Below are 113245 nucleotides of genomic sequence, written 5' to 3' on the forward strand. Positions count from 1 at the left end.
CGTTCAGCGCTTGTGCTGGATCGGGGTGTTGCCCCCGGCGGGCAGATCTTCCGCTCTGTCAGCACATCGCCGCTTCCGGATCGCACGGCCCTCGGGCCGGACTATGCAGCCGGTGCCGAACTGGTGTCTGCCTACACCAACAGCCGTGCCAAGCACGTCGCCGGCGCCGATGTCTGGCATATCGGCGAAGATGGCCGCATCCTCTATTCACACGAAGGCACAACGAAACAGGTTGAGGCGCGCGAGATCCTCATCTGTCCCGGAGCGATCGAGCGCCCGATGCCGATCAGGGGCTGGACCTTGCCCGGCGTCATGACCGCGGGGGCCGCGCAGGTCATGCTCAAATCCGATGCGATGGTTGCCGAAAATGCGGTTTTCGCCGGATCCGGCCCGCTTCTCTATCTGATCGTTGCCCAGTACCTGCGCCTCGGCGTGAAGGTTGCGGGGCTGGTCGATACGACACCCGCTGAAAACTACCTGAAGGCCGCGCCGTTGCTGCCGGCAGCTTTGGGCGGCTTTGGTCTTCTGCGCAAGGGTCTCGCCCTGCTGTCCGAAATCCGCCGTGCGGGCGTGCCTGTGTATCGCAATGCTACCGATCTTGCGATTTTGGGCGACCAGCGCGCCGAAGGATTGGTTTTCACCTCCGATGGGCGACAGGAAATCAAGGCTGACACTGTGTTCCTGCACCATGGCGTGCTGCCCAACCCGAACATGACCCGCGCCTTGGGGCTGGCGCATCATTGGAACGAAGATCAGCTGGCCTGGCATGTCACGAAAGACGCTTTTGGCCAAAGTTCGCTGCCGCATGTTTCGGTCGCCGGCGACGGGGGCGGGATTGTTGGGGCCGACGGTGCCCGACACGAAGGGACACTTGCCGCGATGAATGTCCTGACACGCCTCGGACATTTTGCTTCGGATCAACGCGACCGCCTTGCCAAACCGCGCCTTGCGCAGTTGCGCAGGTTGGCACGCTTTCGCCGGTTCATCGACCGCCTTTACCAACCGCGCCCCGCGCTGCGCTTGCCGCAGGACAGTGAAACGGTGGTGTGTCGCTGTGAAGAACAACGCCTGTCCGACCTTCGGCAGGGCTTCGAAGAAGGCGCACGTGATCCCAATGCCCTCAAGTCCCGCACGCGATGTGGAATGGGGCCGTGCCAGGGCCGGCAATGTGGCCCTATCGTCAGTGGCCTTCTCGCCAAATGGCAGGACCTCCCGGTTCAGGACGTGGGCTACTACCGCCTGCGCAGCCCGCAGAAACTCTTGAGCCTTGAGGAATTCAGCCAGTTTCAAACCGTGGTTCCTGATGAGGGAGGCACGAAATGAACGCGGATGTCCTCATCGTTGGCGGTGGTATTCAGGGCTGCGCGACGGCCTATCAGCTCGCACGCCGGGGCGTCTCGGTCCTGGTCGTGGAAAAAGACTATATTGCCCGCCATGCATCAGGTGTGAACGCCGGAGGTGTGCGCCTTATCGGGCGTGACTTGGCCGAGGTGCCGCTTTCGCGACAGTCCATGCGGATGTGGCATACTCTCGACGAAGAGCTTGAGGCCGATACAGGGTTCCGTGCAAAGGGCCTTATCAATATCGCCGCCGATGACGCCGATATTGCGGCCCTGAATGACAGGCAGCAAAAGATGCAGGCGCTTGGCTATGACCACGAGCGTATTATTTCGCGGGATGAGCTGCGCGAGAGGCTCCCATTCGTTGATCCGACCTGCGTGGGCGGCGCGATGTCAGAACTGGATGGCTATGCCATTCCCTACAAGGCGACAAATGCCTTTCGTCTCGCGGCGGAGCGCCACGGCGCAACCTTTCTGGAAGGCACCGAACTCGCAGGGCTGCGCAGAATTGGCGAGGCATGGCTGGCGGCCACCTCACGCGGAGATATCTCGGCAGGCACCATCGTGAATTGCGCCGGGGCCTGGGCCGATCGCGTGGCCGCGATGATCGGTGACAACGTCCCCCTCAGCCACGCAGCACCCATGCTGATGATCACCGCTCGTATGCCGCACTTTGCGTCCCCCGTCGTCGGTGCCGTCAGCCGCCAACTGAGTTTCAAGCAGTTCGAAAACGGCACCGTTCTGATTGGCGGAGGGGCCAAGGGGTTTGCCGACCGCGCGGCCAATCGCACCCGGCTCGACTATGCCAAACTGGCTCAGGCGTCACGTACCGCGATCGAGTTTTTCCCGATCATGGCCAAGGCATCCATCAACAGGATGTGGGCCGGGCTGGAGGCTTATATGCCCGACAACCTTCCGGTGATCGGACCAGCCGTCAATGCAGACCGTGCTTTCCACGCCTTCGGCTTTTCCGCGCATGGCTTCCAGATGGGGCCGGTCGTGGGAAAAGTCATGGCGGACCTCGTTCTGACCGGCGCAAGCGATTTTGACCTTTCCGCGTTCCGCATCGACCGCTATGACCGCAAAGTTCTTTGACAGGAGACAACCATGACCATCACCCGTATCGAAACCGGCCAACGCATGAGCAAGATCGTCAAGCACAATGGCGTTGCCTATCTCTGTGGCCAGGTTTCCGATGCCGCCACCGTGGCAGACCAGACCCGCGAAATCCTCGAGAAAGTCGAAGACCTTCTTGCCAAGGCCGGATCCGACAAGACGCGTATCCTGCAATGCGTGATCTGGGTTGCCGACATGGCCGATTTCGCCGAGATGAACGCTGTTTGGGATGCCTGGGTGCCCGAAGGCCACGCGCCGGCTCGCGCCTGTGGCGAAGCCAAGCTGGCCCGTGACGTTCTCAAGGTGGAAATGATCGTCACCGCCGCCTGCGACGACTAAGCTGGGGGCGATGGAATCGCTTTCGCATATCTTTGTGCCACTATCTCTGGTGGCAACCGCCGTGATGGCAGCGTCTGCTGCCATCCAGGCGCGCCGTTTCAGCCTCGATCTGTTCGGCGCGACCGTACTTGGCATCGTAACTGCCGTCGGGGGTGGCACCCTGCGTGATCTTCTCTTGGGATTGACCCCGGTCTTCTGGATCACCGACCTGCGATTTCTGCTCGTTGCCGTGCCGTCCGCGATGCTGAGTTTCTACATTGCGGCCCGGATGCCCACCGGCAATGGTCGCCGCCTTGCCTTGCTGATGTACCTTGATGCAATCGGCCTTGCGCTTTTCACGCTGACAGGGGTTCAGGTGGCTCTGGGGGCCGGGGTTTCCCCGGTTCTTGCCATCGTGATCGGATGCGTCACCGGAACCGCTGGCGGCATGATCCGGGATCTCTTGTGCAACATCACCCCCAGCGTGTTGCGCGAAGACCTTTATGCCACGATTTCGCTTGCCGGCGGCGCGGCATATCTCGGCTTCAGACAGATACTGGGCGAGCCGACAGCCACCCTTGCAGCCTTTCTTCTCATCCTGCTGGTCAGGGTTGTGCTGCTTTGGCGCAATCCTCCCCGCCCGGATGACGCGGTCTGATTACCAGCGCGGTGGCTGAAGGCCCGACTGGAACCACGTGACAAGGCTGAGGATCGAATAGGTGGGCAGTCCCGTCGCCGCCGAGATATCCGCCGCATAGGGGCACATGTTCGTGCACTCCAGAACGATGGCGCCAAGATCAGGGTTCTCGGCCTGCAGGGCCAGCGCCGCCTGAACGTTGTCCTCCCGCGCAAGTGCCACGTTCAGCTCCATCTCATTGTCCAGAATGGCGCGGGTGAACTCCTTGCCGCCTTCGGTTGACCCGATGGGTGTGCCAGCGGGGACATTGGCCGCATCCAGATGCGCCTGCGTCAATGTCGAAGCAGAGATCGTCAACACCCCGGCGCGTTTGCCCTTGGGCAGCATCCGGTTCACGAAATCGACCTGCATAAGGGACGAGGTGACGACAGGCACCGGCACGGCCGCGGCAATCTCCTCCTGAAACAGGGCGAGGAACCCGCAGTTGGTGGTGATCCCGTCCACGCCATCCTGAACCAAGGCGCGGGCGGCGTCGATGAATAGGTCCAGCGTGCCTTCTCCACCCTTGCGCACCACGATGTCGGGTGAGGCATTGCGCACGATCCTGTAGTGCACCGGGAAAGGCCAGCTCTGGGCATTGCCCATGTCGCCGGGGATCCGGGGAAAACGGGCATCGAGCATAAGAATGCCAACAGACGCCCCATAGATCGATTTGCCGCCACGGGCGATACCCCCGGTCATCATGCCTCTTCCTCCAAAAGAACCTGCGTCGACAACTCATCGACCGTATTCATGTAGATGTTGGAAATGCCCTGCCGTACGACCTCTGTAACCTGGTCGAGACGCTTGGCAATGTGCCGGCCCAGCACCTCTGATGCCCTGTCCGCGTCGCGCGCCAGCAGCGCTTCCATGACGGCGACGTGTTCGCTTTTTGACTTGCGCAGCTTGCCCATCGACATGCTGACCCAGCGAACATATCGAATCCGCTCGTTGATCCGCTCCAGTTGTGCGGTCAAAACCGCGTTGCCGGAAAGACGTGCAATCGCGACGTGAAAGGCCTCGTCGCGATCACAGGCTTCGGCAACGGTTAGCCCCGTCACGTCGATCCCGGTCGAATAGAGTTCGTCTTGCAACGCTTTCAGGTCATCGTCGCTGGCCCGTTCGCAGGCCAGACGTACTGCCGTGCATTCCAGCGTTTCCCGCAATTCGTATAGATCAAAGACGGTTTTTGCGTCCAGTTCCCGACAGAAAAAGCCGGCACCCGGCTGAAAGTCGAACATCTTTTCGGCGACAAGGCGGTTCAGGGCTTCGCGCAGCGGTGTGCGGCTGACACCAAGTTCCCGCGACAGGGCCACTTCGTTCAACCGGTCGCCCGGACGCAGGCGGAATGTCACCGCCATCTGCTTGAGCCGGTCATAAATGTCTTCGACGCGCCCTTCGGCCATAGCTGTCTCCTTCGTCTTGAAACGGGTGTGCCACAGAGGGGATTTGATTTCAATATACAAACCTGTATACAGGCCTGAATGCTGTATACAGCTCTGAACACATCTGATTCCAGAGAGGGAGTGATTTCGGATGGCAAAGGACCTTGCAAACCAGTTGAATGGTGCCGAAGCGATGGTGCGTATGCTCGAAGCCCAGGGCGTGACCCATATCTTCGGCCTGTGCGGTGACACGACGCTGCCGTTTTATGATGCCATGCTGCGCCTTGATCACAACATCACCCATGTGCTGACGCGCGATGAACGCTGCGCGGCCTATATGGCCGACGGGTTTTCCCGCGTGACCGGAAGGGTGGGGGTCTGCGAAGGGCCTTCCGGCGGGGGCGCGACCTATATTCTTCCGGGCCTCATCGAAGCCAATGAAAGCTCCTACGCGGTTCTGGCCATCACAACGGACATCTCTGTATCCTCTTATGGCAAGTACCCCCTGACCGAGGTGGATCAGGACGCGTTGATGCGCCCGTTGACCAAGTTCAACACCGTCATCAAGAAGTCTGAACATATTCCGCGCATGGTCCGTCAGGCCTTCCGCGCCATGACAACAGGGCGGTCCGGCTCGGCGCATCTCGGGTTGCCCTATGACATCCAGTATGAACCCGTGGACGCTCAGGATATCTGGGCCGATCCAAAGCACAATGCCTATCCGGCCTATCCCGTCGCGCCGGAACCCGGATCGGTGGCAGCTGCGGTCGAGGCCATCCTTTCGGCGGAAAAACCGCTTATCGTCTGTGGAGGCGGTGTGGTCATCTCGGGCGCCATGGACGCGCTCGACCGGTTTGCCAGCCGTCTCGACATCGCGGTGGCAACATCCATCTCGGGCAAGGGCGCGCTTGCAGACGACAACCCGCAATCGCTGGGCGTCGTGGGGTCGAATGGCGGGACGGACGAAACATGGGAGATGATGGAGGCGGCCGATCTCGTGATCTTCATGGGCTGCCGCGCCGGATCAACAACCACATCCCGCTGGAGCGCCCCCAAACCCGGGGCTCGTATCGTGCATTTCGACAGTGATCCGATGACCATCGGGGCGAACTATCCCACCGAGGCAGGCGTGGTTGGTGACCTGCGCCTCGCGCTTGATCAGGCCAACGCGGTTCTGGACGGCCTCGACGAGGTCAAGACCTTTGGAGGCGCGGCCACCGTCGCGGACATCAAATCCCGCAAGTTTGCGAAGTTTGCCGCCCTTGCCGTATCGACAGATACGCCGATCCGACCGGAACGCATCATCGACACGCTGAACCGCCACCTGCCCGACGACGCCATTGTCGTAAGCGATCCGGGCACAAGCTGTCCCTACTACAACGCATATTCGCAACAGAAGTCTTCGGGTCGCCAATACATAACCAACCGCGCACATGGCGCATTGGGCTATTCGCTTGGGGCGGCCCTGGGGGCCTGGTTCGGGCGTCCGGACAGCAAGGTTGTCGCCATGATGGGCGACGGGTCTTTCGCCTTTTCCTGTGGCGAGTTGGAGACCGTTGTCCGCTCCAATGCCCCGATCACCTATATCGTGTTCAACAACAGCAACTTCGGCTGGATCAAGGCCAGCCAGTATGCCGACAAGGATGCGCGCTACTATAACGTCGATTTCGCGCGGACGGACAACGCCAAGGTGGCCGAAGGATTTGGTGTGAAGTCCTGGCGTGTTGATGATCCGGCGGATCTGGATGCGGTGATTGCAGAAGCCATGGGGCACGCTGGGCCAACCCTGATCGACATCGTGACCCAACCGCTTGAGGAAAGCGCGGCACCTGTCATGCGCTGGATGGGTTAGGCCGGAGTGACCCCGTCAACCGCATAAGGCTCCAATTCGCGCAGCAGCAATTCCAGAAACTCTTGCCCGACCGTAGACAGCGGTCGGGTTTTTGATGTGATCACCGCCATCTCCATCGTGATCCGGGGGCGGAAGCGCCGCGTCACCACGCCGCCGCCCCGGTCAAACTCAAGCGCGAAGGGATCGAGGATCGACACCCCCATGCCCTCGCGTACGAAACTGAGCATGTTCTTGAACAGGTGCGAGTGCACCCGCGTTTTCCACGTCGCACCTGCCGTGTGAAATGCCTCTCTGGTTCGACGATGGGTCATGTGATCCGGTCCCATGACGATGAAGGGTTCGTTTTCCAGCAGGGCAGGGGTCAGTTCCTCGTGCGTCGACAAGGGATGCCCCTCTGGCATCGCCAGGAACGTCTCGACCTGGAAGTGATGGACGTTCATCGCGTCATAGAGCAGCGGTAATTCACAAACCCCGATCTCGAAAAGACCCGACATCACCCATTCCTGGATCTTCGACGAATACTGGGACTGAAAGCTGATCGACATCTCCGGCCGATCCTTGGCAAACCGGGCAATAAGCTGGGGCATGAAGCCAAAGGACATCGAGTGTTGAGAGGCCACCTGCAACTGGCCCATCTGCTTGTTCTGGAGGTCGGTCACGGCCTGCGCCACGTGATCCAGCCCGCGCACCACCGTGTCCACCTCCTGATACAGCACCGCCGCCTCTGGGGTGGCAACCAATCGCCCCTTGTTCCGTTCGAACAGTTGGAACCGGGTTTCCCGCTCAAGCTGGGCAAGAAGGTTCGAGATGCCGGGTTGCGAAATGCCAAGCAATTCTGCGGCCGCCGTCACCGTGCCGGTTTCAACGATCGCATGGAACGCCTGAAGTTGTCGAAAGCGCAGCGCCATGGGTGCCTCATCATTTTTTGTGATGATATACATAGAAATCCGTATTTGAAATGATGAAGGCCCCGTGGGAGCCTGAAAAAAACTCGGGGACCCAATGTCAGACTTGAAACAGAAAATCACGGCGATGGACGTGTGGCACCTTGCATTGCCCGTGGTGTCGCGCCGTGATCACGGTATCGGCTCGGTCGAGGGCAGTTGCGAAATCGTCGTGCTGCGCCTGCGTGCCGAAGAGGGAGCAGAAGGCTTTGGCGAGGCGTCGCCGTGGTCGGTGTTTACCGGCACACCCGAGGCCACCTATGCCGCGCTGAACCGTTACCTGCGCCCTCTTGTCGTGGGGCGTCGGGTTGCCGACCGCGCGGCGATCATGGCGGATGCGGCCTATGCCGTGGCCCATTGTACCGAAGCCAAGGCCGCGCTCGAGACTGCACTTCTCGATCTCGCCGGGCATATCACGCAGCAACCGGTCTGGGCGCTGCTTGGTGGCAAATGCCGCGATACAATTCCGCTCAGCTGCTCGATCGCGAACCCCGATTTCTCACAGGATATCGACCTGTTGCACCGCCTGCGGGCCGACGGCGTGGGCCTGATCAAGCTCAAGACCGGATTCAAGGATCACGCCTTTGACGTGATGCGGCTCGAACGGATTGCTTCCGATTTCCCCGATTTCCGCGTGCGAGTCGATTACAATCAGGGGCTCAGCATCGACGATGCCCCGGCGCAGGTCCGCGATGTCGCGACCTTCAAGCCGGACTTTATCGAACAGCCCGTCCGCGCCCATCATTTCGCCATGATGGCCCGCCTGCGGAACATGGTGGATGTTCCCCTGCTGGCGGACGAGAGCGTGTTTGGCCCCGAGGACATGACCCGGGCCGCCCGCGAAGGCATCTGCGATGGCGTCTCGATCAAGATCATGAAGTCCGGTGGCCTGACCCGGGCGCAAAGCGTGGCCCGGATCGCCGCGGCCAATGGCTTGATGGCCTATGGCGGTGACATGTTCGAGGCCGGGCTGGCGCATCTGGCGGGTACACATATGATTGCCGCGACACCCGAAATCACGCTTGGATGCGAGTTCTACCAGGCGTCCTATTTCCTCAAGGAAGACATTCTCGAAGCGCCCTTTGCGGTCGAGAACGGCCAGGTTGTCGTGCCGGATGGCCCGGGATTGGGCTGCCGCCCCGATATTGGCAAACTGGATCACTACTCCCAGTCACGCGCGGTGGCGGCATGACCGGGCCTTCGAAAACCGTTGCCGTGATTGGTGCTGGGATTGTCGGGGTGTCCACCGCGATCTGGCTGCAACGCGACGGCCATTCGGTCACCCTGATCGACAAGGGTGCTCCGGGTGACGCGGCCAGCCATGGCAACGGTGGCGTGCTGGCCTCCTGTTCGGTGGTGCCGGTGACGGGGCCGGGCTTGATCTGGAAAGCCCCGCGCATGTTGCTTGATCCGTCCCAGCCCCTGTTCATGAAATGGGGCTACGTCCCCAAGCTGATCCCGTGGCTTTGGAAATACATGCGGCATGCAAACGCCAATGACACGCGCCGTATCTCTCGGGCAATTGCCGGCGTCACAAGCGATAGCCTGTCCGACCACCTGGCCCTTGCGGAAGGAACCGGGGCCGAGAAGTGGATACACCCGTCGGACTATCTCTACATCTACAATGATCGCAAGCACTTCGAGGGCGACGCCTTCGGCTGGGGGCTGCGCCGTGAAAGCGGCTTTACCTGGGAAGAGCTCGAAGGGCAGGCCTTTCGCGACTACGACGGGGTCTTCGGACCAGAACTGGGCTTTGCCGCGAAACTTTCGGACCACGGGCGCATTTCGGATCCCGGCCTGTATGTGAAGGACTTGGCCCGTCACTTCGAGGCACAGGGCGGCAAGGTGATCCGCGCAGAGTTCGAAGATGTCGCGCGGGAGAATGGCAAAGTCACCGGAGTGCGGGCAGGGGGAACCCTTTTGCCATGTGACAGCGTGGTGATTGCCTCCGGCGTCTGGTCGAAACCCATGGCCGAAAAACTGGGCGTCTCGGTGCCACTGGAAGCCGAGCGCGGCTACCATCTTGAACTGGTTGAGCCGTCAATCATGCCGCGTGCGCCGGTGATGATCGCCTCGGGAAAATTCGTGGCCACACCCATGGACGGACGGTTGCGTCTTGCGGGTATCGTGGAATTCGGGGGCATTGACGCACCGCCCTCGCGCGCGCCTTTTGCGCTTTTGAAAAAGAATATCCGCGCGGCCATTCCGGGGATAACCTGGAAGGACGAGGTCGAATGGATGGGGCACCGTCCCGCCCCGGCAGATTCCATTCCGGTGATCGGAGAAGTGCCGGGTGTTGCGGGGGCCTACTTGGGCTTTGGCCATCACCATATCGGTCTGACAGGCGGACCAAGAACCGGGCGCCTTCTGGCGCAAATGATTTCGGGCAGGCAACCGAATGTGGACATGAGTGTTTATGCTCCGTCCCGCTACACAACATAATAAGCCTAACAACCAACAGAGACCCTCAGGGAGAAAACAATGAAAAAGATGACGAAACTGCTTGCTGCAACTGCGCTGACCGCCGCAGCCGCCACCACGGCCTCGGCCGAAAAATGGGACATGCCGCTGGCGTATTCCGGCTCGAACTTCCACTCGGTGACAGCCGCAGAATTCGGCAAATGCGTGACCACCGGTACCGGCGGCGAGATCGAGATCGTAACCCACCCGTCGGGGTCGCTGTTCAAGGGCGCTGACATCAAGCGCGCCGTCCAGACTGGTCAGGCCCCAATTGGCGAGCGCCTGCTTTCAGGCCACCAGAACGAAAACGCGCTGTTCGGATTTGACTCGGTGCCGTTCCTTGCAACCTCTTTCGATGACAGTGACAAGCTGTGGAAGGCAGCAAAGGCCCCGCTGACCGAACTTCTTGCGGAGCAGAACCTGACGCTGCTCTATTCCGTGCCGTGGCCGCCGCAGGGCCTCTACTTCAAGAACGAGGTGACCTCGGTTGCAGACATGAAGGGCATCAAGTTCCGTTCCTACAACAATGCTACATCGCGCCTCGCTGAGCTGACCGGAATGCTGCCCGTCACCATTGAAGCTGCCGAGATCAGCCAGGCCTTCGCCACCGGTGTCGCCGACTCCATGGTGTCCTCCGGCTCCACCGGCTATGACCGCAAGGTCTGGGAAAGCCTGAACTACTTCTACGAGGTAGATGCCTGGCTGCCGCGCAACTATGTCTTCGTGAACTCCGGTGTCTGGTCGGGCGTGTCCGATCAAAACAAGAACGTGGTGCGCGCTTGTGCGGAACTGGCCGAATATGCGGGCAACTGGCGCTCCAAGGAATACACCGGCTTTACCCTTCAGGGCCTGCGCGATGGCGGCATGACGGTTGGTCCGGCGTCTGACCAGATGGTTGGGGAACTGAAAGACATCGGTGTCACCATGACCAACGAATGGCTTGAAGCCTCGGGCGATCAGGGCAAAGCTATCGTCGACGCCTTCAACGGCATGCAATAATCCTTTGGGCTCGGGCGGTGGTTATCCTCCGCCCGCAGTCTGTTCAGGAACAAGAGGAGAGGGGCTATGGCGGTTCTCAGGGGGCTGCGACGCGGTCTTGATTTTCTGTATCTTTCAGCCGGGGTTCTGGCGGCGCTCAGCCTGATCGCGATCCTTGGTTTGATCGTGGTTCAGATGCTGGCCCGTTGGACGGGCGAGGTTTTTCCGGGGGCACCCGACTATGCGGGTTATGCCATGGCGGCGGCCTCGTTCCTTGCCTTTGCCAATGCCCTCAACCGGGGCAGCCATATCCGGGTCTCGATCTTGCTTAACGCGGTCCCCGACGGCCTGCGCCGCTGGCTTGAAATCTGGTGTTTCGGGGTCGGAACCGCGGTGATGTGGTACTTCGTGTGGTACGCACAACGGTTTGTCTACTGGAGCTGGAAATTCAACGACGTGAGCCAGGGACAGGATCGAACGCCACTCTGGATTCCCCAATCCGTCATGCTTCTGGGGGCAGTTATCCTTGCCATCGCCCTGACCGACCACCTTTTGCACGTGATCTTCAAGGGCAATCACCGCATTGAACGGGACCTGGCTGATCAGAGCCACGGAGAGTGACCATGACCAGACTATTGCACACCGTCACCCTCGTTCTGGCGCTGGGTGCCGCGACAACGCCGCTTGCCGCGCAAGAAGTCACCCGAACTGAAATCCGCCGCGTGGATGCGCCCGGCTCAACCACGCACGAAGTTATCGTGTCGCGGCTCGAAGTGGCACCGGGCGCGACCATTCCCCGCCACACCCATCCCGGCGACGAGCATATGGTTGTGCTGGAAGGCGGCGAGATGAAGGCGCCCAACGGCAAGATCATCCCCTTCGCACTTGGCGACACCGCGCTGTTCCCTGCCGGGCAGGTGCATGGTGGCCTGACCAATGCCGGAACCACCCCTCTCGTGGCACTGACCACCCATATCGTCGAGAAGGGACAGCCCTTCATGACGCTCGCGGAGTAGGCCAATGGAAAACTTTTCGATCATCATTCTCTTCCTGTTCGTCCTGTTCACTCTGCTCGGATCAGGCGTCTGGGTTGGCCTTGCCCTGATGGGCGTGGCCTGGGTTGGCATGGAGCTGTTCACAACACGCCCCGTGGGCGACGTGATGCTGACTACGATCTGGTCGGCGTCCTCGTCATGGACCCTGACAGCCCTACCGATGTTCATATGGATGGGCGAAATCCTCTATCGAACGCGATTGTCCGAAGACATGTTCAAGGGCCTGTCGCCGTGGATGGCCCCGCTGCCGGGCGGGCTGGTTCATACCAATATCGTGGGCTGCACCGTTTTCGCCGCGGTTTCCGGGTCGTCGGCTGCGACACTGACCACCGTGGGCAAGATGTCGATCCCGGAACTGCGCAAAAGGAACTATCCCGAGCGTATGATCATCGGCACCCTGACGGGAGCAGCAACCCTTGGCCTGATGATCCCGCCGTCGCTGACGCTGATCGTCTACGGTGTCACCATCAATGAATCGATCACCAAGCTGTTCTTCGCCGGCATCCTGCCGGGCTTGGTGCTGGCGGCAATGTTCATGGGCTATGTCGCGATCTATTCCAAGGTCGGCAAAGACTGGAAACCCGATGTCGAAGCTAAGCTGAGCTTTGCCCAGAAGATCCGCAATTCGCGGTTCCTCGCCCCAGTGATCCTTCTGATCCTCGTGGTGATCGGTTCCATGTACCTTGGGTATGCCACGGCAACCGAAGCCGCCGCCTTTGGCGTGATCGGCTCGCTCTTGCTGGCGCTGTCGCAGGGCTCGCTCAACTGGCAGACCTTCTCGGCAAGCCTCATGGGGGCGACCCGCACCAGCGCCATGATCGCGCTGATCCTTGCTGGGGCCTCTTTCCTGTCCCTGTCGATGGGGTTCACCGGCTTGCCACGTGGCCTTGCCGATCTGATCGCGCAATGGGAACTGACGCGCTTTGAACTGCTCATGGTGCTCTTGGTGTTCTACATCATCCTTGGCTGTTTCCTGGATGGCATTTCCTCGGTCGTCCTGACGATGGCCGTGGTCGAGCCGATGATCCGTCAGGCGGGCATTGACCTGATCTGGTTTGGTATCTTCATCGTGGTGGTAGTCGAGATGGCGCAAATCACGCCTCCCATCGGCTTCAATCTCTTCGTGATGCAGGGCATGACCCATCACGAAATGGGCTACATTGCCCGCGCCGCGATCCCGATGTTCCTGATCATGGTGCTGATGGTCTTTGTCCTGATCGCCTTCCCGGAGCTGGCCACATGGCTTCCCGATAACCTGAGACAGGGACCAAGGTAGCCCTTGTGAACCCGCTTCTTCTTGCGGCCCGTCACGGCCCTCTGGTTCTTGCCGGAGGTCTCGTGGCGGGCCTCCTTTTTCCCCGAGTGGGCAGCCACCTGACACCGCATATCCCGGTGCTTGTCGTGCTCTTGCTGTTCCTGTCTGTTCTGAGGATGGATCCCAAGGCCCTGCTCGGGTCGTTCCGGGATGTGCCGCGCATGGCGGGATTGGTTCTTATGCTACAGCTGGCTCTGCCCCTGTCCGTGCTGGGCGTCGCTGCGCTTGGCGGCTGGCAAGGTACTCCCGTCGTGCTGGCGCTCACCCTGATGACCGCGGCCGCCCCAATCGTCGGCAGCTCCAACATCTGCCTCATGATGGGTGTCGCACCCGGCCATGCGCTGCGCCTGATGGTGATCGGGACGGCGCTTCTGCCGCTGACAGTTCTGCCGGTGCTTTGGCTGTCTCCGCACCTTGGGGGAGCGGCTACCGTGATCTCTGCCGCCCTGCGTCTGCTGGTCACTGTCGGGCTAACCACTTGTGTCGCCTTGCTGGTGCGCCGCTACCTGGTGCCCGCCCCTTCGCCGGAGCTTGTGCAAAATCTTGATGGGGCTTCAGCCATTGCTCTGGCTGTGTTTGTATTGGCTCTCATGCCTTCTGTCAGCCGTGTCGCCGCCGATGCGCCCGGATTGGTTGGCTTGTGGCTCATGATCGCATTGGTCGCCAACCTCGGATTGCAGTGGCTGGGCTTCCGCATTGGCAAAAGGGCAGGGCGTGACCGCGCTGTTTCTCTTGGTGTGTCCGCAGGCAACCGGAACATCGCCCTGTTCCTCGTGTCCCTGCCAGCCGAGGTCACTGCGCCACTTCTGGTTTTCATTGGCTGCTATCAGATTCCGATGTTCCTTACCCCGCTCCTGATGCGGCGGGTCTATCGGTCCGCCTAGCGTCAGGACACCGCAAAGGATGACAGGCGGATGTGGCTTTGGGTTTCGGCCACTTCCGGCAGGGCGCGGATTGCGTCGAGTATCTTGTCCAGCCGCTTGAGCGAGGATGTGCGCACCTCGACCACGATGTCGAAATTGCCGCTCAGGGTGTGCATGTCGGTGATCGCATCAATCCGGCGCAGGGCCGCAAGCGTACTGCGCCCGTCGTCTGCCTTGAGCCGGATCAGGGTAAAGGCGCTGATCTGGTGATCTTCTTCCGATGTCCCCAATTCCACGGTGAACCGGTTGATCACCTTGAGGTGGAGCAACTTGTCGATCCGGTTCTGCACCGTGCCACGCGACACGCCCAGTTTGGTCGCCAGATCAGTCACCGAAGCCCGCGCGTCCTTGGTCAGCAGGTGCAGCAACTGATGATCGAGATCGTCCATGGGAAATCCTCCAAACGTCTGTTGGCAATTTGGTAGAAATTTTGCGAATTGCAAGAATTTTTGCCATTCTGAATGCCGCTGATTTTTGGCCTGATGGCCTGTGACAGGACATCTGATCCAGACAGGGAAAACAGACATGATTCAAAGCAAGGTAGAAATCTCGCATTCCGACATCCTCAAGGCCAGCGGCTTTACCAAGGCCGAACTTGGCGCTGGGCCGCTTGACGTATTCACCCCGGTCGACGGCAGCAAGATTGCCAGCCTCGCAATGCACAGCCTGGCCGATGCAGAGGCGCAGATCGCCGATGCCAAGGCCGCCTTCAAGGCATGGCGCCTTGTGCCCGCGCCCCGTCGCGGCGAATTGGTGCGCCTGCTGGGCGAGGAACTGCGCAAGGAAAAAGAGGCGCTTGGCCGTCTGGTCACGCTGGAATGCGGCAAGATCTATCAGGAAGGCCTCGGCGAAGTGCAGGAGATGATCGACATCTGCGACTTCGCCGTTGGCCTCTCGCGTCAGCTTTATGGTCTGACCATTGCCTCGGAACGTCCCGGCCACGCGATGCGCGAAACCTGGCACCCGATGGGCACCTGTGGCGTGATCACCGCATTCAACTTCCCGGTTGCCCCCTGGTGCTGGAACGCGGCCCTTGCGCTTGTCTGTGGCGATCCGGTGATCTGGAAACCCTCCGAGAAAACCCCGCTGACCGCACTCGCCGTCCAGAAGATCTGCGACCGCGTCACGGCCCAATTCGGCGAGGAGGCCCCCAAGGGCCTGATCCAGACCCTGATCGGCGAGCGTGACCTTGGCGAGGCGCTGACCGCCTCCAAGGACGTCGCCATCATCTCGGCCACCGGATCGGTGCCGATGGGCAAGGCTGTTGCTGCTGACATGTCCAAACGCCTTGGCAAGACCATCCTTGAACTCGGTGGCAACAACGCCATGATCGTCGCCCCGTCAGCTGACCTTGAGATGGCCCTGCGCGCCATCGTCTTCTCGGCCGTCGGCACTGCCGGTCAGCGGTGCACCACCCTGCGCCGCCTGATCGTGCACGAAGATGTCTATGACACGCTGATCCCGCGCCTGATCAAGGCCTACAGCGGCCTTCCCATTGGCGATCCGCTGGCCGAAGGCACCCTTGTCGGCCCGCTGATCGATGTCGGTGCAGCAGACGCCATGGACCGCGCGCTGGAGCAGGCCAAATCGGAAGGCGGCACGGTTCACGGCGGCGGCAAGGCCCTGACCGACCAGTTCCCCGATGCCGCCTATGTGCAACCCGCCATCGTCGAGATGCCCGCGCAAAGCGCCATCATGCACCACGAAACCTTTGCCCCGATCCTGTACGTCGTGAAATACACCGACCTTGATCAGGCCATCGAGATGCAGAACGACGTGCCGCAGGGTCTCAGCTCCTGCATCTTCTCAACCGATGTGCGCGAAACCGAATACTTCCTCTCGGCCGCCGGCAGCGACTGTGGCATTGCCAACGTCAACATCGGCCCGTCCGGTGCGGAAATCGGTGGCGCCTTTGGGGGCGAAAAGGAAACCGGCGGGGGCCGCGAAAGCGGGTCCGATGCCTGGAAAGGCTACATGCGCCGCCAGACCAACACCGTGAACTATTCCCGCGACCTGCCGCTGGCGCAGGGCATCAAGTTCGACATCTGAGAACACCCCATGAAACACATCGCTGTACTTGGCCTCGGCAAGGTGGGAACCCTTGCCGCAGAGCTCCTGCATGCCTCCGGTTTCTCGGTGACGGGCATTGATCTGACCACCCCAAAGGCGGACTTGCCCTTCACGGTCAAACCGCTGGACCTCGCCGATGCCGCCGCCATGGCCCGGGAATTCGAGGTGCAGGATGCCGTCCTGTCCTGCCTGCCTTATCACCTCAACACCAAGGTGGCCGAAACCGCCCATGCCGCGGGCATCCACTATTTCGACCTCACCGAAGATGTTCCGACCACCAACAGGATCATCGAACTCAGTAAGACCTCCAAAGGGCTGATGGCACCGCAATGTGGCCTTGCGCCCGGTTTTATCGGCATTGTCGGGGCCTCGCTGATCGAACAATTCGACGACTGCCGCAGCTGCAAGATGCGGGTCGGGGCGCTGCCTCAGCATCCGACCGGCCTGATGGGCTATTCCTTCAACTGGTCGCCCGAAGGCGTGGTGAATGAATACCTCAACGATTGCGAGGTGATCGAAGAGGGCGCGCGCAAGATGGTCTCGGCGATGGAGTGGTTCGAGGACATCTATATCGACGGCATCAAGCTCGAGGCCTTCACCACCTCTGGCGGTCTTGGCACCATGTGCGAAACCTATCTGGGGCGCGTGGCGAACATGGATTACAAGACCATGCGCTATCCCGGCCACGGCAAGCTGATGAACTTTTTCTTCCACGAACTCCTGATGCGCGAACGTCGTCAGGAGGCGGGGGAAATCCTCGTCAACGCCAAGCCGCCAGTGAATGACGATATCGTCTATGTCCATGCGGCTGCCGAAGGCATGGTCGATGGCCACCTGCGCCGCGAGGAATTCGTGCGCGGCTACAAACCCATCGACCTGGCCGGAAAATCCCGCACCGCCATCGCCTGGACCACAGCAGGGTCTGTCGTCGCGGTGATCGAAATGGTCCGCGACGGCAAATTGCCCGCCCAAGGGTTCCTCAAACAGGAAGACATCCCGCTGGAGGCTTTCCTGTCAACGCCCACGGGAGCGCTCTACAACGGGTGAGGGGGCTTTGGGCTAAAGCCTGCGGTTACTCACCGTCATGAACGAACGCGAAAGGTGGGCGCTTGCTCCGCGCCCACCGCTCATCTTGGGTCTGTTCAGCGCAGGTGTTTATCGGTGAATTGCTCTTATAGTGTGAATGAGCGCAACAATTGCCAGTAGGATGGCCCCTAATAAGAACCAAGGTATGCCATAAAAAGCGACAACATACCCTCCTGCCTTCAATCCATTCACCCAATTGGTAATGTCGAGACCAAAAACCACACATTCGACAACGTCGCGCCCAAGAGGGTAATGACAATTACCTAGGTCTTTCAGCCAAAAGCCCAGTCCAATTGACGAAACTAGGCCAAGTGGAACGCTCAGCCAGACAGAGACCAAAATGACCCAGAGCCTGATCCGCTTGGAAGTGGCGAACCAAGCGACCGCTGCACCGCACAGAGATGGAAGGGCGAAGGCAAGTAATTCCATAGTTTATCAAATTCATGATCGAACACGAATTGTCAGCGTATTCGAACCGCGATCAATGGACAACGGCCGCTTTGCCCACACAGCAGAACCTGTACGACCACGAAAAAGGCTCCCGAAATATCTTCCGGGAGCCTTTGTTTTCCAATGCGAAGGCCCGAGGGCCTGAAAACCGCTTAGTCCCGCGTACCCGCGAAACGGTCCTGCCATTCTTCGCGCTCGGCGTCGGTGATCTTGCGGAAGGTCACGTCGGGCACGGTGAAGGCATGGCCCGCCTGAAGGGTTTCCAGCGCCGCGGCAACGTCTGTGGGCCAGCTGTCGTCCTCGGTCTGCATTGCCGCCATCAGCGCGTCGCGTGCGTCGGGGATGAAGGGCGCGGACAGCACCGCGTAGAGGCGGATCAGGTTCAGCGCGAGGCGGATCTGCATCGCGGCGGTTTCTGGATCTTCCTTGAAGGTCGACCACGGCGCCGCGCTTTGCAGGTATTCGTTGCCCGCAACCCAGATCGCGCGCAGTTCCTGCGCCGACTTGCGCACTTCCATCGCTTCCATGTGCCCCTCGTAGGCACGGATGCGGGTGGTCAGCTCTTCGATCAGCGCCTTTTCCTGCGCGCCATAGGCACCGCCCGCGGGAACCTCTTCGCCGAATTTCGAACGGCAGAACTTGGTCACGCGGCTCACGAAGTTGCCCAGAACGTCGGCGAGGTCCTTGTTCACCGACTGCTGGAAGTTCTCCCAGGTGAACTCGCTGTCGCTGCTTTCCGGCGCGTGGCTCAGCAGCCACCAGCGCCAGTAGTCGGCGGGCAGGATGTCCAGCGCCTGATCCATGAAGACGCCGCGCCCGCGCGATGTCGAGAACTGGCCGCCGTCATAGTTCAGGTAGTTGAAGCTCTTGAGGTGATCCACCATCTTCCACGGCTCGTCCGAGCCGAGGATCGTGGCCGGAAACGACAGGGTGTGGAACGGCACGTTGTCCTTGCCCATGAACTGGGTATAGCGCACGTCGTCGGCGCCCTTGTCGGTGCGCCACCAGCGTTCCCAGTCGCTGCCCTTGCCGGCATCGACCCATTCCTGCGCGCAGGCGATGTATTCGATCGGGGCGTCGAACCAGACGTAGAACACCTTGCCTTCCATGCCCGGCCAGTCTTCGCCGCCTTTCTTGACCGGAATCCCCCAGTCCAGATCGCGGGTGATGCCGCGGTCCTGCAAGCCGTCACCGTCGTTCAACCACTTGTTGGCGATCGAGGTGGTCAGCACCGGCCAGTCGGTCTTGCTGTCGATCCAGGCCTGAAGCTTGTCGCGCATCTGCGACTGGCACAGATACAAGTGCTTGGTCTCGCGCTCTTCCAGATCGGTCGATCCCGAGATCGTGGAATGTGGGTTGATCAGGTCGGTCGGATCAAGCTGTTTGGTGCAGTTGTCACACTGGTCGCCACGCGCGCTTTCGAAACCGCAGTTGGGGCAGGTGCCCTCGATATAGCGGTCGGGCAGGAAACGGCCATCGGCGTGCGAATACATCTGCTTTTCCGTCACTTCCCGGATCAGGCCCTGATCTGCCAGTCGGCCCGCGAAGTGTTGGGTCAGCTTGTGGTTCTGCGCGCTGGAAGAGCGCCCGAAATGGTCAAACGACAGGCGGAAGCCATCCGCGATCTTGGCCTGAACCTCGTGCATCTCGGCGCAATAGTCCGCCACCGGCTTGCCCGCCTTGGCCGCGGCCAGCTCGGCCGGGGTGCCATGTTCATCAGTGGCGCAAAGGAACAGAACCTCGTTGCCCCGGCAGCGCTGGTAACGCGCGAAAAGATCGGCCGGAAGCTGCGAGCCGACAAGGTTGCCAAGGTGCTTGATGCCATTGATATAGGGAATGGCCGAAGTGATCAGGTGGCGCGCCATCGCTTAGGTTCCTCTGGTCTTGTGTCGCGCTTCGTCTAGACCATCCCGCCGCTTGGTTCCAGCACAGTTTGCACTTCGCGCCTTACGTTAGGTCATGCGGAAATTTGTTGCCACACGCGCGTTCCTTTGAAATTTTGACCACCAATTCAAATTACGTATTCAACAAAAGGGAATTTCCAATGGCATTGAATGTCGTCAGCACTCTTGAAACCACAAGTCAATTCGTAAACGTCAACGATCCGCTGGTTGTCGCGCGTGATGGGGCCGTGATCACACAGGGGACATCCATATCCGGTGTAAACGATGACGCCCTCCATGTTTCTATTTCCGGGCAGGTGACCTCCATTTCTGGGAACGGCCTACAACTGGGCAGCCTTGTCTCCGACACATCCAGCCTGCGCGTTTCGATTGCAGAAACGGGCCTCGTCGAAACCCTGGGGAATCTATCTGGCGTCGCGATCGAGCGTGACCGCGCCGATATCATCAACCACGGAACCATTTCAGCGACCCACAGCACCGCCCTGTTTTTCACGAATGGCGTTGAAGACGGCGAGGTTTTGAATACCGGCACCATCAGTGGCGGCTCAAGCGGGTACGGGATTTTGCTATTCGGTGACAGTTCAGGCACCAATACCGGTTTGCTAGAGGTCGACAATTCCGGCACGATCACCTCTGGATTCAGGGCCGTGTACGTACGCTATGAAAGCCTCGCCATGGTGAACTCGGGTAGCATCTCCTCGACCGATGACGCGGTATATGTATCGGGTACTGACGCCAGCCTCCATCTCATGAACTCAGGATCGATCACGAGTGAAAGTGGCGGATACGCTATCGTTGGTGGTGATGGGGGCAACTTTGTCATGAACTCCGGGGACATTCTGGGACGGACATACCTCAGGAACGGCAATGATCAAATTGTCAATCAGGGAACCATGACAGGCCAGATCACTACCTACAGTGGCACAGATTTCATCCAGAATTCGGGGGTGATTTCAGGTGATATCTATATGTTTGATGACCGGGATATAGTTGAGAATTCAGGGAAAATTCACGGCTCAGTCGACTTGGGTGATGGGGATGATGAGTACGAAAGCATCGGAGGTATTGTTACCGGTGAGGTTCGCCTCGGCGATGGTTCCGACACGGCCATCGTTGACCAGGACGGGATCAGTGTTGATGGCGGCAACGGCTACGACGTTGTCCACTCTCGTGCAGACGTTTCGGTTGAGGATGTCGAGGAGCTCCATCTTCTCGGAAACAACGATATCTCGGCCACGGTAAACGGCGTTTTCACAACAGTTTTCGGCAACTCCGGAGACAACACTGTGACGTCATGGGGGGTGACGGCGTTCAATGCCAAGGAAGGCGATGACGTCGCCTATGGCTCTCTCTATGATGACTTCTTCAACGGAAACTCCGGGAATGACACGCTGCTGGGTGCCGGCGGCGATGACACGATCTGGGGCGGGCGTGGCGATGACGAGATGGAAGGCGGCAATGGTGCAGACCACCTGAGCGGTGACCGCGGCAAGGACTATCTCAATGGAGATGACGGTGACGACTCGCTCTATGGTCGTGAAGGGAGCGATACGCTTGACGGCGAGGAGGGCAATGACCTGCTGTGGGGCGGTGCCGGGGCAGACGAGATCAATGGCTCTCTTGGCAACGATACGCTGGTTGGTCACAAGGGCGATGACACGCTGAGCGGTGGTGCCGGGGTGGATGTTCTGACCGGTGGCATTGGCGCGGACGTCTTTGTCTGGAGTGATGGTGCCGAGTCCGGGCTTGGTTCTGACAGCGATACCGTCACGGATTTCACACGCGGGCAGGATCTTCTGGATCTTTCTGACATTGGTGTTGGCGCATTTTCTTTCCTTGGAAGGGGCAACCCTTTCACGGCGTCGGGCGACATGGAGGCGCGCATTGTCAGGAATGGATCCGACTTGCGCCTGTTGCTTGATGTTGATGGCGACGGCGGGACGGATGCGCGGATTATTCTTACGGATGTCTCAAATCTGACGGCGTCAGACTTCATTCTCTAAACCAACCCCTGGGCCGCACCGGTTACTTCTGTTCCGGTGCGGTGCCTTCTGCGTCGGGATCTTCGTTTTGCCGTTCACGCTGGCGGCCCATCAGCTTGCCGATGGTAAAGGATGTGCGCGGGGCATAGACATAGCGGGTGCGGTTGCCACCAGACGAACGTACGCGCATCCGCGACAGGCCAAAGATAATCAGGACGGCGTGCCCCACAGCGATCATGGTGAACAGGGCGCCGGGTCCGTACCACTCGATCAGGTTCGAGGCAAACAGCGGTGCCGCGATAGCCCCGATCGCGAAATAGAACATCAATGCAGCCGAAAGTTCGACACGTTCTTCCGACGTGGCAAAGTCGTTGGCGTGGGCCGAGGCGACTGAGAAGATCGGGAAGGACGTGAGCCCGAATATCCCGGCATTCAGCATCACGATGGCCGTGCTGCCGCCACCTGCAAGCACTGTGGCGCCACAGGACAGGATGGCCGCTCCCGAGAGCCAGATCAGCACCCAGCGCCGGTCGAACTTGTCGGCAAGCCAGCCCACCGGATACTGCGCGATCGCGCCCCCCAGGACGAAGGCCGCCAGGAACCACGCGATCTGGTCTGTCACAAGCCCCACTTCCTTACCATAGACGGGGCCAACCATCCGGAACGAGGCCGAACTCAGCGCCGCCACGATCACACCGGCGGCAGCCAGCGGTGAGCGCCGCACCGCCAGCATCGGGCGCAGGCGGGGGGTGTCGGGGGTCTCGGGCTGCTGCGATTTGGTGAGGGTCAGCGGCAGGATGGCTGCACAACAGACAATGGCCAGCAGGTTGTAGGAGATGTAGGACGCGGGCTCGAGAACGCTGATCACCAGCTGCGCCGCCAGTGACGCCCCCATGTCCACAACCCTGTAGATGCCCATGGCCCGCCCGCGGGTTTCGTTGGTCAGCTTGGCGTGCAACCACGCTTCGATCACCGTGTAACACCCGGCCACGCACATGCCGGATGCCACCCGCATGATCGCCCATGCCTTGGGGTCGATGATCAGGAAGTGCGCCATCAGGCCAATCGCGCCGGTCGCCGTGAAGGCTGCAAATGCCCTTGAGTGGCCAACGCTGCCCATCAGGCGCGGGGCCCACCAGCAGCCGATAAAGAACCCAAGAAAGTGCGCCGAGCCCAACATACCGATCTGCGCCGTCGAAAAGTCGAGCGCGATCCCCGACAGCGCGTCAAGCGGACCAACCCCTCCCGAACTCAGTTGCAGCAGGATTACGGAAAGAAACAGGGCGGAGAACGAGATCATGAGGCGCATGTCCCCAACATGACCTCGCGGCCTTCTTTATCTTGCAGTTATTCGACTCATGAGAGTCGTTTTCTGCCAATTGTTGCAAAGAGCGTTACGCGCTATGCGCCACCTCCGCGCCTGCCGGGACAAGGGCAGGGGTGCCTGGCAGCCCCTGTACCATCCACCCCGCCGGCGGGGCCGTGCGCGCCCGCAACCGTTCCAGCCGCCAGGATTTTTCCGGTGCCTGCGCCATGTGCCAGCGGGTTTCGACCCCCTGCGCCCCGCCATGCCCGGGGGTCAGCAACAGCCCCACCGACCTGCCGCCCCCCGCTTCCGCCGCGAGATGCAGCCGGCGCACGGGCGTCAGGGCGGGCAGGGTTTCGAGATCCGCCACCACCATCCCCGTGCACCCCGCGCGCAGCCCTTCCTCCATGCACCACAACACATCTTCGACCTTGTCAGGGGTGACAAAGGCAAATCGTCCCGGGTGAGCAAAAGGCGCAATGCCGGCGGCGTTCAGCTGTGTCCGCCGATGCGGTTGCACGATCCAGAGCACCGGCCCCCGCAGTTTCGAGGCCAGCCACATCGCAAAGGTATGCCGCGCCGGACCACAGGCCTCGTGCACGCGCCCGTCCGGCAGGCACAGCCCGTCGCCAAGCTCCAATCCCTTTGCCGCCTTCTGCGGCCTGCGCGCAAGCAAGTGAGTCGTCATGCCCCAAGATATAATGTTCCCTATTTGTTCTCAATATCATTTTCCCTTGCCGCGCCCGTCAAATCCGAACAAGGTGGCGGGAAATACAACAGGGAAGGAAACACTCATGGCAGATCACGGCTATGAAGGTGGAAGGCTCGACCTGCCATTCGTTGGCATCTCGACCTTTGGGAAACGCGAATACGTCAGCGACTGGGACGCCATCGAGGCCGACGTGGCCATCATGGGCGCGCCCTTCGATTTCGGCACCCAATGGCGCAGCGGTGCCCGCTTTGGCCCGCGCGGCGTGCGCGAGGCCTCGACCCTGTTCAGCTTTGGCCACGCCGGGGCCTATGATCACGAGGACGATGCCACCTATCTGCCGTCCTCGGTCAGGATCGTCGACATCGGGGATGCCGATATCGTGCACACCGACACGATGAAGAGCCACGCCAATATCGAGGCCGGCGTGCGCGCCATCCTCAAGGCCGGGGCCCTGCCCGTTGTGATCGGCGGCGATCACTCGATCAATATCCCCTGCATCAACGCCTTTGACGATCAGGAAGACATCCACATCCTGCAAATCGATGCGCACCTGGATTTCGTGGATGTGCGTCACGGTGTGCGCTATGGCCACGGCAACCCGATGCGCCGGGCCGCCGAAAAGCCCTATGTCACCGGCCTGACGCAGGTCGGTATCCGCAACGTGTCATCCACTGCGAAAGAAGGATATGAGGACGCGCGTTCCATGGGCTCCGATATCCTTTCGGTGCGTCAGGCACGCAAACTGGGGCCGCAGGGCGTGATCGACCGCATTCCCGAAGGCGCCCGCGTCTATGTCACGATCGACATTGACGGCTTCTGCCCCTCGATCGCTCCCGGCACTGGCACGCCGTCGCATGGTGGCTTCCTCTACTATGATGTTCTGGAAATGATGCAGGCGCTGGCCAAGCGTCACGATGTGGTTGGGATCGACCTTGTCGAAGTGGCCCCCGACTATGACCCAACGGGCGGAACCTCGATCCTGGCGGCTCAAATTCTGCTCAATATGCTGGGTTTCATCTTCCACGAACGCGAAAACCGCTGAAAATCCGCGGAAAGTGACCAGACAGTCTTGCGAACAGCCCCCGGCCGCATAGGTCGGGGGTACATTTGACAGGGAACACGCATATGAAAATGAATCCGCTTGGCCGGACCGGCATTCAGGTCTCGGAACTTTGCCTTGGCACCATGACCTTCGGCACGCAGACCGAAGAGACCGAGGCACATGCGCAGATCGACATGGCTCTGGCCGGGGGGATCAATTTTGTCGATGCCGCCGAAATGTACCCTGTGAACCCGATCAGCGCGGAAACCGTGGGCCTCACGGAAACCATCATCGGCAACTGGTTTGCCAAGACCGGGCGCCGCTCTGAGGTGGTTCTGGCGACCAAACACTCTGGTTCCGGGTTCAAACACGCCCGCGATGGCGCGCCGATTTCCTCCCAGACCATCCCCGAAGCGGTTGAGGGATCGTTGCGCCGCCTGCAAACTGATCACATCGACCTTTATCAGTTCCACTGGCCCAATCGTGGCTCTTACATGTTCCGTCAGAACTGGCGCTACGATCCGTCCAAGCAAAGCCATGCTGAGACCATGGCCCACATGGAGGACGCCCTCGAAGCCCTGCAAAGGCAGGTCGACAAGGGCAATATCCGTGCGTTCGGCCTCTCCAACGAAAGCGCATGGGGCACCTCGCAATGGCTGCGGATCGCCGAGGAAAGGGGCTGGCCGCGCGTTGCGTCCGTTCAGAACGAATACTCGATGCTCTGCCGCCTCTATGACACCGACATGGCCGAGATGAGCGTAAACGAGGATGTTGGCCTTCTTGCCTTTTCGCCGTTGGGCGCGGGGTTCCTGACTGGAAAATACCAGCACGGATCGGTGCCACAGGGATCGCGGATGGATCTCGTGCCGGAAATGGGGGGGCGCAAGTCGGCGCGTGTCTTTGATGCGGTTGATGCTTACCTTGCCATTGCGCAGCGGCACGGGGTTGATCCTGTCCACATGGCGCTGGCATTCACGCTTCAGCGCCCCTTCATGTGCTCATCAATCTTTGGTGCGACTCGTCTGGATCAGCTGGAACACATCCTGAAGACACCCGAAGTGACGCTGTCCGAGGAAATCCTCGCGGAAATTGATGATGCGCATCGGGCCCATCCGATGCCATACTGACGGATGTGGAAAACACCGAAGAAAGGCCTGAATCTCGCATTTGTGTAAAATTTTCGGAATCTTATCCACATTTGCCCTGTGGATTGGTTCTGAATCTGACACCTCCGCAATACCGACTTAATACCGACGCAATACCGACAGGCCTTTCTTGAAGCTCTTGGCGCTTCACGGTAGGGCAGGGAAAACGAAAGGAAGATTTGCATGTCCGAAGAAGTGCTGGCCACGGTTCGTGCCTCCGCCCCCCGTCGATGGATTGGCGTCGGGATGCTGGCGCTTTTGGGGGGGATGCTGGTCTATCTCGCCTTGGCAACGCCCCCGCAGACCATTTTTTGGCAGGTATTTCTGTTGGTTATGGGCGTTGGGTCTCTGGTGCTGGCCGATGCCACCCGACGCGCCACCGAACGCGCCATCGAACTCACCGCTCAGGGCCTGCGCGATACCAGCGGTGAGCTTCTGGCCGCAATCGACGACATCGAGCGCGTTAATCGCGGCACCTTCGCGATGAAACCTTCAAACGGGTTTGTTGTTATTTTACAATCTTCTGGAACCCGTTCCTGGCACCCCGGCCTGTGGTGGCGCCTTGGCAAGCGCGTGGGAATCGGCGGCGTGACTCCCGCCGCCCAAACCAAGTTCATGGCGCAAACACTCGAAGCCCTGATGGCCGAACGCGGTTAAACCTGCCAGACCAGCTGCGGCGCAAAGCGCGGGCGGGTGAAGATAAAGGTCTCGATATCCAGATCCCCCAGACCGACGTTCAGCGGCGGGTTGTAGACCGATTTGGTCTCAACAAGGATCAGGGTTTCGCCGTCCGCCATCTTGGGCAACCGCGCCACGACACCATTCAAATCTGCCTGGCTATAGGCGCTTAGCAGACCACGGGTTTGCGACCATTGCATGGTGTAGGTTTTGGTCGTGTCACTATAGCTTACGACGGTCACGCGAAGACCAGTGGCCGACTGTGATTTCGCAAGGATATCAAAGAGATTGTGGGCGCTTGTAAGGTAGTTAAGATCGATTGCCGTGACCTCTCGGGACAGCATGTCCGAGATGGTAAAGGCCGCTTTTTCACTCATGGAACGCGACTTGTAGGCGTCGAAGAACACGATCATCGCGACATAGGCCCAGAACAGAACCGGCAGAATGATCGCAGCCTCGACCGAGACCGATCCGCGTGCCTCTTCGGCAAACTCTTTCAGGAAGAAACGAAGTCTTTTGATCATTGCTGTTACCTCGGTTCCTGAACAAAGGCGGCCAGGGCCGTGATGGCGATTTCGCCTGCTTCGTCGCGTGTGACGTACTGGCTGATGCCGACGCTTGTGAACATGGTTTTCAGCTTGACACAGACCCGTAGCACCATGAGTTCGTTGTCCAAACCATTCTGAAAGGTGGTCACCGGCTGGATCTCTTCCGCCTTGTTCGTACAAACCACCGTATCACTGAGCGGTGTATGCCACGCCCGCGGATCAACCTGCTGCATCTCGATCTTGAGGCTGTTCAGGCAATCAGGGATCACGCCGATGTTGTCGCAGATGTCTTCACGCAGGTCATTGTGGCTGATGATGGCACCGGTCGACAGGCGGATGTCGCGCACGGTGATGTCGACCCCTCGTTCCAGCATCGCGGAACGGTAGGTGATCATGCCCACATCAATGGCCGAGACCAGAATTCCGAAGAAAATCGGGAAGATGAGAACGAATTCGATCGACGCACTTCCGCTCTCGTGGCGGAGAAAGTTCCTGAGTTTCTGGATCATTGGGTCAGCCTCAGTTGCGCGATGGAAGAGGCAATGGCTGCAAATGCATCTGAGATTTCGAGGCCATCTACATCAAAGTAGTGTGCGTCCGAACTGGCACAATCCTTTAGAACCGCCGTGCCACCGGAGGGCGCTTCGAACCCGATGGTGAACACCACGATGTTCTTGGCCTTGGCAGCCTCGCAGATTGCTCGGGTGCGCGCATCCTTGGTTGTACGGCCAACATACTTGCGTACGTCATAGTACCAATCGTCCCAGGCTTCGCTGTCGTACATCCAGGGTTCGTAGTTGTCTTCGACATTCGACTCCAGGGACGTGTATGCCCAAAGATCCGGATAGGTAACAACTTCCGCACTGCCGGGTTCGTTCACGACAACGGTCGAAGTTCTTTTGACCTTGCGATAGCGTTTGCATGAGCCGTTCCGGCGATAGGATTTACAGACCCATTCGGTGGTAGTTGTCGTCTCTTCATACTCGCCCTCGCCATAGGCATGGTCTTTCCATTGGTTGGAATGAGGCCAATAGAACATGGGTTCGGTTGTGTTGCCGTCGTTGTCGTAATCGCCTTCGTCTTCACCGACGTACACCGAGTATTTTTCTTCCTGGTCGTTCCACCAGATGTTGGACTCGCCGTTGCGATACCCATCTTCCACATAGTATTGGCTGGTGTTCTGTCCGTCAGTCATCAACACGATGACCTTCAGGGAACGAGCTTCCGAATAGCCATAGGGACGACCGTCAAAGTCTGACGACACGACGTTGGTGTCGATCAGGTGATCCACAACGGGCTGCATTGCGGGATCAAGTAGGGCGGTTCCCCATTTCATCCCGACATCGAGAGACGTGTTACCCTTGGCATAGAAGCTATCGATGAAGTTCTTCAGCTTGGTCTTGTCTTTTTGCAACGCCATCACGTGACGTGAACTGTCCTTGTAGTCGGGGCAAACAGGGCTTGAAACGAGCTTTTTGGGATCATCGTCTCGTCCGTCAAAGTCAGACCAAGGGCTGAAATGCACCGCTTGCTTTAGGCGTTCGTCCGGCGTCACGCTCGTTGTATTGAAGTCGTCGCCTTCAAAATGGATGCAGTGTGAATAGTCGTGTGCGTTCGCGCCAGTCACGGCATCGCCATCCGGATCCACGAAGGCGTCATGCGCAACTGGGGTATCGCCCAGCGAGGGCGAACCAGATGCCACATCTGTCCGGTCAACATCACCCGAGCCGTCCAGCGAGGCGTTCAGACGGTTGAAGATATTGCGGGGCAGGGCGACCTGCGTGGCATAGGGCACGATCGATACCGAAAGCTTTCCGTCTTCGGTATTTTCGTCCAGCGTATCAATGAAATCCTTGGCGGCGTTTTTCAGGTTATAGAGGCGACTGTTGCTGCCCATCGAACCGGAGACGTCCAGCACCATCGAGATTTCAACGCCGCCGATGCGTTCTTCGGCGCGGCCCGAGGCCGGTACGTTCAGCGTGTCAACGCCGTTCAGCTTCATGAAATGCGTGTTGATCGAAGTTTTGGCCGATGCTTCGACCGTCCGGTAGTTGAGACCCTGGTCCACAACCACAGAGGTGAGGTAGTCGCTCATGCCGGCCTTGGCAAAGTACTCTTCCACCACGACCTTGGGGTCGAGATCCTGCTGCATGTCGGCAGCTGCAAGGATTGCACGGTCCAGTGTATGCTGCATCTTCGTGCGCGCCATTTCCGAGCGGATCAGGTCAATGCCCACCCCGCCGATCATCAGAATGATCAGAAATAGAAAGAGCGCGAAGCCCACCAGGACACCGCTTTCATCTTTCGAAAACTGCTGCAACCAGCCTGCGGAGCGCTTCTGCACATTCGCGACTGACCGACTTTTTTTACTCGATCTGTTTCCAGGCATTTCTACCACCTAACTTTCGGCGCGATTACTCCCGTTGACATCCCCAACACCTTTTGCGCCGCATGATGTTGTGCTCCTGAAATGGGGCGAAACTGGGGCAATAGGCGTTCGAAAGTGGGGAATTGATGTCGGAAAACCCCTTGTTTTATTGAGGTTTGAGACAGTTTCGGCCCTCTGCCCCCAACTGTTTCCAAATGTGAAACCAAGCGTCCTTGAGGATGGCACAGAAGAATTTTCTGGCCCGAAGTTAGGATTTGCTCTCAATATGCGCCTATGAATAAGGCTGCGGCAACGAGTCGCGATTGTGGTTTCGGGAGGTAGAAAATGAGTATCCAGAAAGAGCCGAGTTTCCGTGAAAGTGTTGACCTTATGTTCAACAGAGCGGTGGCGATGATGGATTTACCCCCGGGACTGGAGGAGAAGATCCGCGTCTGCAACGCGACCTATACGGTGCGTTTTGGCGTGCGTCTCAGGGGGCAAATCCAGACCTTTACAGGGTATCGCTCTGTGCACTCGGAACACAAAGAACCGGTGAAGGGGGGGATACGTTACGCCATCGGCGTCAACCAGGATGAAGTCGAGGCGCTTGCTGCGCTGATGACTTACAAGTGTGCCCTGGTCGAAGCACCGTTTGGAGGTTCGAAGGGCGGGCTGCGTATCGATCCACGTCAGTACGATGAGCACGAGTTGGAACTGATCACGCGCCGGTTCGCATATGAACTCGCCAAGCGCGACCTCATCCACCCGTCTCAGAACGTGCCTGCGCCAGATATGGGCACAGGTGAGCGCGAGATGGCCTGGATAGCAGACCAATATGCGCGGATGAACACGACCGACATCAACGCGGTGGCCTGTGTTACGGGCAAGCCGCTGAATGCGGGTGGTATTTCCGGCCGGGTCGAGGCGACAGGGCGCGGTGTTCAATACGCATTGCGAGAGTTCTTTCGCGATCCCCGTGATATGGAAAAGGCCAAGCTGACCGGTTCGCTGGATGGTAAACGGATCATCGTGCAGGGGCTTGGCAACGTGGGTTACCATGCTGCGAAGTTTCTGAGTGAAGAGGATGGGGCTCTGATCACCGGGATTATTGAGTGGGACGGGGCACTCTTCAATGAAAACGGGCTGGACGTGGATGCCGTGCGCGCATGGATTTCCAAGCACGGCGGTGTGAGTGGTTTCCCTGACGCGTTGCATACCGCCGAAGGATCGGCCGTCTTGGAAGAGGATTGCGATATCCTTATTCCTGCTGCGCTGGAAGGTGTCATCAATCTTACCAACGCCGACCGGATCAAGGCTTCGCTTATCATCGAAGCAGCGAACGGGCCGGTAACAGCCGGGGCCGACGATATCCTCCGCGAGAAGGGGGTGGTGATCATTCCCGATATGTACGCCAATGCGGGCGGTGTGACGGTGTCCTACTTTGAGTGGGTAAAGAACCTATCACACATCCGGTTTGGTCGCATGCAGCGACGCCAGGAGGAAGCGCGCCACCAGTTGGTCGTTGATGAATTGCAGAAAATTTCTGATGCGATGGGCAGCACTTACACGATGTCGGACAGTTTCAAGCAAAAGTACCTTCGCGGTGCGGACGAACTTGAACTGGTTCGGTCGGGTCTCGATGACACGATGCGCATTGCCTATCAGTCGATGCGGGACGTCTGGCACGAACGCGGTGATGTCGATGACCTCAGGACAGCAGCCTATATCGTATCAATCGACAAGGTTGCGGCGAGCTATCGTGCCAAAGGGCTATAGGTGATGACCGAGGTCGCGCTGTCTTGCAAATGCGGCACCCTGAAAGGGGTGCTGCACGATGCCTCGCCTTCAACCGGGACCCGCGTCGTATGCTACTGCAAGGATTGTCAGGCTTTCGCGCGCCACTTGGGGGCGCATGCCGTGCTTGATGCACAGGGTGGTACCGACATTTATCAGACATTGCCACGAAACCTCGAGATCACGTCGGGGGCGGAAAGCCTTGCGTGTCTGTGACTGTCGCCAAAGGGGTTGCTGCGATGGTACGCCAAGTGTTGCAACACGCCGCTTTGCAATACCTTGGCCAACCACAAGTTCTACATGGTTGGCGTACTGACCAGCACCGCAGAGGCCGGAAAAGACGCACTTGGACCAATAAGGGCGCAGGTCAACGTAAACGGAGCGATTGGTGGTGGGGTGAAATCCAAGGGCCAACTCAAGGCCGTGGTGGATATTCTATCGCGTCAACTGGGCGCTATGATCTGGAAACGGACCGAGACCCCGTTGTTTAATGACGGCGGTACCCCGGTCGTCGTGCCAGTGACTCTGAGTCTCGAAGAGCGGCGACGCGCCAGCGAAACTCCCAAACTTCCGCCTGATTTGCTCTAATCCGACAATAAGTGTCGCTCAGAGGAAAACTCGGGTCGAAAACTGCGCGGATTGTATTCGCGTGGCGTTGCAATGTTGTCGTCGGACACGTTCGGACGTGCCCAGGAATTGGTGGAGAGAGACATGCGGTTTTCCGGCCTCAAAGTCCTGAAGGAAGGGCTTACGGGTAACAAAGGGTGGCAGGCGCACTGGCGCGATGCGCAGCCCAAGTCAGAATATGATGCGATCATCATCGGGGGCGGGGGCCACGGTTTGGCAACCGCATACTATCTGGCCAAGAACCACGGCATGACCAATATTGCGGTTGTGGAGAAGGGCTATCTCGGTGGCGGCAATGTCGGCCGGAACACCACGATTGTCCGCGCGAACTATGGTCTTCCCGGGAACTCGGAATTCTATTCCCACTCCCTCAAGCTCTGGGAAGGGATGGAGCAGGACCTGAACTACAACGTAATGCATTCACAGCGTGGGATCATCAACCTGTTCCACAGTGACGGCCAGCGCGATGCTTATGCCCGCCGGGGTAATTCGATGATCAACCAGGGCGACGATGCGGTGCTGCTGGACCGCGAAGGCGTTCGCAAAATGCTGCCGTATCTCGATTTCGACAATGCTCGCTTCCCGATCTACGGCGGTCTATATCACGCGCGTGGCGGTACGGCGCGGCACGATGCGGTGGCCTGGGGCTATGCGCGTGGTGCAGATCAACGGGGCGTGGACCTGATCCAGAACTGTGAAGTCACCGGGATCGATATCGAAGGCGGTGTCGTCAAAGGGGTCCAGACCACGCGCGGGCCGATCAAGGCCAAGAAGGTCGGTATCGTTGTCGCCGGTCGGTCGAGCCAGGTGGCGGCGATGGCAGGTCGACGCCTGCCGATTGAAAGCCACGTTTTGCAAGCCTTCGTGACCGAGGGCCTGAAGCCGGTGATCGACCACGTCGTGACCTTTGGCATGGGCCACTTCTATATCAGCCAGTCCGACAAAGGCGGCCTTGTGTTTGGCGGCGACCTTGATTTCTACAGCTCCTATGCGGCGCGGGGCAACCTGCCCATGGTTGAGCATGTCATGGAAGCTGGCATGACGCTGATGCCGATGATCGGCAAGGCCAAGCTTTTGCGCAGCTGGGGCGGCATCATGGACATGTCGCCGGATGGCAGCCCGATCATCGACAAGATGGATGGGATCGACGGCCTCTTCATCAACACCGGCTGGTGCTACGGCGGCTTTAAGGCCGTGCCAGCATCCGGGTGGTGTATGGCGCACCTGATGGCGACGGAAACCCCGCATGATTACGCAAAACACCACCGTCTTGACCGTTTCCGCACCGGGCATGGCCTGATGGATGAAGAGGGCACCGGCTCTCAGCACAACCTGCACTGAGGAGGGAAGAAAAATGAGAATTACATGCCCCCTGTGCGGGGAACGCGATCGCCGGGAATTCTACTATCAGGGGGACGCTAAAATGCTGAACCGCCCCGATCCAGAGGCCGGAGATGTCGTCTGGGATGACTACCTGCACAACCGCGACAACCCTGCGGGCGTGACCCGTGATCTCTGGTACCACGAGGCCGGATGCGCCTCCTGGATCGTTGTCACACGCAACACCATCACACACGAAGTGATTTCCACTGAACTGGCCTCGAAAGTGAAGGAGGCGTCGAAATGAGGATCAATGGAAAAGGTCTCGTTGATCGCAACACGCCGCTGAGCTTTTCGTTTGACGGCAACACCTACGAAGGTTTCGCGGGGGACACTCTGGCCTCGGCGCTTCTGGCCAATGACGTCAAGATGGTCGCGCGTTCGTTCAAGTATCACCGTCCGCGTGGCATCATGGGGGCCGGCAGTGAAGAGGCGGGCGCCCTGGTCACAGTCGGGACCGGCGCGTCACAGGATCCCAACGTGCGTGCCACGATGCAGGAGCTGTACCCCGGCCTTGCTGCCAGATCGCAGAACCGCTGGCCATCGTTGAACGTGGATATTCTGAGCCTGAACGATCTTGCTGCGCCGTTTCTGGGGGCAGGTTTCTACTACAAGACATTCATGTGGCCCAAGGCGTTCTGGGAAAAGCTCTATGAGCCCGTCATCCGCCGGTCGGCGGGCATTGGTGCCCTAAGCGGGCAGGACAACGAGGATCATTACGAGAAGGCATTTGCTTTCTGCGATCTGCTTGTGATCGGGTCCGGACCTTCGGGCCTGATGGCGGCGCTGACAGCGGCGCGCGCAGGGGCTGACGTGATCCTTTGTGAGGAAGACAGCGTCATGGGCGGCCGCCTGAACGGCGAAGCCCTTGAGGTTGGCGGTATGGCTTCGCAGGCATGGGCGGTTCAGGCTCTGGCCGAACTGGCCGGCATGGACAATGTTCGTCTGATGAGCCGCACCACGGTGACGGGCGCATACGATCAGGGCACCTATGGTGCGCTGGAGCGTGTTTCGCATCACGTCGACACCCGCGGTGCCCGCCCGATTGAATGCTTCTGGCGGATCGCTGCGAAGCGGGCAATCCTTGGGGCAGGGGCCATTGAACGCCCTGTCGCCTTCCGCAACAACGACCGCCCCGGCATCATGACGGCCTCTGCCGTCCGTACCTATCTGCACCGTTATGGTGTGGCGCCGGGCCGGAGTGTTGCTGTTTTTGCCAACAACGACGATGCCCATCGCACAGCGCGTGATCTTGTCGATGCAGGCGTCCACGTGGCCGCCGTGATCGACAGCCGCCATGACGCTCCGGACGGGGATGGCTATGAGGTCATCAAGGGCGCGATGGTCTGTGATAGCGAGGGGCGCAAGGGCCTTGAGGCCGTCACCTACCGCTTGCACGACGGGCGGGAGGAAAAGCTCCAGGCCGACTGTCTGGCGATGTCTGGAGGCTGGAACCCGACTGTTCACATGACCTGTCACATGAATGGCCGTCCCGCATGGGACGAAAAAATCCAGTCGTTTGTACCAGTTGCGGGTATGGTGCCCGGTCTTGAAGCGGTTGGCGCCTGTAACGGTGCTTTCTCGACGCATGCCGCGCTTGAGCAAGGCGCGCAGGCTGCGATGACGGCGCTGGATGATCTGGGTATCAAAGGTGGGGCCGTCGATTTGCCAGAGGCAGAAGACGCCCCTTATCGGGTCAAGGCGCTCTGGGCCGTGGAAGGCAAGGGCCGTGCCTGGCTGGATTTCCAGAACGACGTGACCGTCAAGGATGTGAAGCAGGCCGCGCAGGAAAACTTCCGCTCGGTTGAACACATGAAGCGTTATACCACACAGGGCATGGCGCCGGATCAGGGCAAGAATTCGAACGTGGCCTCGCTGGCGATCCTCGCGGATGCCACCGGTCGTGGCATTCCGGAGACCGGCACCACCACCTTCCGACCGCCCTTTGTTCCGGTCGCGATTGCGGCGATGGGCGCAGGGGCGCAGGGCAAAGGGTTTGCGCCCGAGCGGTTTACCACCAGCCACAAAGCCTCGATCGAACGCGGCGCGCCGATGATCGAGGCAGGCCTTTGGTATCGCCCGAGCTATTACCCGGCGCCCGGCGAAAAGACCTGGCGGCAATCCTGTGACCGCGAGGTCAACATGGTGCGCAACGCGGTTGGTATCTGTGATGTGTCGACACTCGGCAAGATTGACCTGCAGGGGCCGGATGTTGGTGAATTCCTCGATTTCGTCTACACCAACATGTTCTCTACGCTGAAGGTTGGCCGCACGCGGTATGGCCTGATGCTGCGTGAAGACGGAACGGTCATGGATGATGGCACGACCGCGCGTCTTGGGGAAAACCACTATGTGATGACCACCACCACGGCTGCGGCTGGCGTGGTCATGCGGCATCTTGAGTATGTGCACCAGTGTCTGCGGCCTGATCTGGATGTGTCGTTCATTTCGGTCACCGAGCAATGGGCGCAATTTGCAGTTGCCGGTCCCAAATCGCGGGAGCTGCTGGACGGCCTTGTTGATGAAACCGTTGATAATGAAAACTGGCCCTTCATGGCATGCGGCGAGATTTCGGTTCAGGGTGTCAAAGGGCGTTTGTTCCGCATCTCGTTTAGTGGTGAACACGCCTACGAGATTGCGGTGCCTTCGCGCTATGGCGATAGCCTCTACCGCCTTCTCATGGCGCGGGCCGAAGCCATTGGGGGCGGTGCCTATGGTATGGAAGCCCTGAACGTGCTGCGGATCGAAAAAGGCTTTATCACCCACTCGGAAATCCATGGGCGGACCAATGCCTTTGACATCGGTATGGAGAAGATGATCAGCCAGAAGAAGGACTGTATCGGCAAGACCATGGCCGAACGTCCGGGCCTGATTGATCCGGACAGGGAACAACTCGTCGGGATAAAACCGATTGGTCCGGTCAAGCAGCTTACGGCGGGGGCGCACCTGTTCAAAGCGGGTGACGAAGCGACCCGTGTGAACGATCAGGGCTATCTCACGTCCGTAGGTTTCTCACCCACGCTTGATGGCTTCCTTGGTATTGGCTTTCTGCGCAACGGGCGCGCCCGTCATGGCGAGGAAATGCAGATGGTCGATCACCTGCGCGGTGTAACGGCGCGTGTGCAAATTTGCGATCCGGTATTCTTTGATCCTGAAGGAGGACGAGTCCGTGGCTGAATTGCTGGCTAAATCACCCTGCGACGGGCTGCTTCCGCTTTCCATTGGAGACGCGCAACTGAGCGAAGTCGACATGACTGTGTTGACATCGCTTGCGCCCTACAACGGCAAGGAAGAGGGTTTGTCAGACGCGCTCAAGGCGGCGCATGGCATGGCACTGCCGGCCGTAAATCGCGCAACCGGCAAAGAGGGCGCGCGCGCGATCTGGTTCGGGCGTGGCCATAGTTTGCTGGTTGGGCCAACGCCGAATGCGTCGCTTGCCGAACATGCGGCGCTGACGGATCAATCGGATGCCTGGTCGATCGTGCGTCTCGAAGGGGGCGATGCAGAAGACGTTCTGGCACGGCTTGTGCCTGTGGATCTGCGTCAGGCCCATTTTAAACGTGGACATACGTCGCGTACCCAATTGCAGCATATGACGATCTCGATCACGCGTGTCAGTGACACGGCTTTTCTCATCATCGCGTTCCGGTCGATGGCCAAGACATTGGTTCACGATCTCGAGACGGCGATGAAAGGGGTTGCAGCTCGACGTGCGGGCTGACATCAAGGAGGACGACTTTGTTGTCCTCCTTGAAAGGTTCGATCATGCGCGTTCTTTCCACTTTGTCTGTTGTCGCAACTCTCGTTGTCGCCTCGCCTGGTCTTGCAGATCAGCAGGCCGAGTGTGAGCTACAGGCTGCTATCGTGGATCGGGCGACCGAACTTCGTCTTGAGCGCACGAGCGAGAAAAAGGCCCTTGCAATCATGACGTCTGGGGAAGATGAGGCCGTCGCCGAGAAATATATCGGCGCGGTCCCGCATATCGTTGAGTGGATTTACTCGCTCAAACGCAAGGAACTTAAGCTAGAGCCGGGCAAGGCCTATCTTGCCAAGTGCGCCGCGCAGTAACATCGACTGCTGGACGCCCTAAGCGCCAGTTCCTATATTTCAACAATGAGCCTACCACCCGGATTCCTGGATGAACTTCGGAGCCGCACCAGCATGTCGCAGGTGGCGGGTCGCAAGGTTGTTTGGGATCAGAGGAAATCCAATCAGGGCAAGGGCGACATGTGGTCTCCGTGTCCCTTTCACCATGAAAAAACGGCGTCTTTCCATGTCGACGACCAGAAAGGCTATTACTACTGCTTTGGCTGTCACGCCAAAGGGGATGCGATTTCCTTTGTGCGTGAAACGGAAAATGTCAGTTTCATGGAGGCGGTGGAAATCCTCGCGCGTGAGGCCGGCATGCCAATGCCACAACGTGATCCACAGGCGCAGCAAAAGGCCGATCGGCGCAGCCAGCTCACCGATGTGATGGAGCAGGCCGTTCAGTTCTTCCGCCTGCAGCTAAAGACGAACGCAGGCCATGACGCGCGAGCATATCTTGAGAAGCGCGGCCTTGGTCCCGAGGCGCTGGAGCGGTGGGAAATCGGGTTTGCACCGGATGGCTGGCAAAACCTTTGGGATCACCTGACGGGCAAGAATGTTGAACCCGATCTGATCTTTGGCTGTGGTCTGGCCAAACCTTCGACCAAGGGGGGGCGGCCCTATGACACCTTCCGCAATCGTATCATGTTCCCGATCCGCGATGCGCGGGGGCGGTGTATTGCATTTGGCGGTCGGGCGATGGATCCAAACGACAACGCCAAATACCTGAACAGTCCGGAAACCGAACTGTTCGACAAGGGGCGCAGCCTTTACAACCACGGGCCCGCGCGAGAAGCGGCGGGCAAGGGCAAGACTCTTCTGGTGGCCGAAGGCTATATGGATGTGATCGCGCTTGCCGAAGCGGGCTTTGGGGCATCGGTGGCGCCGTTAGGCACGGCGGTGACCGAAAATCAGCTGGAACTGCTGTGGCGGATTTCGCCTGAGCCGGTGATTGCCTTGGACGGGGACAAGGCGGGTTTGCGGGCGGCGATGCGTCTGATTGATTTGTCATTGCCGCTTCTGGAAGCAGGCAAGAGCCTGCGCTTTGCCCTGATGCCCGAGGGCCAAGACCCGGATGATCTCATCCGCGCCAAGGGGGCTGGGGCCGTTCAGGCCGTTCTGGATCAGGCGATTCCCATGGTTGATCTGCTATGGAGACGAGAGACCGAAGACAAGGTTTTCGACAGCCCCGAGCGCCGTGCGGCGCTCGACAAGGCCTTGAAAGAAAAGATCAAGTTGATTGCGGACCCTTCAATCCGCCAGCACTATGGAGAAGCCATCAAGGAGTTGCGATGGCAGTTGTTCCGTCCGCAACGCGGCGGTGGGGGCAAGCGGTTTTCAAAGCGGAATGCCGCGCCTGCCGTGCAATCGCATACCAAGGCATCGATGCTGGCTGTGGCGGATACGTCCGTTGAGTTTCGCGTTCGCGAGGCCGTGGTTCTGGCGATTGTTTTGACCACGCCCGAACTGCTTGATGACTTCGAATACGAGATCGAAACGTTGGAATGTGCGGATGAAGACAACGCCCGCCTGCGTGATGTTCTGTTGCGGTATGCCAACACTCCTGACCCGCGTGCCGAAGTCGAGATGGCTTTGGGGCACGAAGCCGTTGAAAACTTGCTGCGGCATCCCCATGTCGCGATCACGCCTGCCGTGCGCCACCCAGGCGATATGGAAATGGCACGCCTTACCCTGAGCGAAGAACTGGCCAAAATGAAGACCGTGCGCGGGTTGCGCGCCGAGATCGCGGAGGCCGAGGAAGACATGTTCGGGTTAGCCGACGAGGCCGTCACCTGGCGCTTGGGACAGGCAGCGGAAGCCCGAAACCGCGCTGTGCAAGTGCGGCAGGAAGATGCTGCCGAATATGTGAAAGCCTCCAATGGGGTGGCTGTCGACAAGGAAGAACGCGAGAGGCTGGACGCCCTCAGGAATGCAATCGATTTCACCAGGGGCGGGCGCGGAGGGCGCCGGTAATTCACTTTGGTGAGGAACAGGTAAAGAAAAAGGGGTAAACGGGTGTGCGAATCATCAGATCGCGCTATTGATTCGGTCTAACGAATCACCGACGCCCTTCTCTGCAGGAGTACCGCATGGCCGCAAAAGATACCGACGACCGTAAGCCCGCCGATCAGGAGCCGGAAATCTCGCTCGACATGAGCCAGGCAGCCGTCAAGAAGATGATCGCCGAGGCCCGGGAGAAGGGCTACATCACCTACGATCAGCTGAACCAGGTGCTGCCGCCGGATCAGGTTAGCTCGGAGCAGATCGAAGACGTGATGTCGATGCTGTCGGAAATGGGCATCAATATCATCGAAGATGAAGACGCCGAAGAAGAAGAGCAGAAATCGACCGCGCTAGTTGATACGTCTTCGTCCAACCGCGAAGTTGCGCTTGGTTCGGGTACGACCGAAAAGCTGGATCGCACTGACGACCCAGTGCGCATGTATCTGCGCGAAATGGGGTCGGTCGAACTGCTGAGCCGTGAAGGCGAGATCGCGATTGCGAAACGGATCGAAGCCGGTCGCAACACCATGATTGCCGGTCTTTGCGAAAGTCCGCTGACCTTCCAGGCGATTACCATCTGGCGCGACGAACTTCTGTCCGAAGAGATTCTTCTGCGTGACGTGATCGATCTCGAAACCACCTTCGGCAACCAGATGGATGACGACGAGGAGGAGGAAGAGCCCGTCGTCGATACCTCAAACGTCAATGCGGCGCCCAAGAAAGATGAGGGCCCGGAACTCGACGCCGACGGCAACCCGATTGCCAAGGACGATGATGATGACGAGGACGAGCAGGCCAACATGTCGCTTGCGGCAATGGAAGCGGCCCTCAAGCCCAAGGTTCTTGAAACCCTAGATCTGATTGCCCGCGACTACGCGCTTCTGTCGGACATGCAGGATGTACGTATTTCGGCAACGCTGAACGAAGATGACACCTTCTCGGACAAGGAAGAGAAGCAGTATCAGAAACTTCGTTCGGAAATCGTTGAGCTGGTGAATGAACTCCACCTGCACAACAACCGTATCGAAGCCCTGATCGACCAGCTTTACGGCATCAACCGTCGCGTGATGCAGATCGATTCTTCGATGGTAAAACTTGCCGACCAAGCACGTATCAACCGTCGTGAGTTCATCGAAGCTTATCGCGGTCGCGAACTTGATCCCACCTGGTTGGACGATATGGGACAGAAACCCGGTCGTGGCTGGCAGATGTTCATGGAACGCTCTTCTGGCAAGGTAGAAGAACTGCGTGCGGACATGGCGCAAGTCGGTACTTATGTGGGTCTGGACATCTCGGAATTCCGTCGCATTGTTCAACAGGTCCAGAAGGGTGAGAAAGAAGCACGTCAGGCCAAGAAGGAAATGGTCGAAGCCAACCTTCGCCTCGTGATCTCGATCGCCAAGAAATACACCAATCGCGGCCTTCAGTTCCTCGACCTGATCCAGGAAGGGAACATCGGTCTGATGAAGGCGGTCGACAAGTTTGAATATCGTCGCGGCTACAAGTTCTCGACCTATGCGACCTGGTGGATCCGTCAGGCCATCACGCGCTCGATTGCCGATCAGGCGCGCACCATCCGTATTCCGGTACACATGATCGAAACGATCAACAAGTTGGTTCGGACCGGTCGCCAGATGCTGCATGAAATCGGCCGCGAACCGACGCCGGAAGAACTGGCCGAAAAGCTGCAAATGCCGCTGGAGAAGGTTCGTAAGGTGATGAAGATCGCCAAGGAGCCGATCTCGCTCGAAACGCCGATCGGGGACGAGGAAGACTCGCAACTGGGGGATTTCATCGAGGACAAGAATGCCGTGCTGCCGCTGGACAGCGCGATTCAGGAAAACCTCAAGGAAACCACGACCCGCGTGCTTGCCTCGCTCACCCCGCGTGAAGAACGCGTCCTGCGGATGCGCTTTGGCATCGGTATGAACACCGACCACACGCTGGAGGAAGTTGGCCAGCAGTTCAGCGTGACCCGCGAACGTATTCGCCAGATTGAGGCAAAGGCGCTGCGCAAGCTGAAACACCCCAGCCGGTCGCGCAAGCTGCGCAGCTTCCTGGACCAGTAAGCGAACCAAACAGTTTTTTCTTGAGGCGGTCGGTTTTCTCCGGCCGCCTCACGCTTTTGTGGCGCGTGTTGAGTTCCCTGTAGCCGAGAAGCTCCTACATTGGAGAAAGAGACATGGAGTATAAGTAAATGGAACCTAAACTGTTGAAAGCGGGCGTCGTCGCCCTTGCTCTTGTACCCGGAATTGCCGCGGCTCAATTTGGCGGATTTCCTTGGCGCGCAAATGATCTTCCTGGTGTGGGGAACTTTGAAGTCATCGAGGGAGCCAGCGGGCTGACGACTGGATTTTGGTGTCGGGCCGGAAGTTATGCGGTGACAGAATTTGGGGCCCGCGGATCGGATCGCATTTACGTGTTGAACCCCCTTGGCCGCTCACTGACACGCGACAGCCGCAGGGCGGTCGGATTTACTGTGTCACCTGATGCCAATCTTCTTGAAAAGGCGTCCAGGGTCAATTCCAACACTCTCTCGGTCAATCGGGAGGGGTACAACATCAGTGTCGGCCACGCAAAGAGTTACTGTTCGGCCCCAAGGTTCAGCCGGCCCTAGCGACAATTGAAATGGGCCTGCCCGATTGCTATTGCCTGTGGGATGCAACACGCTTTTGACATTCAAACAGACGGGCAGGGCCTTTACGAGTTCACATCACAGGTGAACGGTTGGGTGCAGGCACAGCGGCTAAGTACGGGTTTGCTTACACTATTTGTGCGGCATACCTCGTGTAGCCTTCTCATCCAGGAAAATGCTGATCCCGAAGTTCAGACGGACCTTCGCAATTTCTTTCATCGGCTTGTGCCGCCGACGACAGACCCTTCGATGTCATATTTGACCCACACTTATGAAGGTCCGGATGATATGCCTGCGCATATCAAAGCGGCGATGATGCCGGTGTCGCTTTCTATCCCGATCAGTGCAGGACGACCTGTGTTGGGAACTTGGCAGGGCATCTACCTGTTCGAACATAGAAAAGCGCCGCACACGCGAAGCGTGGCGGCGCATATAGTTGCATGAATTGGGAAACCGAGGTCACTCGTTACTTACAATACCGAGATAGGTACGATTGCGTGTCCGCAACAGGGGAATGCTTCGAAAGTTTTCCCGCTGGACTTCATCTAGCGGGTGTATTTCCCCTCTACCCAAACTCTAGCGGCTCCCCTATAGTGAATGTGGATAACTTGGGTGCACGCCCAATTTGGTGAGGCCGAAGACGAAGGGGAGAGGCCATGCGCTGCCCGTTTTGCGGAAATATTGACACCCAGGTGAAAGATTCACGCCCTGCCGAGGATCATGTATCGATCCGGCGCAGGCGGTTTTGTCCGGCATGTGGTGGGCGTTTTACCACCTATGAACGTGTCCAGTTGCGCGACTTGATCGTCGTCAAATCGAACGGTCGCCGTGAAGACTTTGATCGCGACAAGCTTGAGCGTTCGATCCGCATCTCCATGCAGAAACGCCCGGTTGAGCCCGAGCGGATTGACCAGATGATTTCAGGCATCGTGCGACGCCTCGAAAGCATGGGGGAAACCGATATCCAGTCGAAGACGATCGGTGAAATCGTCATGGAAGCCTTGGCGCGGATCGACACTGTCGCCTATGTGCGATTTGCGAGTGTTTACAAGAACTTCCAGGCCGCCGATGACTTCGACAAATTCGTTTCCGAGCTTCGCCCGGACGAAGCACCTTCGGAAGACTGATCCTGTCTGACAATCGGTATATGGCGCTTGCCCTCTCGTTGGGGCGGCGCGGTCAGGGACGGACCTGGCCAAACCCCGCAGTGGGCTGTGTGATAGTACGCGAAGGCCGTATCGTCGGACGTGGCTGGACGCAGCCGGGCGGTCGCCCGCATGCAGAGGTCGTGGCGCTTGAACAAGCCGGCGAACACGCGCGCGGTGCGACGGCTTATGTGACGCTTGAGCCCTGCGCGCATTTCGGCAAGACCCCGCCTTGTGCATCGGCGCTGATCGAATCTGGTGTCGCGCGGGTGGTGGCAGCCATCGAAGACAGCGACCATCGCGTATCCGGTCGGGGCTTTGCCATGCTGCGCGAGGCTGGCATCGAGGTGACAACAGGCGTCTGCGCCGAAGAGGCCGCACGTGACCTGCAGGGTTTTTTTCTCAAGACCGAACAGGGCCGCCCTTTCCTGACACTCAAGCTCGCGTCGTCGCTGGACGGCCGAATTGCGACGGCAACTGGCGAAAGCCAATGGATCACCGGCCCCGAGGCGCGGCGTGAAGTTCATGCGATGCGCGCGCGGCATGATGCGGTCATGGTTGGCGGTGGTACTGCGCGTGCCGATGATCCTTCGCTTACGGTGCGCGATATGGGGATTGCAGAACAGCCGGTGCGCGTTGTGGTGTCGCGTCGCTTGGATATCCCTCTGATGAGCACCCTAGCCAAAACTGCGCAGGACATTCCTGTCTGGATTGCCCATGGGCGGGATGCTGATCCGACCTTGGTGCGCACCTGGGAAGACCTTGGGGCCGAACTGATGCCCTGTGATCTTGAGAGCCCTCATCTCGCGCCATCTTCGATCCTTCAAGCGCTTGGGGAACGGGGGCTGACCCGTGTGTTCTGTGAAGGTGGTGGCGCATTGGCGGCGTCCTTGCTGATGTCGGATCTCGTGGACGAGTTGATTACCTTCACGGCCGGCAAAGCGCTTGGGGCAGAGGGCTATCCCTCAATCGGGGCAATGGGCGTGGAGCGTCTTCCAGAGGCGCCTTTACTTAGGCTTGCCGGGCATAGAGTTTGCGGAGCCGACACCATGTCGATTTGGCGGCGCGCCTAGGGCCTAGCGCCACAAAGAAGCATAGGTTGCAAAAGCCCCCTGAAGTTTCGAAAGTGTGCGGTTCAGGAGCCCGGGATGCGGAATGCGGCCCGAAGACAGCCGTTCGATGGCGACTTCCACCGAACAGGGCTGATGGGACGTCGGATCATAGTATCGGGGATAGTCGATCAGGGCCGCGTGCACGAGGCCGCTCAGGGGCACTTCTGCTGTGCGCCTGTCAGGAATATCGCCACGGTCGTCCGTCAGCCCCCAGCCGGCATAGAAGGGGGCACCGAAGGTCACCACCTTGACGCCGCGCAGCAGGGCTTCGAAGCCGGTGCCCGAGGTCATGGTCCAGACTTCGGCAACGCGCTCAAGCAGTTGCGCCATGTCTCCGTCAACGATCTGGTCGGCCCAGATCAGCGGATCAGGCACATGCCCACTGCGCAATCCGGCGGTCACGTCGGGGTGCGGTTTGTAGAGGATGATCGCGTCTGGGTTTGCCTCGCGTGTCGCCTTCAGAAGGTTGGCATTGGTCCGGATGTCCGAAGTTCCCAAGAGGATTGACGCATCGTCTTCGACCTGACCGGGGACGAGGATCAACCGACCCTCCGGCAGCTGGATCGGGGCGCTGTCGTGGTTGTATTTGCTAATGCCCAGCTTGCGGACCCGCTCGACCAACTTGTCGGCGCGAAGTGCCTGATCGGGTCTGAGTTCGGCCCTCTCTTGGATCAGTGTTTCCAGACGGCTGACCTGACTGGGGTCGTAGTAGATCCCCAGATCATCGCAGACCAAGGATAACGGGGGAACCAGTTCTGCCCCAAGGCCGCGTGATCGTAGGAAACCGTCTTCGACGCGCACTGCATCTTTGGGCCCGTCTTTCATGCCCCATACCATTGCAGGGCGTGTGTCGTCGGACGTGTCGAACTGGACCGGGCGATGCTGGCCAAAAAACTTCTGGATGTGGTTGCGCTTCCAGAACCGCATTCCAAATGCCGACCAGCCGCGACGGTCTTCCCGCCAGCTGCGCGTTTGCGCCTCAAGAAGGTCCATGGCTGTTTCAAGATCGCACAACCTGTCGCGGCAGGGGTCGTACCATTTCGGATAGAGGATCATAGCCGCTGCGAAGACCTGCGCTCTGGTCAGTTTCCTCTGGCGTCGGGGTACTGGACGTTCGTCAGATGTCAGGCCCCAGCCCGCATAGAACGGCTGTCCAAACACCCGTGGCTTGTGACCTGCAAAGATCGCCTCAAACCCCATTTGCGACGACACCGTGTAGACGCCGACCGCCCCTTCGAACAAAACCCAGGGAGAGTAGGGGGCAGTGCACAGTTTCACCCGGTCGGTTTCATGTTCCGGGCCAAAGTAGCCCTGTCTGAACCCCTGCGCCGTTTCCGGGTGTGTCTTGATCAGAACGGAACAGCCGGGATGCTCTTCCTGCGCAAAGACCAGCATCTCCTGAAAGGCGGCATCGTCGGCCTTGCTGGCCGTTACAGACGCATCCCCGCGGGTCTGGTCAATCACAAGCACATACCCCGGTTTGGGCGGGGCGAGCGAGGGGTCGACGCCCGTGTACTTGGTAAGGTGCGCCTCTTGCAGCCGCGCAATGGCGCCGCGTGCACGGTTGAGAAGCGCGGCATCGTCCAGTGGATGCGTGGCAAGAAGGGTTTCGAGGTCAGAAGGCACCGATGGGTCAAAGTGGGGGCAGGAACCGTCAAGGAACAGGCCGATTGGTGGTTGTTTCCCGGCGCGTCCGGGCAAGACTGAGCGCAGGAAAGCGTCCTCGACAAAGAGCTTACCCGCGCCGCTGCGTTCGGCCATGTGGTGGCCCCGCCATGCGGTGGGGCTTTGTCCCCAGATGGCGACGAGGTCTTCTTCCGAACTCTTGCCCAGCCGGAGATCGTATCCGGCAAGGTCAAGAATGCGACGCAGGCGTTTCTGGAAGAAGAAGCCGCCATTATACGCATAAAGACGCCGGCGCGTTGCGGCGCCGGCGTCAGACTGCCCGTCGGGCAGGAAAGTCATCAGTTGAAACCACCAAGAGAGCCGATGGTATCCGCCGAGGTCAGAGTACCGGTAAAGGCTGCAATTGTTTTGTTCCAGGATGTGATTGGCGCTTCGGTCACGTAGAGCGTGTCGCCGTCGCGGACCACGAAATCACGCGCCATGAACATGCCGTTGGGTTCGGTAAGGTTCAGCACGTAGACCATGCGCTGGGCGCCGACGAGGTCGGAGCGGCCGAGAACCTGGTTCGAGATTTCGGGCGCCTCGTTGCGGAACACGAACACACCGGTGGGATCACCGGATTGCGGAAGAATGCCGCCGACCTGTGCGATCGCTTCAATCGCCGAGAGGTTCTTGGTTTCGAAGTTGACGCGGCTTTGCGCACCTGTCGCGCCAAGGGCGGTGAAGGCGCGGGTATCGGCCTCGACCAGGATGCGGTCTCCGCCACGTAGAGCGATGTCGAGCTTCGGGTTATCATAGAGATCCTGCAGCCAAATCTGGCCGCGCTGGCCACCACGCAGGACGGTGACCTGAGCGATTTCAGGCGTGATCGTTACGCCGCCTGCCTGGGCAAGCATGGTCGAAAGGGTACGGGTCGGGCGTTCGATCGGATAAACACCCTGGCCGCCAATGGCCCCAACCAGCGACACGGTCGCGCCATCTCCTGCCACGCGGCGGACTTCGACCTGCGGATCGGGGGTTTGCTCTTCGAGCTTGCCGCTGATCACGCGACGGATGGATTCCGGCGTATTGCCGGCTGCGCGGATACGGCCGGCGTAGGGCACGAAGATGAAACCTGCACCATCCACCTGCACCTCTTCAAGAACAGCGGCGACCTGTCCTTCGGGGCCAAGCAGGGGTTGGTCGACGTTTTCCCAGATTGTCAGCGAAAGGACATCGCCTGGGCGAATGGTGTCCGAGCCGAGTTGGCTTGCGTTCTGGAACTTGTTCGAAAACCCAAGAGCGGGCACCACGGCGGTGGCGCGGGTCACGCGGTCATTCACGGCGACGATAAAGGCATCACCTTCGCGTTGTACGGAACCAGCGAAGATTTCGCGTTTGTTCGGACCAGAGCGGGGGACAAGACCACAAGACGATACGGCGGCCATACAGGCCACGACCACGGCGCACTTCGCCCATCGATTTTGCATGAGTTTCACTGCTCGGTCTCCTCGACCTATGTTTTTCTGCCTCAGGTTTTTCAAGTAACCTATCTGAATTCGAACTAAAAATCCAGCGCTAGACCTTGTGTCTCTTAGTTCACCAGACGCAACTGTTGCCGTGGTGCTGCTGTCCCGGACTTGAGCGCGTCATAGGGATCTTCGGGTGAAAGCATCATGTCGACGACGTGCCTCATCAGTTGGCGGCGTCCTCGGGCGCTGTAGAACCCACCGGCAACCTGGCTCGTTTCCAGGAGGAAGCGGCGATAGGTTTTGTATGCACGATTGTCAGGGCGGGTTGCACCGCTGAAAAACTCGCTCAGGGGTTGGTCGCTGATGAACTCGGGTTGCGAATAGACGGCCTTGCCGAAGATTTTCAACGGGATGCCGCGCCAGAGAACCTGTTGGGCGGCAGTCGAGTTCACTGTGACGGCAGATCGCGTTTCGGCCAGCAGACGGGCCAGTTTACCGCCGCGCACATAGTGAACACGGTCACGGATGCCGTGGGCCTTTGCGAGCCGATCCAGCTCGAGTCGAACCGGAACGCGGCCATCTTCCAAAGGATGCGCCTTGAAGACAAGGTGGTGATGGCCCGGTGCGTGTTGGGCGAAGTTGGTGATGACGAGGTCCAGAAACTCGGTCATCGTGTTGAACGGTGAGTGTTGCTGGAAGCTGCTGTCATGTTCGAGTTGCAGTAGCACAAGGTGGTAGGGGAAACCGCCGTTCTTGATGCGTCTGGTGGCAATGCGGCGCTCGATTGCATGTGCCGGCATCAGCAGGAGGCGCCGCAAGTACAGCCGAAATTCCTTGGTGACGCTGAGATCCCGGTGCGAGCGGAAATTGCGGTAGGTGCGGTTCGCGAACATGACGAACCAGTGATAGAGCGCGCCATAGAAAACGTGCTGGCGCATGTCGCCCCAGTGGCCCGGAGGCAAAGGCGTGTCGGCATCGCTGCCTTCGAGCGCTTTTTTCATCTCGGGGATGGTCATGTCCATCAGCCGCGAGTTGCCATTTGATCCGTTGCGTTCATAGGTCACCCAGTAGGGGCGCAGGTAGCCTTCTTCGAAAACATGGATGCGGATGTTCTTTTTCTTCGCGATTTCAATCGCCTGGGCGTGGATCGCACGCACGTCACCATAAAGGACGACGTCGGTCGCCTGCTTTTCATCGACCAGGGAGGCGAAGCGATCCGGCCAGTTTTCGCGGGCGTCGGTGTAGGGGATGTAACTGCTGCAATCCGGCCAGAAGACGCGGTCGCCGGCGTTGAAGCCGACGCGCCAGACCTTGGCGCCGGAACGGCGCAGCATTTTTGCGAGGCCGTTGAAAAACGGCCCATGTGGTCCCTGTAGGAACAGGAACACCCGGTTCTGTCCACTCGATACTGCCATCTTATTTGTCTCATATGTTCGAGATCTTGCGACCAGGTTACCTTAGCTTATTGGCGAAAGTAAGGCGTCTTGCGAAAGGTCGCGGGGCGGGCTAGTGCTTGGTTTCACAGTTCAGGCGGGAGTGAGCGATGTTTACTGGTATCATCACCGATATTGGCGTTGTACGCGAGTTGGAAAAACGCGGAGATTTGCGGGCGCGGATAGGTACGTCTTATGACACCGCGGGCATCGACATGGGGGCGTCAATTGCCAGCGATGGTGTCTGCCTGACCGTGATCGAACTGGGTGATGACTGGTATGATGTTGAAATCAGTGCAGAAACCGTATCGAAGACCAACCTTGGTGATTGGGAGGTCGGCAAGCGGCTCAACCTTGAACGCGCCCTCAAAGTAGGCGACGAACTGGGCGGTCACATCGTTTCGGGCCACGTTGACGGTGTTGCCGAAATCATTGCCATGCAAGACGAAGGCGACTCGACCCGCGTGACCCTGAGAGCACCGGAGGCGCTGGCCAAGTTCATTGCGCCCAAGGGATCCGTGGCTTTGAACGGTACGTCCTTGACGGTCAACGAGGTGGAGGGATGTGATTTTGGAATCAACTTCATTCCGCACACCAAGGAGGCCACCACCTGGGGCGATGCCAAGGTCGGAGACCGGATCAATCTCGAGATCGACACACTGGCCCGCTATGTCGCGCGGCTGGCGGAAATGAGCTGAAAATCAACGTCGGTATTGCGTCGGTATTACGACTGTATCGCGGAGGTGCGGATTTGCAGCCGCGCGAAAACGGTTCATAAAGCCTTGCCGCACTTCGATGGGCTTCCTATTTGCTTGTGCAAGGAACAAGAAGGTCGAACATGAAGCAGGCCATCAAACCCAAGGGGCAGATACGAGCGCTGTTTGCGGCGCTCCTGTGTCTATGCCTTGTGGTCTGGGGGGCGGCACCTTCGTTTTCTCATGATCTGGCTGGTGGCGTGATCGTTGCCGAAATGGAAAGTGATCACGGTCACTCTCATGGTGAAGCACTGGACGCCTACTGGGCGTTTCACGGACATAGCCATGACGTGGTCGATCATGACCACAGTTCGGCAGTTCTGGTTATGGCACGGGCTGAGGTGGATACCCAGAGACCCTCGCGCCATGATGTCTTGCCAAACGGCGAGAGCCCCCCGTCGCCTGTTTTTCTCCTCGAACGTCCTCCGCGTGTTTGATCCTGCCCGCACCTGCGGGTCCTGAGATCAATTTCAACATACAGCGGAGTTCAATCCATGAACACAGTCCAATCGGGCTGGAAGCGGTCGGCGTGGTGCCGAGGCGTTTTCCTGCCTATCCTCTCGCTTGCTGCGCTATGGCTGAGTGCCAGCGTAGCGGCGGCACATAACGTGACGGCCGGTGATGCCGGCTATATCCAGCAGATCTGGGGGATCAAGATTATCCCCTTCATGTACCTCGGGGCCAAACACATGGTCACCGGATACGACCACATCCTGTTCCTCTTTGGGGTGGTGTTTTTCCTCTACAAGGCAAAACACGTTGCCACATACGTCAGCCTGTTTGCCATCGGGCATTCCACAACGATGCTGGCAGGGGTCTATTTCGGCTGGAACGTAAATGCCTATCTGATCGACGCAATCATCGGGTTGTCGGTTGTCTACAAGGCGCTTGATAATCTTGGTGCCTACCAGCGATGGTTCGGCATCCAGCCCAACACCAAGATGGCCACGCTTGTCTTTGGCTTTTTTCATGGTCTGGGTCTGGCGACCAAGATCCTCGACTATGACCTGCCCGAAGACGGGCTTTTGCCCAACCTGATCGCCTTCAATGTTGGTGTGGAAATCGGCCAGATGATGGCTCTCGCAATCATTCTTATCGCCATGGGGTACTGGCGCCGGAGCCAGAGTTTCTGGCGGCACGCCTATACCGCGAACGTCGTCATGATGTGCGCCGGTTTCATTCTCATCGGCTATCAACTCACCGGCCTCGTGGTCGCCTCCTGAACAGGGAAACAGAAAAATGTACAACGCAAACAAACCAAACCCCGAAGACCTGCCGAGCAGCGAGAAACTTTTGCGCTCGACCTTTATCGCGGCCGGTGCGGCGGCGGCCATCCTTGTGACGGTTGTCCTGCCTGCGGAATACGGCATTGATCCGACGCGGATCGGTGGCCTGCTGGGGCTGACCGAGATGGGCGAGATCAAGCAAGAGCTGGCCGAAGAAGCCGCGGCGGACGAGCAGGCCGCGGTTGGCGGGTTCCTGTTCGGGGCCGCGATGGCGCAGGAGGCCGAAGTCTGGAAGGACGAGATTTCCTTTACCCTCACGCCGGGACAGGGGATCGAGTGGAAGCTGGCGATGGACGAAGGCGCCGTTGCGGAATACCGCTGGTTCACGGACGGCGCGCGGATCAACTTTGATCTGCATGGCGACGGTAGTGGCAAGTCCGTCACCTATGAAAGGGGACGCGGCAAGACTGCGGACGAGGGCGAGATCACGGCGGCCTTTGACGGCCAGCACGGGTGGTTCTGGCGCAACCGCGACAAGACCGAAACCACGGTGATCGTCCAGTTGCGTGGCGACTATACCGGCCTCAAACAGACCTACTGATAACATGTGCCCCGGCCCGAGAGAGGGTCGGGGCCTTCTTTACCGGGGTCTGTCGTCGCGTCCGAACCGAAATTCGCCGCCCCTGCTCTGGCCAATGGGGTGTGGTTGCGATATGCGCTTTGCCAAGCAAAAGGCGAGAGAGAGCCCATGAGTTTCGAAAAGCCCGGTCCGGTGGAACAGTCGCTGCGTGACGCAATCAGCCCGATCGAAGACATCATCGAAGCCGCCCGCAAGGGTGAGATGTATATTCTGGTCGATCACGAAGATCGCGAGAACGAAGGCGACCTGGTGATTGCCGCGGAATTTGCCGATGCGGCAGCGGTCAATTTCATGGCGACGCATGGTCGTGGCCTGATCTGTCTGCCGATGACGGCGGACCGGATCGACCTGTTGGGCCTGCCGATGATGGCGGTCAACAACTCGTCGCGCCACGAGACCGCCTTTACGGTGTCGATCGAAGCGCGCGAGGGCGTGTCGACGGGGATTTCGGCGGGCGACCGCGCGCTGACCATCGCGACGGCGATCAACGAGCAAAACACCATGGCTGCGATTGCCACACCGGGCCACGTGTTCCCGCTGCGTGCGCGTCGTGGGGGCGTTCTGGTGCGTGCCGGCCATACCGAGGCTGCCGTGGATATTTCGCGCCTTGCCGGGCTGCATCCGTCGGGTGTGATCTGCGAGATCATGAAGGAAGACGGCACCATGGCGCGTCTGCCCGATCTGGTGGAGTTCGCAAAGACCCACGACATGAAGATCGGCACCATCTCGGACCTGATCGCCTATCGTTCCAAGCACGACAACCTGATCCAGGAGACCCGTCGCGATACCGTCACCGCGGAAGTGGGCGGCGACTGGGAAATGCGGGTTTACACCGACGTGATTCACGGTGTGGAGCACATGGCGCTGATCAAGGGCGATATCACCACCGATGAGCCGGTGCTGGTGCGTACTCACGCGCTGAACGAACTGACCGACGTTCTGGGCCTTGGTCCCAAGCCGCGTGATGAGTTTTCCGATGCGATGCGTATCGTGGCCGAGGAAGGCCGTGGTGCGGTTCTTCTGTTCCGCGAGCCGCATCCCAAGTTCGACTTTGGCGATGACGAGGAACGCCCGCGCATCGTGAAAGACACCGGTCTTGGCTCGCAGATCCTGTCGAGCATGGGGCTGAGCGAGTTGATCCTGCTAACCGACTCGCCGCAAACTCAGTATCTCGGCATTGATGCCTATGGGTTGTCGATTGTCGGAACCCGTCCGATTGCCAAGGAGTAAGACATGGCTGGCGCAGAAAAACACTACATCATGCCGCGAGCGGAGTTCGACAAGCCTGTCAAACTCGGCATCGTGATGTCGCCTTACTACAAGGATATTGCCGACAACATGTTGGCCGGTGCCGTGGCCGAGATCGAGGCTGTTGGTGGCACCTACGAGGTGGTCGAGGTGCCCGGTGCGCTGGAGATCCCGACCGCGATTGGCATCGCCGAGCGGATGAGCAATTTCGACGGCTATGTGGCGCTGGGCTGCGTGATCCGTGGCGAGACCACGCATTACGAGACCGTCTGTAACGACTCGAGCCGCGCGATCCAGTTGCTGGGCCTTCAGGGGCTTTGCATCGGCAACGGTATCCTGACCGTGGAGAACCGCAAGCAGGCGGAAGTGCGCGCGGATCCGGAAGATCAGAACAAGGGTGGCGGTGCGGCCGCAGCGGCCTTGCATCTTGTCGCGCTCACGCGTAAGTGGGGCGCCCAGCGCAAGGGCGTGGGATTCGTGCCCGACGCCGAGGAATACAAGCTCGCTGGCGAACTCAAGGACAATCCGAAAGCATGACCCTTTCCGGCAACCAGAAACGCAAGATGAAATCCGCGTCCCGGCTTTTTGCCGTGCAGGCGCTCTACCAGATGGAGCAGACCGGCCAGACCGTGGACAAGGTGCGGGTCGAGTTTCTGGACTTCCGGTTTGGCGAGGCCTTCGAAGAGTATGACATGCTCGAGGGGGACACGGCGCTGTTCTCCAAGACCCTTGAGGACGCGGTGAACTACCAGGCCCCGATCGACCAGATGACCGACCGGGCGCTGGTTGCGAAATGGCCGCTTGGGCGCATCGATTCGACCTTGCGCGGCCTGTTCCGTGCGGCTGGTGCCGAGCTGTTGCAGTCGGGCACCCCTGCCAAGGTGGTGATCTCGGAATATGTGGCCGTGGCCGATGCCTTCTTTCCGGGCGGCAAGGAACGCCAGTTCGTGAACGCGGTTCTCGATCACATGGCGCGGGAAGCAAAGCCCGAGGATTTCTGAACGGCAAACTCTTCTCGAAGAGTTTGCCAGCCAGATGATTTTCTAGAAAATCATGCGTTTCAGGGCGAGGTGGGGAGAACCCAATCCTCGCCGCGCGCGGTTGTGACGTATTCCGGCCAGCGGAAGTGGAGCGGCGGTTCGTAGTCACAGAGCGGGGCCAGCCATTTGTCTCCGCCGATCCCGCCGCCGGTACGCTCGCGGAATTCAGCCTGTGCGGCCTCTAGCATCCCCCTATCGGTCAGACAGTCGAGCGCGGTCATGGCAATCACCTGCGCCGCGGTTTCGACCATCGGGTCGATGCAGGCAGGATGCCCGCCCATCGCGTTCATCGCCCATGCCGGATAGGCAAAACCTTCGGGGGCTGTCAGGGCGGGGCGGCCGATATACAGCCGGACTGTGGGGGCGTGCCAGCAGAACTCGGTGTAGTCATCCGAGGTGAAATGGCGCTGGGTTGGCGGGAGCATCTGGCGTAGCGCGGCCTCGGCCTGTTCCGGGGGCGTGAGTTCGGAGATCATCGGCAGGAAGGGGTCTTCCATCGGCGCAAGGCCGAGTTCCGACTGGATGGCGCGGGCGAAGGCCTTGGCGTCGTCACCCCAGGTGGGTGCGCCGACGGTTTCGAGGTTGGCATAGGTGGCCGCCGAGAGGGCGTGATTGGCAAGGCCGGGGCGGGATTTGGCCACCCAGTGGCGGCGCCATGTGCAATGGCACAGTTTGGCGGCCGCTTCGGCAAAGTGGTCGAGGCCGCGAATGATGTGTTCGGCCTCGGAGACTTCGGAGATGCGGATGAAATACTGGATCTGGGCGATCTGTGCCGGGATGTTGTCGGCGGTGGCCTGTCCGTGGCTGATGATGGTTTCGTTCATTGACCAGCTTTGACCCGGTGCCATGACGTGTTCGCGCAGGGCTTTGGCAGACTGGTACATCTGGATCATGGCGTCTGTCGCACCGGGGGCGCGGGCGGCGGCGTGGCTGGCGGGGATGGGCGAGGCATCGTCGCCTGCCATCCATGTTTCCGGGTCTTCGCAGGTGAATTCATAGATCACCCCGTAGCCGACACCGCAGTGGGTATCCCAGCGGACGGTGTTACAGAGGGGTGGCATGTAGAAAGGGTGGAACGAGATCGCGGCGTCGAGATCGTCATAGTAGCCGGCCGCGGCGTGGACCGGTTTTGAGCCACGCACCTTTTCCGCCGGTTCGCCGAAGAATTTGAGGCGGCCGGGGATGTTGTGTTCCTGCATGGCGGCCTTGGCGGCAAGGAAGCCACCCAAGGACCCGATTCCCAGAGCTGAGTGGGGATCGGTGTGGCCGCCTGCATGGGGCGAAAGGCCGGGGCGCGGTGTTTTGCGGGGTTCCGCCGCCTGGCAATTGCCCGGAATGCCGTCATATTCCGCATAGCCGCCAATGGTCGGGCCGTCGCCATTTTCCCAGGTCGCGCAGAATGCGGTGGGCATGCCGCCTGAGCCTTCTTCGACGGTAAAGCCTTCGCGGCGCAGAAGGTCGACGTAGAAGGCCGCGCTTTTGTATTCACGCCACGCGGTTTCGCCAAAATCCCAGACTGTGCGTGTCCATTGCGACAGGTCGGATTTTCGTGCGGCAACCGAGGCACGGGCGGTGGATTTCGGACTGGTCATTCATTGCTCCCTCAAACAATGTGCGCAGCCTAGGGGCGATATGCAGGAGGTGGCAAGCGGGCTTGCGTGAATTTCGTCGATTGCCCTTGCCACATGCCAGAGTTGGCATATCATGTAGGGCAGAAGGGAACCGAACCATGCCCAAGCTCATTCGTCTCTATATTCTTCAGGTTCTGGCCGGATTTGGCCTGTCTGCCCTGTTTGTCGCCCTGCTTTTGTATTTCAACGTGGGCAATCTCTGGCATCTTGTTAATGCGACAAGTGGGGGATACGTGGCGGTTGTCATGCTGTTCATGTTCAACGGCATCGTCTTTGCCGGTGTGCAGTTCTCGATCACGATCATGCGCATGGCGCGCGACGATGGCCCCGGTGGCGGCAAGAAAGATGCGCTTCCGGTGTTGGAGCCTGCACTGGTTCCGGTGCCTGTGGAACGGCGCAAGCCTTAGTCGTCACTCTTTTCCTTCGTTACCCGACCGCGGCGACCGTGACCGGCCTGATCAGCGTATCAAGGTAGGTGCGCGTTGCGGTGTCCCATGTGCCCGGGTCTTCGTCATGGGCGACGCGGGCGTGGGTTTCCATCAGCGTCCAGACTTCCTCGCGGGTCTGGGCAACGACGCTGGCGGGACAGGCTTCCATCCCTTCGCAGTCGCGACAGGCGTAAGAATATGCGTTTGACATGATGCATCCTCCCGCAGGCAGGATAGCACAAAACGCGTTTCGATGCCGGGATCAGTCGCAGACTGTCAGGATTTCCTCGAGCGGTTTCTTGATCTTGGCCACGGCGGGAATGGTGGCATCCTCGGCCGGATGGCCCACGGCGAGGATCATGATCGGCTTTTCCGACTCGGGGCGGTTCAGGGCCCCGTTAAGGAATTTCATCGGGTTCGGGGTGTGGGTCAGGATCGACAGGCCCGCGTTGTGCAGGGCCGCGATGAGAAAGCCGCAGGCGATGCCGGTGCTTTCGGGCACATAGTAGTTCTTGTAGCGGGTGCCGTCATCGAACAGGCCGTACCGCTGGGCAAAGACCACGATCAGCCAGGGTGCGTCCTCGAGGTGGGGTTTGTCGGCGTTTGTGCCAATCGGTTCGAGCGCCTTGATCCATTCGTCGCCCGCGCCGCCAGCATAGAAGCGGCGTTCCTCTTCCTCGGCCTCGGTGCGGATCTGTGCCTTGAGGGCGGGGTTGGCAATGGCCACGAAGTGCCAGGGTTGATGGTTGGCACCGGACGGGGCGCGGCCTGCGGTCTTGATGCAGGTCTCGATCACCTCGCGGGCCACGGGGCGGGCGGAGAAGTCGCGCACGGTATGGCGGCGCTGCATGAGATCGAAGAATGCATCGGCGGCGGCCTGCATCTCCGGGTCGGTGATCTCGGTCCGGTCGGGAAGGGGGATCGGTTCGAAGGTGAGATGATCGCGGGCGAACATGCGGTGCTCCTTGGTGGCTTTGAAAGCGACCCTAGACGAGCAGGTTGAAGGTGAAAAGTGGCGGGCCCGCAAACGCAGCCGTGGGGTTATCTCATTCCCGAGGACCTGTTTATACAGGTGGGCGCCAGGTAACCAGGCCAGGACCAGGACAGAGCCAGCTCCCTCGGAATTGCTTAAGGCCACCGGAATGCAACCGTATCACGAGAAGGGCAGCACCCGCCGAAGGCTTAGGTAATGCGTGGCGCCTGTTTCGGCAAGGGGGCAGCTGCGGATTTTGGCGGAGGTTGGCGGGATGTGACTTGATTTTTGTTCACTAATTGTTCACGTTTTACCTATGGATGAGAATCTGCAACCCGGACAGCTTTTGGCGCGTGGCGTCAGCCGTCATCTGCGCTCGCACGGTTTCGTGTCGGTCGAGGAGTTCGTACCCATTCGCGGCCTGCGTGTCGACGTGATGGCACTGGGGCCGAAGGGGGAGTTGTGGATTGTCGAATGCAAATCCAGCCGTGCCGATTTTCAGAGCGATGCCAAGTGGCAGGGATACCTTGAGTGGTGTGACCGGTATTTCTGGGCGGTGGATCTCGATTTTCCCACGGAACTCCTGCCGGCGGACACCGGTTTGATCATGGCGGATGCCTATGACGCCGAGATCGTGCGGATGGGGCCGGAAGACAAGCTGGCGGCGGCGCGGCGAAAGAAGCTGATCCAGAAGTTCGCGATGGATGCCGCCCGGCGATTGCATCGGTTCCGTGATCCGAAGTTGTCGGCATTGCCGGACGAAGAGTAGACCGGAAACGAAAAAAGCGCGACGGGGACCGCCGCGCTTGATGTCTGTTTGATGCCCCAGCGCTATTTGCTGGCGATATTGCGGGCGGTTGCAGCCGCCGCGCGCATTTCTTCCGCGATCTCCTCGGCTTCTTCGGGGGAAAAGTCCATTGGGATTTCCATGCCATCAGCTTCGACGAAAAGGCGGACGAACCCCTGATCGGTTGGGCCGATCTGAAGATTGGCTTCGATGTCGCGTTCGGTGTTAATGCCCATTTCAAGTTCCTTCGGCGGGTTCGATGACCAGCCATTCCCCGATAATCTTGCGGCCATCCGACAAAACAAGGGAGCGGTCGAGGTCATGCATTCTTTCAAGTTCCTCGATGCCGTTGAAAGTGTTGGATTCGGCTTTGAGGACGCGTGCGCGATTGCCGTCGGGGATACGCGCGATCAGCGCCTCGCGCAAGGCCAAGCCTGCGGGCATGTTGCGGTCATGCAGTTCGACAATGATACGCGCGTTCTTGAGAGCTGCGAGCAGTTCCTTGGTCAGGACATCAAACTCGGCCCCTTCGATATCGCAGAGGATAACCGACCTGGAGAGGTCGGCGCCGATTTCGTCCAATTGGGCACCAAGGGTTTCGTCGGCAATGCCGCGGATCACGACCTTGTCGGCCACACCGTTCATTTCTGCGTTGGCCTGAACCGCGTTGCGGCCTGCCTCGGTCATCTCGAAACAGATCGAACGCTCGCAGAGACCCGCGAACAGGGGGCCAAGCGACATATATCCATCGGCAGCACCTAGGTTGATCAGGTCCGTGAAGGGGGCGGATGCAGTGATTTCGTGCACCACCTGCGTCTCATAAAGGCCGAAGATTTTGAGACCGAGAGGTCCGCGAGAAACGTTTGAATCGCCTTGGAGCTTGAGTCCTTTGTAAGCTCCCATTTGCACCTCGCCATTGTGGCGAGAGAAAATCTCGTTCGACAGGCTTTTACGTCGGTTTTTCGCAATCGCCTTGGAGGCGGCGTTCAGTAGCTTCTTCAAGATGGCTCCTTAACGATTTGTTAACTTATATCGTGCTTAGGCCCTTGAGAAAAGAATTTCCTCTTGCCGCAAATTTTGCCGAACAAAAGTTTCTCACGCTCGGCGAAAGTAATTGTCAAAATTGGCTTGCATTCACCTGAAGCTAGGGATAAATCGCCCGAACAGTGCCGCCTTAGCTCAGTTGGTTAGAGCGCTGGATTGTGGATCCAGAGGTCCCCCGTTCGAGCCGGGGAGGCGGTACCATCTCCCAAAAAGCGATGACCGAAACGCCCCGCTGGCGGGGCTTTTGTTGCGCGTCGCAGTGGAATTGCCTGTTCTTGGTCAGATTGTTGCCGCGAGGGCGTTAAAATCCACGGAAATCAGGGTTTTTCTTGCCAGATTGGGATTTTTACCCAACGATAAAGCCATCGAATAGTTCATTTTGACGCGCAACGTTTTCTTGGAGATACGCCATGTGGCGTCCTGCGGGCGAGGACAGAAAAGGTCTCGTCAGTGTGGTACGAGTTTTCTGTTTCTTGCCGTTATTGATCGCCGGTGGAGTTGCGCCGGCATTGGCAGACAGCGATCCGATCAATGCCCCTTACGAGGTGGTGCGTTTTTCGGGAGAAACGACTCTACGCGATTTCGTGGCTGAGCATCTGGATGATCCCGATCTGTGGCCAATGGTTCTTCGGCTTAATGAAATGGCCTCGGTGGCAGACCTCGCGCCCGGAACCTCTCTGCAATTGCCGGTACAGCAGGTGGCCTACTCAGATCAGGCTTTGCTGGCGTCATTGCAGGCGATCCAAAAGGCGACAGCAGAGGGCGCTCGGCTTTTTGCGCCTGACGAGATTGGCAATGCGATTTCCGATCGGGACACGGCAATCGCCCGGCGTGGCGAAGGCGCGTGGCGCGAGGTTGTAAGCTATGCGCGGTCGGCCTCTGCACATGCGGAAGACGCCTATGAGATTTCGGTGCAACTGCGCGATCAGGCGGCCGAGGCGCTGATCACGGATGTGCATGGTCGCATCGAGGGGCGAGACCCGGCAGAGCCTGCGTGGAGTTCGCGTGCGTTGAATGACATTCTGGTCGAGTTCGAGCGGCTGCGCACATTGTCGAATTCGACGACACAGGTGACCTTTCGTGATCTCAGCCGGTTGCGCCTTAACCCAAATTCGAACGCGACGATCCAGCGGATGCGGTCTGATCCGCTGACGGGCCGGGAAGTGACCAAGGTCAGCCTGTCGAACGGCGATTTCTATGCGCTGTTGAACCAGCTTTCGGATCGGGATTCCTTTGAGATTGAAGTGCCGGGTATTCGCACCACGACAGACTCGGATGATTTCTGGATCAAGAACGACGAGAGCGGGGCGCGGTTCGTGAATTATGATACGGCGTCTCTGGATATCGAGTCGGCGGGCGCTGCGGTCAGCCTTGAGGAAAATCAGGGCGTGGTGATTTCCCGCGGCAAGGCGCAGCGGGCCGAGATTTTGAAACAGCCCTTGCTTGCCGAGCCCCTTGGCGGGGCGCTGGTCTACGGGAATGCCGTGACCCTTGCGTGGCAACCCTATCCGGAGGCCTCGGCCTATTGGTTCGAAGTGGCGGGTGATCCGGGGTTCAACCGGATGATCGCGACCGAGTGGGGTGTGCCGGAAGGCGGGTTCAAGGTTGAGGGTCTGAGCCCCGGCACGCATTTCTGGCGGGTGGCGGCATTGGATGCGCTTGGGTTGCCGGGCAAGTGGAGCGAGGTGCGCAGTTTCGACTTGTTGCAGGATGATGCGCCACCGTTCCTGACCCTGTTTGCGCCACTGCCGGGGATTGTGCTGGAAACGGATTACGTGGATGTTCTGGGCGCTTCGGAAAAGGGTGTTGAGCTGACCCTGAACGGCGAGGTGGTCGTGGTTGGCGGCGACGGCAGCTTTCTGGCCCGTGTTGCGTTACGAGCGGGCGAGAACGAGCTGCGTGTGGTGGCAACCGATCCGGCCGGAAACAAAAGCGAAAAGATCAGCGGGGTGATCTATCGCCCCCTCGCATCGGTCGAGATCGTGCCAGATGCAGGATTGCCGCGCGTCGGCGACGTGTTCGTGACGCGGACGGGGGAGCTTAGCTTTTTCGCGAGCACCTCGGCGGCGTCGGGTGCGGATGTTCGGGTTCTTGATGACGGGGGCGCGGAGATCGCGCGGGCGCGTGTTGGGGACGCGGGGGCGCTTGGGGTGACCTTGCCCGCGTCAGATATGGCGCGTGGCTATGCCATCGAGGTTCTGGCGCCGACCGGGGCGGTTGAGGGGCGGTTTGACCTTTCCGTCGTGCGGGACAACGTGGCCCCGATCATTGTTCTGGATCAGCCGCCACCGCGCGCGGTGTCTGATGACCGCCTGCCGATTTCGGGGGGCGTGGGGGATGCGGTGTCGCTGACGGTTGGTGCCGAGGATATTCCGGTTCTGGATGGCGGTTTCGCAACCGAAGTGCAGCTGGCACCCGGTGTGAACACGCTTGATATTCGCGCGACGGATGCGGCGGGCAATGTTGGTATTCTATCGGTTCAGACGAATTATGATGTTGATCCACCAGACATTCTGAGCGCCACGGCCAGCCGGCCACATGGCGCGAATGGCCCCATCGAAATCGTGGTCGAGGCGCGGGATGCCTCGGGGTTGCGACAGGCGGCGCCTTTCCTTCTCGAGGTTGGGGCAGAGGAGCGGGAAGGTTTCCTGCGCTGTGACAGCGTCAGCGGCCAGTGCCGCGCGACCCTGCCTGCCGAGGCCGGAGACCTGGCGCTGATTGAGGTGGTGGTGATGGACTATGCAGGAAACGAGGCGTTCCAGTGATGAAGACACTCCTGAAAACCTATAGCTACGTCGTGCTTTGCCTTGTCATGGGGATTGCGCCGCAAGGGGCCACGGCACAGACGGTTGCCCCGCCCTCCGAGGAAGGGTTGCTTGTGGTTTACGGTGCGTTCGCGCATACGCGGGAAGGGGATATTGATCACCGCGAGACCGTGTTTTTCAGCGTGCCTGCCGGATTGAAAGACCGGCTGTATGTTCGCCTGTTTGATCCCGAGATGTCGGGGCAGCATGACTTTGTCTATGGGCGGCGGAGCCATTCGGAAACGGTGTTTCGCCTTTCGGGCGGAGAGGGCGCATTTTCCGGTATTGCGCGACCGCAGAAAGTTGCGGATGGGGCGCGGCCAAATCAGCCCAAGCGGGGCGATCTTTTGAAGGCGTCACCGGGCAAGGTGCTGCGCGAGGCGACCTTTACCACCGATTTGAAGACCAACGGCCAGTGGGTCACTTTGGGCAGCCTGCGGGCGCGTCAGGGCGAGGTGATCGATGGGCGGGCGTATTTCCGGCTGGATGTGCTGGGGACGGATGGCGATGACGGCAACGGGTTTTCGCTGGATGTCAGCCTGTCGCGGGATCGGCATCGCCCGCCGGAAGGCCTTGAGATGTTTGCCTATCAGCCGACCATTCGCTGGCCAGGAGGAGCCATGGCGACGCGGGTGGAGTTCCTGCATGACGGTGGCCCCGTGGAGGTGCAGAACTTTGACGGGGCGGCGGGGGATCTGCGGCTGAACCTGATGTATCGCGACGCGCGGTTGCGGGCTTCGGGGCAGAACACATGGGCCGTTTCCGAGGTCGAGACGGATGAGGCTCTGCTGGCGCTGACCCTGAAAGGGGGCTTTGAGACGCCCAACGACGTGACGCTTTCGGTGTTCGACGAGGAAGGCGCGGCCTTGCCCCTGATCATGCCGCCACGCAAGGCACCTGACCCCGAGCGCCCCTCGGCCTTGCCGCGTGCGCGTCCGCTGGCGGATTGTACCTCTGTCGCGTTTGACGGTAGCCTTGCCGACGCCCATCCGCTTCTGGCCTATGAGTGGGATTTTGGCGATGGTCAGACCTCGGACGAGCCGGTGATCGTCTACAGTTACGGTGCGCCGGGGCGGTATCAGGCGCGGTTGCGCGTTCTGTCGCCGGGAACGGCGGCGGCGCGCGGAAACGAGGCGGTAGTGCCCGTGCATGTGCGCCCCGCGCCGAAGGCCGTGGCCGGGGATGAAATCACGGTGGCACCGGGAGAGCCCGTCGGGTTTGACGCCTCAGCCTCGGTCGCCTCGGACAGTCCGATCACCCGTTATCTCTGGACCTATGGCGATGGAACGGTGGGGCAGGACCCTGTTGCGCGCAAGGTGTACGAGAAGGCAGGCCGCTATCAGGCGGTTTTGCGGGTTTCCGACAACAGCAATCACCCCTGTAATTTCGGCCTGGCGACCCGCGTGGTGAACGTCAACTTTGCGCCTGTGGCAGAGGCCGGCACGGATGTGTCGACCATTGTTGGTCAGCCGGTGCGCCTGAATGGCGGGGCGAGCTATGACGTGGACGGGAGCATCGTGGCCCATGTCTGGGACCTGGGAGATGGCACCCAGATGGAGGGCGCAGAGGTGAGCCATGCCTTTGATGCGGCAGGCGTCTATCGCGTTGCCTTGTCCGTGACGGATGACAGCGGCGTGTCGAACCGCACCAGCACCGACCATGTGACTGTGCGGGTGAATGCACCGCCCGAGCCGAAAATCTCGGGACCAAGCGAGGCGCTTGCCGTGGGTGAGGCCTTTGTTCTGGACGGTCGCGGGTCGGTGGATGCGGATGGCACCATCCTCAGCTATCTCTGGGATTTCGGAGACGGGGCCATGGCCGAGGGGGAGAGCGCGGAATATGCCTGGGCGATCCCCGGGGTCTATGATGTGACGCTTACCGTGATTGATGACAGCGGCACGGCCTCGGCCATGCAGAGTACGGTCGCGCAGGTGATCGTGAACACGCGACCTGTTGCCGAGGCGGGTGTGGATCAGTTCGTGACCGCCAGCGAAGTGCAGTTTGACGGCAGCGGATCGTCGGACATCGACGGGCAGATCACCTCTTACAGCTGGGATTTCGGAGATGGCGCGGTTGGGCGCGGTGTGCGCCCCACGCACGCCTATGCGCGTCCAGGCCGGTACGAAGTGGCATTGACGGTGCAGGACGACAGCGGCGCGCCACAAAGCCATGCGCGCGACACGATGTGGGTGGTGGTGAATGCCAGCCCGATCGCGGATGCAGGGCCTTCGCTGACCGTGGCACCGGGCGAGGGGTTCGTGTTGGACGCGGGGGCGTCGGTTGATCCTGACGGGGCGATTGCCGCCTATCGCTGGACCTTGCCGGATGGCACCACCAAGGACGGCGAGCGGGTGTCGGTGCGCGAAGAGACACCCGGCCTCTATCGTTATGGCCTGTCGGTCATGGACGATTTCCGCGGTGGCGGGGCGACGGATGACAGCGAGGTTCTGATGGTCGTCAATGCCGCGCCCGTGGCGGTGGCGGGGCCGGATATCCTTGTTGCGCCGGATGAGGAAATCCTGTTCGACGCGCGGGGATCTTACGATCCCGACGGGCGGATCGCAGTTTACTCGTGGGAGTTCGATGATCTTCAAGTGCCGCTGGAAGGCGCACAGATCGAGCGGGCCTATCCCGCGCCGGGGGTCTGGAGCGCGCAGCTGGTGGTGCGAGATGACAGTGGTGTGTCGAACGGCACCGATGTCGATACGGTTACGATCCGCGTCAATCATGCGCCGATTGCCGAGGCTGGCCCCGTGATCAATACAGACCGTCTGATGGTGACGCTTGATGCGGGAGGATCAAGCGATGCGGACGGTGACGCGCTGATCTATTCCTGGGATTTTGGAGATGGCTCGGCAATGCGCTATGGCCAGCAGGTCAGCCATGTTTTCGCCAAGGCAGGCAGCTATCCTGTGACGCTCTGGGTGGATGACGGTACCGGGCTTTCAAACGCGCGGGACGTGGATGCAACGACGGTCACCATCAATGCGCCGCCGGTGGCGATGGCGGGGGGGAACCGGGATGTGTGTTCGGGGGACGCGATCTTGTTTGACGCCTCGGCCAGCAGCGATGCGGATGGCGATCTGTTGCAATATCTCTGGGAGTTCGGGGATGGCAGCCAATCGGAGATCGTGAACCCCACCAAGACCTATGAACAGCCGGGAACCTATCCGGTGACCCTGACCGTGCAGGACGAGAGCGGTTCGGCATTGGGGCGCGATCAGGATCGTGTTGCGGTGATCGTGCGCGAAGGGCCGATTGCCAATGCGGGGCCGGACATGAGCGTCTGCGTCAATCAGGAAATCAGGCTGGACGGGACGGCATCGAGCGATGCGGATGGATCGGTGAACAGCTATGAGTGGACCTTTGGGGATGGCACGCGCGGCAGCGGAGCGCGGCCCGTGCATACATTCGAGCGGGTCGGCCTGCATACGGTGACCCTGACGATTGTCGGCGATGCGCAGGGGGCCTGTAATCCCATTGATACGGACACGGTGAACATCTCGGTGCGCCCTGCAAAATCGCAGAGCATTGCCGCACCGGAGCGGGTGGCCAGCGGACTGGAGGTGGCTTTCCGGGCAGTTCTTGGGGATGAACCCGGAACGGGCGAGGCGATTTCGCATTCCTGGGATTTCGGCGACGGGGCTACTGCGGAAGGCATGGAGCCGCGTCACAGCTTTGCCGAGCCGGGTGTCTATACCGTTGTTCTGACCAGCGAGATGCAGGGCGGGCAGCAGGATTGCGGGCAACTGGTTTCGCGGCACCGGATCGTTGTGAACGGCGCACCGGTGGCCATGGCGGATGCCCCGCGCGAGGTGAGCGTGGGAGAGACCGTGATCTTTGACGGCGGTGGGTCGCACGACCCTGATGGCGTGATCACCGGCTTTGCATGGGACTTTGGCGATGGCGTGGTGTCGGAAGGGGTTCTGGGTGTTCATCGCTACACTGAGCCCGGCACCTATACCGTGCTTCTGGAAGTGCAGGATGATGCCGGTGTCGAGAACAGCTATTCGGTGGCGATCGGACGGATCAAGGTGAACCCCGATCCGGTTGCGGGCCTGCAAACGCCGGCACCGCTTTGTCCGGGTGTGCCTTTCGAGTGGCAAGCGGATGTGGCCGAGGGGACCGAGGTTACGTGGACGCTGGGAGACGCCAAGCGCGAGGGCGTGCGTGTGTCTCATGCCTTTGAGCGTCCCGGCGTCTATCCGGTGCGGGCGGACATGGATGATGGCAAGGGGCTGTCGAACAGCAAGCGGCTGGAAGAAATCTATGTGCGGGTGAATGCCTCTCCCGAGGCCTATGCCGGGCCGGACCGCGTTGTTTGCCCCGGTGACGAGGTCACGTTCAGCGCCAAGGGCAGTGATATCGATGGGGATGTCACGGGCTGGCAGTGGGTGTTCTCGGACGGGGTTGTTCTGGATGGTCCGAAGGTGACGCGGCGCTTTGACGAGGTCGGGCCTGCCGACGTGCGCCTTGTGATCCAGGACGACAGTGGATCGGCTTGTGCCATTGGCGAAGACCATGCGCGCATTCTGGTGAATGCGCCGCCTGTCGTGGACGCGGGTGCGGATATCGAGGCCTTTGTGGGAGCGGCGCATGACGTTGTCGTTTTCGACGCAACTAGTGCGCGTGATCCTGACGGTCAGGGTGTGCGGCTGGAGTGGGCCTTTGGTGACGGGACTGACGCCACAGGCGCAGTGGCGCGCCATCGCTATGCGCAGCCGGGCGACTATGAGGCGATTGTGACGGCGCGGGACAGCACCGGCCTGACCTGTGGTGTTGCAACGGATCGGGTACAGGTGCGTGCCCGGGCGCGGGGCCAGTAACCGACAATGCGATTTCCCCTGCCTCTCAAGTTCTTTGTCTTCGCAGCCTGCGTTGCGGTGGCCCCCTTGGCGCTTGTCGGGGAAAACCTTGTGCGTATCACGCGGGACGAGTTGAAAAGTGCCGCCAACGAAGACCTGACGGGCGTTGCCGCCCAGTTGCGGGGTGAATTCGACAGCATCTACCAGGGCAAGTGGCTGGCGCCGCTTTCGGTGATCCGCAACGGGGTGGACAATCACGAGTTGGATGTTGCCCAGAAGGTATCACTTTTGACGCTGGGCATGGAAGAACTGGCCAATGTGGTGGCCTTGCAGCTGAGCCTCGAAGGCGCGGATCTGCCGATGCTGGTGTCGGATCAGGCCTATGCCGAGCGTCTGGCGGACGCGGGTCTTGATCCGGTCGAGACCCTGTCGACGCCTTCGGCGGTGGTGGACAACGTCGTGGCAACCGGACAGTTCGGCCGGCCGCTTGTGGCGCAGCTTGCCGAAACCGGGGATTGGATCGCGACCGTGGCGCTGCCGATGGAGTCGCGCATTGCCGGGAGGCGGTTGACGCTGGTGGCCAAGCTGGACCTGGGTGAGTTGCGCAGAAGCGTTGAGCGTCACCCTTTCCATCAGCGCGGCGAGATTACGATTGTGGACCACGCGGGGCGCACCGTGCTGGTGGATGCGCCGGAGGTGATTGCCAACCGCGCCATCGTGGGGTCGGCAATGCCCCTGATCGTGGCGGGAGCGCGGGCAGACGCGCTTGAGGGTTATGTGCGGCCTGACGGGACGTCGATGCTGGGTGCCTATGCCTTTCCCGACTGGTTCCCCTGGGCGGTGATCACCGAGTTGAGCGAGGCCAACGCCTATGCGGTGATCCACGAAATGATGCGGCGGATTGTCGTGGTGGGCAGCCTTGGTTTTGCGGCGGCTTCGCTTGCGGCGCTGCTGTTTTCACGCGGGCTGACAGCGCCGATTTTGCGGATCGGTCGTGCGGCCGAACGCGTCGGGGAGGGCGACTTTGCGGCGCGGGTGGAAAACGTGCGGTCACGCGACGAGATCGGGGATCTGGCAAAGCGGTTCAACGTGATGGCGGCGCAGTTGGGGGAACGGCTGGAGCTTATGAAGTTCGTGAGCCAGGAAACCATGACGGCCATTCAGGCGCGGGGTGGGGAAGGAATGTCGCGTGGCGGTGAACGGCGCGAGGTCACGATGCTGTTCTCTGATATTCGCGGCTATACCGCCTTTTCGGAAACCGTGTCGCCTGAAGAAGTGATCGAAGTTTTGAACCGGTATTTCGAAGTTCAGGCCGAGATCGTGGAACGCTATGACGGCGATATCGACAAGTTCGTGGGGGACGAGCTGATGGCGATGTTCGTGGGTGAGAACAAGGAACAACGCGCGGTGCAATGCGCGCTGGAGATCAAGATGGCGCTTGCGGCCCTTTTGGGCGGGCATGAAGGCTATTCTCTGGAGGTGGGTCTTGGGCTGGCGTCGGGCGATGTGGTGCTTGGGGCGATGGGGGCGCGGGACCGGATGGATTATACCGTGCTGGGTTCAACCGTGAACCTTGCCGCGCGTCTCTGTAGCAAGGCAGGTCCAGGAGAAGTCCTGGTGGAACGGGCCACGCGTGAGGCTGCCGAAGGGGCCGAAGGCGTGCGGTTCGCAGAGCAGGCTCCGGTTGCGCTCAAGGGGTACGCAGAGCCGGTTCCGATCTTTGCTGTTGAAAGTCGTGAGACCGTTACTTGATCTCGACTTCCTGACGCAGTGCGCCTGTCATTTGGTCGTAGATCAGGATGCGGTTGTCATTGGTCACAACCGCCCACCATCCCTCACCGATGGTCAGGGCCGAAGCCGAAACACCCTCGGGCAGGGTGATCTGATCGGGCATTGTGGGACCATCGTCATTCAGGCGGATGACAATCAGTGCGACAACCACTACAAGCCCGACAATCATGATGCCTGTGAGGCCAGTCACCAGCAGGCGCAGAAACCGAAGATTGGCCGGTTCCACCGGTTCAGGAGTCTCATCCATGGCAACGTCCCTTGTCTCGTTCCAGATCAACGCTGATCCGCCTGCACGCCTTGATAAGGCGCTTTCGCGGGATGTGCCAGTGGAAGCATCCCTGTCGCGCACGCGGCTTGCGCGGTTGCTGGACGAGGGCTGTGTGCGGGTGAATGGCTTGGTTGTGACCAATGCCAAGGCCAAGGTTGCCGAGGAGGATCATATCGAGATCACGGTGCCCGTTGCGGACGAGAGCCACATCGGGCCAGAAGACATCCCGCTGGACGTGGTATTCGAGGACGGTGATCTCATCGTGATCAACAAGCCCGCGGGGATGGTGGTGCATCCCGCGCCGGGCACGCCGAATGGCACCTTGGTGAATGCCTTGCTGCATCATTGCGGAGACAGCCTGTCTGGGGTTGGCGGGGTGCAGCGTCCGGGGATCGTGCACCGGATCGACAAGGATACCAGCGGTCTGTTGGTCGTGGCCAAGAGCGACCGCGCGCATCAGGGGCTGGCGGCGCAGTTCGAAAAACACACGGTCGAGCGGTATTACAATGCCGTGGTCTATGGCGTTCCGGATGCCAATGACCCGCGTCTGCGCGGGGTGAAGGGCGTGAACTTTGAGCCCGGCAATATCATGCGGATCACCACGCATCTTGCCCGCCACAAGACCGACCGACAGCGGCAGGCGGTGCTGTTCCAGGGCGGACGGCACGCGGTGACGCGGGCGCGGATCGTGGAAGGCTTTGGAAATCCGGCGGTTGCGGCGCTGGTGGAATGCTGGCTTGAGACCGGGCGCACCCACCAGATCCGCGTGCATATGGCCCATGCGGGGCACGGGTTGGTTGGGGATCCGGTGTATGGCGGGCGGCGCAAGCTGTCTGAAAAGGCAATCGGGGTGAAGGGGATTGAAGCGACCCGCGGCTTTCCGCGACAAGCGCTGCATGCGGCGGTGCTTGGGTTCGAACATCCCGTGAGCGGCGAAAATATGCGTTTCGAGGCACCGATTCCGCAGGATATGGCCGATCTGATTGCTGTTTTGCGCAAAGGCCCGTAACCCTTCACACATATGCGTGAAACCCGTGACACATAGGTGGATATGCGCGGGGGCCATGTTCATTTTCGATTAAGATTTTCGAGAGAGGGTTCTTGAAAACCCGTTAGCGCCAACCTATCTCGATGTTAAGCCCTTAAACATTGGAGGGGGGAGACAGAATGAGCAACTATAAAAACCTGCCCGCACCGACACCGGAAGGTGGTCTGAACCGTTATATGCAGGAAATCCGCAAGTTTCCGCTCTTGGAGCCGGAAGAGGAATACATGCTGGCCAAAGCCTGGGTCGAGCAGGAAGACACGCAAGCCGCGCACAAGATGGTGACATCGCACCTGCGTCTGGCGGCAAAGATCGCCATGGGCTATCGCGGCTATGGTCTGCCGCAGGCCGAGGTGATTTCCGAGGCGAACGTGGGCCTGATGCAGGCGGTGAAGCGATTTGACCCTGAAAAGGGCTTCCGCCTGGCGACCTACGCCATGTGGTGGATCCGTGCGAGCATTCAGGAATACATCCTGCGCTCGTGGAGCCTTGTGAAGTTGGGGACAACCTCGGCGCAGAAGAAGCTGTTCTTCAACCTGCGCAAGGCCAAGGCCCGTATCGGTGCCCTTGAAGAGGGGGATCTGCGTCCCGAGAATGTCGCCCGGATCGCGAACGACCTTGGTGTGACCGAGGACGAGGTGATCTCGATGAACCGCCGCCTGAGCGGTGGGGATGCGTCGCTGAATGCCCAGATCGGCTCTGAAGGCGAAGGCACGATGGAGTGGCAGGACTGGCTCGAGGATGAGGATGCCGACCAGGCTGCGGACTATGAGGCCAAGGACGAGCTTGACGCGCGTCGCGAGCTTCTGGCCGAGGCGATGGACGTGCTGAATGACCGCGAAAAGGACATTCTGACCCAGCGCCGCCTGATGGAAAGCGCCGTGACCCTTGAGGACCTGAGCGGCCAGTACAGCGTGAGCCGTGAACGTATTCGCCAGATCGAGGTGCGTGCCTTCGAGAAGCTGCAAAAACGGATGCGGACTCTGGCAGCGGAAAAGGGGATGCTGGCAAGCGCCTGATCCGGTTGACAAGAACGAGCGGAGCGCCCCGGAGACAGTCCGGGGCGTTTTGCATTTTCCAGGGGCGTTGCCAGCGGGCGCCTGTGTGACTAGGCTGGAGGTCTTTCGAAGGAGGGCGCATGGCCGGTGGTTGGGCGCGCGATGGCGCGGTAAGTGAACAGATCGAAGCCTCGATCAGCGACGAGCTGGCGCGGATGCAGGCACAGAAGAAGCCCGTGGGCGAGAGCCTGAAGTTCTGCGCTGAATGCGAAGAGGAAATCCCCGAGAAACGCCGCGCGGCCATTCCGGGGGTGAAGCTGTGCATCGACTGCCAGCAGGACCGCGACGGCGCATTCAAGGCGCGCGGCGGCATCAACCGGCGTGGGTCGAAGGACAGTCAGTTGAAGTAACCCGCCCGGCATCGCCGGGCCACGCCCGACCCTCCCCACGGGAGGGCGTTTTGCGGCGTTTCGAACATCAATAGGGTTTCGGTGAGGCACTGTGTCGTGCCACACCAGTGTTTTGGTCGCCCACCCAGGGTCGGGCGTGGCTCTTTGGGGGGCCTTAGCCTTCCATCGCTTCCAATTCGTCGATCATCGACGAGATCATGCTGAGGCCCTTGTCCCAGAACTTGGGGTCGGAGGCGTCGAGGCCGAAGGGGGCAAGCAGTTCCTTGTGGTGCTTGGAGCCACCTGCGCGCAGCATGTCGAAATACTTGTCCTCGAAGCCCGCGTCGCCTTCTGCATAGACCGCGTAGAGCGCGTTCACGAGGCCGTCTCCGAAGGCATAGGCGTAGACGTAGAAGGGCGAGTGGACAAAGTGCGGGATGTAGGCCCAGAAGGTCTCGTAGCCTTCCATGAAGTCGAAGGCCGGGCCGAGGGATTCGGCCTGCACCGACATCCAGAGCGCGTTGATGTCATCTGGTGTTAGTTCCCCTTCACGCCGCGCCGCATGCAGTTTGCATTCGAAATCGTAAAAGGCGATCTGACGCACGACGGTGTTGATCATGTCCTCGACCTTGCCCGCGAGCAGGATCTTGCGCTGTTCCTGGGTTTCGGCCGCATCGAGCATCTTGCGGAAGGTCAGCATTTCACCAAAGACGCTGGCTGTTTCGGCGAGCGTCAGCGGGGTGGAGGAGAGCATTTCGCCCTGTTCGGCGGCCAGAACCTGGTGCACGCCGTGGCCGAGTTCGTGGGCCAGGGTCATCACGTCACGCGGTTTGCCGAGATAGTTCAGCATCACGTAGGGGTGGACGTTGGTGACGGTCGGATGGGCAAAGGCGCCGGGGGCCTTGCCCGGTTTCACGGCGGCGTCGATCCAGCCCTTGGAAAAGAACGGCTCCGCAATCTCGCCCATGCGGGGATCAAAGGCGTTGTAGGCGTCCATGACCGTCTTTTGCGCGTCTTCCCATGAGACGGTCTTGGTGTCTTCCATCGGCAGGGGCGCGTTGCGGTCCCAGACCTGCATGCGGTCAAGGCCCAGCCATTTACGTTTGAGTTCGTAGTAGCGGTGCGACAGTTTCGGGTAGGCGGCAACAACGGCATCGCGCAAAGCCTCGACCACCTCGGGTTCGACATCGTTCGAAAGGTGACGTCCGGTTTGGGCGGTGGGCATCTTGCGCCAGCGGTCAATCACCTCTTTTTCCTTGGCCGCAGTGTTGTGCACGCGGCTGAAAATCTTGATGTTCTCGGCAAAGACGCGGGCCAGTTCGCGGGCGGCGGCCTCGCGTTTGCTGCGGTCCTGTTCGGTCAGGAAGTTGAGGGTGGCTTCGATGTTGAGCTCTTCGCCTTCCATGTCGAAGGTCAGGCCCGCGATGGTTTCGTCAAACAGACGCTCCCATGCGTCGCCGACAACGCCGAGATCGTGCAGGAATTTCTCGAGCTCGTCCGACAGCTGATAGGGCTTCATGGCGCGGATGCGATCGAACACCGGCTTGTAACGGGCAAGATCTGCATTGGCAGCAAAGAGCGCGTCGAGGTGATCGTCTTCGAGGCGGTTCAGTTCGAGCGTGAAAAACACCAGCGGAGTCGAGAAGTTGGTGAGAGCTTCCTGACAGTTCGACATAAACTGGGCGCGCTCGGCGTCGGTGGTGAGCTGATAGTAGCGCAGACCTGCATAGGACATGATGCGACCGGAAATCTGGCTGATCTTCTCGTTGCGCTGGACGCATTCCAGAAGGCCGGTGGCGTCGAGATCGGCGAGTTTGCCTTCGTAGTCGGCGGCAAAGGCGCTGCATTCCTTCTCAAGGAAGGCGAGATCGGCCTCGAGTTCGGGCGCTTCCTCGCCGGTGTAGAGATCGCTCAGGTCCCATTCGGGCAGGTTGCCGAGGTTGTCGGTGCCGTGGCTGGTGTTTGCGTCTCGAACGGGGAAGGGCAGGTCGCGCATCTTGGGCCTCTGTCTCATGTCTATGGTTGAGGAACAGATAGGCAGAGGGGGGCAGGGGGTGCAAGGGGGCAAGGCCGTCACATTGCCTTTTGGTCGGGGTGGGCCTAGGCATGTATCAAGCAAAGTTGAGGGAGAGTGAGATGAAGTTTCTGCGTTACGGTGAGATCGGGGCGGAAAAGCCGGGGGTTCTGGATGCGCAAGGCAACATCCGGGATCTGTCGGGTGTTGTTCCGGATATTGCCGGGGCGGTTCTGGTGGATTTGCCGAATGTCGACCCGGAGAGCCTGCCGCTGGTTGAAGGGACGCCGCGGATCGGGGCACCTGTCGGGCAGGTGGGCAAGTTCATGTGCATTGGCCTGAACTATTCCGATCACGCGGCAGAAGCGGGAATGGACTTGCCGAAAGAACCGATCCTGTTCATGAAAGCCACGAGCGCGATTGTCGGACCGAACGATCCGGTGGTCCTGCCCCGTGGTTCGGTGAAAACCGATTGGGAGGTCGAACTGGGCGTGGTGATCGGCAAGACCGCGAAATATGTGGATGTCGAGAATGCGCTGGATCACGTGGCAGGTTATTGCACGGCCAATGACGTGTCCGAGCGGGAGTACCAGACCGAGCGGGGTGGCCAGTGGACCAAGGGCAAGAGCTGTGACACGTTCGGCCCGATCGGCCCCTGGCTGGTGACGCCGGATGAAGTGGCTGACCCGCAGAACCTTGACTTGTCGCTAGACGTGAACGGCACGCGGATGCAGACCGGAAACAGCAAGGCGATGGTCTTCTCGGTGGCCGAGATCATTTCCTACCTGAGCCAGATGATGACGCTGCATCCGGGGGACGTGATCGCCACCGGAACGCCGCCGGGTGTTGGTATGGGGATGAAACCTGCGGTCTACCTGAAGGCCGGGGACATCATGGAACTTGAGGTTGCAGGGCTTGGCCGTCAGCGCAGCCACGTGATGCAGGACGCCTGATTTAAGGGAGCTGGGGATTACGCGCTTTCGCGGTGCGTGGTCCCGTTGCTGAGGTGCTGATCAAAGAAGGCGGCGCTTTGATCGTAGATGGCGTCGCGGATTTCCGGAAGCTCCATCATGACTTCGTGTTCGGCACCTTCGACCATCACCAGTTCCCCGTTGGGCCAGGTTTCCATGCGCTGATGGATGCGGGCGGGGTCGACGATCTTTTCGTCAGTGCCCAGGAAGGTAATCGCGGGCAATTCAGGTGCGGCCCGCGCGGCCAGGTCGCGGGTTTCCACCAATGCCTCGTGAAGCCAGTGCATCGAGGGGCCACCCAGCGCCATTTCGGGCACCTGTTCCATCTGAACCTGCATGTAGCGATACATGTCAGGGTCATGGGTCAGCGTGTTGCCTTCAAACGGCTCTGCCAGAACGTAGGTCTTGGCCTTGGTGCCAGGGGTGAGTTTCGCGCTGCTACCCACCTGTTTGCTGGCCCAGCTAACGGCCCATGCGGTCGGGCGCATGAGGGCCGACAATTGGATGCCCCACATCGGGGCGCTGAACATGGCGGCATTGATCGGCAGGCCAGACATGGCCGCCCGCAGCCCGATACAGCCACCCATCGAATGGGCGATCATGAAATAGGGCTTGGGCAGATCAAGTGCTTCTGCGGCTTCAAGGACAGCGGCAATGTCGACCTGGTAGTCCGAGAATTTCTCGACATAGCCGGCGTCGCGGTCCGGGATCAGGCGATCCGCCAGCCCTTGTCCGCGCCAGTCAATGGCGACCATCGCGTAGCCGCGTGTGCCGTAGGCCGTAGCGGCACGGCCGTATTTCTCGGCATATTCGGTACGACCCGGAAACATCAGGATCGTGCCTTTTTCCTGTTCTGCACGCCAATGGGCGATGCGAATGCGCACCCCGTCCGCACATGTCAGCCAATGCGCGGTCCCGCCTTCGGGACCGTCGGCAACCTCCGGAAAAAAGGGGGCGGGGTGCAATGTCATCAGCTGAGAACAGAGCCGAGTTTCATGGCAAGGCCCATATCTCCGTCAACCGAGAGTTTGCCGGACATGAAAGCGGCGGTCGGGTTGGTGTCACCCTCGAGGATCGACTGGAAGGTGTCGGCATCGGCGGTGAGGGTCACGTCGGCTTCGTCGTCGGAGGCACGAACACCGTCCGAATCAATGATCAGTGCGCCTTCGTCTTCGATGACGAATTTGGCCGAGCCGTCAAAGCTGTCGCCACCCAGTTTTTCAGTCAGGGCAGCCACTGCTGCGTTTACGATATCGCTCATGAGTCAGATCCTTTGTGTTCGCGCATCTTTTAATTTCGTCTGCGCACTCTAATATCACTAAAGTTATGAGTTGCTTTAACCGTTTTCTCAAACCTATCGTCGCGGCAACCGCTGTTGCAACAGTATTGTTGCAACCAATGGTTGCGAGCGCCTCCCAGCTGGATGACTTGTTGTTACAGTTGCGTGATGCGGATCCGACTGCCGCGCAAATCATCGCCAAGGAAATCGAGCTGGAGTGGAGCAAGTCCGGATCGGCTTCGGCAGATTTCCTTCTCAAGCGCGGGCGCAATGCGATGGAGCGGCGCGAGTTCGACGTGGCGATTGAACATTTCACGGCTCTTGTGGATCACGCGCCGGAGTTTGCCGAGGGCTGGGTTTCGCGGGCAGGGGCCTATTTCCAGACCGGTCTGCTTGGGCCGGCGGTGCATGATCTGGAACAGGCGCTGGCGCTCAATCCGCAACACTATGAAGCCATCCTTGGTTTGGCGGCCATTTTCGAGATGCTGGATCAGCCGAAAGATGCCTGGGATGCCTACTCCCAAGTCAAGGCTATACATCCGACCCATCCGGACGTAACAGAAGCCCTGCAAAGACTCGAGCCGCAGGTCAAGGGACAGGCGCTCTAACGACAGGCGAAAGACATGTCTTCACAGGCGCGGATCACGGCGGTTCTGGGGCCGACGAATACCGGCAAAACCCACTATGCCATCGAACGTATGCTGGGCCACCGCACCGGGGTTATCGGCTTGCCACTGCGTCTTTTGGCGCGCGAGGTCTATGATCGGATCGTGGCTGCACGTGGCCCCTCTGTCGTGGCGCTTGTAACCGGGGAGGAGCGGATTGTTCCGCCGCGCACGCAGTATTGGGTGTGTACCGTTGAGGCGATGCCCGAGGGGCTTGGGGCGGATTTTGTTGCGATTGACGAGATCCAGCTTTGTGCCGATCCCGAGCGTGGGCATGTGTTCACCGATCGCCTGTTGCGGGCGCGCGGGCAGAACGAGACGATGTTCCTTGGGTCCGACACCATGAAAGGCACGATTGCGACTCTGGTGCCGGGGGTGGAGTTCCTGCGTCGTGAGCGGATGTCGACGCTATCTTATTCCGGATCGCGCAAGATTTCGCGCATGCAACCGCGCTCGGCAATTGTCGGGTTCTCGGTTGATAACGTCTATGCCATCGCCGAGCTGATCCGCCGTCAGAAAGGTGGCGCGGCCGTGGTCATGGGGGCGCTTTCGCCGCGCACCCGCAATGCGCAGGTCGAACTCTATCAGAACGGCGATGTGGACTATCTTGTTGCGACCGACGCCATCGGCATGGGGCTCAACCTTGATATCGACCACGTGGCGTTTTCGGCGACGACCAAGTTTGACGGGCGGCGGATGCGTCCGCTTGCACCGAATGAGCTTGCCCAGATTGCAGGGCGGGCCGGGCGCGGGATGAGCCACGGCACTTTCGGCGTCACTGGCGAGGCGCCGCCGCTGCATCCCGAAGTGGCCGAAGCGATCATGGATCACCGGTTTACCCCAATAAAAAAGCTGAATTGGCGCAATGCGCGGCTTGAGTTCGGGACGGTTGCCGCGCTGGTCCGGTCACTGGAAGAAAGCCCGCGTGACGACATGCTGGTCAAGGCGCGGGAAGCCGATGACTTGATGGCATTGAAGTCGATGGAGCGGTCGGCAGAGGTGATGGCACGAGCCAGCAGCGCGCCGTCGGTCCGGCTTTTGTGGGATGTCTGCCGCATTCCGGATTTTCGGGGAATCAGCCACGCCGAGCACGCCAGCTTGATCGAGGGGATTTTCGGCTATCTTCATGAAAGCGGACGTGTGCCCGACGACTGGATGGCCAGACAGGTCAAACGGCTGGATCGGACGGACGGGGACATCGACACTTTGTCCAAACGGCTGGCATATATTCGCACGTGGACATATGTCGCGCAGCGAAACGGCTGGGTTGATGACGAAAACCATTGGCGCGGCGAGACGCGCGCTGTAGAAGACCGCTTGTCGGACGCGCTGCACGAGCGTTTGACGCAGAGATTTGTGGACCGGCGCACATCCGTGCTCTTGCGCCGGCTCAAACAGAAGGAGGCCCTTTTGGCCGATGTGAATGACAAGGGTGAAGTGACCGTCGAAGGAGAATTCGTCGGTCGCCTCGAGGGGTTCCGCTTTATCGCGGACAAGGAAGCAACCGGGCAGGAAGCCAAGACGCTCAAGCAGGCAAGCCTGCAGGCGCTGGCGCCGCAATTCCATCTGCGGGCGGATCGGTTCTACAACGCACCCGATACCGAGATTGATTTTACCGAGCAGGGTGGCCTCATGTGGGGCGAACACGCGGTTGGCAAACTGGTTGCCGGCGCGGATGCTCTCAAGCCGGGCGTCGAGGTTTTCGTTGACGACGAAGCCGGCGCAGAAGTCGTGCAGAAAGTGCAGCGTCGCCTGCAACACTTTATCGACCGCAAGATCGCGGCCCTGTTCGAGCCGCTGCTGAACCTCTCGAAAGATGAGGAACTGTCCGGTCTGGCACGTGGCTTTGCCTTCCGCATGGTCGAGAACCTTGGCGTGATCACCCGTGGTGACGTGGCCACCGAGGTCAAGGAACTGGATCAGGATGCTCGTGGCGCGCTGCGCAAGCACGGCATTCGCTTTGGTCAGTTCACCATCTTCATGCCGCTTCTCCTGAAGCCCGCGCCGACCCGCCTGCGCCTTGTGCTGTGGTCGCTGGCCAACGGCCTTCAGGAATTCCCCGAAGCGCCGCCTCCCGGTCTGGTGACCGTGCCTGCGGGGCAGGGGCTGCCACAGGGCTATCACACCATGGCGGGCTATCGCGCCGCCGGTGAGCGTGCGATCCGTATCGACATGCTTGAGCGTCTGGCGGACATGCTGCGTGTCGAAGACAGCCGTGGCGGTTTCGAAGCCAAGGCCGACATGCTGTCGATCACCGGTATGACGCTGGAGCAGTTCGCTGACCTGATGCAGGGTCTTGGCTACAAGGCCGAGAAGGGCGAACGCGAAAAAGTGAAGCCGGTGGCAGAGGCCGCTCCGGCAGAGGCTCCGAAAGAGGAGGCCGCGACCGAGGAAGCGCCCGCGGTCGAAGCGGAAGTGCCTGCCGAAGCCGAGGCGGAAGCACCCAACGAGGCGGCAGCTGAAGCTGCACCGGAAACCGAGGTGTTCTTTACCTTCACCTGGGGTGGCAACCGTCAGAACAATCGCGGCCCGCGCCGGGAGCGTGGCCAGCAGCAGGGCGGTCGTCGTGACCAGCAGGGCGACAAGCCGCGCGGCAAGGGCAAGCCGAAAGGCAAGGGTGGCCCGCGCCGTGACAACTCGGCCAAGTCCTTCCAGGCACGTCCGCCCAAGAAGGAAAAAGCGATTGATCCGGATAACCCCTTTGCAGCCGCGCTTATGGGGCTGAAAGAAAAGGGATAATTCCCGCGGCCCGGGCCTCTTGGGGCCCGGGCGTTGCCTGTCGTTGGCAGGCTGACAGAGGACACCCTCTTGAGCGATCCCTCTCCAAAGCAGCGTCTGGACAAGTGGCTGTGGCATGCGCGGTTTTTCAAAACGCGTACGCTGGCGGCTAAGGTTGTGACAGGTGGCCATGTGCGGGTGAATTCCAGCAAGGTGTCCAAGGCCAGCCATGGCGTTGCGGTGGGCGACGTGCTGACCTTTCCGCAGGCGCGCAGTATCCGTGTTGTGAAAATCGAAGGCTTTGCCGACAAGCGTGGACCTGCCCCCGAGGCCCAGAAGCTGTACCTGGACTTGAGCCAAGTCAAAGACAGCGTTCCGCCTGCGCCTAAATACGAGGGAAATGGACGCCCGACCAAGCGAGATCGACGCAAACTCGATCTTAAACGCGGGCAGGAACTTGAATGACCGGCCCGGCTGATTTAGCTAAGTGCCCAAATAACGTGTAGACGAGACTCATCAATGACCTATGTCGTGACCGAAAACTGCGTAGCCTGCAAATACACCGACTGCGTCGAGGTCTGCCCCGTGGATTGTTTCTACGAGGGTGAGAACTTCCTCGTGATCCATCCGGATGAATGTATCGATTGCGGTGTCTGCGAGCCGGAATGCCCTGCTGACGCCATCCGCCCGGATACCGAGCCGGATATGGAGAAATGGGTCGAGTTCAACCGCAAGTACTCGGAAGTCTGGCCGGTGATCATCACCAAGAAAGATCCGCTGCCCGAGGCAGAGGAGCGTGACGGTGAAGAGGGCAAGATGGAGAAGTATTTCTCGGAAGCGCCGGGCGAAGGTGGTTAACACGTGATTCGCGTGCTGCACCCGCAAAAACGGCGGTGCAGAGGGCGTTAAGAGCCTAAAAACAAACGGGAAACCCTGTGTTTCCCGTGCTCCTGCTTTGAAAGGGGCATTTTTTATGTTATATTGTCGTTACAAAATATACCGCCTCACAGCCATCCGCGCGTAAGTACCGCATTGGATGGCTTTTTGCGCCCGAGAAAATCCCTGCACGGGGAACATCGTTTCCCGTGAGTGTGCTTTTGTCTGGCGTTATCCAGGCTCACGCTAGGAAGGACTACATGAGCAAGACCAAGAAGAACGAATTCCGCCCGAACGACTATGTTGTTTATCCGGCTCACGGTGTGGGTCAGATCCTGTCGATCGAAGAGCAGGAAATCGCCGGCATGCAGCTGGAACTGTTTGTGATCTCTTTCGAAAAAGACAAGATGACCCTGCGGGTCCCGACCAACAAGGCCGTGGAAATCGGCATGCGTGGTCTGAGCTCGCCCGACGTGGTTGACCAGGCTATGACGACCCTGAAGGGCAAGGCCAAGGTTAAACGCGCCATGTGGTCGCGCCGCGCCCAGGAGTATGAGCAGAAGATCAACTCGGGCGACCTGATCGCGATTGCCGAAGTTGTTCGCGACCTGCACCGCACCGATGACCAGCGCGAGCAGAGCTATTCCGAGCGTCAGCTCTATGAAGCCGCGCTTGAGCGCCTGACCCGCGAAGTTGCAGCCGTGTCTGGCGGTGACGAAGCGGCGGCGGCGAAGAAAGTGGACGACGTCCTGATCTCGCGCGCTGCTGCGTAAGGGTCGCGCCTTTCCAAGAATTGAGCCGCTCCGGTTTGGGGCGGCTTTTTCTTTGGTCAGAGGGTCAGTGCCATCAAGAGCGCGATTTCAGCGAGTTGCTGACCCGCGCCAAGAATATCACCTGTCTGACCACCGATCTTGGCCTTGGCGATGGCATAGACAGAGAGGCCGATGGCGAATGCCGTAGCTCCAAGGGGCACCATGCCAAGGCCCGTGCAGACCAGCGTAAGCCCCAGAGCAAGCGCGGCGGCAATGGCGGCGGTTTCCCGCGACGGGCGCCCTTGGGAATGGCTGAGGCCGGTATCACGTGCGTGGGGCAGGGCGGCCATGAGGGCGGGCATGACGGCCCGTGACAGGACACCAACGGCGATCAGGCCCCAGAGCCAGCCCTCGCTTTGCAGGACCATCCCGACAGCGGCCCAACGAGCCGCGAGCGAGATGCAAAGCGCGATCACGCCATAGCTGCCGATGTGGCTGTCCTTCATGATCTCCAGCCGGCGCTGTTTTTCCCAACCGCCCCACAGGCCGTCCGCGCTGTCGGCAAGCCCGTCCTCGTGCATGGCACCGGTCATGATGACGTGGCAGGCCACCCAGACCAGCGCCGCCAGAAGCGGGGAGAGCCCGACCCATAGCGCGAGGGCCGTGGGAATCGCCGCAAGCAGTGCCAGAGCGGCACCGGCCAGCGGATAGGCCCATGCGGCCAAGGCCCCGCGCTCGAAGGCGGCGCGAACGGGCAGGCGGGTCAGCAGCGCAAGGGCGGTGGCAATATCACCGGCCTTGATCAGCGATCTGTCGTGCTTTGTCATGGCTGCGTCTCTTTCCTGACTTGTGAGCGCCGTGGGATGCGATAAACAATCCTTCAGCACAAGTTTCAACAGGAGTGCCTGATGTCTGCCACTTTTTCAAACCTTGATGATTTTCGCGCGGCCTTGGCTGCGGCACCGGTCGTGGATGCCAAGGCAATGGGCGAAGCGGAGGAGCGTAACGGTCAGCTGACCAAGCCGCCGGGTGCATTGGGCCGTTTGGAGGATATGGCGATCTGGTACGCCGGCTGGCGGGGCAATCCGCGCCCCAGCATCGAGGCACCGCAGGTCATCGTGTTTGCTGGCAACCACGGTGTGACCGCGCAGGGCGTGTCGGCCTTTCCGGCGGAAGTGACCGAGCAGATGGTTCTGAACTTCCAGCATGGTGGCGCGGCGATCAACCAGCTGTCCAAATCGGCCGGTGCGTCGCTTGACGTGATTGCGCTGTCGCTCGAGACGCCGACCGCCGATTTCACGCAGGAGGCGGCGATGGACGATGCCGGTTTCCTTGCTGCCGTTCAAACCGGATGGGACGCCGTGAACCCAGAGTCGGACCTGTTGGTTGTCGGCGAAATGGGGATCGGCAACACGACGTCGGCTGCGGCGATTGCCAACGCGCTGTTTGGTGGCGAGGCCGAGGACTGGGTTGGTCGCGGCACCGGTGTTGATGATGCCGGTCTGGTCAACAAGGCGCGTGTGGTGCGCGAAGGTGTGGCCCTGCATGGCGCAGGCGACGGTGTCGACATTCTGCAACGTCTTGGTGGGCGCGAGCTGGCTGCGATGGCGGGGGCAATTGCACGCGCGCGTTCGCTGCGTATTCCGGTGATCATGGATGGGTTCATCTGCACGGCCGCCGCTGCGACACTGGCCAAGGCGCAGGACGGTGCGCTGGATCACGTGATTGCAGGCCATGTCAGCGCAGAAGCGGCGCATGGGGCTGTGCTGGCACAGCTAGGCAAAGAGCCGATGCTGAGCCTTGGTATGCGTCTGGGCGAAGGCTCGGGCGGGGCGCTGGCGATCAATATCCTGAAGTCGGCCGTGGCCTGCCACTCGGGCATGGCGACCTTTGCCGAGGCCGGCGTGTCGGAAGGCTAAGCCTCCTTTTCAGAGTAAAAGTGAAAGGCGCCCCGCGGGGCGCCTTTTTCATGCGGCATCTGTGTCGTCGCTTTCAAGCCGCGCCAGAAGGTTCAACTCGAGTTCCTTCTGAAGCTCCTTGGCACGTTCGATATAGGCGCTGTTTTCTGTCACCGGCACTTCGGGGTCCCAGAGGGCGGCCAGTTCGCGCACCGTGTAGCGGTCGTGGTGGTAGAATTCCTGCTCGACCTGTGCGGCTTCGTATTCGCTGAGACCGATGTTCTCGAGGACGTAGCGGCCTGCCCGCAGGGACGAGTCGAACATTTCGCGGACGATGTCATTTGCCCCGGCATTGTAGAGTTCGAACACGTGATGTCTGTCATGCGCTCGGGCCACGATGTGAAGGTCAGGGCGTTCGCGGCGGGCATGGGCGACCAGCTTGGTTGTGGCCTTCGGATTGTCGAGTGCTGCAACAAGAATTCGGGCCTGTCCCAGTCCGGCCGCGTGCAACAACTCGGGGCGCGTGGGATCACCGAAGAAGCCTTTGACCCCGAAACGACGCATCAGTTCGATGGTGCGCATGTCGTGATCCAGAACCACCGATTTGAACCCGGCCGAGCGCACAAGGCGGTTCACGATCTGACCAAAGCGCCCGATGCCAGCGATGATGACCGGGCCCTGTTCGTCGATCTCGTCATGCGGGTGGTCCGGTTCGTCTTCCTTGATCAGGCGGGAGGCGAAATCGAAGACGATGAACAGGAGTGGCGTGATCAGCATCGAGAGCGCGACGATCAGCAAGAGTGTGTCGGCAATGCCTGCGGGCAGGACATGCTGTTGCACCGAAAAGGAAATCAGAACGAAACCAAATTCGCCCGCCTGAGCCAGCCCAAGCGTAAAGAGCATCTGGTCACGTCCCCGCAGTCCGAAGGCACGGCCCAGAATGAACAGGATCAGGGCCTTGATCGCCATGATGCCAAGCGTGGCACCGAGGATTGGCACCGGGTTTGCAAAGAAGCCGGGGAAGTTGATCTGCGCGCCCACGGTGATGAAGAACAGGCCAAGTAGGAGGCCCTTGAAGGGCTGGATGTCACTTTCGAGTTCGTGGCGGAACTCGCTGTTGGCGAGAAGGACGCCCGCAAGGAAGGTGCCAAGTGCTGGCGAGAGACCGACGAGCATCATCAGGAAGGCGATGCCGACCACGATCAACAGGGCCAACGCGGTGTACATCTCGCGAAGATGTGCAGCGTGGATGAAACGGAACAGGGGGCGTACAAGGTACATGCCGCCCAGGATAATGGCAGCCACGACGCCGATGGTGACAAGGGTTACGCCCCAGCCGGGCAGGCCTTCGACCAGAGACAGACCGGCCCCGTGCCCGGCACCATGATCGTCAGCCTTGTGGATGGAGCCGTCAGACGCGATTTCCATCACAGGCTTCATGGCAAGAAGTGGCAGAAGTGCCAGCATCGGGATCACGGCGATATCCTGCGACAGCAGAACCGAGAAGGTTGAGCGCCCGCCTTTCGTCTGCATCAGGTTCTTTTCCGAGAGCGTTTGCAGAACGATTGCCGTGGACGAGAGCGCAAAGACCAGGCCGACGGCGATCGAGATATTCATCGAATAGCCGAGCATCAGGGAACCGGTCATCACCGAGGCCGCCGTCAGGGCGATTTGCAACCCGCCAAGGCCGATCAGGCGGTGGCGCATGGCCCAGAGGGCCCTTGGATCCAGTTCGAGACCAATCAGGAACAGCATCATCACCACGCCGAATTCGGCAAAGTGCAGAATGTCCTCGGGGCGATCGACGAGGCCAAGAACTGGCCCGATGAACACGCCAGCCAGAAGATAGCCAAGCACCGATCCCATCCCCATGCGCGCGGCGATCGGTACGGCGATCACGGCAGCGAGCAGAAAGATCGAAGCCTGGAAAAGAAATCCGTCCATTTACGTGCTCCTCAGGTCGGCAGTGGCGCATCGCGCTTGAATTGGTCCATGACGATCTGGCTTTGCACACGGCTTACGGCCGGGTGGGGCAGCAGGATTTCGTGGATCAATGTGTTCAGCGCGCTCAGGTCTTCACAATAGACGCGCAAAAGGTAATCCGCATCCCCTGTTAGCGTCCATGCGCTGATCACTTCGGGGCGGGTGCCGACAAGCGACAGGAAGGCGCGGCCGTATTCGGGGCCGTGAACACCCAGCGTGATCTGGATGAAGGCCTGAACGTTGAGGCCGAGTTTGCCGGGGTCCAGTTTGGCGGTGTAGGACTGAATGTAGCCGTCCGCTTCCAATCGCTGTCGGCGACGGCCGGCCTGGCTCGGCGAGAGGTGGAGAATCTCTCCCAACTCCTGTGCCGTCAGGTGGGCGTTCTTCTGAAGTGCGTCCAGTAAGCGTTTGTCCAGATCGTCGAGCATTGCGCAGATTCCGCGTTGAATTCTGATTTAATGCGAAGATAGCGCGAAATTTGTAACGAATGCACGTCACTTTGCGCAAAATTCGCGTGATATGCGGCGTAGAGTCAACTTAGCGAGCACTTAACATCTTCACCAACGCAAGGAGACGCGAGATGGGTCCTTTCCCGCATGATGCCCCCCGAGCCGAAATTTCCGATTTCAACCCCGCCGGCACCGACGGTTTCGAGTTTGTCGAATTTGCCCATCCCGAGCCGCAGGAGTTGCGTGATCTGTTCACCCGCATGGGGTTTGCCCATGTCGCCAATCACAAGACCAAGGCCATCGAGCTGTGGCAGCAGGGCGATGTGACCTACATCCTGAACAACGAGCCGGGCAGCTTTGGCCTGCGCTTTGTCGAGGAACACGGTCCCTGCGCCCCGTCGATGGGCTGGCGCGTGGTTGACGCGCAGAAAGCCTATGAGCACGCTGTTGCGCAGGGTGCCGAGCCTTACGACGCCGAGGACAAGACGCTGAACTGGCCGGCGATCAAGGGGATTGGCGGCTCGCTGCTGTATTTCACCGATCAGTACTATGACACCTCGCCGTATAACGAGGAGTTCGACTGGACTACAACGTCGAAGCCGGAAGGCGACGGGTTCTACTATCTCGACCACCTGACCCACAATGTGTTCAAGGGCAACATGGACAAGTGGTTCAAGTTCTACGGTGATCTGTTCAACTTCCGTGAAATCCGCTTCTTCGACATCGAAGGCAAGTTCACCGGCCTGTTCAGCCGCGCGCTGACATCGCCCTGTGGCAAGATCCGTATCCCGATCAATGAGGATCGCGGGGAAACCGGCCAGATCGTCAGCTACCTGAAAAAGTACAACGGCGAAGGCATCCAGCATATCGCGGTCGGGACCGATGATATTTACAGCGCCACCGATGCGATTGCCGAAAAAGGCCTGAAGTTCATGCCCGGTCCGAACGAGACCTACTATGATCTCAGCTATGATCGGGTGGCGGGCCATGATGAGCCCAAGGACCGGATGATGAAACACGGCATCCTGATCGACGGCGAAGGTGTCGTGAACGGCGGCGAGACCAAGATCCTGTTGCAGATCTTCTCGAAAACCGTGATCGGTCCGATCTTTTTTGAGTTCATCCAGCGCAAGGGCGATGACGGCTTTGGCGAAGGCAACTTCAAGGCGCTGTTTGAATCCATCGAGCGCGAGCAGATCGAAAGCGGGGAAATCCAGGCGGCCGAATAATCTGGAGCATCCCCTGAAAACACCCCGTTCGTCCTTCCCGGGGTTGCGCCGTTCCGAGCTTTCGGAGCGGCGTATTTTGTTGCGAGACGCGATTTCGAAATCGCGTCCAAAGCCCTTTGCAAAGGGCTTTGCGCCGCAACGTCCATGTTGATCGGTATCGGGTCTTGGGCAAGGCTTGTCGCAAGGGGGAGGACACCATGACCGACACACCATTGAACAAGACCTTCATTACGGTGAAGGGCAAGCGTATGGCCTATGCCGAGATGGGCGAGGGAGACCCGATCCTGTTCCTGCATGGCAACCCGACATCCTCGTACCTGTGGCGCAATGTGGTGCCACATGTCGCGGACATGGGGCGGGTGATCGTGCCTGACCTGATCGGGATGGGGGACAGCGAGAAGCTCGATAACGTCGGTCCGGAAAGCTATCGGTTCGTGGAGCACCGCGCCTATCTGGATGCCTTGCTGGAGCAGGTGTTGGGGGATGCGGGTAACGTGACGCTTGTGATCCACGACTGGGGCTCGGCGCTTGGGTTCGATTGGGCCAATCGGCACCGCGACCGCGTCAAGGGCATCTGTTACATGGAGGGCATCGTGCAGCCGGTGCCCTGGTCCGAATGGCCGGATGCCGCCAAGCCGATCTTCGAGGCTTTCCGGTCTCCTGCGGGAGAAGAGATGATCCTGGAAAAGAACCTTTTCATCGAGGCCGTCTTGCCGGGCTCCATCCTGCGCAAGCTGAGCGATGCGGAGATGGCGGAGTATCGCAAGCCCTTTGCAAATGCCGGAGAGGACCGCCGCCCAACCCTGACCTGGCCCCGCCAGATCCCGATTGACGGCACGCCAGAGGACGTGACGGCGATTGTTGCCGATTATGCGAAGTGGATGGCGGCGAACGATCTGCCCAAGCTTTTCGTGAATGCCGAACCGGGCGCGATCCTGATCGGGGCACAGCGGGAGTTCTGCCGCAGCTGGAAGAACCAGACTGAGGTCACGGTGAAGGGGAGCCATTTCATTCAGGAAGACAGCCCTGACGAGATCGGCGCGGCGCTGCGGGCGTGGATGGCGTCTGGCTAGGCGTTTTTCATTGATTGGGTCCGCCGTTTGCTGGACGCTCCGAGAAGGGAGGTCAGCACATGGCGGAACAACCGAATATTATCCTGATCCTTGCGGACGACATGGGGTTTGCCGATCTGGGCTGCACAGGCTCCGAGATCAGGACACCCCACATCGACAGTCTGGCGGCGAACGGGGCCTTGCTGACCTCGATGTACAATTGCGCGCGATGTTGTCCGACGCGCGCTTCGCTTTTGACCGGGCTCTACCCGCATAGCGCGGGCGTGGGCCACATGGGGGCCGATCTTGGGACACCGGCCTATCAGGGGTTCCTGCGCAGTGACAGCGCGACGATTGCAGAACATCTGCGGCCAGCCGGCTATGGCACGCTGATGAGTGGGAAATGGCATGTGGCCGGGGACTTCGAGCCGCGTAACGTCGACAGTTGGCGGGTGGGAGACGTGGATCATCCAACACCCCGCCAACGCGGGTTCGATCGGTTCTATGGCATTCTGGACGGGGCGACGCATTTCTTCAGCCCGCACTACATGCTGGAGGATGACAGCCGGGTGCAGGTCTTTCCCGATGATTTCTATTTCACCGATGCGATTACCGACAAGGCCATCGGCATGATCGAAGAGAGCGTGGCAGATGGCGCGCCTTTCTTTCTGTATCTGGCCCACACGGCCCCGCACTGGCCGCTGCACGCCCATCCTGAGGATATCGCCCGCTATGACGGGGTTTACAGTGCCGGTTGGGATGCGATCCGGACGGCGAGACACGAGACGATGAATGACATGGGCCTGTTTTCATCGAATTGGGAGATTTCGCACCGCGACGAAGGTGTTCATCCGTGGTCAGCCGAGGAGAATACCGATTGGGAGGCGCGCAAGATGGCGGCCTATGCGGCGATGGTGGATCGGATGGATCAATCCATCGGGACGCTGGTGGCCGCGCTAAAGCGGCTCGGGCAGTTCGACAACACGCTGATCCTGTTCCTGAGCGACAATGGAGGCTGTGCCGAGTTCATGGCCGAGGATGGCTGGGCCAAGTTCTTTCCGGACAAGACCCACGACGGGCGGCAGATCGTGATGGGCAACCGGCCGGATGTGATGCCGGGGGATGCGCTGACCTACCAGAGCTATGACAAGCCGTGGGCGAACGTGTCGAACGCGCCCTTCCGCCTGTTCAAGCACTATGTCCACGAAGGGGGGATTTCCACGCCGCTGGTGGCGCACTGGCCGAAAGGCATTCGGCCGGATGGCGCGCGTCATGCTCCCTGCCATGTTGCCGATGTGCTGCCGACCATCCTGGAGGCGGCTGGCGTGCCGTATCAGAAAGAAGTGGGCGGACATGCGATCCAGCCGTGTGAAGGTGAGAGTTTCCTGCCCCTGCTGAAGGGCAGCGATTGGGAGCGCAGCCAGCCGATTTTCTTTGAGCATGAAGGCAATGCGGCGGTGCGGGCCGGGCGCTTTAAGCTGGTGCGCCAGCATGGTGCTGACTGGGAGCTTTATGACATGGAGGTTGATCGCACCGAGTTGCACGATCTTGCCGGGCGTAGTGGGCGGCAAGAGCGCGATCTTGTGGCCCAGTATCAGGATTGGGCGCAGAAGGTTGGGGTTGAGGACTGGGACCGTCAATTGCCCAAGCTTCTGAAAGCCTGGGGGCTGCAAAGCGTGGACGGGTGAGTTAGCCCTTGGGCATTTTCAAGACGACGTTGCGCCCGGATTTCACATAACGCAGCTCGGTTTCGCCGATGGCGGAGACCTTGCCACCATCAATCCGGTCGCCCACTTGCACCTTCTTGTAGCGGCCGTTGGACAGGCGCACGAGGGCGCGGCGGTCGGAGGAGGTGCCATAGACGCCGATCAGGTTGATCTTGTTGAGCTTGATGGCGTTCTGAATGGTCGCCTGACGTGCGACCGACGCGGTGGTCGGAATTTTCGGTGTAACGGTGGCGGCCACAGGCACAGCCGCGACCGGCTCTGACGGGGTGGCCCGAGCGACGATCTGGCTGAAGTTCGAGGGGCGGACACGCGGCTTCACCGATGTCAGCACGGCCATCTTGTTGGGGGTGGTGTCTTTCTCTTCGGCGAACTTGGCCGATTCCGGACGCAAACGAGGGCGTATTTTGCCCAGTTCGGCAATCGTGCGCCCGCCGTTGTTGGCGCGCTCGTTCTGTTCAATCAGATCAGATGGGCGCAGACGTGGGCGAATTTTCGAAATCCGGGCCTCGTCTTCCGGTGTCAGGGTTTCGCCGGGGGCGGGCTGGCGTTTGGGATAGGCAGCAGGCAGGACAACCGGTTTTCCAAGGAACACGCGAATGCCATCCGGTGACATCGCGCCATTGCGCGTTGCGACTACGAGGCCGTTTTCGTCGAGATCAAAGGTCTGGTCCGCCGGGAGAGGCGACATGACCCGCGGGGCGGGACGATCGGTTTGCAGCGCGGTCAATGCGGGCAGGGCAATGGCGTCCTGTGCGGTTTGTACCGAGTCGATGGAGGTCGGATAAAGGGAATCCGTGCTATCTCCCAGCGCCGGAACCGCCTGCTCTGGCGCACGTTCCCAGATGCCGGTGACGGCATAGCGCGCTTCGGCTTCCTGCTCGGTAGGCGCAGTCGGATGCACGTCGTCGGTCATCGCCTCGATTTCGGCGCTGTCGGTAATGCTGTCGGTCCCAACGGGCTCGAGAAGAGCGGTTTCCATCTCGCTGTCCGCGAGGTCCGGAACCTCTACGGTTTCAGCATCCGGGGCAACGATTTCAAGACCCGGGGTCGGCTGGCTTTCCGGCGCCGTATCGGCGATCTGCGCGGGGGGATCACGGCGGAAAAGCCCTGCGACACCGCCTTCCAGGAACAGCGAGGCCCAAACGGCGACGGCCGCCAGGAAGACAATAAGCAGAACGGTCAGCAGCAGGCCGAGAAAACGCGGTTTGCCCCCGATCATGCCGTCGCGCGCGCCGAAGATGGCCATCCTTTTGTGCTCGGGATCCGCCGGGGTCACTGTTTCCCGCCGGATGCGCGGGGCGCGTGGGCCTTCGTTGTCCCGGCTGCGTGTAAAGGTGGCAGGGGTTTCCGCTACTGTCTCTTCAGACCCCGCGGGGGCCGGCGGCAGATCGTCCTTTGCGGTGGCGCGAAGACCGGCGGCAATGCGCGCCGGGTCAAACCGCAGTTCGGCATCTTCCTTGCTGGGTGCAAGGCTTGCCGCAGGCACCGTACCGTCGTTGACAGAGGGGCCTTCTACGGCTGGGGCCGGCTGTGGCGCTGAACGGCGCGAGCCAAAAGCGATGGGGGCCGCTTCCGGCTCTTCTGGCTTTGCCGGTTCGGCCGGATCTTCATCTTCGACAACCGGTTCTGGGTCACTTTCGACGGACTCGGTCAGAGGCAATTCGGGTTGAGCAGCGACAGGTGGTGTTCCGCGGTGAGCATCCTCAAACGCGGCTGTGTCGATTTCCTCGACCGGCGCTTCTTCCGGAGCAGGGTCTGGGGCTCCGGTGCCGATGATGCGAATGGGTTCGACCTCGGCTTCGGGTGCTGCCCGGCCAAGAAGCTCGCCCGCGATTTCGGTCGGGCCGAAGAAAGGTTCGCGCGGGAAGTCTTCGTCATCCGGAATTGCAACGAAGCATACCGGATTGAAGGCATGCTCCTTGGCGAATGTTTCCGCTTCGACAAGTGTTTCACGGGCGACGGCGGCGACATGTGTCAGGCGCCGTTCGGGGGCGATCACGAAGGAGAGTTCATCCGCCTGATAAGGCGTTGTCGCCTCGAGTTCTTCCCTGGCCTGGGCACGCCGTTGCTTTGGCGGCACCTTGCCGGTCTCGATGGTCAGATACTTGATCTGATCATTGGGCAGGACAAGTTTCGTCCTGAAATCCGGCCCAGCAATGGCTTCGGCCATCTGGCGCAAGCCTTCGAGCTCAACCCCGAGATCTTCGGAGGTGAGCGAGGCTTCGCCCAAAAGGTTCCAGCCCCCTTCGACGCGGCAAAGAAGGCTAATCCCTTCAAAAGAAAGGCAAAGGGCAAAATCCGGTTTCATGCTGTGGCCTTAGCACCCAAACTTGGCTGTCGGTAGTCCTTATTCAATTTCAGCATTTTATAGCAGGGTTTCGCCGAAAGGAAGGAAAAGAGATGGCAGCGTTTTGACAGTACCCATGAGGGGTGGTCTGAGTGGTGCGAAAGCATATGGAGGTACGTTATGCGTGTGATGAGTATGATTTTGGGTCTCGCTGTGGTTCTTGCCTCGGTGGCCGGTTCACCTGCTTTGGCAGAGGGGCGGCAGATCACCGTTCAGGGGCAGGGCAGTGTCGAGGCTGTGCCGGACATGGCGGTTTTGACGATGGGGGTATCGCGTCAGGCCGATACCGCCGGGGATGCCATGGCGCTTGTGGCCGGGGCGGCGCAAGAGATGTTGGCGCGGCTTGAGGCGATGGGTGTTGAAGCCCGTGACATGCAGACAAGCGAATTGTCTCTGCATCCTGTCTGGGAGCGGGATCGTTACGAGAACCGCGCGCCCAAGGTGATTGGTTTCAACGCGTCGACCCAAGTAACAGTGAAACTGCGTGATCTTGCGCGGGTTGGGCAGGTATTGGACGCGGTGGTGCAGGATGGCGCGAACCAGTTCAACGGCCTGCGCTTTTCGCTGCAGGATCCCGACCCGCAGATGAACGAAGCGCGTGTGGCAGCCGTTGCGGATGCGCGGGCGCGGGCCGAGCTTTATGCCAAGGCGGCGGGGGTAACCCTTGGGCCGGTTCTGAGCATCCAGGAACATGGAGGTGCTGCCCCTGCGCCGGTGTTCATGGCGCGGGCCGCCATGGCCGAGGCGGCGATGCCGATTGCCGAAGGCGAGGTGTCGGTGCAGGCTGGCGTGACGATGGTGTTCGCGATCGCGGATTGATCGACACCCCTGAAAAAGCAAAAGGCCGCGCGGGCTGCGCGGCCTTTGTTATTTGTGTCAGCCCCGTTTAGCCGTGGGCTTTGTTCAGCGCCTGATCCAGATCCCGGATCAGGTCTTCGGCGTTCTCGATGCCGATCGAGATGCGCACCACGTTCGGGCCGGCACCTGCGGCTTCCTGCTGTTCCGGGGTCAGCTGGCGGTGGGTGGTCGAGGCCGAGTGGATCACCAGCGAACGGGCATCGCCAAGGTTGGCGACGTGGCTGAAGATTTCGAGGCTGTCGACGAACTTGACGCAAGCGTCATAGCCGCCTTTCAGGGCCACGGTGAACAGACCGCCCGCGCCTTTCGGGCAGACGGTGGCAACGCGGTTGTTGTAGGGCGAGGATTCGAGGCCTGCATAGGTCACGTAGTCCACGTGGTCGTGACCTTCGAGCCAGCTCGAGATGGTCTTGGCGTTTTCAACGTGGCGCTCCATGCGCAGGCTCAGGGTTTCGATGCCCATCAGCGTGTAGTGCGCCGCCTGCGGGTTCATGGTCATGCCGAGGTCGCGCAGGCCGATGGCGATGCCGTGGAAGGTGAAGGCCAGCGGGCCAAAGGTCTCGTGGAACTTCAGGCCGTGGTAGGCTTGTTCCGGTGCCGAGAGCGAGGGGAACTTGTCGCTTGCCGACCAGTCGAACTTGCCCGAGTCGACGACACAGCCGCCGGTGACCGTGCCGTTGCCGGTCAGGTACTTGGTGGTCGAGTGGACAACCAGCGTCGCACCGAGGGAAATCGGGTTGCAGAGGTAGGGCGTCGCCGAAGTGTTGTCGACGATCAGCGGCACGCCGGCCTTGTCCGCGATGGCCGCAATGGCCGGGATGTCGGTGATGTAGCCACCCGGGTTGGCGATGGATTCGCAGAACACCGCGCGGGTGTTTTCGTCGATGGCTTCGGCCACGGCGGCCTCGTCATCGAAATCAACGAACTTGGCCGACCAGCCAAAGCGTTTGATGGTCTGGCTGAACTGGGTGATGGTGCCGCCGTAAAGACGGGTGGAGGCAACCACATTGGTGCCGGGGCCCATCAGCGGGAACAGCGCCATGATCTGGGCCGCGTGGCCGGACGAGCAGCAGACCGCGCCAACACCGCCTTCGAGGGTCGCGATGCGTTCTTGCAGGACGGCGACAGTCGGGTTGGTCAGGCGCGAGTAGATGTAGCCCACTTCCTGAAGGTTGAAGAGTGCCGCCGCATGTTCGGCGTCGCGGAAGACATAGGCCGTCGACTGGTAGATCGGCGTCTGGCGCGCGCCAGTGGCCGGATCGGGACGGGCGCCCGCGTGGATCTGCAAAGTATCAAAACCGTAGGTGGCCCCTTCGGACATGATGTTTCCTCCTATAAAAATCCTTGGGCAAATGTTTAGGGGCTGGCCGGACAGGGTGCAACGCGTTTGGTCGCGAAAGGATGGCGTTCCGATTTCGCGTGCGTTTCGGGGAAAATGCTCTGGATTTCAGGTGGTGCGGTTCTGCTAGCGCATCCAAAAGCCGTTGCGTTTGATCGTATTGCGGATGGCCTGTTCCTTGCGGGGCAGGTGAGCGCGGTCAAACAGCGCGCGGACCTTTTCGCCACGCCCCTGATAGATCATGCGTTTCATGGGCTCGTATTGCTTGAGAACCTTCTTGATCTTGTTGGGGCTGGCGACCTCTTCCAGAACCTCGACCACGCGATCACTTTCACGCGCATAAAGCAGCGGGAACAGGCGGTAGTGGCAGGTCACATCGCCATCGAGATACCCTTCCGGCAGGGCGTCGCGCCCCCCGCCGAGGGAATGGATCACAAGGGGCAGGGCCACTTGATCAAGCCAGGGATCAAGGCTCTGGCAGACAAGTTCACTGGGCATGTCCCACTTGATGTCATGGGCGTATTTCAGAAAGCGCTCACCAAAGAGTTTGGGGCACTTGTAGTAGAAGAATCCCGCGTTGAAATAGAGATAGCGGCGCCAGTATTCATCCGGTTGCGACAGGTCGAGCGAGCTTTCGAAATCCAGCTCGAACTTGTCGTAGAGGGATTTCCAGATTTCGGTGTAGCCGGGGCCATAAAGTTCGAGAGTCGGCCATGTGCCTTCTACCCGGCGCGAGGCGCTGGGGCGGTCGAAATCGAACGGCACGGACATCAGGTCACCCGTGACCAGCGTGTCGGTGTCGAAGAACACGAAGGGTTCGCCCTCGGGCAGGGCGGCCAGACCTTCGATCTTGTTGGCATAGGGGTAATGCTGGCCGAAATAGGGGCTTTCGAAGGGGATGATTTCGGCACCGAGGCTTTCGAGCGTTGCGCGGACGTCATCCTGTTTGATGCGCGGATCATCCCACCAGTTTTTGCCCGGTTGCGGCTCGGCCACGATCAGGCGGCCCTTGAAATCAGGCGAGTTGGCCCGCAACGAGGCAGCAAAAAGGATCGCCTCGTACTGAAGGCGCCCCTTGTGGCCGACGATCATGATGTTGAAATTGGCCTGCTTCGACGCTTTTCTTGCCATTTACTCTAATGCCCTGCACCATACCTGTGGCGCGAGTATAGCGGCGAAATCCTCTCTTAAAAGCAAGGATTTGAATTATCTCATCGCCAAAGCGCGGCATTTTGAAATGGGAGGTTAAGATGAAAGCAACACGATGGATGGCACTGGCGCTGGGCCTTGTCGCAGCACCCGCCCTCGCGACAAGCGAGCGCGCGGTGGAGGATCAGACACCCACCGGTAAGTTCCTGACGGCAACCGAAGTACGCCCCATTCTCGAGGCCACCAAAGGCAACTGGATCGCGGTGCGCGAGTTCAACGGGCAGGACCTGCTGTACTTTACACACCTGATTTCTTGGCGCTGTGGGCTGTATGAAATCCATTTCCGCGTGAATGGCGGGCCGACCAAACAGTTCCCCATCAACAACTGCGATCCGGAAACTCACATGGTGGGCAGTGTGCCGGAGAACGCCTTGATCTATCTGGAGTATCCCCTGGGTTCGATCGAGACCATCGAGGTGGATCTGCTCTATGACGACCTTGGGACGGCCACCGAGACGTTCGAGCGCAAGAACGTGATGACGCCCTGAGCGGGCGTCAAATCTAGCTTACAGAATGAAGTCGTCGGCTGTCAGGCCGATGACATTGCGCAGATACAGCATGCCTTCGAACTTGCCGTCACCATTGGTGTCCCAGAAGACCTTGGTCCAGTTTTCAGTCGGGTTCGCCTTGATGCGCAGCTCTGCCTGACCGTTGCCGGTCAGGGCGACGCCCTTGATGAAGTTGAACTCGCCTTCGACCATCGCCGAGACGTCGATCAGGTCTTCGCCGCGCGTGAAGTCATGAATGGTGTCGGCGTTGGCCAAGGTGCGGCCGGAGTCGAATTTGTTCGTGAAAACAAAGGTGTCGAGACCCTCATCACCCGTCAAGTTGTCCCGTCCGCGCCCGCCCGTCAGCACGTCATTGCCCGCGCCGCCATAGAGATCGTCGTCACCAAATCCGCCCTTTAGAAGATCATCGTCTTCCTCGCCCCGCAGGATATCGCGCCCGGTGCCGCCCTTCAGCACGTCGTCGCCGTACCCACCAAGCAACTGGTCGAGGTCCGCGCCGCCCTTGAGCGTGTCGTTGCCTGCACCGCCCTTGATCTGGTCCGCGCCCTTGTTGCCGACAAGGCGGTTGTCTCCGGCATTTCCGTCAATGATGTCGTTGCTCTGGCTGCCCCAGACCCTCGTATCCCCGACGCCGAGAAGGGCTGCCCGTTCGATGGAGTTGACCATCGTGATGTTACCGGTCGAGGAGACCGTGTCAAAGCCGTTGCCCCCGTCGATGATGGGGGTTCCGCCCCAGACAAAGAACTGGTCATTGCCGTCGCCGCCGTTGACCTCTCCGGTAGAGCCTGCGTGGAACTCGGCCATGTCGTTTCCATCGCCGAGGTTGACCGCTCCGAGGACAGTTCCGCTGTTGATAAAGGTATCGTTGCCGTCGGACATGGTGACGTAACCGTCGATCTGCCCGGTGTTTTCGACGCGTGCATTGGCCCCTTCGAGCAGAACGTTGCCGATCAGGCTACCCGAGTTGATGACGGTAGAGGTGTCTGTTGCGAGCATGGCATGGACTGCAAACAGGCTGCCTTGCACGGTGCCGGTGTTGACGACCAGCAGAATACCATTTCTTGCCAGAATGCCGGTGGAGGCCGCGCCGGTTGCCAGAATGTCCCCGGAATTGTTGATCGCAAGATCGGACCTTCCGACAATGGCGTCAGCATTGCCAACGATACGACCCGTGTTGGCGATGGAGGATGCGAAGGTGCCTGAGATCTGGCCGGCAATGTCGATCGCTGCCCTGTTGGACGAGATTGTCCCGTTGTTGATGATTTCGTGGTTCTGGATCAGGGATGAAAGCTTGATCGCCTCGTAGTCAGAAGAAATCTCGCCATTGTTGGTGATGTGGTTGAGGCCACCCTGAAGGAAAAGGGCGTTGCCGTTCGCACTCCAGAGCTTGCCGCCTTCGCCGATCGTGATTTGGGCGTTGAGGGTGGCGTCGCGGTCCACCTCGAGGTCAATTGCGCGTCCGTTGCTGAGGACATCGCCGGATACAAAGATCGACTGACCGCTTTCGTCGGTCATGTTTTCGATGCCAGCCTCGGCGAGGGTTGCGGTCTCGGTGATGATGAGCGTTTCGTTGTCGGCCAGTACGATGTCTGTGGTCGAAAAGGTATTGAGAATTGTCATCTGGCTGCTCCGAAATCATGAAAACTATGTCGGGGGCACGGCGGGTGGACGAGTGGGATCCGGTCGACGCGTCGGGACTTGCATCTGTATGCCATGCCCCCGGTCCGGGTGGACGCGGGCAACTTAGGGCGTGTCTTTGCAAAGACATATCCCCGTAAATTAGGGGGTATGTGGGGTGTGTCTGGCCAAGTGGTTGTGCCGATATAGGTTTTTTGCCTAGGGTGGAGTATCGAAAACCGAGGCATACTGAGTGCTTGGCACCCGAAGAATTGGGTGAGAGAGGCGTATTTTGAGTGGGATTGTGAAGTGGGACGAAATTGACCGTCTCGAGCATTGTCGTGACGTTGAGGATTTGTGGGCGCAGGCGCTGGGCCTGTTGTCAGGCATCGGTTTTGAGTTCGTGATCTACCTGACGGTGGACGAAGCCTTTGGCGCGCCGCAGCTGTTTTCCAATGCGCCTGCCGTCCATGCTGGCACCCCGGCGGCGAATGATCCGTTTCTGGCGCATTGTTGCAGCTCCTATGCGGCGACCTTCACGGGGGCAGAGTTTGTCGATGACTATGCCTATCTTGGCGAGCAGGAGCGGGCGTTCATCCGCGCCGCCAGCGAAAAGTCCGGGTTTCACGCCGGAATTGCCCTGCCTATGCGCCTGCAAGGGTCGGCGCGGTTCGGGGGCTTCAACCTTGGCACGGGCAAGACGCGCGCAGAGTTCAAGGCGATGGTCGAAGGGCGCATCGAAGAGTTGCGGTTCCTCTGCCTTGTCGTGCACCGCAAGATGGAAGAGTTGACGGCTGGTGGCGCGGGGGATGCCGCGTTCCGACAGCGGCTTCTGGCCCCGTTTCCAAAGGCCCGCGCCGCCCTTAGTCCGCGCGAGCAGGAGGTTATGTACCTGTTCAGCCAGGGCCTTAGCACCAAGCAGGCTGCCGAAGCCTGCCAGATTTCGACGCATACCGTGTCAGACTATGCCAAGAGCGCCTATCGTAAACTGGGCGTGCGCAACCGGGTGGCGGCGGTGCGTCAGTACGAGGCGCTATTGGCATCTGCCGAGGCCGCGGAGTAGGGCTCAGGCGGCTTTGCCGGACCAATCCACGCCCCGATCCCCATCAAGGAACCCGTCGGAGAGGGAACATCCCGGAGCGGCTGCGCGGATCGCGTCCGTGAGGCCGTCCGCGGTGAGCGTACCGTCGAGACGGGCGCGATAGGCGTCGATGATCTGCGTGAACCCTACGGATTGCGGCGAAAGGCGCAGGGCGCCAACGCCGGCATCGCGCAGGGCCTCGATCTGGTAGGCGGCGCTGGCGTGGGTCTGGGAGAGGGTTTGCACGCCATTCATGGTCAGAAATGGCTGGCCGTCGGTAGTGTCGACTTGCAGACCATCCGGATCGTCTTCGCAGGCAAACTGACAGTTGTCCTTGGTGCGCCCGTGCATGCGTGCGTGATAGCAGCGCCCCGAGATCGCCAGCGGCAGGCGACCGTGTCCCCAGACTTCGATGGTGAGGTCTTTGTCTTTGGCCGCATCGCACAATGCCTTGACGGACTCGAGGGGAAGTTCGGGCGGTAGGCAGATGCGCGTCGCACCCCGATCCGCGAGCCAGTTCAGCGTGCCTTCGTTGTAGACATTCACGAGGGGGCCGATGGAGAACGGCATGTCTGAGGGGATATGCGCCAGTGCGGTCAGGTCGTTCACTTCGACCTCGACACCCATTTCGGCCAGCGCATGCGTGGCAACCCGTTCGCGTTTCAATGTGACCAGAGCCAGCGAGGTGATGGCGACGGATTTTCCCGCGTTTGCAAGGGTTTCAAGGGCGGCGGGGATGCGATCCTGATAGAAGGGCATGCGTTTGGAGCACACAAGTTCACCCAGCGACACGCGGTCAACCGGTGATGCGGCCAGTGCATCGTAAAAGGCGGTCCAGTCTTCGGCTTTCCAGAAAAACTGGTTGGGACCAACGGTCAGTTCCATGCGGTTATCTCCAGGTTTTCTTGTAAGCGCCGGTGGTGCCGGCCTGTCCTTCCGACAGGCGGGCCAGCATCCCTTCGGGCAACGGGCGGCCTGCGGCTTCGGCTTCAACGGCAGCGCGGAAATTCCTGACCACCTGCGCCACGTAGGAACGCGAGCGTTGGCGGCCTTCGATCTTGAGAGCGGTGACGCCAGCCTTGGACAGGGCAGGGATCAGTTTTTCGGCATTCAAGCTGACCGGATCTTCGAACAGGTGCGCGGTTTTCTCGCCCGCCGTGAAACAGCCCTTGCACAGCGTCGGGTAGGGGGCGGGTTCGTCCTTGCCGACCTTGTGAATGGTATAGCCGCCAAGGCGGGCCGCCAGATCGGTGCCTTCTTCCTTGTATTCTACATGCGAGGCAGGAGAGCAGACGCCATTCATGTTGGGCGAACGTCCGGTGGCGTAGGACGACAGGGAACAGCGCCCTTCGGCCATCACGCAAAGCCCGCCGAAGACGAAAACCTCGGTTTCCACCTCGGTGCCATTGTTGATTTCAGCGATTTCCGGAACCGACAGGACGCGGGGCAGGACAACGCGCTTTACCCCGAACTCTGCGGCGTAAAAGTTGATGATGTCGGCATTTGCGGCGGCGGCCTGAACCGACAGGTGACGGCGCAGGTTCGGATGGGTCTTGGCCGCATGGGCAAGGAGGCCAAGGTCAGCGAGGATAACGGCATCTGCACCGGCGGTTTCGGCGTCGGCCACGGCGCGGTGCCAGATGTCCTCGGCGCCGGCGCGGGGATAGGTGTTGATCGCGACCAGAACCTTGGACCCGTGGGAATGGGCAAAGCGCACGCCTTCCATCATCTCTTCGCGGCTGAAGTTCAGGCCGGGAAAATTGCGGGCGTTGGTTTCATCGGCGAAACCGCAGTAAATCGTATGGGCACCCGCCTTGACGGCGGCGCGCAACGCGGCGGGGGTGCCTGCGGGGCAGACAATTTCCATCACCATGCCAGATCCTCTTCCTGACGGGTCAAAGCAACGCCGGTGCGGCGTTCGGCAAGCGCCACGAGGCGCTGAAGCGGACGGGCAAGAGGGCCGCTCAGGGCTCCGATCTCCTCGCCAAGATCAAGTTCCGCGTCGTCAATGGCATTGCGCAGCGCCAGAGCCGCCGAAGTGTCACCTTCGATCACCAGATCGCGGGAAAAGAACAGCGCATCGCCGTCATAGGCCCCATGCACAAGGCCCAGTAACGCAGCCAGCGGTCCGGCGATCCGGGCATGACCCTCGAGATCGCGCCGTGACAACAAGATGCGCGGCGCACCGCCCCGTGGTTCAAGGCACATCGTTACGGGGAGGTCAGTCGGATCAAGAATGAACCGGCTTTCCCCGTATTCGCCCAGTCGGCGGAACATGGAGGAGTGGCGCTTGGCAACGCTTCGGGACACCTGCGTCAGCGCGAGCGCCAAGGGGCGGAGCGGCATGAAACGCAAGGCACGGGCCAGCGGGGTTGGGAATATCGGGATGCTCAGGGCAGGCTCTTCTTGCAAACCTCTGGTCTTTCTTCTTGGCGACGTCGCGCGGTCTCCGAAAGTGTTGATAGACCCATGTCGCCGGGGCGCACTTGATGAAGGTCAAGTAGCGCGGATTTGGGCTCTGATATCGGCTTGCGGAAACAAGACCACGAGAGTGCCATGCGCGCCTTGCCGCCCCATCCCGACCTGCGCAGTTTCCTGGCCTGGGCCAGTGCCACGGATCAGTTTGCGCGTCTGGCCGAGCCGGTAGAGGTCGCGCATCGGATGACTGCGATCCACAAGGCGGTGCTTGAGCGTGGTGGTCCTGTTCTGCAATTTGACCGACCGGTTCTGGCGGACGGGTCGGTGGCCGGGATGCCCGTCGTGGCGAACCTGTTCGGAACACCCGAGCGGGTCGCGGCGGGGCTGGGAGTAGGCGAGGCACAGCTGGATGATCTGGGGGCATTCCTTGCTGCGCTGCGCTCTCCCACCCCGCCGTCGGGCGCACGCGATGCCCTGTCGCGCTGGCCGATGTTGAAGGCAGCGCTAGCGACGCGGGCCAAAACGGTGAAGCGAGCTAAGGTGCAAGAGATTGTTCTGGAAGGGGGAAGCGTGGATCTGGCGCGGATCCCTGTACAGACGCATTGGCCCGGTGATGCAGGGCCGCTGATCACATGGCCGGTTGTTCTGACGCGGTCGGCGCAAAGTGGTGTGGAGGACGTGAATGCCTATAACGCCGGGGTGTATCGGGCGCAGGTGATTGGGCGGGAACGGATCATCATGCGTTGGCTTGAGCATCGGGGCGGCGCGAAACACATGCGCAGCTGGATGGCGGCTGGGGAAAGAATGCCGGTGGCCATCGTGCTGGGGGCGGATGCGGCGACGCTCTTGTCGGCAGCACTGCCCTTGCCCGAGACGGTATCGGAACTGACCTTTGCCGGCGCGCTGGGTGGGGTGCGCCCTCGGGTGGTGCCTGCCAAGACCGTGCCGATGATGGTGCCGGCCGATGCGGAGATCGTGATAGAGGGCTGGATCAGCGCAGGCGACACCGCGCCAGAGGGGCCGTTCGGGGATCACACCGGATATTACAACGCGGCGGAACCCTTTCCGGTGATGCAGGTGACAGCGATCACCCATCGCGAAAATCCTCTTTACTTGTCGACGTTTACGGGGCGGCCACCGGATGAGCCCGCGATCATCGGCGAGGTGTTCAACCGCCTGTCACTACCGGTCATCCGCGATCAGATTCCAGAGATCAGGGATGTCTGGCTGCCACCGGCGGCCTGTTCTTACCGAATGGCGGTGATCGCCATCGACAAGCGGTACCCCGGGCAGGCGCAGAGGGTGATGATGGGGCTGTGGGGGATGTTGCCGCAGTTCAGTTATACCAAGATGATTGTCGTGGTGGATAATGATCTGGATGTGCGCAGTTGGGACGACATCGCCTGGGCGCTGGCGACGCGGATGGATCCGGCGCGGGATGTGACGATTCTGGAGCGTACGCCGATGGACTATCTGGATTTTGCCTCACCCGAACCGGGGTTGGCGGGGAAGATCGGGATTGATGCCACCCGCAAGATCGGGGCCGAGACCTCGCGGGAGTGGGGAGAAGTGATGGCGGTGCGTCCGCAAGATGCTGATTTCGCGGAAGATTTCCTTGCCCGCTGCCTGCCGGAGGTGCGGGTATGACGGCGCGGGTGGTTCTTGGGATCAGCGGGGCGTCGGGGGCGGCGTTGGGCGTGGCGGTGGCACGGAAACTGTGCGCGGTTCAGGCTGAGATTGACCTTGTTGTCAGCCCTGCCGCAGAGCGGACGCTGAGCGAGGAATGTGGCGCTAACGCTTTGGAAGGGTTGAAGAAAATCGCGTCTTCCTCACATGATGTGCGCGACGTGGGGGCGCGGATTGCCTCGGGGTCGGCACCTGTGGCGGGGATGATCGTTGCACCCTGTTCTATGCGCAGCCTTGCCGCCATTGCCAACGGGTTGGATGACAACCTGCTGACGCGGGCGGCGGGGGTGCAGTTGAAAGAGCGCAAGCCTTTGATTTTGCTGACAAGAGAAGCGCCGCTCACGCTGGCACACCTGCGCAATATGACAGCAGTGACCGAGATGGGAGGGATCATCCTGCCACCGGTGCCTGCCTTCTATCTGCATCCCGAAACCCTTGATGACGTGGTTGGGCAGATCGCCGCGCGGGCGGTTGATTTGCTGCGGATCGCGGCGCCTTTCGCGCAGGCCTGGATGCCGGAATAAGGGCCAAAAACCGGCGTATGTATTACGTCGGTATTACGTCGGTATTGCGGAGGTGCGGGTTTCGCCCGCCCCGTGAGGCGATTTCCGCGGGTTTGACCATCCACTCAAAAAAAATCCGATCCGAGCCTAACCAAAGTCAAGTCGGCGACTCGGGGGCAGGCGTACCTCTGGTTGCATCAAGTCAGTCAGTGGAGTCGCGCATGCTTGCGCAGAACTTTTACAGAGCAAGATCTCGCCGGGGGGCCGAAGCGCGCCTCCGGCGTCTTTTTGTTCCGGTTCTGGGGATGCTTGCGCTGATTTTGCAGATGATCTTGCCTGCGGTGTCGCAGGCGTCGGAAGGTGAGTGGATCGAAATCTGCGCCGAGTATGGCCCGGTGATGATGCAGATCGACTTTGAGGACGAAGAGGGCGAAGCCCCGTGTCCCGATTGCGGAGACTGCGTGATGTGCGCTGTATCCGTACCCGGCCTTTCCGATGCTGATCCGATGATTGTGTCGGTTGCGGCTTCGCTTTCGGAGGAGGCCCCGCTTGTCGGGGGGATTGCACCTGAGGGCGTGCGCTGGTTGCGCCCCATTACGCGCGGCCCTCCAGCTGCGCCCCAAGTTAGAACGGACCGCGCCCCGTGCGCGTTCATGGCGTATTCTCTAAGTGAAGGAGGTGCGCTGTGAGTGCAAAGCGCGCAATCTTTTCCTGGCTGAGTGCCGTGATCTTCATTCTCGTGTCGATCGTCGCGGCCGAGGTGAAAGCAGACAGCCTCGCCAGTTTTCTCCCTGATATTGCTCCTGAAGAGTTGGCTCCGGGCGCCGATGCCTTTGGGCCGGTGCGTGACGATGTCAAAGTTGCCCCGATCCTGAAGGGCGGCGAAACCGTTGCATGGGCCTTCCTGACGTCGGATTTCGTGGGCACCACCGGGTATTCCGGCAAACCCATCCACGTGGTTGCGGCCATTGATGACGACGCGGTGCTGACTGGTGTTAAGCTGGTCAAACACTCGGAGCCGATTGTTCTGATCGGTATCCCGGAATCCAAGATGGTGGCCCTGACCGAGGGCTATGCCGGGCTGGACCTCAAGATCGAGGCGGCCACGGGTGGTGAAGGTCACGAACTCGATATCATTTCCGGTGCGACCGTGACCGTGATGGTGATCGACGACAGTGTCGTGCGTGCCGGGATCAAGGTATCGCGGGCTTTGGGCCTTGGCGGGCTTTCACAGGTCGAGACCGGACCCAAACGCGAAATCGACATGGCCCGCGAGGGCACCGAAGACTGGTCGACCCTGTCGGGTGACGGATCGGTGCGCCGCATGACGCTCGATATTGGCCAGATCAACAAGGCCTTTGAAGACACCGGTGATGCCCGTGTTCTCAAACGTCCCGAACCGGGCGAGCCGGATGACACCTATATCGATATGCACGTGGCGCTGGCGTCGGTGCCGTCGATCGGCAAGTCGCTGTTGGGCGAGGCGGAATACAAGAACCTTGTCGAGTGGCTGGAACCCGGTGAGCACGCGATCCTGATGCTGGGCCGTGGGATCTATAGCTTCAAGGGCTCGGGATATGTGCGGGGCGGTATCTTTGACCGTATCCAGCTGATCCAGGGCGACAATAACGTCCGCTTTTTTGACAAGCAGCAGCGCCGTCTTGGTGAGCTGGCCACGGATGACAGCCCGAGTTTCGTGGAACTGGACCTGTTCAAGATCCCGGCCGATGTCGAGTTTGATCCGGCGCAGCCTTTCCGCATCCAGCTTTTGGCGCAGCGCGCGGTTGGCCCGATTGAAAAGACCTTTCTGACCTATGACCTCGGCTACAAGCTGCCCGAACAGTATCTGCTGCCGATGGCTGCGCCGAAGGTGATCGAGGATGCCACCAGCGAAGCGGCGGCCAAGTCGGCCTTGTGGAAACGCATCTGGAAAGACAAGACGTTTGAGATCGGTGTGCTGGGCGCAATGCTCCTGGTGCTGACGGGCGTGTTCTTCTTCCAGTTCCAGGCAACGGCGAATGCGCGTGTCTTCTACTGGTTCCGTATCGGCTATCTGACGGTCACGCTGTTCTTCCTTGGCTGGTACGCCAATGCGCAGCTGAGCGTGGTGAACCTGATGGCGCTTGCCGGTAGCCTGCGCAGCGGTTTCACCTGGGATGCTTTCCTGATGGATCCGCTGGTGTTCATCCAGTGGTTTGCCATCGCTGCCGCGCTGCTGTTCTGGGGGCGTGGGGCCTATTGCGGATGGCTGTGCCCCTTTGGTGCCCTTCAGGAGTTGCTGAACAAGATCGCACGCGCCTTCAAGGTGCCGCAGGTCACCCTGCCGTGGGGCCTGCATGAACGCCTGTGGCCTGCGAAATACATGATCTTTCTTGGTCTGTTCGGCCTGAGCATGGTGTCGATCCCGATGGCCGAGACCTATGCCGAGGTCGAGCCGTTCAAGACTGCGATCATCCTCAAGTTCGTGCGGGAATGGCCGTTCGTTGTCTTCGCCGTGGCCCTTCTGGTGGCCGGCCTGTTCATCGAACGCTTCTACTGCCGCTATCTCTGCCCGCTGGGCGGGGCGCTGGCGATCCCGGCCCGCATCCGCATGTTCGACTGGCTGCGCCGTTACAAGGACTGCGGCAGCCCGTGTCAGACCTGTGCCAACGAATGTCCGGTACAGGCGATCCACCCGACCGGTGAGATCAATCCAAACGAATGCGTCGACTGTCTGCACTGCCAGGTGCTGTACCAGTCCGACAAGAAATGTCCGGTGGTCATCCGTCAAATCAAGCGACGGGCGAAAACCGGCTCGGCGGACATCAAGATCCCTGTTCAGGGGAAACCGCCGGCAAATCACCCAAACGCCAAAACGACTTAGGATTCTTGAAGGAGGAAACCATGTCTGAAGAAACCAAGAAAGGCCTGTCCATGACCCGTCGGGGCATGTTGGGGGCAACCGCAACGGGGGCCGTACTGGCCGGTACCGGTGTGGGCAGCTCGCTCCTGACAGCCACCCCGGCACAGGCGGCAAACAATGCGCACCTCGCACCGGGTGACCTTGACGAGTATTACGGCTTCTGGTCGTCGGGTCAGACCGGCGAACTGCGTATCCTCGGCGTGCCGTCGATGCGCGAGCTGATGCGTGTTCCGGTGTTCAACCGTTGCTCGGCAACCGGCTGGGGCCAGACCAACGAGTCGCTGAAGATTCTGACCGAGGGCCTGCTGCCGGAAACCAAAGAGTTCCTGCATGCCAACGGCAAGGTCACCTATGACAACGGCGACCTGCACCACCCGCACATGTCGTTCACCGACGGCACCTATGATGGCCGCTTCCTGTTCATGAACGACAAGGCCAACACCCGTGTGGCCCGTGTGCGTTGTGACGTGATGAAGTGCGACAAGATCATCGAGATCCCGAACGCGCTTGATATTCACGGCCTGCGTCCGCAGAAATATCCGCGTACCGGGTATGTCTTTGCCAACGGCGAACACGAAGCACCGCTGGTCAACGACGGTTCGGTCCTCGACGACAAGTCGCAATACGTCAACATCTTCACCGCCGTTGACGGCGACGAGATGAAAGTTGCATGGCAGGTGATCGTGTCGGGCAACCTCGACAACACCGATTGTGACTATCAGGGCAAATATGCCTTCTCGACCTCGTACAACTCGGAAATGGGTGTGAACCTGGCCGAGATGACCGAGAGCGAGCTGGACCACGTTGTTGTCTTCAACATCAAGGCCATCGAAGCCGCTATCGAAGCGGGCAACTATCAGGAACTGAACGGTGCCAAGGTCGTTGACGGCCGCAAGGGCGCGCCGGGCAACCTGACGGCCTATATCCCGATCCCGAACTCGCCGCACGGTGTGAACGCATGTCCCGACAAGCGCCACATCATGATCAACGGCAAGCTGTCGCCGACCGTTTCCGTGATCGACGTTCAGAAAGTGGACGAGATCTTTGCAAACGGCGCCGATCCGCGTTCGGCTGTTGTTGCGGAACCGCAGCTGGGTCTTGGCCCGCTCCACACCGCGTTCGACAACCGTGGCAACGCCTACACTACGCTGTTCCTCGACAGCCAGGTTGTGAAGTGGGACATCCAGAAAGCCATCGACGCCTATGCAGGCAAGGATGTTGATCCGATCCTCGACAAAGTCGACGTTCACTATCAGCCGGGCCACAACTCGACCTCGATGGGTGAAACTGCCGAGGCAGACGGCAAGTGGCTGATTTCGATGAACAAGTTCTCGAAAGACCGCTTCCTGAACGTGGGTCCGCTGAAGCCGGAAAACGAGCAGCTGATCGACATTTCGGGCGACAAGATGAAGGTGGTCCACGACGGCCCGACCTTTGCCGAGCCGCACGACTCGATCATTGTTCACCGTTCGAAAGTGAACCCGGTCAACACCTGGGACCGCAATGACCCGATGTGGGCTGATGCGCGTGCGCAGGCAGAGGCAGACGGCGTTGATCTCGACGACTGGCAGGACACTGTCATCCGCGATGGCAACAAGGTCCGCGTCTACATGACCAGCCAGGCGCCGAACTTTGCGCTGGAAACCTTCACCGTGAAGCAGGGCGACGAGGTCACCGTGATCGTCACCAACCTGGATGACATCGACGATCTGACCCACGGCTTCTGCATGGCGAACTTTGGTGTTGCCATGGAGATCGGGCCGCAGGCGACGGCCTCGGTTACTTTCGTTGCCGAACGTCCGGGTGTTCACTGGTACTATTGCCAGTGGTTCTGCCACGCGCTGCACATGGAAATGCGCGGCCGCATGTTCGTAGAACCGCGCGGAGCGTAAACCATGCGTTGGTTCCTGCTCATAGCATCACTGATGGCGACCCCGCTTGGGGCCGCCGACTGGGACGTGCCGAACCGGGCAGGGGCCATTGCCGAAATACTGGCGCAGGCGGCGGATGGAGACACCCTCCGCCTGAGCCCCGGCACCTATGCCGAAAACGTGCTTCTGGATCGGCCGATGATCCTTGATGGGCAAGGCCATGCCACCCTTGACGGACAGGGCGAAGGTTCGGTCGTCACGGTGGACGGGCCAGACGTGATTGTTCGCGGCCTGACCGTTCTGGGATCGGGTTCAAGCCACGAGACCATCGACAGCGGTATCAAGCTGACCAAGAAGGCGACGCGGGCGCATGTGCTCGACAACGTCGTTCTGGGCAATCTCTATGGTATCGACATTCACGGCGCCAAGAAGTCGCTGGTCGCCCGCAACCGGATCGAAGGACGTCTTGACCGTCGCATGAACTCGCGCGGGAACGGCATCTATGTCTGGAACGCGCCGGGCGCGGTTGTTGAAGGCAACGACGTGCGCTTTGGGCGGGACGGGATTTTCGTGAACTCGAGCCGCCGCAACATCTTTCGCGACAACCTGTTCCGCGATCTGCGCTTTGCGGTTCACTACATGTACGCTGATGACAGCGAGGTCACGGGCAACGTTTCTATCGGCAATGATCTTGGCTATGCGGTGATGTTTTCCACCCGCGTGAAAGTGGCCGACAACGTATCGATCGGAGACCGGGAACACGGTGTCATGCTGAACTATGCCAACCGGGGCGAGATCAGCGGCAACTATGTTGTGAACGCGCAGGAGAAGTGCACGTTCCTTTACAATTCACACAAGAACATGTTCCGCGACAACTGGTTCGAGGGATGTGGGATTGGCATTCATTTCACCGCCGGAAGCCAGGACAACCGCATCCTTGGCAATGCCTTCATCGGCAACCGTACGCAGGTGAAATACGTCTCGACCAAATGGGTCGAGTGGTCCGAAGAGGGCAAGGGCAACTACTGGAGCGACTTTGCCGCCTTTGATGTGGATGGCAACGGCATCGCCGATGCGCCCTATCGCCCGAATGACAGCATGGATCACGTGCTGTGGACCCAACCCTCGGCGAAGCTGCTTCTTGGCTCGCCTGCAGTGCAATTGGTGCGCTGGTCGCAATCCGCTTTTCCGGCCCTGTTGCCGGGCGGTGTGATCGACAGCCACCCGATGATGAAACCCGTCAGACCCGACGTCAGCGAAAAGGTGCCTCATGACGGATAAGGCTTTGGAAATTTCAAGCGTCAGCAAGGATCGCGGCAAGGTGCGCGTTCTGGACGACGTGACTTTGACCGTGCAGCCCGGTGAGCGCGTGGCGCTTTTGGGCCATAACGGCGCGGGCAAATCGACCCTGATCAAATCGGTGCTGGGGCTGACCCCGATCCACGGCGGCGCAATCCGCGTGGCGGGGGCAAAACCGGGCAGCGGCAAGGCGCGGACGGCCACGGCCTATCTGCCCGAGGCGGTGAGCTTTCACCCGGCACTGACCGGACGCGAGCAATTGACCCTGTTTGCGCGCCTGTCTGGCGAAAAGGCCGATGTGCCGGGGTTGCTGGCCCGTGTGGGATTGGGCGAGGCGATGGATCGCCGGATTGGCGCCTATTCCAAGGGGATGCGCCAGCGTCTGGGATTGGCGCAGGTTCTGCTTGGCCATCCAAAGGTGGCCCTGTTGGACGAGCCGACCAGCGGTCTGGACCCGATTTCGCGGCAGGACCTTTATGCCATCATCGACGAGTTGGCGGCGCAGGGGACAGCGGTGCTGATAGCCAGCCACGCCCTGACCGAAGTCGAGGCCCGGACCGACCGGATTGCCATCATGCGCAAGGGGGTGCTGGTGGCGGATGATACGCTTGAGGGGCTGAGCGCGCGGGCCGGTCTGAAGACCAAGCTGCGCATTCGCGCAACGCAGAATGCCGATGCGGTGGCCGCCGAGATTGGCGGCACGCGGATCAACGGGGCCTCGGTGGAGATCCTCTGCGGGCCGGATCAGAAGATGGCCGAGCTGCGCCGGATCACCCAGCTGGGCGAGGCCGTGGCCGATGTCGAGATCACGCCACCGCGCCTTGAAGACCTTTATCGCCACTATGCACAGGAGGCAGGCCAATGATGCGTTTTCTTGCCATTGCATCCTCGGAGATGCGTATCCTGCGGCGGAACCGCTGGCTGTTCACCGCGACGTTGATCATGGTGCTGTTTGCGCTGGCGCTGACCTTTGCCGGCAGCGCGCCGACCGGATCGCTGGGGGTTGATATGCTGACGGTGTCCGTGGCCTCGATGACCACGCTGTCGGTGTATCTAGCGCCGCTTCTGGCGCTGATGATTTCCTTTGATGCCATCGCGGGCGATGCCGACCGTGGCAGCCTTGCACTGTTGCTGAGCTATCCTGCCGGGCGGGGCGAGGTGCTGTTAGGCAAGTTTGCCGCGCATCTTGCGGCGCTGGGCTTTGCCATGCTGATCGGGTTCGGCACGGCAGGGGCGGTGGCGGCCTGGTACGGCGGCGCGGGGCCAGAGAGCCTTATGGCGCTGGCACGGCTGATCGCGACGTCGATCCTGTTGGGCGGGGTGTTCCTGACCCTTGGCTATCTGATGAGTGCGCTCAGCAAGACCGCGACGGCGGCGGCGGGCATGTCGGCGGGGCTGTGGCTGGTGTTCGTGGTTCTGTTCGATCTTGGCCTTCTGGGGGCCGTGGTGATGGACGAAGGCGGCGTGTTTACCCGCCAGGTTTTCCCCTGGGTGATGGTGGCCAATCCGGCGGATGCCTTCCGTGTCTGGAACGTGGCGGCCTCGGAAGGGGTGGCCCTGACCAGCGGCATGGCAGGCGCGGCGAATGCACTGCCGGACTGGGCGGCGCCGGTCTCGCTGTTGCTGTGGCCGTTCATCGGCTTTGCCGCCGCGCGTCTTGTGTTCCGGAGGATCGAACCATGAGGATCATTCCCGCCCTTCTGATGGCCGCGATTGCGGTGGCCGGGTGCAAGGAGGAAGAGGCCAAGGCCCCGCCTGCGCCGGTGGAGCTGACCGAAGAGGCGTTGAGCTTTTTCTGTCAGATGAACATTGCCGAACACGGTGGTCCCAAGGGGCAGATCCATCTTGAGGGATACCCTGTGCCGCTGTTCTTTGCGCAGGTGCGCGACATGGTGGCCTATCTGAAAAGCCCCGAGCGTGATGCGGAAATCCTTGCCGTCTATGTCAGCGACATGAGCGTCGCGGCGAGTTGGGAACAGCCGGGTTCGGACAATTGGATTGCCGCAGATGGCGCCAGTTTTGTGGTGGGCGCACCGGTGGCCGGTGGCATGGGCGCGCCCGAGATCGTGCCCTTTGCCTCGCCAGAAGGCGCTGCGCAGTTCCTGAGCACCTACGGCGGCGAGGTGCTGCCGCTGAGCGAGATACCCGATGAGGCCGTTCTTGGCCCTGTCGATTTTCAAATTGCCCTGGAGACCCCGTCATGACCCAATTGAACCGTCGTCGCTTTCTCGCCATTTCCGCCGCGATGGGCGTGGTGCCGGCCCTGGCGCAGGCCGAGGTTGCCCGCTGGCAGGGACGTGCCCTTGGCGGGCAGGTTTCGATGCAGCTTGTCGGCGTGCCCGAGAGTGAGGCCCAGTCGGTGTTTGCCGCTGTTGAGGCCGAGCTGGCGCGTCTTGAGGGTATTTTCAGCCTTTACCGCAGTGACTCGGAGGTCAGCCGCCTGAACCGTGACGGGGTGCTTGAGGCGCCGTCGCCAGAGTTGTTGCAGGTTCTGAGCGTTGCCGGAGCGGTTCACACGGCGAGCGGCGGTCACTTTGATCCGACCGTACAGCCGCTGTGGCAGGCGTTGGCCGAAGGGCGCGACCCTCAAAGGGCGCAGGAAAAAGTTGGCTGGCAGCGCCTGCGCTTCGATACCGACCGTGTCGTTCTGGACGGGGCGCTGACCCTGAACGGGATTGCCCAAGGGGCGATCACCGACCGGATTTCCGACCTTCTGAAGGCGCGGGGCCTGCGTGACGTGCTGGTCGACATGGGCGAGATTGCCGCCATTGGTGGCCGTGCGGACGGCACGCCCTGGGCGGTTGGCGTGGCCCGGCCAGAGGGTGACGTGGTTGCGCGCCTGAAAATGACCGATCGTGCCCTTGCGACCTCTGCGCCGCTTGCGATGTCGCTTGGCAATGGGGGGCATATCCTTGGTCCGAACGGCCAAGCGGCCACGGCCTCTTTGGTTTCGGTGTCGGCCTCGCGCGCCGTGCTTGCGGATGCGCTGTCCACGGCGCTGTGTCTTGTCGAGCCGAGCATGGCGGTGGAACTGGTGTCCCACTTCAAGGGCGCAAGGATCGAAGTTCTGGTCTGAGGATCAGGGGATTGCGGAAACAGAGAAGGCGCGGGATTTCTCCTGCGCCTTTTTCGATTTGAGCGATGTTTTGAAAACCTATTCGGACGAGGGCATGACCGGGCGGTCGGCTTCGTCCATCAGGCCGCGAATCCATTTTGCAATCAGCCAAGTCGCAGGTACGCCAAGCGGGACAGATACGATCAGCGACACCACAGGCGTGATTGCCGGAATGCCGATGGCCTGCCACATCAGACCGATGAAGTAGACGTTGATGGCCACGGCGGCGGCCGAGAAGGGATAAAACAGCACGGCGAGTTTGCGTGTCGACCAGCGGTCGGGATCTTCGGATGTCATGCGGCGGCCCTTTCACGGGTTTCCTGGCGTAGTGCATTGGCGATGAGTTGCGGGATACCGGGACAGAGGCCCAGGGCGGGCAGCAGGGGCCCGGCAAAGCCAAGGCCCCGCAGGGTGCCGTTCACATCGTCGCGCACGTGTTCGCCTTCCTGCGCGAAGAAGGGCAGGCACAGGGCGGGACCGGGCAGGCTCTGGGCGGTTTCGGCGATGTAGGGGGCCTGTTCCACGAACGTCGGGGCAATGCGGGCCACCGGCAGGATTTGCGCGAGGTGGTTGGCAAAGATACGGGCGGATTCCGCGGCCTTCTGTCCGCGTGCTGAGCCGTGGGCGGCGAGAAGGACAGAGGTGTCGTGCAGGTCATAGCCACGCAGGGCCGCGGCCTCGCGAATGGCGATGGCGGCGATGGCGGGAAGGGCCGGATCAAGGCCCATGGGGGGCAGAACCTGTACGTTGTGGCCGTCAAGCCGTTTGCGCAGTGCGGTGCGTACGAACCAGCCATCCGCCATGAACAGCGGGTAAATCAGGGTATCGTCTCCGGCCCGTGCAAGGGCGTTCTCAAGCGCGTCCGGCGCGGCCATGGTGGCCGAGGTCACGCGGTGGTCGGGCAGGTGAGATTGCACGCGTGCGGCCAGTTCCGCCAGCCGCGCCTCGGCGGGCTCGGGATCGGAAGGCTGGCCGTGAGCGACGATCAGTGCTTCAGTGGCTGGTGCCTTCGGAGAAGGTGATCTTGTTCCAGACATTGTACTTTCCTGATGGCTTGCGCATGGGCAGGCGGCCCACTTGCTCAAGGGTTTTGGCGTCATAGATCAGCACCGCGCCGTCATCTTCCCAGACCGACACGAGTGCGTGGCTGCCATCCTTGGTGAACTCCACGTGGGCGACGGTGGCCCCCGGCACGGGGCGCAGGGTTTTCACGATCTCGAGGCTTTGTTTGTCGATCACGTGCATCGCATCCTTGTTGGGACCAAAGAAGACATCAGCCCACACGTAGGGCGAATTCTCGTGACTTCTCATAAAAAAGCCCGGTCCTTCGGTTTTTATGCGTTTGATGGTCTTCCAGGTGGTCATGTCGATGACCGAAACGACCCCGTCTTTGAGGTGCGGCGTGGCCATGACGGTGGTGTCGCCATAGGCCCATGTGATGCCAGACCCGAGGTGTGGCATGCCGGGCAGATCAAGATCGGCGGTTTTCTGGCCGATCACGAGGTCGATCACGAGGCCGTTCTGGCCCCCGCGCGAGGCGCCCATGACGTATTCATAGGACTGGTCGAAGAAGAAATCATCGAGGTAATCCGGCGTGGTGATCCGGCGGATCGGGAATGGGGTATCCTGCGGCACGGGGCCTTCGATTTTCCAGTCATGGGCCAGCCCGCCAGCAAAGAGGTTCAGGTCGGGGTACTTGGCATAGGAGACCTCCCAGATTTCGGGAACGTCTTTGAGGGCCAGAACAAAGCTGTCGCGGGGCGGGGCCTGGTAGACAGCCGAGACACGGCTGGGCGTGCCGTCCTTGCCGGTGATGTCGTGGACCTCCGCGACGGAGAGGTCGCTTGTCGACAGGATGGTCAGCGTGTTGGGCAGGTAGTTGGCAACTGCCAGCCATTTGCCATCAGAGCTCATCGCGATGTTGCGGCTGTTGACGCCGGCGCGGACGCGACCAACCTCTTGCAGCGAGTAGATATCGTATTTCTGGACCCAGCCATCGCGCGACATGATGAAGACATAGCGGCCCGTGGGGTCGAATTTCGGGCCGCCGTGGACGGCGA

Annotated in this window: 102 protein-coding genes, 1 tRNA gene and 1 pseudogene (2 of these 104 cut by a window edge); 69 read left to right on the forward strand and 35 right to left on the reverse strand. The window is 60.3% G+C overall.

All coding sequences use genetic code 11. The features are described 5' to 3' along the window. The 4 genes in view from NNA36_RS04890 to NNA36_RS04905 are tightly spaced (at most 12 nt apart) and all read left to right on the forward strand, a layout consistent with a single transcriptional unit that may run on beyond the window. Window positions 1-1323: the 3' portion of an NAD(P)/FAD-dependent oxidoreductase gene (locus NNA36_RS04890; protein WP_255104736.1), read on the forward strand. 75 nt of this gene lie to the left of the window's left edge; 1323 of the gene's 1398 nt are visible here — the last part of the coding sequence; the start codon falls outside the window, past its left edge; it ends in the stop codon at window positions 1321-1323. Next, window positions 1320-2435, forward strand: coding sequence for an FAD-binding oxidoreductase (locus NNA36_RS04895; protein ID WP_255104737.1), 1116 nt, complete (start codon window positions 1320-1322; stop codon window positions 2433-2435). Before NNA36_RS04890 ends, NNA36_RS04895 begins: the two co-directional genes overlap by 4 nt. 12 nt (window positions 2436-2447) lie before the next feature. Beyond that, complete coding sequence (locus NNA36_RS04900; protein WP_255104739.1) at window positions 2448-2795, forward strand: RidA family protein; 348 nt, start codon at window positions 2448-2450, stop codon at window positions 2793-2795. 10 nt (window positions 2796-2805) lie between these two features. Beyond that, window positions 2806-3432 carry a trimeric intracellular cation channel family protein gene (locus NNA36_RS04905; RefSeq protein ID WP_255104741.1) on the forward strand — a complete coding sequence of 209 codons (627 nt, stop codon included), beginning with the start codon at window positions 2806-2808 and terminating at the stop codon, window positions 3430-3432. Here NNA36_RS04905 and NNA36_RS04910 read toward each other — a convergent pair whose 3' ends face one another. Next, a complete protein-coding gene (locus NNA36_RS04910) occupies window positions 3433-4155 on the reverse strand; it encodes an aspartate/glutamate racemase family protein (RefSeq protein WP_255104742.1) in 723 nt (240 codons plus the stop codon). Beyond that, entirely contained in the window at window positions 4152-4856 is a 705-nt protein-coding gene (locus tag NNA36_RS04915) for a GntR family transcriptional regulator (RefSeq protein WP_255104744.1), read from the reverse strand. The genes NNA36_RS04910 and NNA36_RS04915 overlap by 4 nt, the downstream gene beginning before the upstream one ends. A gap of 130 nt (window positions 4857-4986) precedes the next feature. On the opposite strand from NNA36_RS04915, the gene NNA36_RS04920 reads away from it, so the two are divergent. Beyond that, window positions 4987-6687: a thiamine pyrophosphate-binding protein gene (locus NNA36_RS04920; protein ID WP_255104746.1), complete on the forward strand. Its 1701-nt coding sequence runs from the start codon at window positions 4987-4989 to the stop codon at window positions 6685-6687. Here the strand turns inward: NNA36_RS04920 and NNA36_RS04925 are convergent. Continuing rightward, window positions 6684-7595: a LysR family transcriptional regulator gene (locus NNA36_RS04925; protein WP_255104748.1), complete on the reverse strand. Its 912-nt coding sequence runs from the start codon at window positions 7593-7595 to the stop codon at window positions 6684-6686. The two genes, NNA36_RS04920 and NNA36_RS04925, sit on opposite strands and share 4 nt — an antisense overlap. Before the next feature lie 94 nt (window positions 7596-7689). On the opposite strand from NNA36_RS04925, the gene NNA36_RS04930 reads away from it, so the two are divergent. The 7 genes from NNA36_RS04930 to NNA36_RS04960 all read left to right on the forward strand — a co-directional run bounded on the left by NNA36_RS04930 (window position 7690) and on the right by NNA36_RS04960 (window position 14323). Continuing rightward, a complete protein-coding gene (locus tag NNA36_RS04930) occupies window positions 7690-8823 on the forward strand; it encodes an enolase C-terminal domain-like protein (protein ID WP_255104750.1) in 1134 nt (377 codons plus the stop codon). Continuing rightward, window positions 8820-10073, forward strand: a complete 1254-nt coding sequence (locus NNA36_RS04935) for an FAD-binding oxidoreductase (protein WP_255104752.1) — start codon at window positions 8820-8822, stop codon at window positions 10071-10073. Before NNA36_RS04930 ends, NNA36_RS04935 begins: the two co-directional genes overlap by 4 nt. Before the next feature lie 39 nt (window positions 10074-10112). Then, a complete protein-coding gene (locus NNA36_RS04940) occupies window positions 10113-11090 on the forward strand; it encodes a TRAP transporter substrate-binding protein (protein ID WP_255104753.1) in 978 nt (325 codons plus the stop codon). Window positions 11091-11156: 66 nt separating this feature from the next. Further along, on the forward strand, window positions 11157-11690 hold the full coding sequence (locus NNA36_RS04945; protein ID WP_255104754.1) for a TRAP transporter small permease: 534 nt from the start codon (window positions 11157-11159) through the stop codon (window positions 11688-11690). Between the two features lie 2 nt (window positions 11691-11692). Continuing rightward, window positions 11693-12085 (forward strand): cupin domain-containing protein, encoded by a 393-nt coding sequence (locus tag NNA36_RS04950; protein ID WP_255104755.1) that lies wholly within the window; start codon window positions 11693-11695, stop codon window positions 12083-12085. 4 nt (window positions 12086-12089) lie between these two features. Next, window positions 12090-13400, forward strand: a complete 1311-nt coding sequence (locus tag NNA36_RS04955) for a TRAP transporter large permease (RefSeq protein ID WP_255104756.1) — start codon at window positions 12090-12092, stop codon at window positions 13398-13400. A 5-nt stretch (window positions 13401-13405) separates the two neighbouring features. After that, window positions 13406-14323: a hypothetical protein gene (locus NNA36_RS04960; protein WP_255104757.1), complete on the forward strand. Its 918-nt coding sequence runs from the start codon at window positions 13406-13408 to the stop codon at window positions 14321-14323. A gap of 2 nt (window positions 14324-14325) precedes the next feature. Here NNA36_RS04960 and NNA36_RS04965 read toward each other — a convergent pair whose 3' ends face one another. Further along, complete coding sequence (locus NNA36_RS04965) at window positions 14326-14751, reverse strand: Lrp/AsnC family transcriptional regulator (RefSeq protein WP_255104758.1); 426 nt, start codon at window positions 14749-14751, stop codon at window positions 14326-14328. 157 nt (window positions 14752-14908) lie between these two features. Here NNA36_RS04965 and NNA36_RS04970 point away from each other — a divergent pair, with 157 nt between their 5' ends. Both NNA36_RS04970 and NNA36_RS04975 read left to right on the forward strand, forming a co-directional pair. Further along, entirely contained in the window at window positions 14909-16411 is a 1503-nt protein-coding gene (locus NNA36_RS04970; RefSeq protein WP_255105590.1) for an aldehyde dehydrogenase family protein, read from the forward strand. A 9-nt stretch (window positions 16412-16420) separates the two neighbouring features. After that, window positions 16421-17479: a saccharopine dehydrogenase C-terminal domain-containing protein gene (locus NNA36_RS04975; RefSeq protein ID WP_255104759.1), complete on the forward strand. Its 1059-nt coding sequence runs from the start codon at window positions 16421-16423 to the stop codon at window positions 17477-17479. Between the two features lie 641 nt (window positions 17480-18120). On the opposite strand, the gene metG is transcribed toward NNA36_RS04975, so the two are convergent. Then, a complete protein-coding gene (metG, locus tag NNA36_RS04980; protein WP_255104760.1) occupies window positions 18121-19833 on the reverse strand; it encodes a methionine--tRNA ligase in 1713 nt (570 codons plus the stop codon). Between the two features lie 179 nt (window positions 19834-20012). Between metG and NNA36_RS04985 the strand changes: the two genes are divergently transcribed. Continuing rightward, complete coding sequence (locus NNA36_RS04985; RefSeq protein ID WP_255104762.1) at window positions 20013-21875, forward strand: calcium-binding protein; 1863 nt, start codon at window positions 20013-20015, stop codon at window positions 21873-21875. A 22-nt stretch (window positions 21876-21897) separates the two neighbouring features. On the opposite strand, the gene NNA36_RS04990 is transcribed toward NNA36_RS04985, so the two are convergent. Then, the gene (locus NNA36_RS04990; protein ID WP_255104764.1) at window positions 21898-23163 is read right to left on the reverse strand and encodes an MFS transporter; all 1266 of its coding nucleotides are present in this window, start codon (window positions 23161-23163) and stop codon (window positions 21898-21900) included. Window positions 23164-23248: 85 nt separating this feature from the next. Further along, complete coding sequence (locus NNA36_RS04995) at window positions 23249-23848, reverse strand: ImuA family protein (RefSeq protein ID WP_255104766.1); 600 nt, start codon at window positions 23846-23848, stop codon at window positions 23249-23251. Window positions 23849-23954: 106 nt separating this feature from the next. On the opposite strand from NNA36_RS04995, the gene speB reads away from it, so the two are divergent. The 3 genes from speB to NNA36_RS05010 all read left to right on the forward strand — a co-directional run bounded on the left by speB (window position 23955) and on the right by NNA36_RS05010 (window position 26716). Further along, entirely contained in the window at window positions 23955-24914 is a 960-nt protein-coding gene (speB, locus tag NNA36_RS05000) for an agmatinase (protein ID WP_255104768.1), read from the forward strand. Window positions 24915-24997: 83 nt separating this feature from the next. After that, the gene (locus NNA36_RS05005) at window positions 24998-26041 is read left to right on the forward strand and encodes an aldo/keto reductase (protein ID WP_255104770.1); all 1044 of its coding nucleotides are present in this window, start codon (window positions 24998-25000) and stop codon (window positions 26039-26041) included. 201 nt (window positions 26042-26242) lie between these two features. Next, a complete protein-coding gene (locus NNA36_RS05010) occupies window positions 26243-26716 on the forward strand; it encodes a hypothetical protein (RefSeq protein ID WP_255104772.1) in 474 nt (157 codons plus the stop codon). Here NNA36_RS05010 and NNA36_RS05015 read toward each other — a convergent pair. The 3 genes from NNA36_RS05015 to NNA36_RS05025 are packed head-to-tail and all read right to left on the reverse strand — an operon-like array spanning window position 26713 to window position 29629. Beyond that, the gene (locus tag NNA36_RS05015; protein ID WP_255104774.1) at window positions 26713-27261 is read right to left on the reverse strand and encodes a TadE/TadG family type IV pilus assembly protein; all 549 of its coding nucleotides are present in this window, start codon (window positions 27259-27261) and stop codon (window positions 26713-26715) included. The genes NNA36_RS05010 and NNA36_RS05015 overlap by 4 nt on opposite strands. A 5-nt stretch (window positions 27262-27266) precedes the next feature. Next, a complete protein-coding gene (locus NNA36_RS05020) occupies window positions 27267-27794 on the reverse strand; it encodes a TadE/TadG family type IV pilus assembly protein (RefSeq protein ID WP_255104775.1) in 528 nt (175 codons plus the stop codon). Continuing rightward, a complete protein-coding gene (locus NNA36_RS05025; protein WP_255104777.1) occupies window positions 27791-29629 on the reverse strand; it encodes a TadE/TadG family type IV pilus assembly protein in 1839 nt (612 codons plus the stop codon). The genes NNA36_RS05020 and NNA36_RS05025 overlap by 4 nt, the downstream gene beginning before the upstream one ends. Window positions 29630-29998: 369 nt before the next feature. Between NNA36_RS05025 and NNA36_RS05030 the strand changes: the two genes are divergently transcribed. The 12 genes and pseudogenes from NNA36_RS05030 to ribD all read left to right on the forward strand — a co-directional run bounded on the left by NNA36_RS05030 (window position 29999) and on the right by ribD (window position 44397). Further along, on the forward strand, window positions 29999-31429 hold the full coding sequence (locus tag NNA36_RS05030; protein ID WP_255104779.1) for a Glu/Leu/Phe/Val dehydrogenase: 1431 nt from the start codon (window positions 29999-30001) through the stop codon (window positions 31427-31429). Window positions 31430-31432: 3 nt separating this feature from the next. Next, window positions 31433-32035 (forward strand): annotated as a pseudogene (locus NNA36_RS05035) (DUF6151 family protein). Window positions 32036-32158: 123 nt separating this feature from the next. Continuing rightward, on the forward strand, window positions 32159-33415 hold the full coding sequence (locus NNA36_RS05040) for a sarcosine oxidase subunit beta family protein (protein ID WP_255104780.1): 1257 nt from the start codon (window positions 32159-32161) through the stop codon (window positions 33413-33415). A 13-nt stretch (window positions 33416-33428) separates the two neighbouring features. Continuing rightward, entirely contained in the window at window positions 33429-33701 is a 273-nt protein-coding gene (locus NNA36_RS05045) for a sarcosine oxidase subunit delta (protein WP_255104782.1), read from the forward strand. Beyond that, complete coding sequence (locus NNA36_RS05050) at window positions 33698-36631, forward strand: sarcosine oxidase subunit alpha family protein (RefSeq protein ID WP_255104784.1); 2934 nt, start codon at window positions 33698-33700, stop codon at window positions 36629-36631. The genes NNA36_RS05045 and NNA36_RS05050 overlap by 4 nt, the downstream gene beginning before the upstream one ends. Next, window positions 36624-37175 (forward strand): sarcosine oxidase subunit gamma, encoded by a 552-nt coding sequence (locus NNA36_RS05055; protein ID WP_255104786.1) that lies wholly within the window; start codon window positions 36624-36626, stop codon window positions 37173-37175. Before NNA36_RS05050 ends, NNA36_RS05055 begins: the two co-directional genes overlap by 8 nt. A 44-nt stretch (window positions 37176-37219) precedes the next feature. Continuing rightward, complete coding sequence (locus tag NNA36_RS05060; RefSeq protein ID WP_255104788.1) at window positions 37220-37522, forward strand: hypothetical protein; 303 nt, start codon at window positions 37220-37222, stop codon at window positions 37520-37522. Between the two features lie 45 nt (window positions 37523-37567). Beyond that, window positions 37568-39514, forward strand: coding sequence for a DNA primase (gene dnaG / locus NNA36_RS05065; RefSeq protein ID WP_255104790.1), 1947 nt, complete (start codon window positions 37568-37570; stop codon window positions 39512-39514). A gap of 116 nt (window positions 39515-39630) precedes the next feature. Continuing rightward, the gene (gene rpoD, locus NNA36_RS05070) at window positions 39631-41613 is read left to right on the forward strand and encodes an RNA polymerase sigma factor RpoD (protein ID WP_255104793.1); all 1983 of its coding nucleotides are present in this window, start codon (window positions 39631-39633) and stop codon (window positions 41611-41613) included. Between the two features lie 590 nt (window positions 41614-42203). After that, the gene (locus NNA36_RS05075) at window positions 42204-42623 is read left to right on the forward strand and encodes a secondary thiamine-phosphate synthase enzyme YjbQ (protein WP_255104796.1); all 420 of its coding nucleotides are present in this window, start codon (window positions 42204-42206) and stop codon (window positions 42621-42623) included. 212 nt (window positions 42624-42835) lie between these two features. Further along, window positions 42836-43306 (forward strand): transcriptional regulator NrdR, encoded by a 471-nt coding sequence (gene nrdR / locus NNA36_RS05080; protein WP_255104797.1) that lies wholly within the window; start codon window positions 42836-42838, stop codon window positions 43304-43306. Window positions 43307-43326: 20 nt separating this feature from the next. Next, window positions 43327-44397 carry a bifunctional diaminohydroxyphosphoribosylaminopyrimidine deaminase/5-amino-6-(5-phosphoribosylamino)uracil reductase RibD gene (ribD, locus tag NNA36_RS05085; RefSeq protein WP_255104799.1) on the forward strand — a complete coding sequence of 357 codons (1071 nt, stop codon included), beginning with the start codon at window positions 43327-43329 and terminating at the stop codon, window positions 44395-44397. A 3-nt stretch (window positions 44398-44400) separates the two neighbouring features. Here ribD and NNA36_RS05090 read toward each other — a convergent pair whose 3' ends face one another. The 3 genes from NNA36_RS05090 to NNA36_RS05100 all read right to left on the reverse strand — a co-directional run bounded on the left by NNA36_RS05090 (window position 44401) and on the right by NNA36_RS05100 (window position 48928). Beyond that, entirely contained in the window at window positions 44401-46401 is a 2001-nt protein-coding gene (locus NNA36_RS05090) for a capsular polysaccharide biosynthesis protein (RefSeq protein ID WP_255104801.1), read from the reverse strand. Continuing rightward, window positions 46401-47531, reverse strand: a complete 1131-nt coding sequence (locus NNA36_RS05095) for a polysaccharide biosynthesis/export family protein (protein ID WP_255105591.1) — start codon at window positions 47529-47531, stop codon at window positions 46401-46403. The genes NNA36_RS05090 and NNA36_RS05095 overlap by 1 nt, the downstream gene beginning before the upstream one ends. A gap of 104 nt (window positions 47532-47635) precedes the next feature. Then, on the reverse strand, window positions 47636-48928 hold the full coding sequence (locus NNA36_RS05100; protein ID WP_255104803.1) for a capsule biosynthesis protein: 1293 nt from the start codon (window positions 48926-48928) through the stop codon (window positions 47636-47638). A gap of 128 nt (window positions 48929-49056) precedes the next feature. Between NNA36_RS05100 and NNA36_RS05105 the strand changes: the two genes are divergently transcribed. From NNA36_RS05105 to nusB, 7 genes are all read left to right on the forward strand, one after another. Then, the gene (locus tag NNA36_RS05105) at window positions 49057-49644 is read left to right on the forward strand and encodes a riboflavin synthase (protein WP_255104804.1); all 588 of its coding nucleotides are present in this window, start codon (window positions 49057-49059) and stop codon (window positions 49642-49644) included. Between the two features lie 140 nt (window positions 49645-49784). After that, window positions 49785-50138: a hypothetical protein gene (locus NNA36_RS05110; protein WP_255104806.1), complete on the forward strand. Its 354-nt coding sequence runs from the start codon at window positions 49785-49787 to the stop codon at window positions 50136-50138. Window positions 50139-50195: 57 nt separating this feature from the next. Next, complete coding sequence (locus tag NNA36_RS05115; protein WP_255104807.1) at window positions 50196-50924, forward strand: HupE/UreJ family protein; 729 nt, start codon at window positions 50196-50198, stop codon at window positions 50922-50924. A 16-nt stretch (window positions 50925-50940) separates the two neighbouring features. Further along, window positions 50941-51528 (forward strand): transmembrane anchor protein, encoded by a 588-nt coding sequence (locus tag NNA36_RS05120; protein WP_255104809.1) that lies wholly within the window; start codon window positions 50941-50943, stop codon window positions 51526-51528. 147 nt (window positions 51529-51675) lie between these two features. Continuing rightward, window positions 51676-52797: a 3,4-dihydroxy-2-butanone-4-phosphate synthase gene (gene ribB / locus NNA36_RS05125; RefSeq protein WP_255104810.1), complete on the forward strand. Its 1122-nt coding sequence runs from the start codon at window positions 51676-51678 to the stop codon at window positions 52795-52797. A gap of 3 nt (window positions 52798-52800) precedes the next feature. Next, window positions 52801-53352 (forward strand): 6,7-dimethyl-8-ribityllumazine synthase, encoded by a 552-nt coding sequence (locus tag NNA36_RS05130; RefSeq protein WP_255104812.1) that lies wholly within the window; start codon window positions 52801-52803, stop codon window positions 53350-53352. Continuing rightward, window positions 53349-53816 (forward strand): transcription antitermination factor NusB, encoded by a 468-nt coding sequence (nusB, locus tag NNA36_RS05135; protein ID WP_255104813.1) that lies wholly within the window; start codon window positions 53349-53351, stop codon window positions 53814-53816. Before NNA36_RS05130 ends, nusB begins: the two co-directional genes overlap by 4 nt. A 59-nt stretch (window positions 53817-53875) precedes the next feature. On the opposite strand, the gene NNA36_RS05140 is transcribed toward nusB, so the two are convergent. Then, the gene (locus NNA36_RS05140; RefSeq protein WP_255104816.1) at window positions 53876-55447 is read right to left on the reverse strand and encodes an amidohydrolase; all 1572 of its coding nucleotides are present in this window, start codon (window positions 55445-55447) and stop codon (window positions 53876-53878) included. Between the two features lie 137 nt (window positions 55448-55584). Here NNA36_RS05140 and NNA36_RS05145 point away from each other — a divergent pair, with 137 nt between their 5' ends. Next, window positions 55585-55893, forward strand: a complete 309-nt coding sequence (locus NNA36_RS05145; protein WP_255104819.1) for a hypothetical protein — start codon at window positions 55585-55587, stop codon at window positions 55891-55893. A gap of 19 nt (window positions 55894-55912) precedes the next feature. On the opposite strand, the gene NNA36_RS05150 is transcribed toward NNA36_RS05145, so the two are convergent. Both NNA36_RS05150 and NNA36_RS05155 read right to left on the reverse strand, forming a co-directional pair. Continuing rightward, window positions 55913-56125 (reverse strand): DUF1059 domain-containing protein, encoded by a 213-nt coding sequence (locus NNA36_RS05150; protein ID WP_255104821.1) that lies wholly within the window; start codon window positions 56123-56125, stop codon window positions 55913-55915. Between the two features lie 51 nt (window positions 56126-56176). Further along, window positions 56177-56869, reverse strand: coding sequence for a nitroreductase family protein (locus tag NNA36_RS05155; RefSeq protein ID WP_255104824.1), 693 nt, complete (start codon window positions 56867-56869; stop codon window positions 56177-56179). Between the two features lie 334 nt (window positions 56870-57203). Here NNA36_RS05155 and NNA36_RS05160 point away from each other — a divergent pair, with 334 nt between their 5' ends. After that, window positions 57204-57656 carry an MmcB family DNA repair protein gene (locus NNA36_RS05160; protein WP_255104827.1) on the forward strand — a complete coding sequence of 151 codons (453 nt, stop codon included), beginning with the start codon at window positions 57204-57206 and terminating at the stop codon, window positions 57654-57656. A gap of 62 nt (window positions 57657-57718) precedes the next feature. Here the strand turns inward: NNA36_RS05160 and NNA36_RS05165 are convergent, their stop codons facing one another. After that, the gene (locus tag NNA36_RS05165; protein WP_255104829.1) at window positions 57719-57910 is read right to left on the reverse strand and encodes a DUF6324 family protein; all 192 of its coding nucleotides are present in this window, start codon (window positions 57908-57910) and stop codon (window positions 57719-57721) included. Between the two features lies 1 nt (window position 57911). Next, the gene (locus tag NNA36_RS05170) at window positions 57912-58481 is read right to left on the reverse strand and encodes a hypothetical protein (protein ID WP_255104832.1); all 570 of its coding nucleotides are present in this window, start codon (window positions 58479-58481) and stop codon (window positions 57912-57914) included. 361 nt (window positions 58482-58842) lie between these two features. Here NNA36_RS05170 and NNA36_RS05175 point away from each other — a divergent pair. The 4 genes from NNA36_RS05175 (at window position 58843) to NNA36_RS05190 (ending at window position 68079) form a co-directional block, all read left to right on the forward strand. After that, a tRNA-His gene (locus NNA36_RS05175) sits at window positions 58843-58919 on the forward strand. Window positions 58920-59191: 272 nt separating this feature from the next. Continuing rightward, window positions 59192-61483 carry a FecR domain-containing protein gene (locus NNA36_RS05180; protein WP_255104835.1) on the forward strand — a complete coding sequence of 764 codons (2292 nt, stop codon included), beginning with the start codon at window positions 59192-59194 and terminating at the stop codon, window positions 61481-61483. After that, a complete protein-coding gene (locus tag NNA36_RS05185) occupies window positions 61483-66348 on the forward strand; it encodes a PKD domain-containing protein (RefSeq protein ID WP_255104838.1) in 4866 nt (1621 codons plus the stop codon). Before NNA36_RS05180 ends, NNA36_RS05185 begins: the two co-directional genes overlap by 1 nt. Before the next feature lie 6 nt (window positions 66349-66354). Beyond that, entirely contained in the window at window positions 66355-68079 is a 1725-nt protein-coding gene (locus NNA36_RS05190) for an adenylate/guanylate cyclase domain-containing protein (protein WP_255104841.1), read from the forward strand. Here NNA36_RS05190 and NNA36_RS05195 read toward each other — a convergent pair. After that, window positions 68072-68365 carry a DUF6476 family protein gene (locus NNA36_RS05195; RefSeq protein ID WP_255104843.1) on the reverse strand — a complete coding sequence of 98 codons (294 nt, stop codon included), beginning with the start codon at window positions 68363-68365 and terminating at the stop codon, window positions 68072-68074. The two genes, NNA36_RS05190 and NNA36_RS05195, sit on opposite strands and share 8 nt — an antisense overlap. On the opposite strand from NNA36_RS05195, the gene NNA36_RS05200 reads away from it, so the two are divergent. The 3 genes from NNA36_RS05200 (at window position 68364) to NNA36_RS05210 (ending at window position 70839) form a co-directional block, all read left to right on the forward strand. Further along, complete coding sequence (locus NNA36_RS05200; protein WP_255104846.1) at window positions 68364-69395, forward strand: RluA family pseudouridine synthase; 1032 nt, start codon at window positions 68364-68366, stop codon at window positions 69393-69395. The genes NNA36_RS05195 and NNA36_RS05200 overlap by 2 nt on opposite strands. Before the next feature lie 158 nt (window positions 69396-69553). Continuing rightward, a complete protein-coding gene (gene rpoH, locus NNA36_RS05205; protein ID WP_255104848.1) occupies window positions 69554-70450 on the forward strand; it encodes an RNA polymerase sigma factor RpoH in 897 nt (298 codons plus the stop codon). Window positions 70451-70569: 119 nt separating this feature from the next. Further along, the gene (locus tag NNA36_RS05210; protein ID WP_255104851.1) at window positions 70570-70839 is read left to right on the forward strand and encodes a DksA/TraR family C4-type zinc finger protein; all 270 of its coding nucleotides are present in this window, start codon (window positions 70570-70572) and stop codon (window positions 70837-70839) included. Window positions 70840-70993: 154 nt separating this feature from the next. Here the strand turns inward: NNA36_RS05210 and NNA36_RS05215 are convergent, their stop codons facing one another. Further along, window positions 70994-72814 (reverse strand): M3 family oligoendopeptidase, encoded by a 1821-nt coding sequence (locus NNA36_RS05215; protein WP_255104853.1) that lies wholly within the window; start codon window positions 72812-72814, stop codon window positions 70994-70996. A 140-nt stretch (window positions 72815-72954) separates the two neighbouring features. On the opposite strand from NNA36_RS05215, the gene NNA36_RS05220 reads away from it, so the two are divergent. After that, window positions 72955-73785: a fumarylacetoacetate hydrolase family protein gene (locus tag NNA36_RS05220; RefSeq protein ID WP_255104855.1), complete on the forward strand. Its 831-nt coding sequence runs from the start codon at window positions 72955-72957 to the stop codon at window positions 73783-73785. A gap of 17 nt (window positions 73786-73802) precedes the next feature. Here NNA36_RS05220 and NNA36_RS05225 read toward each other — a convergent pair whose 3' ends face one another. Together NNA36_RS05225 and NNA36_RS05230 are read right to left on the reverse strand one after the other, a co-directional pair. Beyond that, window positions 73803-74774, reverse strand: coding sequence for an alpha/beta fold hydrolase (locus NNA36_RS05225; RefSeq protein WP_255104857.1), 972 nt, complete (start codon window positions 74772-74774; stop codon window positions 73803-73805). After that, window positions 74774-75064 carry an SCP2 sterol-binding domain-containing protein gene (locus NNA36_RS05230; protein WP_255104858.1) on the reverse strand — a complete coding sequence of 97 codons (291 nt, stop codon included), beginning with the start codon at window positions 75062-75064 and terminating at the stop codon, window positions 74774-74776. Before NNA36_RS05230 ends, NNA36_RS05225 begins: the two co-directional genes overlap by 1 nt. A 137-nt stretch (window positions 75065-75201) precedes the next feature. Here NNA36_RS05230 and NNA36_RS05235 point away from each other — a divergent pair, with 137 nt between their 5' ends. The 5 genes from NNA36_RS05235 to NNA36_RS05255 all read left to right on the forward strand — a co-directional run bounded on the left by NNA36_RS05235 (window position 75202) and on the right by NNA36_RS05255 (window position 80114). Beyond that, window positions 75202-75690, forward strand: a complete 489-nt coding sequence (locus NNA36_RS05235) for a tetratricopeptide repeat protein (RefSeq protein ID WP_255104859.1) — start codon at window positions 75202-75204, stop codon at window positions 75688-75690. A gap of 15 nt (window positions 75691-75705) precedes the next feature. Then, window positions 75706-78486, forward strand: a complete 2781-nt coding sequence (locus NNA36_RS05240) for a helicase-related protein (RefSeq protein WP_255104860.1) — start codon at window positions 75706-75708, stop codon at window positions 78484-78486. A gap of 69 nt (window positions 78487-78555) precedes the next feature. Then, complete coding sequence (locus tag NNA36_RS05245; RefSeq protein ID WP_255104861.1) at window positions 78556-78930, forward strand: RNA-binding S4 domain-containing protein; 375 nt, start codon at window positions 78556-78558, stop codon at window positions 78928-78930. A 54-nt stretch (window positions 78931-78984) separates the two neighbouring features. Next, the gene (gene fdxA, locus NNA36_RS05250) at window positions 78985-79323 is read left to right on the forward strand and encodes a ferredoxin FdxA (RefSeq protein ID WP_093318948.1); all 339 of its coding nucleotides are present in this window, start codon (window positions 78985-78987) and stop codon (window positions 79321-79323) included. Window positions 79324-79601: 278 nt separating this feature from the next. Continuing rightward, window positions 79602-80114 (forward strand): CarD family transcriptional regulator, encoded by a 513-nt coding sequence (locus NNA36_RS05255; protein ID WP_255104863.1) that lies wholly within the window; start codon window positions 79602-79604, stop codon window positions 80112-80114. 56 nt (window positions 80115-80170) lie between these two features. Here the strand turns inward: NNA36_RS05255 and cobS are convergent, their stop codons facing one another. Next, window positions 80171-80920: an adenosylcobinamide-GDP ribazoletransferase gene (gene cobS / locus NNA36_RS05260; RefSeq protein ID WP_255104865.1), complete on the reverse strand. Its 750-nt coding sequence runs from the start codon at window positions 80918-80920 to the stop codon at window positions 80171-80173. Between the two features lie 81 nt (window positions 80921-81001). Here cobS and cobT point away from each other — a divergent pair, with 81 nt between their 5' ends. Next, on the forward strand, window positions 81002-82012 hold the full coding sequence (cobT, locus tag NNA36_RS05265) for a nicotinate-nucleotide--dimethylbenzimidazole phosphoribosyltransferase (protein WP_255104866.1): 1011 nt from the start codon (window positions 81002-81004) through the stop codon (window positions 82010-82012). 48 nt (window positions 82013-82060) lie between these two features. Here the strand turns inward: cobT and NNA36_RS05270 are convergent, their stop codons facing one another. Both NNA36_RS05270 and NNA36_RS05275 read right to left on the reverse strand, forming a co-directional pair. Then, window positions 82061-83935, reverse strand: coding sequence for a monovalent cation:proton antiporter-2 (CPA2) family protein (locus NNA36_RS05270; RefSeq protein ID WP_255104868.1), 1875 nt, complete (start codon window positions 83933-83935; stop codon window positions 82061-82063). Between the two features lie 11 nt (window positions 83936-83946). Continuing rightward, entirely contained in the window at window positions 83947-84402 is a 456-nt protein-coding gene (locus tag NNA36_RS05275; protein WP_255104870.1) for an Lrp/AsnC family transcriptional regulator, read from the reverse strand. A 152-nt stretch (window positions 84403-84554) separates the two neighbouring features. On the opposite strand from NNA36_RS05275, the gene hppD reads away from it, so the two are divergent. The 3 genes from hppD (at window position 84555) to NNA36_RS05290 (ending at window position 88392) form a co-directional block, all read left to right on the forward strand. Further along, on the forward strand, window positions 84555-85652 hold the full coding sequence (hppD, locus tag NNA36_RS05280) for a 4-hydroxyphenylpyruvate dioxygenase (RefSeq protein WP_255104873.1): 1098 nt from the start codon (window positions 84555-84557) through the stop codon (window positions 85650-85652). Window positions 85653-85849: 197 nt separating this feature from the next. After that, complete coding sequence (locus NNA36_RS05285) at window positions 85850-86725, forward strand: haloalkane dehalogenase (protein WP_255104875.1); 876 nt, start codon at window positions 85850-85852, stop codon at window positions 86723-86725. 59 nt (window positions 86726-86784) lie between these two features. Beyond that, complete coding sequence (locus tag NNA36_RS05290; protein ID WP_255104878.1) at window positions 86785-88392, forward strand: arylsulfatase; 1608 nt, start codon at window positions 86785-86787, stop codon at window positions 88390-88392. 1 nt (window position 88393) lies between these two features. Here the strand turns inward: NNA36_RS05290 and NNA36_RS05295 are convergent, their stop codons facing one another. Beyond that, window positions 88394-90739 carry a hypothetical protein gene (locus NNA36_RS05295; protein ID WP_255104880.1) on the reverse strand — a complete coding sequence of 782 codons (2346 nt, stop codon included), beginning with the start codon at window positions 90737-90739 and terminating at the stop codon, window positions 88394-88396. Between the two features lie 159 nt (window positions 90740-90898). Between NNA36_RS05295 and NNA36_RS05300 the strand changes: the two genes are divergently transcribed. Beyond that, window positions 90899-91597 (forward strand): SIMPL domain-containing protein, encoded by a 699-nt coding sequence (locus NNA36_RS05300; RefSeq protein ID WP_255104882.1) that lies wholly within the window; start codon window positions 90899-90901, stop codon window positions 91595-91597. A gap of 67 nt (window positions 91598-91664) precedes the next feature. Here NNA36_RS05300 and NNA36_RS05305 read toward each other — a convergent pair whose 3' ends face one another. Then, window positions 91665-92957, reverse strand: coding sequence for an O-acetylhomoserine aminocarboxypropyltransferase/cysteine synthase family protein (locus NNA36_RS05305; protein WP_255104885.1), 1293 nt, complete (start codon window positions 92955-92957; stop codon window positions 91665-91667). 144 nt (window positions 92958-93101) lie between these two features. Continuing rightward, window positions 93102-94106 (reverse strand): hypothetical protein, encoded by a 1005-nt coding sequence (locus NNA36_RS05310; RefSeq protein WP_255104888.1) that lies wholly within the window; start codon window positions 94104-94106, stop codon window positions 93102-93104. Between the two features lie 119 nt (window positions 94107-94225). On the opposite strand from NNA36_RS05310, the gene NNA36_RS05315 reads away from it, so the two are divergent. Next, complete coding sequence (locus tag NNA36_RS05315) at window positions 94226-94672, forward strand: hypothetical protein (RefSeq protein WP_255104890.1); 447 nt, start codon at window positions 94226-94228, stop codon at window positions 94670-94672. A gap of 18 nt (window positions 94673-94690) precedes the next feature. Here the strand turns inward: NNA36_RS05315 and NNA36_RS05320 are convergent, their stop codons facing one another. Beyond that, complete coding sequence (locus NNA36_RS05320; RefSeq protein WP_255104893.1) at window positions 94691-96313, reverse strand: calcium-binding protein; 1623 nt, start codon at window positions 96311-96313, stop codon at window positions 94691-94693. A gap of 289 nt (window positions 96314-96602) precedes the next feature. Here NNA36_RS05320 and NNA36_RS05325 point away from each other — a divergent pair, with 289 nt between their 5' ends. Continuing rightward, the gene (locus NNA36_RS05325) at window positions 96603-97373 is read left to right on the forward strand and encodes a LuxR family transcriptional regulator (RefSeq protein ID WP_255104895.1); all 771 of its coding nucleotides are present in this window, start codon (window positions 96603-96605) and stop codon (window positions 97371-97373) included. Window positions 97374-97376: 3 nt separating this feature from the next. On the opposite strand, the gene NNA36_RS05330 is transcribed toward NNA36_RS05325, so the two are convergent. Genes NNA36_RS05330 through NNA36_RS05340 form a run of 3 tightly spaced genes read right to left on the reverse strand, consistent with a single transcriptional unit; the run spans window position 97377 to window position 99803 of the window. Beyond that, a complete protein-coding gene (locus NNA36_RS05330; RefSeq protein ID WP_255104897.1) occupies window positions 97377-98276 on the reverse strand; it encodes a U32 family peptidase in 900 nt (299 codons plus the stop codon). Window positions 98277-98280: 4 nt separating this feature from the next. Continuing rightward, window positions 98281-99258 carry a peptidase U32 family protein gene (locus tag NNA36_RS05335; RefSeq protein WP_255105593.1) on the reverse strand — a complete coding sequence of 326 codons (978 nt, stop codon included), beginning with the start codon at window positions 99256-99258 and terminating at the stop codon, window positions 98281-98283. Continuing rightward, window positions 99258-99803 (reverse strand): SCP2 domain-containing protein, encoded by a 546-nt coding sequence (locus NNA36_RS05340; protein WP_255104900.1) that lies wholly within the window; start codon window positions 99801-99803, stop codon window positions 99258-99260. The genes NNA36_RS05335 and NNA36_RS05340 overlap by 1 nt, the downstream gene beginning before the upstream one ends. Window positions 99804-99947: 144 nt before the next feature. Here NNA36_RS05340 and NNA36_RS05345 point away from each other — a divergent pair, with 144 nt between their 5' ends. The 10 genes from NNA36_RS05345 to NNA36_RS05390 all read left to right on the forward strand — a co-directional run bounded on the left by NNA36_RS05345 (window position 99948) and on the right by NNA36_RS05390 (window position 111146). Beyond that, a complete protein-coding gene (locus NNA36_RS05345; RefSeq protein ID WP_255104903.1) occupies window positions 99948-101456 on the forward strand; it encodes a UbiD family decarboxylase in 1509 nt (502 codons plus the stop codon). Continuing rightward, a complete protein-coding gene (locus NNA36_RS05350) occupies window positions 101453-102019 on the forward strand; it encodes a UbiX family flavin prenyltransferase (RefSeq protein WP_255104905.1) in 567 nt (188 codons plus the stop codon). The genes NNA36_RS05345 and NNA36_RS05350 overlap by 4 nt, the downstream gene beginning before the upstream one ends. Window positions 102020-102219: 200 nt before the next feature. Beyond that, window positions 102220-102687, forward strand: a complete 468-nt coding sequence (locus NNA36_RS05355) for a DUF2946 family protein (RefSeq protein WP_255104907.1) — start codon at window positions 102220-102222, stop codon at window positions 102685-102687. Then, window positions 102684-104861: a NosR/NirI family protein gene (locus NNA36_RS05360; protein ID WP_255104908.1), complete on the forward strand. Its 2178-nt coding sequence runs from the start codon at window positions 102684-102686 to the stop codon at window positions 104859-104861. Before NNA36_RS05355 ends, NNA36_RS05360 begins: the two co-directional genes overlap by 4 nt. Before the next feature lie 20 nt (window positions 104862-104881). Next, on the forward strand, window positions 104882-106792 hold the full coding sequence (nosZ, locus tag NNA36_RS05365) for a TAT-dependent nitrous-oxide reductase (protein ID WP_255104910.1): 1911 nt from the start codon (window positions 104882-104884) through the stop codon (window positions 106790-106792). A 3-nt stretch (window positions 106793-106795) separates the two neighbouring features. Beyond that, the gene (locus tag NNA36_RS05370; RefSeq protein WP_255104912.1) at window positions 106796-108052 is read left to right on the forward strand and encodes a nitrous oxide reductase family maturation protein NosD; all 1257 of its coding nucleotides are present in this window, start codon (window positions 106796-106798) and stop codon (window positions 108050-108052) included. After that, the gene (locus NNA36_RS05375; RefSeq protein ID WP_255104915.1) at window positions 108042-108935 is read left to right on the forward strand and encodes an ABC transporter ATP-binding protein; all 894 of its coding nucleotides are present in this window, start codon (window positions 108042-108044) and stop codon (window positions 108933-108935) included. Before NNA36_RS05370 ends, NNA36_RS05375 begins: the two co-directional genes overlap by 11 nt. After that, entirely contained in the window at window positions 108932-109753 is an 822-nt protein-coding gene (locus NNA36_RS05380; RefSeq protein ID WP_255104917.1) for an ABC transporter permease subunit, read from the forward strand. The genes NNA36_RS05375 and NNA36_RS05380 overlap by 4 nt, the downstream gene beginning before the upstream one ends. After that, window positions 109750-110274, forward strand: coding sequence for a nitrous oxide reductase accessory protein NosL (locus NNA36_RS05385; protein ID WP_255104920.1), 525 nt, complete (start codon window positions 109750-109752; stop codon window positions 110272-110274). Before NNA36_RS05380 ends, NNA36_RS05385 begins: the two co-directional genes overlap by 4 nt. Then, window positions 110271-111146: an FAD:protein FMN transferase gene (locus NNA36_RS05390; RefSeq protein ID WP_255104922.1), complete on the forward strand. Its 876-nt coding sequence runs from the start codon at window positions 110271-110273 to the stop codon at window positions 111144-111146. Before NNA36_RS05385 ends, NNA36_RS05390 begins: the two co-directional genes overlap by 4 nt. Window positions 111147-111224: 78 nt before the next feature. Here the strand turns inward: NNA36_RS05390 and NNA36_RS05395 are convergent, their stop codons facing one another. The 3 genes in view from NNA36_RS05395 to NNA36_RS05405 are tightly spaced (each overlapping or abutting the next) and all read right to left on the reverse strand, a layout consistent with a single transcriptional unit that may run on beyond the window. Further along, window positions 111225-111482: a hypothetical protein gene (locus tag NNA36_RS05395; RefSeq protein WP_255104924.1), complete on the reverse strand. Its 258-nt coding sequence runs from the start codon at window positions 111480-111482 to the stop codon at window positions 111225-111227. Beyond that, a complete protein-coding gene (locus NNA36_RS05400; protein WP_255104926.1) occupies window positions 111479-112222 on the reverse strand; it encodes a sirohydrochlorin chelatase in 744 nt (247 codons plus the stop codon). The genes NNA36_RS05395 and NNA36_RS05400 overlap by 4 nt, the downstream gene beginning before the upstream one ends. Beyond that, window positions 112179-113245: the 3' portion of a nitrite reductase gene (locus NNA36_RS05405; RefSeq protein WP_255105594.1), read on the reverse strand. The gene runs 442 nt beyond the window's last position; 1067 of the gene's 1509 nt are visible here — the last part of the coding sequence; its start codon lies beyond the right edge, outside the window — the gene reads right to left on this strand; it ends in the stop codon at window positions 112179-112181. Before NNA36_RS05405 ends, NNA36_RS05400 begins: the two co-directional genes overlap by 44 nt.

The sequence above is a fragment of the Shimia sp. CNT1-13L.2 genome, assembly GCF_024331145.1.
GTDB lineage: Bacteria > Pseudomonadota > Alphaproteobacteria > Rhodobacterales > Rhodobacteraceae > Shimia.

What these genes read in the sequence shown, in the direction of transcription:
- NNA36_RS04895 (WP_255104737.1), top strand. Translation starts at nt 1,320, where the DNA reads ATGAACGCGGATGTCCTCATCGTTGGCGGTGGTATTCAGGGCTGCGCG.
- NNA36_RS04900 (WP_255104739.1), top strand. Translation starts at nt 2,448, where the DNA reads ATGACCATCACCCGTATCGAAACCGGCCAACGCATGAGCAAGATCGTC.
- NNA36_RS04905 (WP_255104741.1), top strand. Translation starts at nt 2,806, where the DNA reads ATGGAATCGCTTTCGCATATCTTTGTGCCACTATCTCTGGTGGCAACC.
- NNA36_RS04910 (WP_255104742.1), bottom strand. Translation starts at nt 4,155, where the DNA reads ATGATGACCGGGGGTATCGCCCGTGGCGGCAAATCGATCTATGGGGCG.
- NNA36_RS04915 (WP_255104744.1), bottom strand. Translation starts at nt 4,856, where the DNA reads ATGGCCGAAGGGCGCGTCGAAGACATTTATGACCGGCTCAAGCAGATG.
- NNA36_RS04920 (WP_255104746.1), top strand. Translation starts at nt 4,987, where the DNA reads ATGGCAAAGGACCTTGCAAACCAGTTGAATGGTGCCGAAGCGATGGTG.
- NNA36_RS04925 (WP_255104748.1), bottom strand. Translation starts at nt 7,595, where the DNA reads ATGGCGCTGCGCTTTCGACAACTTCAGGCGTTCCATGCGATCGTTGAA.
- NNA36_RS04930 (WP_255104750.1), top strand. Translation starts at nt 7,690, where the DNA reads ATGTCAGACTTGAAACAGAAAATCACGGCGATGGACGTGTGGCACCTT.
- NNA36_RS04935 (WP_255104752.1), top strand. Translation starts at nt 8,820, where the DNA reads ATGACCGGGCCTTCGAAAACCGTTGCCGTGATTGGTGCTGGGATTGTC.
- NNA36_RS04940 (WP_255104753.1), top strand. Translation starts at nt 10,113, where the DNA reads ATGAAAAAGATGACGAAACTGCTTGCTGCAACTGCGCTGACCGCCGCA.
- NNA36_RS04945 (WP_255104754.1), top strand. Translation starts at nt 11,157, where the DNA reads ATGGCGGTTCTCAGGGGGCTGCGACGCGGTCTTGATTTTCTGTATCTT.
- NNA36_RS04950 (WP_255104755.1), top strand. Translation starts at nt 11,693, where the DNA reads ATGACCAGACTATTGCACACCGTCACCCTCGTTCTGGCGCTGGGTGCC.
- NNA36_RS04955 (WP_255104756.1), top strand. Translation starts at nt 12,090, where the DNA reads ATGGAAAACTTTTCGATCATCATTCTCTTCCTGTTCGTCCTGTTCACT.
- NNA36_RS04965 (WP_255104758.1), bottom strand. Translation starts at nt 14,751, where the DNA reads ATGGACGATCTCGATCATCAGTTGCTGCACCTGCTGACCAAGGACGCG.
- NNA36_RS04975 (WP_255104759.1), top strand. Translation starts at nt 16,421, where the DNA reads ATGAAACACATCGCTGTACTTGGCCTCGGCAAGGTGGGAACCCTTGCC.
- metG (WP_255104760.1), bottom strand. Translation starts at nt 19,833, where the DNA reads ATGGCGCGCCACCTGATCACTTCGGCCATTCCCTATATCAATGGCATC.
- NNA36_RS04985 (WP_255104762.1), top strand. Translation starts at nt 20,013, where the DNA reads ATGGCATTGAATGTCGTCAGCACTCTTGAAACCACAAGTCAATTCGTA.
- NNA36_RS04990 (WP_255104764.1), bottom strand. Translation starts at nt 23,163, where the DNA reads ATGCGCCTCATGATCTCGTTCTCCGCCCTGTTTCTTTCCGTAATCCTG.
- NNA36_RS04995 (WP_255104766.1), bottom strand. Translation starts at nt 23,848, where the DNA reads ATGACGACTCACTTGCTTGCGCGCAGGCCGCAGAAGGCGGCAAAGGGA.
- speB (WP_255104768.1), top strand. Translation starts at nt 23,955, where the DNA reads ATGGCAGATCACGGCTATGAAGGTGGAAGGCTCGACCTGCCATTCGTT.
- NNA36_RS05005 (WP_255104770.1), top strand. Translation starts at nt 24,998, where the DNA reads ATGAAAATGAATCCGCTTGGCCGGACCGGCATTCAGGTCTCGGAACTT.
- NNA36_RS05010 (WP_255104772.1), top strand. Translation starts at nt 26,243, where the DNA reads ATGTCCGAAGAAGTGCTGGCCACGGTTCGTGCCTCCGCCCCCCGTCGA.
- NNA36_RS05015 (WP_255104774.1), bottom strand. Translation starts at nt 27,261, where the DNA reads ATGATCAAAAGACTTCGTTTCTTCCTGAAAGAGTTTGCCGAAGAGGCA.
- NNA36_RS05020 (WP_255104775.1), bottom strand. Translation starts at nt 27,794, where the DNA reads ATGATCCAGAAACTCAGGAACTTTCTCCGCCACGAGAGCGGAAGTGCG.
- NNA36_RS05030 (WP_255104779.1), top strand. Translation starts at nt 29,999, where the DNA reads ATGAGTATCCAGAAAGAGCCGAGTTTCCGTGAAAGTGTTGACCTTATG.
- NNA36_RS05040 (WP_255104780.1), top strand. Translation starts at nt 32,159, where the DNA reads ATGCGGTTTTCCGGCCTCAAAGTCCTGAAGGAAGGGCTTACGGGTAAC.
- NNA36_RS05045 (WP_255104782.1), top strand. Translation starts at nt 33,429, where the DNA reads ATGAGAATTACATGCCCCCTGTGCGGGGAACGCGATCGCCGGGAATTC.
- NNA36_RS05050 (WP_255104784.1), top strand. Translation starts at nt 33,698, where the DNA reads ATGAGGATCAATGGAAAAGGTCTCGTTGATCGCAACACGCCGCTGAGC.
- NNA36_RS05060 (WP_255104788.1), top strand. Translation starts at nt 37,220, where the DNA reads ATGCGCGTTCTTTCCACTTTGTCTGTTGTCGCAACTCTCGTTGTCGCC.
- dnaG (WP_255104790.1), top strand. Translation starts at nt 37,568, where the DNA reads ATGAGCCTACCACCCGGATTCCTGGATGAACTTCGGAGCCGCACCAGC.
- rpoD (WP_255104793.1), top strand. Translation starts at nt 39,631, where the DNA reads ATGGCCGCAAAAGATACCGACGACCGTAAGCCCGCCGATCAGGAGCCG.
- NNA36_RS05075 (WP_255104796.1), top strand. Translation starts at nt 42,204, where the DNA reads ATGCAACACGCTTTTGACATTCAAACAGACGGGCAGGGCCTTTACGAG.
- nrdR (WP_255104797.1), top strand. Translation starts at nt 42,836, where the DNA reads ATGCGCTGCCCGTTTTGCGGAAATATTGACACCCAGGTGAAAGATTCA.
- ribD (WP_255104799.1), top strand. Translation starts at nt 43,327, where the DNA reads ATGGCGCTTGCCCTCTCGTTGGGGCGGCGCGGTCAGGGACGGACCTGG.
- NNA36_RS05090 (WP_255104801.1), bottom strand. Translation starts at nt 46,401, where the DNA reads ATGACTTTCCTGCCCGACGGGCAGTCTGACGCCGGCGCCGCAACGCGC.
- NNA36_RS05095 (WP_255105591.1), bottom strand. Translation starts at nt 47,531, where the DNA reads ATGCAAAATCGATGGGCGAAGTGCGCCGTGGTCGTGGCCTGTATGGCC.
- NNA36_RS05100 (WP_255104803.1), bottom strand. Translation starts at nt 48,928, where the DNA reads ATGGCAGTATCGAGTGGACAGAACCGGGTGTTCCTGTTCCTACAGGGA.
- NNA36_RS05105 (WP_255104804.1), top strand. Translation starts at nt 49,057, where the DNA reads ATGTTTACTGGTATCATCACCGATATTGGCGTTGTACGCGAGTTGGAA.
- NNA36_RS05110 (WP_255104806.1), top strand. Translation starts at nt 49,785, where the DNA reads ATGAAGCAGGCCATCAAACCCAAGGGGCAGATACGAGCGCTGTTTGCG.
- NNA36_RS05115 (WP_255104807.1), top strand. Translation starts at nt 50,196, where the DNA reads ATGAACACAGTCCAATCGGGCTGGAAGCGGTCGGCGTGGTGCCGAGGC.
- NNA36_RS05120 (WP_255104809.1), top strand. Translation starts at nt 50,941, where the DNA reads ATGTACAACGCAAACAAACCAAACCCCGAAGACCTGCCGAGCAGCGAG.
- ribB (WP_255104810.1), top strand. Translation starts at nt 51,676, where the DNA reads ATGAGTTTCGAAAAGCCCGGTCCGGTGGAACAGTCGCTGCGTGACGCA.
- NNA36_RS05130 (WP_255104812.1), top strand. Translation starts at nt 52,801, where the DNA reads ATGGCTGGCGCAGAAAAACACTACATCATGCCGCGAGCGGAGTTCGAC.
- nusB (WP_255104813.1), top strand. Translation starts at nt 53,349, where the DNA reads ATGACCCTTTCCGGCAACCAGAAACGCAAGATGAAATCCGCGTCCCGG.
- NNA36_RS05140 (WP_255104816.1), bottom strand. Translation starts at nt 55,447, where the DNA reads ATGACCAGTCCGAAATCCACCGCCCGTGCCTCGGTTGCCGCACGAAAA.
- NNA36_RS05145 (WP_255104819.1), top strand. Translation starts at nt 55,585, where the DNA reads ATGCCCAAGCTCATTCGTCTCTATATTCTTCAGGTTCTGGCCGGATTT.
- NNA36_RS05150 (WP_255104821.1), bottom strand. Translation starts at nt 56,125, where the DNA reads ATGTCAAACGCATATTCTTACGCCTGTCGCGACTGCGAAGGGATGGAA.
- NNA36_RS05155 (WP_255104824.1), bottom strand. Translation starts at nt 56,869, where the DNA reads ATGTTCGCCCGCGATCATCTCACCTTCGAACCGATCCCCCTTCCCGAC.
- NNA36_RS05160 (WP_255104827.1), top strand. Translation starts at nt 57,204, where the DNA reads ATGGATGAGAATCTGCAACCCGGACAGCTTTTGGCGCGTGGCGTCAGC.
- NNA36_RS05165 (WP_255104829.1), bottom strand. Translation starts at nt 57,910, where the DNA reads ATGGGCATTAACACCGAACGCGACATCGAAGCCAATCTTCAGATCGGC.
- NNA36_RS05185 (WP_255104838.1), top strand. Translation starts at nt 61,483, where the DNA reads ATGAAGACACTCCTGAAAACCTATAGCTACGTCGTGCTTTGCCTTGTC.
- NNA36_RS05190 (WP_255104841.1), top strand. Translation starts at nt 66,355, where the DNA reads ATGCGATTTCCCCTGCCTCTCAAGTTCTTTGTCTTCGCAGCCTGCGTT.
- NNA36_RS05200 (WP_255104846.1), top strand. Translation starts at nt 68,364, where the DNA reads ATGGCAACGTCCCTTGTCTCGTTCCAGATCAACGCTGATCCGCCTGCA.
- NNA36_RS05195 (WP_255104843.1), bottom strand. Translation starts at nt 68,365, where the DNA reads ATGGATGAGACTCCTGAACCGGTGGAACCGGCCAATCTTCGGTTTCTG.
- rpoH (WP_255104848.1), top strand. Translation starts at nt 69,554, where the DNA reads ATGAGCAACTATAAAAACCTGCCCGCACCGACACCGGAAGGTGGTCTG.
- NNA36_RS05210 (WP_255104851.1), top strand. Translation starts at nt 70,570, where the DNA reads ATGGCCGGTGGTTGGGCGCGCGATGGCGCGGTAAGTGAACAGATCGAA.
- NNA36_RS05215 (WP_255104853.1), bottom strand. Translation starts at nt 72,814, where the DNA reads ATGCGCGACCTGCCCTTCCCCGTTCGAGACGCAAACACCAGCCACGGC.
- NNA36_RS05220 (WP_255104855.1), top strand. Translation starts at nt 72,955, where the DNA reads ATGAAGTTTCTGCGTTACGGTGAGATCGGGGCGGAAAAGCCGGGGGTT.
- NNA36_RS05225 (WP_255104857.1), bottom strand. Translation starts at nt 74,774, where the DNA reads ATGACATTGCACCCCGCCCCCTTTTTTCCGGAGGTTGCCGACGGTCCC.
- NNA36_RS05230 (WP_255104858.1), bottom strand. Translation starts at nt 75,064, where the DNA reads ATGAGCGATATCGTAAACGCAGCAGTGGCTGCCCTGACTGAAAAACTG.
- NNA36_RS05235 (WP_255104859.1), top strand. Translation starts at nt 75,202, where the DNA reads ATGGTTGCGAGCGCCTCCCAGCTGGATGACTTGTTGTTACAGTTGCGT.
- NNA36_RS05240 (WP_255104860.1), top strand. Translation starts at nt 75,706, where the DNA reads ATGTCTTCACAGGCGCGGATCACGGCGGTTCTGGGGCCGACGAATACC.
- fdxA (WP_093318948.1), top strand. Translation starts at nt 78,985, where the DNA reads ATGACCTATGTCGTGACCGAAAACTGCGTAGCCTGCAAATACACCGAC.
- NNA36_RS05255 (WP_255104863.1), top strand. Translation starts at nt 79,602, where the DNA reads ATGAGCAAGACCAAGAAGAACGAATTCCGCCCGAACGACTATGTTGTT.
- cobS (WP_255104865.1), bottom strand. Translation starts at nt 80,920, where the DNA reads ATGACAAAGCACGACAGATCGCTGATCAAGGCCGGTGATATTGCCACC.
- cobT (WP_255104866.1), top strand. Translation starts at nt 81,002, where the DNA reads ATGTCTGCCACTTTTTCAAACCTTGATGATTTTCGCGCGGCCTTGGCT.
- NNA36_RS05270 (WP_255104868.1), bottom strand. Translation starts at nt 83,935, where the DNA reads ATGGACGGATTTCTTTTCCAGGCTTCGATCTTTCTGCTCGCTGCCGTG.
- NNA36_RS05275 (WP_255104870.1), bottom strand. Translation starts at nt 84,402, where the DNA reads ATGCTCGACGATCTGGACAAACGCTTACTGGACGCACTTCAGAAGAAC.
- hppD (WP_255104873.1), top strand. Translation starts at nt 84,555, where the DNA reads ATGGGTCCTTTCCCGCATGATGCCCCCCGAGCCGAAATTTCCGATTTC.
- NNA36_RS05285 (WP_255104875.1), top strand. Translation starts at nt 85,850, where the DNA reads ATGACCGACACACCATTGAACAAGACCTTCATTACGGTGAAGGGCAAG.
- NNA36_RS05290 (WP_255104878.1), top strand. Translation starts at nt 86,785, where the DNA reads ATGGCGGAACAACCGAATATTATCCTGATCCTTGCGGACGACATGGGG.
- NNA36_RS05295 (WP_255104880.1), bottom strand. Translation starts at nt 90,739, where the DNA reads ATGAAACCGGATTTTGCCCTTTGCCTTTCTTTTGAAGGGATTAGCCTT.
- NNA36_RS05300 (WP_255104882.1), top strand. Translation starts at nt 90,899, where the DNA reads ATGCGTGTGATGAGTATGATTTTGGGTCTCGCTGTGGTTCTTGCCTCG.
- NNA36_RS05305 (WP_255104885.1), bottom strand. Translation starts at nt 92,957, where the DNA reads ATGTCCGAAGGGGCCACCTACGGTTTTGATACTTTGCAGATCCACGCG.
- NNA36_RS05310 (WP_255104888.1), bottom strand. Translation starts at nt 94,106, where the DNA reads ATGGCAAGAAAAGCGTCGAAGCAGGCCAATTTCAACATCATGATCGTC.
- NNA36_RS05315 (WP_255104890.1), top strand. Translation starts at nt 94,226, where the DNA reads ATGAAAGCAACACGATGGATGGCACTGGCGCTGGGCCTTGTCGCAGCA.
- NNA36_RS05320 (WP_255104893.1), bottom strand. Translation starts at nt 96,313, where the DNA reads ATGACAATTCTCAATACCTTTTCGACCACAGACATCGTACTGGCCGAC.
- NNA36_RS05330 (WP_255104897.1), bottom strand. Translation starts at nt 98,276, where the DNA reads ATGGAACTGACCGTTGGTCCCAACCAGTTTTTCTGGAAAGCCGAAGAC.
- NNA36_RS05335 (WP_255105593.1), bottom strand. Translation starts at nt 99,258, where the DNA reads ATGGAAATTGTCTGCCCCGCAGGCACCCCCGCCGCGTTGCGCGCCGCC.
- NNA36_RS05345 (WP_255104903.1), top strand. Translation starts at nt 99,948, where the DNA reads ATGCGCGCCTTGCCGCCCCATCCCGACCTGCGCAGTTTCCTGGCCTGG.
- NNA36_RS05350 (WP_255104905.1), top strand. Translation starts at nt 101,453, where the DNA reads ATGACGGCGCGGGTGGTTCTTGGGATCAGCGGGGCGTCGGGGGCGGCG.
- NNA36_RS05355 (WP_255104907.1), top strand. Translation starts at nt 102,220, where the DNA reads ATGCTTGCGCAGAACTTTTACAGAGCAAGATCTCGCCGGGGGGCCGAA.
- nosZ (WP_255104910.1), top strand. Translation starts at nt 104,882, where the DNA reads ATGTCTGAAGAAACCAAGAAAGGCCTGTCCATGACCCGTCGGGGCATG.
- NNA36_RS05370 (WP_255104912.1), top strand. Translation starts at nt 106,796, where the DNA reads ATGCGTTGGTTCCTGCTCATAGCATCACTGATGGCGACCCCGCTTGGG.
- NNA36_RS05375 (WP_255104915.1), top strand. Translation starts at nt 108,042, where the DNA reads ATGACGGATAAGGCTTTGGAAATTTCAAGCGTCAGCAAGGATCGCGGC.
- NNA36_RS05380 (WP_255104917.1), top strand. Translation starts at nt 108,932, where the DNA reads ATGATGCGTTTTCTTGCCATTGCATCCTCGGAGATGCGTATCCTGCGG.
- NNA36_RS05385 (WP_255104920.1), top strand. Translation starts at nt 109,750, where the DNA reads ATGAGGATCATTCCCGCCCTTCTGATGGCCGCGATTGCGGTGGCCGGG.
- NNA36_RS05390 (WP_255104922.1), top strand. Translation starts at nt 110,271, where the DNA reads ATGACCCAATTGAACCGTCGTCGCTTTCTCGCCATTTCCGCCGCGATG.
- NNA36_RS05395 (WP_255104924.1), bottom strand. Translation starts at nt 111,482, where the DNA reads ATGACATCCGAAGATCCCGACCGCTGGTCGACACGCAAACTCGCCGTG.
- NNA36_RS05400 (WP_255104926.1), bottom strand. Translation starts at nt 112,222, where the DNA reads ATGTCTGGAACAAGATCACCTTCTCCGAAGGCACCAGCCACTGAAGCA.